The following is a 112,283-nucleotide window of genomic DNA, read 5'->3' as shown; positions in this document are numbered from 1 at the left end:
CGCCAGGCAGTGGTCCGGTGACTGGGCCACCAGGTCGAGCGTTTCGGCCCAGGGTTCTTCATTGACGATGACCGGCAGTACCTGGGCCGGGAAGAACGGGCGGTTGTGGATCGGGATGACGTAGACCTTGTCCGGCAGCTGCTGGCCGGGCAGGGCGAGGGCGTGGCTGGCTTCGGCCTGGAGGGTGTGTTCGACTTCGCTGTGTTCGTCAGGGTGTTCGGGGAAATCCTGCTGGTCGCTCATGGGGCACCTGCGTGAATGACTATGGTGCTTAGATGGGGCGGGGAGGGATGGGTTTCAATGGTTCGGGAGCAGCCTTGTGTCGCGATTGGGCTGCGCAGCAGCCCCTGAAGCCATCCAGCATTCTAGATCGTTGGGGCCGCTGCGCGACCGAAACGCGACACAAGGCCGCCCACAAGGACTGCGCCAGGCTTTAGATGTGTACGGCGACCTTCAGGGCTTCCAGCGCCGGCTAGGCCTTGATGCCCAGCGCTGCACCCAGCTCCATTACCCAGGGTTGATGGGCGGATTTGCGGTGATGATGTTTCTCGATACCGCGCTGGGCTGAGGCTGAACACCGGCCTGTGGGAGCGGCCTTGTGTCGCGAAAGGGCCGCGAAGCGGCCCCGGCATTATTTGCATCGACGCTGAAATCCCGGGGCTGCTGTGCAGCCCTTTCGCGACGCAAGGCCGCTCCCACACGGATGGGAGCGGTGTCGCTTACTCGGCTAATTTGTAAGCGATGATGTAATCGCCCATCTTGGTGCCCAGCGAGCCATGGCCGCCGGCAGTCACCAGCACGTACTGCTTGCCGTCCTTGCCGGTGTAGCTCATCGGCGTAGCCTGGCCACCTGCTGGCAGGCGTGCTTTCCACAACTCCTTGCCGTTGTTCACGTCATAGGCGCGCAGGTACTGGTCGAGCGTGCCGCTGAGGAAGCCGACGCCACCGGCGGTGACGATCGAGCCACCCATGCTCGGCACGCCAACCGGCAGGCCGATCGGTAGCGGGGTGCTGTCGCGGGTGGTGCCGTTCTTGTGTTTCCACACCACCTTGTTGGTGAACAGGTCGATGGCGGCGACGTAGCCCCAGGCGGGTGCCTGGCACGGTACGCCGAGCGGCGACATGAACGGGTGCATGATCACTGCATACGGTGCGCCGGTGTTCGGCTGCACGCCGCTGGTCTCGCTTTCGCGCTTGCTGCCTTCGGCAACCTGCTCACGCGGAACCATCTTCGACACGAACGCCATGTAGTTGGGCGAAGTGAACAGCAGCTGGCGCACCGGGTCGACCGACACGCTGCCCCAGTTGAATACACCGACGTTGCCGGGGTAGACCAACGAACCTTGCTCGGATGGCGGGGTGTACTGGCCTTCGTAGCGCAGCTCGCGGAACTGGATGCGGCACAGCATCTGGTCGAAAGGCGTGGCGCCCCACATGGCCTGTTCGGTCAGCTCTGGGCCGAGCAGGTTGAGGTCGGAGCGGGCCTGGGTGGGCGAGGTGTGGTCGCCTTCCACTGCGCCTTGTGGGGTGGGGATCTCGCGGATCGGCACGATTGGCGTACCGTCGCGGCGGTCGAGCACGTACAGGCTGCCTTGCTTGGTCGGTACGATGATCGCCGGTTTCACGCCATCGTCGGTTTTCAGGTGTACCAGGGTCGGCTGGCTGCCGACGTCCATGTCCCACAGGTCGTGGTGGGTGAACTGGTAGTTCCAGCGTGCCTTGCCGGTGGCCAGGTCAAGGGCGACCACGCCGGCGCTGTACTTCTCGGCGCCCGGGGTGCGGTCGGCGCCCCACTGGTCCGGGGTCTGGTTGCCCAGCGGCAGGTAGATCATGCCAAGGTCTTCGTCGACGCTGGCGATCGACCACATGTTGGCCGAGTTGCGGCTGTACATTTTGCCGGCAGCCAATGGCTTGGTGTCGTCCGGGTTGTTGCTGTCCCAGTTCCACACCAGGTGGCCGTCGTGCACGTCGTAGGCGCGGATCACCCCGGACGGCTCATTGGTCGACTCGTTGTCGGTGACGTGGCCACCGATGATCACCAGGTCACGGGTAATCGCAGCAGGCGAGGTGGAGTAATAGCCGCCGGCGGTGAATGGGCCAATGCCGGTGGTGAGGTCGATCACGCCCTGGTTGGCGAAACCTTCGCAGACCTTGCCGTTGTCGGCGTTGATGGCGATCAGGCGGGCATCCGCGGTAGGCAGGTAGAGGCGACGCGGGCAGGCTTGGGCCACGGCCTGGCCTGCATCGGTAATTTTCGGCGCCGGGCTGCCGTCGCGGCTGACGTAGCGGTTTTCGTCATAGTACGAGACGCCACGGCAGGTCATGTGGGCAAAGCCCTTGAAGGTGCCGGTCGGGCTCTTGACCTGCGGGTCGTAGCGCCAGATTTCCGCGCCAGTGTCCGGGTCCAGCGCCAGCAGGCGACTGTGCGCGGTGCAGGCGTACAGCATGCCGTTGACCTTCAGCGGGGTGTTCTGGTTGGTCAGCTCCACCGGGTCGTTTTCGGTTGGCAGATCACCAGTGCGAATGCGCCAGGCTTCTTCCAGACGGTAGGCGTTCTGCGGGGTGATCTGGCGCAGCGGCGAGTAGCGGTCGCCATGCTCGGTACGGCCGTAGGCCTGCCATTCGCCGTCGGGCATGGCCGGGGCGGCGCTGGCCATTTCGCTGCTGTCGCGGCCCAGTTCGCCGAACACTTCACCGGGATGGGTGAACTGGCTGGCCAGCGCGCAAGCGCCCGAAGCGACCACTGCCACGCCGAGCAGTGCAGTGTTGGCTTTGCTGGCTGGGCCGATCAGCGGGCGACGTGCCCACGGCAGCAGCAACACCACGCCGATGGCGAACCAGATAGCCAGCCGCGGCACCAGTTGCCACCAGTCCAGGCCTACTTCGAACAGGGCCCACACGGTGCTGCCCAGCAGCACCAGGCCATACAGGCCCAGGGCGATCTGGCGTTGGGCCAGCAGCAGGACGCCCGAAAGGGCAAAGCCGATACCGGCGATCAGGTAGTACAGCGATCCGCCCAGCTGGCTCAGCTTGATACCGCCGGCCAGCAGGGCCAGGCCCATCAGCAACAGCAGCGCGCCAATCAGGCGCGGTAGCCAGCGGCTTCCTTGGTTCGCACCTTCAGTGCTCATCGTAGGTTCTCCGTCAGGTCAAAAAAGGGGTTAGAAACTGCTCTGGATCTTCAGGCCGCCGATCAGGGCGCCATCGACCTGCGACACCCCGCCCGGGTGGCGGATGTACTGCAGGTTGGGGCGTACCGTGAGCCAGTCGGCCAGATGAATGCCGTAGTACAGCTCGGCGCTGTACTCGGTGTCCTGCACTGGCAGGAAGCCCGGGTTGTCGTAGTCGTAGAGGCCGGCGGCCTGGTTGACCAGGCGGGCGTTCTTGCGATAGGCAGGGTTGACGTGCACGCGGGCCAGGGCGAAACCGATGTCGTCCTTGGCGCGGGCATCGAAAGGCCCTTTGAATACCAGTCCTGCCTGCACATAGTTGTCGATGGCATTGGTCTTCTTGTCATGCACCGTGGCGTTGGCGAACACGCTCAAGCCGCGCGACTGGTCGGACGCCAGCGAGGTGACCTGCTGCTGGGCGCCAATCCACAAGCCGTGCTTGCTCGAGCTGCTGCGGTAGGCGGCGCCGCTGATGGCGGCCGGCTGACCGTTGCTGTCCTTGAGAACATCTTGTGCCTTGGCATTACTGTAGTAGTAGCCGGCACGATATTCCCCTTTCAAGCCTTGGATACGTGGGGTCCATACCAGTTCGAACGGCATTACCGCACCCTGGGTGCCGCTGCCGCTGAGCTTGAAACCATTGCCGGATTCGAGGTTGGAAGGGTTCTGCTCGAAGACGCCGACCTGGGCGTACAGCTCGGGGGTAAGGTTGTAGCGCACGCGCAGGGCCCACTGGCTGACTGGCCAGTTGTACCAGATGCCGCCCACCCAGTTGCCCACCTGCGAGCCGCAGAAAGCCAGGTTCTGGAAGTCGCAAGGGAAGCTGTTGAAGTCCTCGCCTTCACCGAAGCGGCCGAATTTCACATCCAGCGCACCGTCGAAGTACTTCTGCTTGATCCACATCTGCGTCAGCCGCCAGGTTTCGCCGCGGCCCCAGACTTCCTGGGCGGAGGTGAAGCCGCCGACACGCGGGTCGTTGATGCGGTCGTTGCTGATGTTGTCGCCGTGACGCTCGGTGACGGTCAGCTGGAATTCGGTGTCATGCCAGCCGAGGATCTTCTCCAGGTCCAGGTGGCTGCCGAAGGTGAACTGGTCGCTGTAGCGCGCGGTGCGGTCGTGGTCGTAGCCGCCGTGCAGGTTGCTGCCCATCTCGCCGGTGTAGCCAAGGGTGAAGTCGTAGCCCTTTTCCAGCAGTTCGCTGCGGGTTCCGCCCCAGTCGCCGAGCATCCAAGGGGAGTCGCTGGCGAACATTTCGCTGGCGCCGGCGGGGGTTGCCAAGGCACTGAGGGCCAGGCCGATGTAGCAGGTTTTAGGCAGTTGGAACATGAGATAGCGCTATCTTTTGATTATTGAAAAAAACGGCAAGCGCATCGAAGGGCGGGCCCCTCAATGGATATGGCGACAAGATTAATCGATGAAGCGTTTCAGCTTGCGGCGGGGAGGATATAGGGGAAGTTATAAGAAAAAAAGACAAATTGTCGCAGAGGATTGTTGTTGAACGGGCAACAGTCGTCATTAATCGAGGCAGGTGTAGGAGCGGGTTCACCCGCGAATGCGCCGGTTGCCCTACCATCGTATTCGCGGGTGAACCCGTTCCTACACCGATCTTCGTCGCTTGTGGTTCAGAAGGTGGTACGCAACCCGACTTCCACGCTACGCCCCGGCGCCGGTGCGATATCGCGCAGGATCGAACTGGCATAGCGCACGGTCTGGTCGGTCAGGTTTTCGCCGCGCACAAACGCCAACCACTGGCTTTGACCAATGTCGAAGCGGTAGCCAACGCTCGCGCCCAAGGTGGTGTAGCCATCAGTGCTGGTTTCGTTGGCGGGTTTGCGGTGCTGCGAAGCAGCGTGCTGCACGTCTACCCGCGCCTGCCAGCGGTCCAGCTCCCAGACCAGCCCGCTGTTCAGGCGCAGCGGGGCGATGCGGGGCAGTGGCTCGCCACTGTCGAGGTTCTTGGCCCGGGTATAGTCACCGGACATCTCCAGCGCGAAGCTGCCGTAACGGTTCTCGGCCAACTGCCAGCGGTCCTGGGCCTCGATGCCGTAGAAGCGCGCCCGCACGCCTTGGTACTGGTATTCCGGGAAGCCTTCATGTTCATGATCGTGATCCTCCTCCTCATGGTCATGCTCGCCTTCGCGGGTGTTGCCGGTGCCAATCAGGCCGATGTAGTTGCGGAAGTGGTTGTAGAACACCCCGACACTGCCTTTATGGGTGCCGTTGTCGAAGCGTAGCGCCAGGTCGGCGGAAATGGCCTTTTCCTTGTTCAGGCTGGCGTCACCGACTTCAAACGCGCCGGTGGCTACGTGCGCGCCATTGGCGTACAGCTCGTAAAAGGTAGGGGCGCGCTCGGTGTAGCCGAGGTTTGCGGCCAGCGACCAGACTGGGTCGAGCTGGTACACAGCCCCCGACGACAGGCTGAAGGCGTTGAAGCTGCTGGCGCTGTCGGCGTCGACGAAGTTCTCGTTGCCTTTGGCGTCCGGGTCTACGCGGGTGTGCTCCATGCGCGCGCCCAGGCTCAGGTCCAGGCGCTCGGTGGCTTGCCACTGTTCGAGCATGAACAGCGCCACGCTGTCGGTATCGGTATGCGGGACGAAGGCTTCCTCGCCGAGGGCCGAAAATTCGTTACGGCTGACCTGGGCCCCAATGACCCCTTCAACCGGTCCGAGCGGTTGGTGGCGGGCTTCGATACGCGCTTCGTAGCCCTTGTTCTTGAAGGTGGTATGGACCTCGCCTTCTTCGATTTCTTTGTGCTCGTAGTCGGTGTAACCAGCATCTACCTTGACCGAGCTGAACGGGCCGTCGAGGTCGCGCAGTTCGGAGGCGAAGGCGTAGTGATCCTGTTTCATGTCCAGGCGCACGCCGGACTCGGCCACCGAGCCATAGTTGCTGTCGTAGCCGCTGTACGACAGGCCGGCGTAGCCGTGGTCCCAGTGGTAGGCACCACCGATTGCGCCGCCGTCCTGGCGACCGTCGCTGTTTTCCAGGCGGTGTTTGCTGCCGGGCTCGTCGGCATCGCGCACCTTGGCGCTGCGTGCGTAGCCCGGGATGCGCAGGTCGTTGAACTGGCGGCTGTTGGCATCCAGGTGCAGGGCGAAGGCGCCGTCGCCGGCCTCCAGCTTGCCGGCGCTGCTGCGGGTGGTGTCGGCGCCGCCGTAACGCAGTTCACTGGCACCGTGGATGCCCTCGATCGGCGAGTCCGGGATGCGGTTGTCGAAGGTGTTGACCACCCCGCCAATGGCGTTGCCGCCGTAAAGCAGGGCGGCCGGGCCCCGGACGATTTCGACGCGCTCGACGGTTACCGGGTCCAGCGGCACGGCATGATCGTAGGACAGTGACGAGGCATCCAGGGCACCGACGCCATTGCGCAGGATACGAATGCGGTCGCCATCCAGGCCGCGGATCACCGGGCGGCTGGCGCCAGGGCCAAACCAGGTAGAGGCGACACCGGGCTGCTTGTTCAGGGTTTCACCCAGGCTGCCGTGCTGCTGTTGCAGCAGGTTTTCGCCTTCGAGCACGGTGCTGGGGGCGGCCAGTTGGCGGTTACCCAGCGGGTTGGCGGTGATGACCTGTGGTTCGAGTTCTACGGCCTGGCTGGGGGATGCAGCCAGCCAGAGTGCGACGGCAAGGGGGGAAAGGCGAAGCGGTGTGTACAGCATGGGGATGGGGCGTTCCTTGGCAGATGCTTTTTAGCGTTACAACATAACATAACTATTCCATCACAGAGGTTTTGCCTCTGACCAGCGATTTTTCTGTCGACTCGACGGATCCCGCCCACCACTACACTCGTGTAAGGTGCGCATCTTTCCTACGGAGCACAGCATGAGCACGGCCCAACACAACGCGCTGCACGGCAAGACCCTTGAACAAATCCTCACCGAGCTGGTGGCGCATTACCAATGGCATGGCCTGGCCGAGCGCATCGATGTGCGCTGCTTCAAGAGCAACCCGACCATCAAGTCGAGCCTGACGTTCCTGCGCAAAACACCGTGGGCGCGGGAAAAGGTCGAGCAGCTGTATGTGAAGCTGCAGCGTCAGGCCTGACATGCCGCGTCGCCCTTGGCTGACCGGCATGGCGGTGCTGGGCTGGTTCGGCCTGGCCGTGCAGGTGAACCTGGTACTGCTGGCGCGTTGGCAGGAACAGGCCAGCCTGATTGGTGGCCTGATCAATGTGTTCGGCTACTTCACCGTGCTGACCAATACCCTGGTGGCGACGGTGCTCAGCTATGCCGCATTCGGCCGGGAAGGCCGTGGCAAACGCTTTTTCCTGTCGCCCTCGGTAAGCTCTGCAGTGGCCGCCAGTATCGTGCTGGTGGCGCTGGCCTACAGCGTGCTGCTGCGTCATTTGTGGCAACCACAGGGTTGGCAATGGCTGGCGGACGAGTTGCTGCACGACGTGATGCCGGTGCTGTATGCCTTGTACTGGTGGAGCGAGGTGCCCAAGGGCAGTTTGCGGCTATGGCATTTGCTGGTGTGGGCGGTGTACCCGGCGGTCTACTTTGGTTATGCGTTGTGGCGGGGGAGTGAGATTGGCGTCTATGCCTACCCGTTCATCGATGTGGCCAGCCTGGGGTATGGGCAGGTGATGCTCAACGCCCTTGGGGTGCTGGCGGGTTTCTGGGGGATAGGGCTGGTGTTGCTTGGGCTGGATCGGTGGCGGGGGCTGCACCGGCTGGCTTGACCTGTACCGGCCTCTTCGCAGGCAAGCCCGCCCCCGCAGAGAAATCACAAGCCCAAGGGCTGTGGTATTCGCTGTGGAAGCGGGAGGCACGCGGCCCGGGTGTCAGCAGCAGAGCACAAGATTGCTGATATCCCCAAATGGCCAGGGCCGCGATGGAGCCTTAGTGCTTCTTCCCTTGCATGCTCGAAACCCATTGCTCGCTGCGACTATGCCCACTGGTTCTCAATACGCCCAGGTCCAGCGCATTTTCCCCATCCGCCGCCATTTTGCTTTTGGCTATCTCGGCGATTGCCGTGCCCAGATCCACCGGTGAGTTGGACGCATCCAACGACAGGTCTCGGCGATAGTCATTGCCGCTTAGCGTTTCCTGGGTGACCGATTTGGCGTCGAGCCTCACGTCGCCTTTGGCCGACTGCAAGCGTGCACCCACCAGATGAGCGTTGCCACCGACCTGCAGGTCGATGCCGTCGCTGCTTTTAAGCGTGGTCTGACGCGCCACATTGTCACGCTGTGCATGCGACACGTCGAGGCTGACGGTCGGCGAGAACCCTGGGTCTGCCTTGCTCAGGGCCGAACCGGCCTTTTTCTCGACCTTGCCTCCCAGCGGGCCAGCCACCGATTTGGCCGCATTGACATAGCCCTGAGGGTTTTTCTCCTGGCTCAGCCTGACATCGCCTTTCACGCTCAGGGTGTTGACGTTGTCCTTGAGGCTGGCGATGCGTAGGTCACCGTCGATTGTGCCGCCAATATGCCCTGCATCCAGGGTGGCACTCTCGATGCGGGTATCGCCGCGGCTTTGCAGGTCGATGCGCTCGGCGCGCAGGTCACTGGTATTCCAGGTGAGGTTGTCGCGCTTGTCGAGCTCTACCTTGAGCCGGCCATGCAGGCCGCGGGTGTCCAAGGCGCCCTTGGCCATGTTGAAACCAGCGCCGGCCGAGATGTCGAGGTTGTCGCGTCGCTCCTGGCTGGAAGAGGCTTCAACCAGCATGCCGCCATTCGAGGCGTCGAGGGTGATCTGTTCGGCCGAGGCCTGCAGGCCTTGCAGGTGCAGGGCGATGTCCTCGCGGGCGCTGCTGGTCAGGGTCAGTGTGCCGTTGCTGGCAAACTGGGCATCGACCGCCTGACGTGCATGTTCGTCCTGCTTGCCGTGGCTGAAGTGGCCGCCTATGGCTCCCCCCTGGGTCTGGCCAGCCTTGGCCGCCAGCTCCATGCCGCCACCCAGGTTGGCGCCTGTGGCCTGCTGGGTATCGCTGGCCGCCTTGACCTGCAACTGGCCGCCGCTTTGCACCCGTATGTCGCCAGCCTTGGCCTCGCGGTTGCCAATGCGGGTGCCTTCGAGCAACAGGTCGCCGGCGCTGGTCAGTTGAACTTCGCCCTTGGCGTCGATCTGTGCCACTTGTGCCTTGCTCTGCGTGCTCAGTTTCTGGTCCTGGTCCAGATAGCCCCGGCCATCGACACCGGTGCTGCCCGGGCGGTTACCGACTTTGGCCCAGGCATTGCCATCGAGCTGGCGTGACTGCTGTTCGGCCTGGTCGGTCGCCTGGGGTAGGGCCAGCGACCCTGCACTGTGCATGACCACGCTGCCTTCGCCGCCATCGATGCGGGCCCCTTCGTAGCGGCCATCGCTGCCCAGCTGTACCTGGATACCCTGTTGCCCGTAAAGGCTGCCGGGCACGGCGGTGCTGGCGGTATCCTTTTTATCCAGCGACCCTCCTTTGCCGGCGGCGCGTACATTCAGGTCTTCGCCGGTGCTGGTGTCCAGGCGCGCGTCGCCACCATAGGCCAGGCGTTGAACGGTGGTTTCCTGGGTATTTTCGGCGGCGCTCATCTGGTGCTGCTGCGCCTCGATTTTCAGCGAGCCGGCATTGGCCCGCCAGGCTGTGCCCTGGTCGGCCAGTGTGTCAGCCTTGACCTCGACCTTTGCTGCGGACAACTCGCTGACCTGAGCAATTCCACGGCGCTGGTTCTCCAGGCGCTTGAGGTGTTCGACCGTCATGTCGGCCCCCACGCTGGGAGGCGCCATGGCGTCTTCGGGCGAAGCTTGCTGGAAGCGCGGGGCTTCCTCACCCAGCACCAGGCGTTCGATAGGGCGGGTCAGGTCGCGGTATTCGATACTGGCGCCCAGGCTACCCGACCAGTCGTCACGGCTTTGTTCATGTTCATGGGTATCCTGAGCTGCACGGTTGTCGATGCGTTTGGCGGTCACCTTCAGGGTGTTGCCGGCCTCGACGTGCGCGGCCTCGGTGAGCAGTGCATCACTGCGCAATTTCAGATCGCCGCTGGCCTGCAACTCGCTGCGCTGCACCTTGCTGTCGCGATCGGCTTGCACCTCGCGGTTGTGATGGCCTTCGAACAAGCTGCCCAGACGGTCGATGCCACCGGTTACTGTCAACCCGCCACCACTTTCGGTGGTGCTGGTGGCTACGTCACGGTCATTGCGGGTCGCCCCCAGTGTCACTTCCCGCGCCTGCACATCGAGGTCGCCGGCAGTGGCCTGGACCTTGCTGCCGTTGACCTGCAGGTGCGCGCTGCTGCTCATGCCCACCGAGGCGCCCTTGAGCTCACTGGCAACCTGGTTGGTCGTGCGCTGCTTGCTGGTGGTGGTCACGACCTCATACGCCACGCCAGCCGCGTACTGGCGAGACTCGGGCTTGCCATCCTCGGCTTCCTGGGTCTGTCTGGCGCTGGCCGTGAAGCCCCGTTGTTGGTCGCGGGTTTCGCGTTCATCGACCGATTGCGAACTGCCAATCAACAGGTCGCCTTTGGCCTCGACTTGCAGATGCTTGCCAGCTTCGACCTTGGCGCCCTGGATGCGCATCTCTTCGGCGCTGGCCAGGCGCAGGTTGCTGGTCGAGCTGACGTCGCTGACCAGTACCTGCTGTTTGCGGTCCGTGCTTTCGTGCTTGCTGCCGATCAGGCCGAACAGTTTACTGTCGCTGGTGCGCTGGGTGGAGGTCGTGCTGCCATGGTCTGCCTCGATGGCCAGCGAGCCGTTCTCGCTGTAGAGCACCGCGTCCTGTTTACCGAACACGGTGCTGCCTTTGATGGTGACCTGGTCGGCGCTCACAGTGAGCTCGCCATCGCTGGTTATTGTGCTGCCCGCGACGACCTGGCCCTCGGTGTCGTTACCTTTGCGGTCACCAAAGAATGTGCCGGACACCAGGTCGCCTCGGTAGTCGCGTTTGGTACCGTGTTCCTGCAAGGTGGTTGTGCCGATGTCGGCCTGTTTCGCCTGGATAGCCAGATCGCCGCCGCTGTGCAGGCTGCTGCCCTGCACGTTGAGGTTGTCGCTTGCCTTTATCGACATGCGCCCGGCGCTCAGGGTACTGCCCTTAGCGGTTTCCTTGAGCTGGTCGCTATCGCTGTCACCGCGCCATAAATCCTTGCGATGACGCACCTGCTGTTCGGTGCGTTTGCTGTCGATGCCGGCGATGATGTCCAGGCCGGCACCGCTGTCGACCGTCAGCTCGTTACCGGCGTCCACCTTCGCTGCGGTCATGCGCATGTCGTCGCCGGACTGCAACAGCACACTCTCAGTGCCCAACAATTGACTGCCCTGTTGCTGCTGGTGGGTGGTGGTGGTTTTGCTGTTGTAGGTTTCGCGGGTGACGAACCAGAACTTCTTGTTCCAGCTGTCACTGTCGTGCTTGATGTGCTCGATTGTCTTGGCGTCCAGTGTGAGCTTCTTGCCAGCCCTTGCTTCGATTCGCGGGGCCTGGCCGTCGACCGTTTCAAGCATCAGGTCATCGGCAGCGGTGAGTTTCAGCACGCCGCGCTCGCTGCGCAGCTCGGTCGGGCGGTCGCCACTGCCGCTGACATGCAGGCCCCCGGCCGAGCTGATGTCGACCCCCTCGGTGCCCAGAATTTGCGAGGCCCCCACACGCACACCCGCGCCTTCGGCAGTACTTACCACACGGATACGCCCGGCGCGCATGGCGCCGAACAGGCTGGCGTCAATGCTCGAAGAGGGGCTGGGCAGGTGTTCGACCACCTCGCCGCTGCGGCTGTCGATACGGTTGCGGCCGACAGTGATGTCGAGCGTTTCGCTGGCCATTAGCAAGCCTTTGCTGTCCACGCGCGGTGCGATCAGTTCGAGTGCGCCACCGGCATTGCCCTGGCCATGCTCCAGTACCTGCAGGGTGCCACTGGCCGTGAGCGTATCGAGGTACCTGAGCTGTTGCTCCTCAAATTGCGGGGTGCCCACCACGAAGCCTGCGCGGGTGGTGTTGATGAAACTGCCGCCATTGAGGGTGATGCCATTGGGGTTGGCCAGTATGTAGTCGGCCGGGCGCCCGAAGATTTCCTGCGGCCCCTCGATCAGCGAGGCGTTGCGGCTGACCACTTCGTTAAGAATGGTCGAGGCGGCCTGGCCCTGGAACTGCGGGTTGGCCGCCAGGGCGCCGGCCAGTTGCGACTGCCCGGCTGCGGTGGCGTTGTTCAGCACCAGGCCCGGGGTGGCAACGTTGTAGTCGATGAACTGGTTGTGTGACAGCCCCGTGGCGTTGGGCGGCACGATGTCGATGACCGGCACCCCGTGGCCGTTATGGATGACCGGGGTCCCCCCGGGGCCGCTGGCTGCTTCCAGTCCTGTCTGAGCCAGTGCGGCGCTGGGCCCGAGCACGGCGAGGAAGATTGCCCAGCGCAAGGTATCCGGGCGAACAGGCGGTAACTGCGAGAGTGTTTGCATTTTCTCGTTCTCTTTGTTGTGGGTGAATCAGATGCTCAGGGTCCAGTCCAGCACCCAGAAGCCGGGCTCCAGCCGCGGGCGGGGCAGGTCGCTGGTGTACAAGGCGCGTTGGTAGTCCAGGCGCAGGCGGCTGCCGGGCAGGCTCAGTTCCAACCCTGCGGCGGCCCCGGCCAGGCGCTGCGACGGTTTGCCTTCGGCGGTGCGAACCCAGCCCAGGTCCAGGCCGATGTAGGGGCGTATCTCGAAAGGTGGGGCCCAGGTCCGTGGCAGCGCCTGGCTGAACGTATTGCGCCAGACGGCGCTGCTGGCACCGGAGTAAGTGTGCAGACGAAAGCCGCGGACAGCCGAATCGTCGCTGACCAGCAGCTGTTCGACGGCAGGCAGCGGGTCGCGGCTGTACTGCATGGCCAGCTCGCTCTGCCAGCGCCAAGGGCTGGGTGCCGGGCCTTGACGCAGGTGCAGCAGGTTGGCGCGGTACTTGCGAAAGTCCGGGCGCAGGCGTTGAGCACCCAGGGGCGAGCGGTCGGCACCCAATGCGTCAATGCCTTGGGCAACGCCGAAGTAACCGTTCCACAGGCCACTTTCGAGCCACAGCAGGTTGATGCCGGCCTCTACCGTGGCCAGCGTCGGGCTTTGCTGGACGATAACCGCGCCAGCACTGCGGTTGATCAGCTGCTTGCGGTCCAGACGGGCGCTGGCGCTGAGCATGCCTTGCTGGTTGCGCCACAATACCCGCTCGACACTCAGGCCCTGATAGCTGCTGCTGCCGTCGGCAGCCTTGTCGCTGTAGGGGAGGGGGGCTTGATAGCTTAGCTGGCTGGCGCTGAGGGCAAAGGTCCAGGCGCCGTAGGGGATGCTGTAGTACAACGATATCCCTTGGCTTTGGCCGGGCGTATCGAGCACCGTGCGGGTCAACGACAGGCGCAGCTCATCATTGAGGCCAAGCGGGCTGTCCAGGCCAATGCCGAGGTTGACGCGGTGGCGGCCGGTCAGCTCGCTGCCCCGGTTGTCGAAGCGGCTGTCCAGGTGCCAGCGTGAAGCAACCTTGCCCGGCTGCACGACCACGCGGGTGCCGCCCTGCAGTTCGCCGGGCAGCAAGGTGGCGCCCAGTTCATAGGCGCGAAGGCGGTTGAGCTGGTCCAGGCCTTGCTCAAGGTCGGGCAGGTACAGTGGCTGCCCAAGCAGGCCTGGGAAGGCACTGGAGAGAGACAGGGGCAGGTCGGGGCCAGCCAGTTCGATGGTTTCGACAAAGCCTTCGACAATGACGATGTCCAACGGCATGCCCTCTGCTGGGGGCTGCCGCAGGTAGGGGCGGCTGGTTGGGTAGCCGGCTTGTACATAACGTTGGGTGATGGCTTTGAGCAGCCGGTTGATGTCGGCGATGCCCATGCAGGCAGGCGTGAGGGCACGGATGGTGGGCGCCAGTGCCGAGTTCGAAAGCTGGTGCATGCCCGCCACGCGCACGCCATCGACTGCCCAGCAGCGATCATCGTGCGAGCGGTGGGAAGTGCTGTTGGTCGGTTCAGTCGGGGCGGGTATACGCTGCCAGCGTTCCAGCCGCTGCTGTTGCTCCAGTTGCCGCAGCCCATGCTGTTGATCGCGCAGCTGCTGGCTGGCAGGGTCGTCGGCCAGCACCTGGGGAACGGACAGCAAGCCAGAAAGGCAACCGGCCGACAGCCAATGGGCGATGCGGTGAATCAGGCACGGCATTGAAGCACCCCGCAAATGATGTACGGTTTTCGTACTCGTCTGCGTGGATGCTAGAAATTAAGCCACTCGTATGGATGCAGTACCCTGCCTAAGCACCTGTCAGGCAAGTTCGCGCTAAATGGTGAGAAGGTTCCTACAACTTTTGCCGGAAGGCTCTATATCAAGGGCGGATCTCGATCAGCGTTCCATCCCGAACCAAGTCCCATACTTCCTGCATGTCGCGGTTGCGCATGGCAATGCAACCATCCGTCCAGTCCAGGGTATGGAAGTACCATTCCGGGTATTCATCGTTGATCGGTGTGCCGTGAATCATGATCATGCTGCCGGCATTCACCCCTGCCCGGGTCGCGCGGGCGGCATCGCTGATGTTCGGGTAATTGATGTGCATGGCCAGGTTGAAGCGGTCGCTCTGCTTGCGCCAGTCCAGCCAGTACAAGCCCTCGGGGGTTTTCTTGTCGCCTTCGCGTTCCTTGGCGCCCTTGGGCTGCTTGCCCAGCGAGATGCGGTAGGTTTTCAGCGGCTCGCCGCGGCTGATCAACTGCAGGCGGCGCTCCGACTTGATCACCAGCACCTTGTCGATCAACGGTTGCATGGCTTGCTGCGAAGGCGAGGGGGTTTGCGCTGCCGGCGCGGGCTTGCGGATGATGGTTTCGGTGAAGGCCGCCTGGGACACCGAGGTAACGCAAAGGCAGAAAAGGGCAAGCAACCAGCGCATGTAACAGTATCCCTGAAGGCGTTTAGGTGTGTGGCGAAACGTTCATCGGCGGCAGGTATTCATGGCCTATGGGGTAGTGCTGGCCGATGCGGTCGCGATAGTAGCATTCTAGTGTGCGAGTGACGGTGCGGAAAGCCAGCTCGTCCCACGGTATCTCATGTTCTTCGAACAGGCGCACCTCCAGGCTTTCGACACCGACGGCAAAGTCCAGGTCCGCCAACTCGGCGCGGAAGAACACATGCACCTGGCTGATGTGCGGCAGATCGAACAGCTGGTACAGGGACGTCGGCCCGACCCGGGCGCAGGCTTCCTCGACGGTTTCGCGACGCGCGGCCTGGTCGAGGGTTTCGCCGTTTTCCATGAAACCGGCGGGCAGGGTCCAGAAACCCCGGCGCGGCTCAATGGCGCGGCGACACAGCAGCACCTGGCTGCCCCAGGTCGGCAACACGCCGGCCACGATGTTGGGGTTCTGGTAGTGGATGGTCTGGCAAGAGCCGCAGACGTACCGCAGGCGGCTGTCGCCCTCGGGGATCCGCTGAGTGACCGGTTGGCCGCATGCGCTGCAGAATTTCATGTGTGGTTCCTTATGCTCAAGGCTATCTTGGCGCGGCCACCGTGCCGCCGCAAGCGCTGGGGCTTGGGTGCTTCGCGGCTTTGGTGCATCATGCAACACAGGACCTGGATACGAGCGTGCGCAATGCTGGACGAGCTACTTCGCCGAATGAGCAACCACCAACCCGCGTCATTGGAAACCGACAGGCGGTTCCCCGAAGCGGCGGTCCTCTTGCCCATTACCCGCAGCGAAGCGCCCGAACTGGTCTTGACCCTGCGCGCCAAGGGCCTGTCTACCCACGGTGGCGAAGTAGCCTTTCCCGGTGGCCGCCGCGACCCGGAAGACCCGGACCTGGTCTTTACTGCCCTGCGCGAGGCTGAAGAAGAAATCGGCCTGCCCCCTGGCCTGGTGGAGGTGATTGGTCCGCTCAGCCCGCTGATTTCGCTACATGGCCTGAAAGTGACGCCATTCGTCGGGCTTATCCCCGACTTCGTCGAATATCGCGCCAATGATGCCGAGATCGCGGCAGTATTCACCGTGCCGCTGGAATTCTTCCGGCAGGACCCGCGCGACCATACCCACCGTATCGATTATCAGGGGCGTAGCTGGTATGTGCCCAGTTACCGCTATGGTGAATACAAGATCTGGGGGTTGTCGGCGATCATGATCGTCGAGCTGGTCAACCTGCTGTTCGATGCCGGTATCAGCCTGCATCAGCCCCCTGAGCGTCACATCGAAAATTGAGCGGGCCTACCCCGCCGTCTGCGTCGCAGCCTGAGGAACAAGCATGAAATATCGCCTGGGCGACCTGCGGGTCGAGAGCCACCCCACCAGTTGGGCCGCCCCCAACGCCACGCTCATTGGCAGCGTGCGCCTGCAAGCCCATGCCAGTGTGTGGTTTGGCGCGGTGTTGCGCGGTGATAACGAGCTGATCGACATCGGCGAAGGCAGCAACGTGCAGGATGGCACGGTGATGCACACCGACATGGGCTCGCCACTGACGTTGGGCAAGGGCGTGACCGTTGGCCACAATGCCATGTTGCATGGCTGCACGGTGGGCGACTTCAGCCTGGTCGGTATCAACGCAGTGATCCTCAATGGCGCGCGCATTGGCAAGCACTGCATCATCGGCGCCAATGCACTGATCGCCGAGGGCAAGGAAATTCCGGACGGTTCGCTGGTGATGGGCTCGCCGGGCAAGGTGGTACGCGAACTGACCGAGCAGCAGAAGCGCATGCTTGAAGCGAGTGCCGCACATTACGTGCACAATGCCCAGCGCTATGCGCGGGATCTGGTGGTTGATGATGAGTGAAGTGGTCGAGCGGCCGGTGGCATCACCGTGCGTGAGCATTTGCGCGCTGGACGAGCAGGATATCTGCACCGGCTGCCAGCGTACCGTGGCCGAGATTGGCCGCTGGGGGCGGATGGACAACGACGAGCGTCGGGCGGTGCTCAAGCGTTGCCATGAACGGGCAGTAGAAGCCGGCCTCATCATGCAGGCCTGACGCGAACCCTGTAGGAACGGGTTTACCCGCGTACACCGGCGAAGCCGGTGCCATGCACCGCAGTGGCAGCTTCGCGGGCACGCCCGCTCCCACAGGTACAGCGACAGCCTTGAGGGCTGCACAACATCTATGGGAGCGGGTTTACCCGCGAACGGCCCAGCGGTAATCTGTACGGCTTGCCCACAGACAGCCCGCCATGTTCTATCTGATTGCCTACATCAGCAGCGTAGTGCTGATCAACTATGCCTTCTCCAGTGCCCCGCACCTGGACATCATCTGGTCCGCCTGGGGCGGCCTGGTGTTCATCCTGCGCGACATGGTGCAGACCCGTTTTGGTCATGGCGCCCTGTTCGCCATGCTGGTGGCACTGGTGCTGTCCTATGTCACCTCGGAACCGGCCATCGCCCTGGCCAGCGCCACTGCGTTCTTCATCTCCGAGCTGATCGACTGGCTGGTGTTCAGCATCACCCGTCGGCCGCTGCGCGACCGCCTGTGGCTCAGTTCGGCGCTGAGCATCCCGGTGGATACCTTCATTTTCTTCGGCATGATCGGCGCGCTGACCCCGGCAGTGATCGGCACCGCGATGGCCTCGAAGTTCGCCGGTGTAACCGCGGTGTGGCTGGCCATGGCATTTCGCGCCCGGCGGGCCGCCGTGGCCGGTTGATGGTGTAGAATAGTGGTCCTTTTTCAGCGGGTGGCGCCTAGCCTGGCGCGGCCCCGGATGCCTTCGAGGACCTGAAATGACCCGTATCGGAACCCCATTGTCGCCCACCGCGACCCGTGTACTGCTCTGCGGCTGTGGCGAGCTGGGCAAGGAAGTGGTAATCGAGCTGCAGCGCCTGGGCGTCGAAGTAATCGCCGTCGACCGCTACGCCAATGCTCCGGCAATGCAGGTGGCGCACCGCAGCCATGTGGTCAACATGCTCGATGGCGTTGCCCTGCGCGCGGTGATCGAAGCCGAGAAGCCGCACTACATCGTGCCGGAAATCGAAGCCATCGCCACCGCCACCCTGGTCGAGCTGGAAAACGAAGGTTTTACCGTGGTGCCCACCGCCCGCGCCACCCAGTTGACCATGAACCGCGAAGGCATCCGCCGCCTGGCTGCCGAAGAGCTGGACCTGCCAACCTCGCCGTACCACTTCGCCGACACCTATGAAGACTACGCCAAGGCCGTAGCCGACCTGGGTTACCCGTGCGTGGTCAAGCCGGTGATGAGCTCGTCGGGCAAGGGCCAGAGCTTGCTGCGCAGCGATGCTGACCTGCAGGCGTCGTGGGACTATGCCCAGGAAGGCGGCCGCGCTGGCAAGGGCCGGGTGATCGTCGAAGGTTTCATTGACTTCGAATATGAAATCACCCTGCTGACCGTGCGCCACGTGGGCGGTACCACCTTCCTTGAACCCGTTGGCCACCGTCAGGAGAAGGGCGATTACCAGGAGTCCTGGCAGCCACAGGCCATGAGCCCGAAGGCGCTGGCCGAATCGCAGCGCGTGGCCAAGGCGGTCACCGATGCCCTCGGCGGTCGCGGCCTGTTTGGTGTGGAGCTGTTCGTGAAGGGCGACCAGGTGTGGTTCAGCGAAGTGTCGCCGCGCCCGCATGACACCGGTCTGGTCACCCTGATTTCCCAGGACCTGTCGCAATTCGCCCTGCATGCTCGCGCCATTCTCGGCCTGCCGATTCCGGTGGTGCGTCAGTTCGGCCCGTCGGCTTCGGCAGTGATCTTGCCCGAAGGCCAGTCCCAGCAGACCAGCTTCGCCAACCTGGGCGCAGCGCTGAGCGAGCCGGATACCGCCATTCGCCTGTTCGGCAAGCCGGAAATCAATGGCACCCGCCGCATGGGTGTGTGCCTGGCGCGTGACGAATCGGTCGAACTGGCGCGGGCCAAGGCGACCCGCGCTTCGCAGGCGGTCAAGGTCGAGTTCTGATCCGAGAGTGCTGGGGCTGCTTTGCAGCCCTATCGCTACACAAGGCCGCTCCCACAGGGATAGCGCAGCTTCCAGGCTTACGCGATCCCTGGGGGGCCTTGTGTCGCGATAGGGCCGCAAAGCGGCCCCAGTGGCTTACAGCGTGGTATTGCGCGTCTCTTTCAGGCACAGCACGGCAATCAGGCTGATCACCGCTGCCACCGACACATAACCCCCCACCCAGCTCAAACCCCCCATGCTCACCAGCTTCTGGGCAAAGAACGGTGCTGCCGAGGCGCCGACGATACCGCCCAGGTTATACGCCGCCGAGGCACCGGTATAACGCACGTGGGTCGGGAACAGCTCTGGCAGCAGTGCACCCATCGGCGCGAAGGTCACGCCCATCAGGAACAGCTCGATGGCCAGGAACAGCGCCACGCCTGCAGTCGATCCCGAGGTCAGCAGTGGCTCCATGGTAAAGCCCGAAGCTATCGCCAGCAGGCCGCCGACGATCAGTACCGGCTTGCGGCCGTAACGGTCACTGAGCCAGGCCGACAACGGTGTGGCCAGTGCCATGAACACCACCGCGAAACACAGCAGGCCAAGGAACGTTTCGCGGCTGTAGCCCAGTGTGGTTACGCCGTAGCTCAGCGAGAACACCGTGGAAATGTAGAACAGCGCATAGCACACCACCATGGCCGCAGCGCCCAGCAGGGTTGGCAGCCAGTATTTGGAGAACAGGTCGACCACCGGCATTTTCACCCGCTCGTGGCGGGCAACGGCCTTGGCGAACACCGGGCTCTCTTCGAGCTTCAGGCGCACGTACAGGCCTACCAGTACCAGTGCGGCGCTGAGCAGGAACGGAATGCGCCAGCCCCACTCGCGGAACTGCTCGTCGCTGAGCACCAGGGCCAGGGTCAGGAACAGGCCGTTGGCCGCCAGGAAGCCGATTGACGGGCCCAACTGCGGGAACATGCCGAACCAGGCCCGCTTGCCTTCCGGGGCGTTTTCGGTAGCCAGCAGGGCCGCGCCACCCCATTCGCCGCCCAGGCCCAGGCCTTGGCCAAAACGCAGCAGGCAGAGAATGATCGGCGCCCACACGCCAATGCTGTCATAGCCTGGCAGCACGCCAATGGCGGTGGTGGATACGCCCATCAGCAGCAGCGAGGCGACCAGCGTGGATTTGCGACCGATACGGTCGCCAAAATGGCCGAACAACGCCGAGCCCAGTGGCCGGGCGAGAAAGGCGATACCGAAGGTGAGGAAGGCGGCCAGCATTTGCGCGGTGCCCGACCCGGACGGGAAGAACACCGGCCCGATCACCAGGGCTGCGGCGGTGGCGTAGACGTAGAAATCGTAGAACTCGATGGCGGTGCCGATGAAGCTGGCAGTGGCTACCCGCGCAGGCGAGTTGACTGGCGCGGCAGGCGCTTGGGCATAAGTGCTGCTTGTCATTGAGGAGGTCCCTGACAGTCTGGTCCGGCTCCATGGGCTTGGCCCGCGACGGCATGCCCTGCAAAAGGGCGGGTACGGTTAAGCGGGCGCCGGAGCGTTTTATTGTGTGCGCCCGACTGACGATAGCCCAAGGGGGTAGGGGCGGGGCGGGTACTGTTCGGGGGTGTTGACGCAGGACCGCAGGGCGTATCAGTGGAGCGGACTGGCCGTGGAGCGCCGGGTGCGGGTAGCGGGCGTGACGGCGGGGCTGGGTAAGCGTGACCCGAGTATAGCTATCGGGTCACGGTCCACACCAGTACCTTGCTGGCGCAATTGTCCTCTGTTTCAAGGATTTCCAGGCGATAGCGGCCTATTTTCAGGCAAACAGCGCTTTCCGGGATGCTTTCCAGCGCCTCGGTGACCAGCCCGTTGAGGGTTTTCGGCCCGCCGTCGCAGGGCAGGTGCCAGCTCAGGGTGCGGTTGATTTCGCGTAACGAAGCGGTGCCATCGATGACGAAGGTACCATCGGGTTGCGGGTGCACATGCGGGTTTTCCAGGCTTTGCTCGTCCTCGAACTCGCCTACGATCTCTTCGAGAATGTCTTCCAGGGTGACGATACCCAGTACTTCGCCGTACTCGTCCACCACCACGCCCAAGCGGCGTTGCTGCTTGTGGAAGTTCAACAACTGCATTTGCAGGGGCGTGCTTTCCGGTACGAAATAAGGTTCGTAGCAGGCGCTGTGCAGCGCTTCCAGGGTCAGCTCGGCCTTGGGCAGCAGGTGGCTGATCAGCTTGGTGTTGAGGATCGCTTCGACCTGGTTGATGTCGTTGTGGTAGACCGGCAGGCGGGTGTGGCGGCTGACGATCAGCTGCTCGACGATGCGTTCGATCGGCTCGTCGAGGTTGATGCCATCCACTTCGTTGCGCGGCACCAGGATGTCGTTGACGGTGATCTTGTCCAGCGACTGCAGGCCGTCGAGCAGACCCTGGCGAGGTGCTTCGTGCTGTTCATCCTCATCGAAGTCGTCGGCCTCCTGCGTGTGCAGGGCCACCGCCGTGGGCTGTGCCCGGAACGGGCGCAGAATCAGCTTGGCGGCGCCGTCCAGCAGGCAGGCCAGTGGCTGCAGCAGTGCAAGAGGCACTTTCAGAAGGCTGGCACCAAGGCTCACGAACGCCTGCGGGTTACGCCGGGCCAGGCGCCGCGGCAGGTACTCGGCAAACACCAGCAAGGTGAGGGTCGCGGCCAGGCCTGCCAGCCAGAAGCCGTGCTCGCCACTCTGGCGCTGGCCCACCAGGCAGGCCAGCCCCAGCACCAGCAGCTTGCCCAGGCTGGCGCACAGCACCAAGGCCTGGGCTGGCAGCACGGGATGGCCGTCTTCGCCGGCGCGCAGTGTGCCATTGAGCTGCAGGCGGGCAGCCTCCACGGCAGTGAACAGTGCTGACCACAAAAGGGCCAGTGCCAGAGTGCCGAATAGCGGTGCGTACGGCAGGGTGTCCATGGGCGGCCGTCAGATATGCAAGATGAATTCGCGAACCAGCTTGCTGCCGAAATAGGCCAGCATCAGCAGGCAGAAACCGCTCAGCGTCCAGCGGATGGCCATGTGGCCCCGCCAACCCAGGCGGGTGCGGCCCCACAGCAGCACGCTGAACACCACCCAGGCGACACAGGCCAGCAAGGTCTTGTGCGCTAGGTGCTGGGCGAACAGGTTGTCGAGGAACAGCCAGCCGGAGATCAGCGACAGCGACAGCAGGCACCAGCCGGCCCAGAGGAAGCCGAACAGCAGGCTTTCCATGGTTTGCAGTGGCGGGAAGTTGCGGATCAGCCCGGACGGGTGCTTGTTCTTCAGCTGGCGGTCCTGCAGCAGCAACAGCAGCGACTGGAACACCGCGATGGTGAACAGCCCGTAGGCCAGGATCGACAACAGGATGTGCGCAAGGATGCCGGGTTCTTCGTTGATCAGCGGTACCGTGCCGGGGGGGGCGAACTGGGCCAGCAGCGCGGTCACCGCACCCAGCGGGAACAGCAGCACCAGCAGGTTTTCCACGGGTATGCGCAGGCAGGCCAGCAGGGTCAGGGAGATGACCGCCACGGCGATCAGGCTGGCGGCGCTGAAGAAGTCCAGGCTCAGGCCCAGCGGGGTGATCAGCTGGAAGAACAGTGCACCGGCCTGGGCCAGGACCGCGATGGCACCCAGCAGGCCAAGCAGGCGCTTTTCGGCCTTGCGGCCCTGGGACAGGTATGAGCCCTGGTAGATGGCCGCCGCTATATATAGGCCGGCTGCGATCAGGTTGGGGATGAGGCTGGGTGAGGAGACCATAAGTCCTGGTTGGCGAGCCTTTAAAGAGACGGAGTTTGGCATAGATTCCGCTGATCAAGGAAGACTGAAGGCTTGTGTCGGGGCATTCGTGGGCACGCCCGCTCCCACAGGGATGGCGCAGGCCTGCAAGCAGTGAGGATCCTGTGGGAACGGGCGCGCCCGCGAAGAGGCCAGCACAGCCACCGAATATCTACCAAGGTGTGCGTCGCCGCTGCACTTCGCTATAATCGCCGCCTTGCTGTGCCCGGCGGGTGTGTGTTTCCCCCCTGGCACCTGACAAACCTCGGCTTTACTGGGCCTGAAAGGATCACCATGTTCGAAAACCTGACCGACCGCCTGTCACAGACGCTGCGCCATGTCACCGGCAAGGCCAAGCTGACCGAAGACAACATCAAGGACACGCTGCGCGAAGTGCGCATGGCGCTGCTCGAGGCCGACGTTGCCCTGCCGGTAGTCAAGGATTTCGTCAACAGCGTCAAGGATCGTGCGGTCGGGACCGAGGTGTCGCGCAGCCTGACTCCGGGCCAGGCATTCGTGAAGATCGTCCAGGCCGAGCTGGAAAGCCTGATGGGCGCGGCCAACGAAGACCTCGCACTGAACGCCGCCCCGCCTGCCGTCGTGCTGATGGCGGGCCTGCAGGGCGCGGGTAAGACCACCACCGCCGGCAAGCTGGCGCGCTTTCTTAAAGAGCGCAAGAAAAAGAGCGTGATGGTGGTGTCTGCCGACGTCTATCGTCCGGCGGCGATCAAGCAGTTGGAAACACTGGCCAACGATATCGGCGTCACCTTCTTCCCGTCCGATATCAGCCAGAAGCCGGTGGCCATCGCCGAAGCCGCCATCCGTGAAGCCAAGCTGAAGTTCATCGACGTGGTCATCGTCGACACCGCCGGCCGTCTGCACATCGACGCCGACATGATGGACGAGATCAAGGCGCTGCACGCTGCCGTCAAACCGATCGAGACGCTGTTCGTGGTCGACGCCATGACCGGCCAGGACGCTGCCAACACCGCCAAGGCCTTTGGCGAGGCGCTGCCGCTGACCGGTGTGGTGCTGACCAAGGTTGACGGTGACGCCCGAGGCGGTGCTGCGCTGTCGGTACGTGCGATCACCGGCAAACCGATCAAGTTCATCGGTATGGGTGAGAAGACCGAGGCCCTCGAGCCGTTCCACCCCGACCGTGTCGCTTCGCGCATCCTCGGCATGGGCGACGTGCTCAGCCTGATCGAGCAGGCCGAGCAGACCATCGACAAGGCCAAGGCCGACAAGCTGGCCAAGAAGCTGAAGAAGGGCAAGGGCTTCGACCTCGAAGACTTCCGTGACCAGCTGCAGCAAATGAAGAACATGGGCGGCCTCGGCGGCCTGATGGACAAGCTGCCAAGCATCGGCGGGGTCAACCTGTCGCAAATGGGTAACGCCCAGGGCGCGGCCGAAAAGCAGTTCAAGCAGATGGAAGCGATCATCAACTCCATGACCCCGGCCGAGCGCCGCGACCCTGACCTGATCAGCGGTTCGCGCAAGCGCCGTATTGCGTTGGGTTCCGGTACCCAGGTGCAGGACATCGGCCGGCTGATCAAGCAGCACAAGCAGATGCAGAAGATGATGAAGAAGTTCTCTGCCAAAGGCGGCATGGCCAAGATGATGCGCGGCCTCGGTGGGATGCTGCCAGGTGGCGGCATGCCAAAGCTGTAACCCCTGATCCGGGTGCCTGCCTTTTGTCGGGCAGGCGCCCAGAACCCCCGCTGTAGCGGGGCAACAGCCGCGAATTTCGCGGCGCAACCGGCAAATCTGGACGGCAGGGCGAGGCCTTGCCGAAAAAGTCATTTGCAAATGTCCGTGTATTCCCCGAGAATATGCGGCCTTTTGGGCACCCGTGTGCCTATTTGGCATTCAGATTTGCAGTACCAGCTGCTGTATCAACTGCAGCACCGACTATAGGAACGATGTTCACATGGTAACCATTCGTCTGGCCCGTGGCGGCTCGAAAAAGCGCCCATTCTACCACCTGACCGTGACCAACTCGCGTAACGCCCGTGACGGCCGTTTCGTTGAGCGCGTAGGTTTCTTCAACCCAATCGCTGCTGGCGCCGAAGTTAAGCTGTCGGTCAACCAAGAGCGCGTCACCTACTGGCTGAGCCAGGGTGCACAGCCGTCTGAGCGTGTTGCTCAGCTGCTGAAGGAAGCTGCCAAGGCCGCTGCCTGAATAGTATGAACGCGACGCCAGAAAAGGCTGACGACCTCATCGTCGTTGGCAAGATTTTTTCGGTTCACGGCGTTCGCGGCGAGGTGAAGGTGTATTCCTTTACCGATCCGATTGAAAACCTGTTGGATTATCCACGCTGGACGCTTCGGCACGAAGGCAAGGTAAAGCAGGTCGAGCTGGTCAGCGGTCGTGGCTCCCAAAAGGGCCTGGTCGTGAAGCTGAAAGGTCTCGACGATCGCGATGAAGCCCGTCTTCTGAGCGGTTACGAAATCTGCATCCCGCGGAGCCTTTTGCCCAACCTGGCTGCCGACGAGTACTACTGGTACCAGTTGGTAGGTCTGAAGGTCATCAACCAGGACGAACAACTGTTCGGCAAGGTCGATCACCTGTTGGAGACCGGTGCGAACGATGTAATGGTGGTCAAGCCCTGCGCAGGCAGCCTGGATGATCGCGAGCGTCTGTTGCCCTATACGGAGCAATGTGTGCTGGCAATCGACCTCGAAGCAGGCGTGATGCGGGTCGAATGGGACGCGGACTTCTAAACGATGGGTAACCTTCGCGTAGACGTCATCACGTTGTTCCCCGAGATGTTCTCGGCCATCACGGAGTACGGCATTACCAGCCGCGCGGTGAAACAAGGGTTGCTTCAGGTGACTTGCTGGAACCCGCGGGACTACACCACAGATCGTCACCACACGGTAGATGATCGGCCGTTTGGCGGTGGTCCGGGCATGGTGATGAAAATCAAGCCTCTGGAAGACGCCCTGGTTAGCGCCAGGCAGGCGACCGGAGCAGCGGCGAAGGTGATCTACCTTTCGCCACAAGGCCGCAAGCTGACTCAGCAGGCGGTCAAAGGCCTGGCCGAACAGGAATCGTTGATCCTGATCGCCGGTCGTTATGAAGGCATCGACGAGCGCTTTATCGAGGCTCATGTCGATGAGGAGTGGTCGATTGGCGACTATGTGCTTTCCGGTGGCGAGCTGCCGGCCATGGTACTGATCGATGCGGTTACGCGACTGCTGCCCGGAGCTTTAGGGCATGTGGACTCGGCGGAAGAAGATTCCTTCACCGACGGTCTGCTCGATTGCCCGCACTACACCCGGCCTGAGGTGTATGCGGATCAGCGTGTTCCCGACGTGTTGCTAAGTGGCAACCATGCACATATCCGGCGTTGGAGGATGAAGCAGTCCCTTGGTAGGACCTTCGAACGACGCGCCGATCTTCTGGAAAGTCGCTCGCTTTCTGGAGAAGAGAAGAAGCTGCTCGAGGAATATCTCCGCGAGCGGGACGATAGTTAAACGTATCGATGGTGGATCGCGTATCCATCTTAGGAGCACAGCATGACCAACAAGATCATCCAGCAGCTCGAAGCCGAGCAGATGAGCAAGGAAATCCCAACCTTCGCACCAGGCGACACCGTTGTCGTTCAGGTTAAAGTGAAGGAAGGTGAGCGTTCCCGTCTGCAGGCGTTCGAAGGCGTCGTTATCGCCAAGCGTAACCGCGGTCTGAACAGCGCCTTCACCGTGCGCAAGATCTCCAGCGGCGTTGGCGTAGAGCGTACCTTCCAGACCTACAGCCCGCAAATCGACAGCCTGGCCGTGAAACGTCGTGGTGACGTGCGTAAAGCCAAGCTGTACTACCTGCGCGACCTGTCCGGCAAAGCCGCTCGCATCAAGGAAAAACTGTCCTGAGTGCAGTTTGCCCGGTGGCCGAGGCCGCCTAGCGAGAAAAAAGCAGCCTTCGGGCTGCTTTTTTGCGTTTTGAAACCCCGAAAATGTGATTGCCATGACGACCCGAGACCAGGAAATCCAGCGCCGCACCGAACTGTCGGTGACCCGCGTGACCAAGGCGGTGTTCCCCAATACCACCAACCACCACAACACCCTGTTCGGCGGCACCGCCCTGGCCTGGATGGACGAAGTGTCGTTCATCGCTGCCACGCGTTTCTGCCGCCTGCCGTTGGTGACCGTGTCTACCGACCGCATCGATTTCAAGCACCCGATTCCGGCGGGCTCGATCGTCGAGCTGGTGGGGACGGTGATCAAGGTTGGCAATACCAGCCTGCAGGTGCAGGTGGATGTGTTTGTCGAGAACATGTACCTGGATGGCCGTGACCGGGCGATCCATGGGGTGTTCAGCTTCGTCGCCATCGACGAGGACAAGCGCCCGGTGCCCGTGCTGCCAGGCGCCTGAGTATCACGGCTCTGGTGCTGGCTCGATCAATGCCACCAGGGTCCAGCCCGGTTGTGGCTGCAACGGGTTATCAGGGCTGGCTACATGGACCCAGCCCTGGCCATCGCGGGCGAACAGCAAGTGTGCCCGCTCGCCATGCAGCGCCTGGTAGGCATCCCAGCCAAAGCCTTCGGTCAGGTTGGTGCTATACAGCTCGGCGCCCTGATGCATGCGGTTGGCCAGTTGCAGGTAGGTCATCGGCTTGGCCCCCAATAGATGCCCACGGTGTTCTTCGGCCGCCCGATGCTTGTCGCTACGTTGTTTCTCCAGACCACTGGCTAGCACGAACAGCCGGCTGTGGCCGAAATCATGACGGAACCTGGCGCAGGCCAGGGCATTGATTTCGCCGGCGGGAGAGAGGCCCAGCAAGTGCCCGAGGCCGACCAGGTCAAGATGGGCGTCGGCATGCTGCGAGGCCGGGTTGCCAAAGTAGGTCGTGAGCCCGTCCATGCGTGCGGCGCGGATGTTTTCCCAGCTGGAGTCCGTCAGCAAAACCCGGCAGCCCAGGTGTTGAAGGGCTTTGGCAATGGCCCGGGCCGGTTCGTTGGCACCGACGATGAGAAACCCGCTGGGTGCCGGTTCGGCGACCTTGAGCAGGCGTGCCAGCGGCCTGGCCGTGGCGCTTTGCAGTACCACCGTGCCGATGATGACCGCGAAGGTCAACGGTACCAGCAGCAAGGCATCCTGGTGGCCGGCCTGGTGCAGGCGGATGGCAAAAATGGCTGAAACGGCCGCCGCGACGATGCCGCGTGGCGCAATCCAGGCCAGCAGCGCGCGCTCCCGCCAGTTGAGTGTCGAGCCCAGTGTGGCCAGCCAGACGTTGAGCGGGCGTGCCAGCAGCTGGATCACCAGCAACAATGTCAGCACAGCAGGGCCAAGGCCTAGCAGGGCATGCAGGTCAAGGCGTGCAGCCAGCAGGATGAACAGGCCGGAAATCAGCAGGACACTGAGGTTTTCCTTGAAGTGCAGGATCTGCCGCACATCAACCCCGCGCATGTTGGCCAGCCACATGCCCATCACGGTCACGGCAAGCAGCCCGGACTCGTGCATGATCTGGTTGGCGGCGATGAATATCCCCAGTACCGCCGCCAGTGACGCGAGGTTGTGCAGATACTCTGGTAGCCACTGTTCGCGCATGATTTGCCCCAGCAGCCAGCCCCCCGCCGCGCCCAGGGTGGTGCCGCAGAAGAGCACACCGGCGAAGGTGATGAGGCTCTGGCTCAGGCCGTTACCCTCGGCGCTGGCGATGATGAAGCTGTAGACCACCACGGCGAGCAGCGCGCCGATGGGGTCGATCATGATCCCTTCCCAACGCAGGATGTTCGCGATCGCTGCCTTTGGCCGCACCACGCGCAGCATGGGCACGATCACCGTGGGGCCGGTCACCAGGGTCAAGGTGCCGAAAAGAATCGCCAGCGGCCAGTCGAACCCGAGCAGCCAGTGGGTTGCCAGTGCAATCACCAGCCAGGTGACCAGTGCACCCACCGTGACCAGGCGATGCACCACGCTGCCAATCTCGCGCCACTGCGACAGGTGCAGGGTCAGGCTGCCTTCGAACAGAATCAGCGCCACCGACAGCGACACCAGCGGCATCAGCAATGGGCCGAACAGCGCCTCGGGGTCGAGCCATCCCAGCGCTGGGCCGGCAAGGATCCCGGCCAACAACAGAAACAGAATTGCCGGCAACTTCAGGCGCCAGGCCAGCCACTGGCAGGCGAGCGCCGCTGCGCCGATGCCGCCCACACTCAGAAGGATCTGCTGTTCGCTCATGCGGGCTCCCTATGCCGGCGTTGTTATGAAAGACTAAGCGCCATTTCGTCGTTTGCCACCGAGATTTCATGCCCGCCCTCGACCACCCCCTGATCGACCAGTTCCTTGACGCCCTATGGCTGGAAAAAGGCCTGTCCGACAACACCCGCGTGTCCTACCGCAGCGACCTGGCCCTGTTCAATGGCTGGTTGCAGGAGCATTCGGTATCGCTGCCGGACGCCGGCCGCGACCTGATCCTCGATCACTTGGCCTGGCGCCTGGATCAGGGCTACAAGCCACGTTCCACGGCGCGTTTCCTCTCCGGCCTGCGCGGCTTCTTCCGTTACCTGCTGCGGGAAAAGCTGGTGGCCATCGACCCGACCCTGCAGGTCGACATGCCGCAATTGGGCAAGCCGCTACCCAAGTCGCTGTCCGAAGCCGACGTCGAAGCCCTGTTGCAGGCTCCGGACCTGGGCGAAGCCATTGGCCAGCGCGACCGTGCCATGCTCGAAGTGCTCTACGCGTGCGGCCTTCGGGTTACCGAACTGGTCAGCCTGACCCTCGACCAGGTCAACTTGCGCCAGGGTGTGCTGCGGGTGATGGGCAAGGGCAGCAAGGAGCGTCTGGTGCCCATGGGTGAAGAGGCGGTGGTGTGGTTGGAGCGCTACCAGCGCGATGGCCGCGCCGAACTGCTCAATGGCCGGCCCAGCGACGTGCTGTTCCCCAGTCAGCGCGGCGAGCAGATGACGCGCCAGACCTTCTGGCACCGTATCAAACACCACGCACGGGTTGCCGGCATCGACAAGCCGCTGTCGCCGCACACCCTGCGGCATGCCTTCGCCACCCACCTGCTCAACCACGGTGCCGACTTGCGGGTGGTGCAGATGCTGCTGGGCCACAGTGACCTGTCGACCACACAGATCTATACCCATGTCGCCAAGGCCCGCCTGCAGCAGTTGCACGCCCAGCACCACCCGCGTGGATGAATGTTTTTCATGTTCCGCCGACCGGTCCTTGCGACCCCCTTCACTTGCAGCGTGATGTGGTAGGCTTGGGCGGTTTGCACCAAGGGCCGCACGGTCACCGCGTATTTTCCGCAGGTGGCGCCCTCCGGCCCCTGTCCGCCTTCAGGAGTTCCCATGCGCGTGACCCAGTTTTTCGCCGCCGCCGCGTTGGCGCTGGCCAGTACCTTTGCCGTTGCCGCGGCAACCGATAGCAACGCCGGTGCCGAGCAGGCCATCCGTAAATCGTTGCAGAACCTCGAACTGGAAGTGCCTGTGGAAAGCGTGGCCAGCAGCCCGCTCAACGGCCTCTATGAAGTCAAGCTGCAGGGCGGCCGCGTGCTGTACGCCAGCGCTGACGGCCAGTTCGTGATGCAGGGCTATCTGTTCCAGATCCAGGACGGCAAGCCGGTCAACCTCACCGAAAAAACCGAACGCCAAGGTATCGCCAAGCTCATCAACGGCATTCCAGCCGGCGAGATGGTGGTTTATCCTGCCAAAGGCGAGACCAAGTCGCACATCACCGTATTCACCGACACTACCTGCCCGTACTGCCACAAGCTGCACGCCGAAGTGCCCGAGTTGAACCGTCGCGGTATCGAAGTGCGCTATGTCGCCTTCCCGCGCCAGGGCCTCGGTTCGTCGGGTGACCAGCAGTTGCAGGCGGTGTGGTGCTCCAGCGACCGCCGTGGGGCGATGGACAAAATGGTCGAAGGTGAAGAAATCAAGGCCGCCAAGTGCAGCAACCCGGTCAGCAAGCAGTTCCAGCTGGGTCAGTCGATCGGGGTCAACGGCACGCCGGCCATTGTTCTTGAAAGCGGCCAGGTCATTCCGGGCTACCAGCCGGCACCGCAGGTCGCCAAGCTGGCACTTGCCAAGTAATCCAGTTCAGTACGCCGTCGTCATGGGGTGACGGCAAGTTTCACGGTCGGCAAACGTGTCGGCCGTTCAATGGGGAGTTCACAGTGAAACCGGTCAAAGTAGGCATCTGTGGGTTGGGGACCGTCGGTGGCGGAACCTTCAATGTACTTCAGCGCAACGCCGAGGAGATTGCCCGCCGTGCCGGGCGCGGTATTGAAGTGGCACAGATCGCCATGCGCTCGCAGAACCCGAACTGCCAGATTACCGGTACCCCCATTACCGCTGACGTGTTCGAAGTTGCAAGCAACCCGGAGATCGACATTGTCATCGAGCTGATCGGTGGCTATACCATCGCCCGCGACCTGGTGCTGAAGGCCATCGAAAACGGCAAGCACGTGGTCACCGCCAACAAGGCGCTGATTGCCGTGCACGGCAACGAAATCTTCGCCAAAGCCCGCGAGAAGGGCGTGATTGTCGCGTTCGAGGCGGCCGTAGCCGGTGGCATCCCGGTGATCAAGGCCATCCGCGAAGGCCTGTCGGCCAACCGCATCAACTGGCTGGCTGGCATCATCAACGGCACCGGCAACTTCATCCTCACCGAAATGCGTGAGAAGGGCCGTGCCTTCCCGGACGTGCTGGCTGAAGCCCAGGCGCTGGGCTACGCCGAAGCCGACCCGACCTTCGACGTAGAAGGCATCGACGCTGCGCACAAGCTGACGATCCTGGCGTCCATCGCGTTCGGTATCCCGCTGCAGTTCGACAAGGCCTACACCGAAGGTATCACCCAGCTGACAACGGCAGACGTGAACTACGCCGAGGCCTTGGGCTACCGCATCAAGCACCTGGGTGTGGCGCGTCGCACCGCCGAAGGTATCGAGCTGCGCGTGCACCCGACGCTGATCCCGGCCGACCGCCTGATCGCCAACGTCAACGGTGTGATGAACGCTGTCATGGTCAACGGTGATGCTGCCGGCTCCACCCTGTACTACGGTGCTGGCGCGGGTATGGAGCCTACCGCTTCGTCAGTGGTCGGCGACCTGGTCGACGTGGTCCGTGCCATGACCTCCGACCCGGAAAACCGTGTGCCGCACCTGGCCTTCCAGCCAGACTCGCTGTCGGCCCACCCGATCCTGCCGATCGAAGCCTGCGAAAGCGCCTACTACCTGCGCATCCAGGCCAAGGATCACCCGGGCGTACTGGCCCAGGTCGCCAGCATCCTCTCGGAGCGCGGTATCAACATCGAGTCGATCATGCAGAAGGAAGCCGAGGAACAGGACGGCCTGGTGCCAATGATCCTGGTGACCCATGGCGTGGTCGAGCAGCGAATCAATGACGCCATCGTCGCCCTGGAAGCCCTGCAAGACGTGGTCGGCAAGGTTGTGCGCATTCGCGTCGAGCAGCTCAACTAACAAATATTGCCGACGGGCCGCCCGCGCGGCCCCGGCCCCAGCATCGAAGGTTTGCACCCATGCGCTATATCAGTACCCGCGGCCAGGCACCGGCCCTGAATTTCGAAGACGTGCTGCTGGCTGGCCTGGCCAGCGACGGCGGCCTCTACGTGCCGGAAAACCTGCCCCGCTTCACCCAGGAAGAAATCGCCTCGTGGGCCGGCTTGCCCTACCACGAGCTGGCCTTCCGCGTGATGCGCCCGTTCGTCGAAGGCAGCATCGCCGACGCCGACTTCAAGAAGATCCTCGAAGAAACCTACGGCGAGTTCGCCCACGCTGCGGTCGCCCCGTTGCGTCAGCTGAACAGCAACGAGTGGGTGCTGGAGCTGTTCCACGGCCCGACCCTGGCGTTCAAGGACTTTGCCCTGCAGTTGCTCGGCCGCCTGCTTGACCATGTGCTGGCCAAGCGCAACGAGCGCGTGGTCATCATCGGTGCCACCAGCGGTGATACCGGTTCTGCCGCGATCGAAGGCTGCCGCCGTTGCGACAACGTCGACATCTTCATCCTGCACCCGCACCAGCGTGTGTCGGAAGTGCAGCGCCGCCAGATGACTACCATCTTTGGCGACAACATCCACAACATCGCCATCGAAGGCAACTTCGATGACTGCCAGGAAATGGTCAAGGCCAGTTTCGCCGACCAGTCGTTCCTCAAGGGCACCCGCCTGGTCGCCGTCAACTCGATCAACTGGGCGCGGATCATGGCCCAGATCGTCTACTACTTCCATGCAGCCCTGCAGCTGGGTGGCCCGGCGCGCTCGGTGGCGTTCTCGGTACCGACCGGCAACTTCGGCGACATCTTCGCCGGCTACCTGGCGCGCAACATGGGCCTGCCGGTCAGCCAATTGATCGTCGCCACCAACCGCAACGACATCCTGCACCGCTTCATGAGCGGCAACCAGTACGTCAAGGAAACCCTGCACGCGACCCTGTCGCCGTCGATGGACATCATGGTCTCGTCCAACTTCGAGCGCCTGCTGTTCGACCTGCATGGCCGCAACGGTGGTGCGATTGCCGAGCTGATGGCCAACTTCAAGCAAGGTGGCGGCTTCAGCGTCGAGCAAGACCGCTGGACCGAAGCCCGCAAACTGTTCGACTCGCTGGCTGTCAGCGACGAGCAAACCTGCGAGACCATCGCAGAAGTGTTCGCCGCCACCGGTGAAGTGCTCGACCCGCATACCGCAATCGGCGTCAAGGCTGCCCGCGAGTGCCGCCGTAGCCTGGACACGCCAATGGTGGTGCTGGGTACCGCGCACCCGGTCAAGTTCCCGGAAGCGGTGGAGAAGGCCGGTGTGGGCAAGGCGCTGGAGCTACCCGCGCACCTCAGCGACCTGTTCAGCCGTGAAGAGCGTTGCACTGTACTGGCCAACGACCTGAAGGCTGTACAGGGCTTTGTCAGCCAGCACGGCAACCGCGGCAAGCCGCTGTAATTGCATGGCGTTTGGGGCTGCAGAGCAGCCCCAACGTCTCAGCCTTTTCTCTCAGGTCTATCAGAAACATCCTATTCGGTCCGCCGAGCACCCCGCATAAATTAGCCGGTCCTCCCAACAGGAGCGGCTCATGCACCAGCCCTATGTGTTGATCCACCAGGCTCGCCCGTCCCACCAGATCCTCTTGCACCAGGCGCTTAACGGCCAAGGCGTCTTCAACGTGCGCATCAGCGAGAGCATCGCTGACCTCGACGCCTGCCTCTGTGCTGAGCGTCGCCCCGACCTGCTGATCCTCGACCACGCCATGCCAGCCCGGGCCGGCCTTGCTCTGTTCGCCCAGCCGCAGCGAGCGCGCGCATTGCTGTTCGTCGGCCAGCCTGCCCCAACGCGTCAAAACCTTGCCCAAGAGGCCAGGAAGCGCGGCATGTGGGTGCTCGACGAGTTGCCCTGGCCGCTGTCGATGCCACGCCTGCAGCAGGCCTTGCAAACACTGCAGGTGCGCCCAGGGAGGCGTATTCAAACTGTCATGCCAGCCCCGCATGCTCACTGAAGCGGGCGCGGTTTGACGAACTTTCTGCGGCGCCTGCTGGTCAGTTACTTTAGGTCCCACCACGCAGCGAGTGATCCGGATGGAAAGAATCTGCAGCCTGCTCAACGAAGCCCTGACGCCCTATCAGACCCACCTCGGCATCGCCGATCCCAGTGGTAATCGCCAACTGACCGTTCACGACCCTCTCTCAGGTATTACCTTGCGGCGCACGGTTAGCGAGCGCCAATTGCAGGAGCAACGCCTGCTGATCGACCTCGTGGACGGCCTGCACCGAGACCTGCAGATAGCTGAGGGGCGGTTGCAGCCGTGTGTCATCGCAGCATTGCAGCATCGCCAGCAACCGCAGGGAACCTTTGCCTGAGTGGTTTATCAGACAGTGTAAGGGCAGCCAGCCAGTGCTTTGCTCCGGCGCTGGCAAGGCCGTCACGGGAAGTCCTCAAGGGCTTTCGCTTGACCCCGGGCGTCTTCCCCAGCGCCTGGGGTTTCTTTTTCTGGGCAGGCACGTATCCCTCGGCTGCTCCTGCAACGACCGTGCAGACCGGTTAGGCTTATTTGTCCTCAAAGAAACGCCGGCTTTCCTCCAGATAGTCCTCCCGCAATGCCAGGTCCAGCCAGCGGGCATACAACCCTGGCAACACATCCCGGCGCAGGGTGGGCAGCAACTGGTCGATGTGGGCAACTGCCGCACGCCCCAATTCGCTGTCTGAACAGCCCACATGCAGAAACTGGTAGCGATTCACGCCCTGTACAGTATGAAACTGGTAGTCAGCCAGTGACCCGCCCTGTTGTTGGATCAGGTAGCGCACTTCAGGCCAGTAGCCGAGCACCAGGCGCAGGCGCCCCAACTGCTGCATCTGCAGCAGGTTGGCGGTGGCCTCGTTGCCGTAGTGGCGGCTGAGCGCGCTGTCGGGTAACTGGCGCAAGATGCTGTCAATCTGCGTGCCGTAGCTGCGTTCCGCGACAATCCCAAGCTTTAGCGGGGCCTTGCTCAGCAGGCCATGCAAGTCCACCTGCTGGCCGTCGAGGTAGGGTGCCACCAGCGCCTGGTTTTCCTTGCGCAACACCAGGCCGCCGCTGAGCACGCCCAGCGATGGAACAGAAAAATGCACATATTTGGCCCGTTCCGGTGTCCACAGCAGGGTTGGGTCGCAGGTGAAGGTGTCACGGTCTTGCAGCATCTGCAGGCTGCGGGCGCGGTTGACCCGCACGATGCTGTGTTCGTACTCGGGCATTTGCCTTATCAGCAGCGGTAACAACTGGTCGATGACCCCCCGGCCTTCTTCCGGGCCATCAAAAATGGTGAACGGTGGCAGGTCGCGTACCAGCCAGAAGAGGTGCTCCTTGGCATGTGCGGGCTGCAACAGCAACGCAGGTAGCAGCCCGCAGAGCAGGACCAGGTGGCGTAGGCAGCGGGGCGCGCACATGGAACCGGTCAGCGCCAGGATCAGACCGTGCCCGCTGCGCGCAGGCTGGCGATGGCCGCTGCGTCGTAGCCCAGGCTGCCGAGCAGCGCCTCGGTATGCTCGCCCAAGGCCGGGCCGACCCATTCGCTAGAGCCGGGAGTCTCCGACAGCTTGGGCACGATGCCGGGCATGTGGAATGGCTTGCCATCCGGCAACTTGGCCTGCAGGAACATCTCGCGTGCCAGGTACTGGGGGTCGTTGAACATGTCTTCGGCCGAATAGATACGGCTGGCCGGCACTTCGGCAGTGGTCAGCACCTGCATCAGTTGCTCCAGTGGGAGGCTGTTGGCCCAGCGGTCGATTACCCCATACAACTCGTCACGACGCAGGTCGCGGCCGTCGTTGCTGGCCAGGGTCGGGTCGTTGGCGAGGTCATCGCGACCGATGGCCTGCATGAAGCGCTTGAAGATCGCATCACCGTTGGCGCCGATCTGTACATGCTTGCCGTCGGCGCTTGTGTGGATGGAGGAGGGCGTGATGCCTGGCATGATGTTGCCGGTGCGTTCGCGGATGAAACCGAACACATCGAATTCCGGGACCATGCTCTCCATCATGGCAAAGATCGCCTCGTACAGGGCCACGTCCACCACCTGGCCCTGGCCGCCATTGACTTCCCGGTGGCGCAGCGCCATCAGCGCGCCGATCACCCCCCACAGGGCGGCAATCGAGTCACCGATGGAAATCCCCGTGCGCACTGGCGGGCGGTCATCGAAACCGGTGATGTAGCGCAGGCCGCCCATCGACTCGCCTACGGCACCGAAGCCTGGCTGGTCTTTCATCGGCCCGGTCTGGCCAAAGCCCGACAGGCGCACCATCACCAGACGCGGGTTCAGCGCATGCAGCACATCCCACCCCAAACCGAGTTTTTCCAGCACGCCCGGGCGAAAGTTTTCGATCAGGATGTCGGCCTCGGCCAGCAGGCGCTTGAGGATATCGCGGCCCTCGGGGTGCTTGAGGTTAAGGGTGAGCGACTGCTTGTTGCGGGCCTGCACGAACCACCACAGCGAGGTGCCCTCGTACAGCTTGCGCCACTTGCGCAGCGGGTCGCCGCCATCGGGGGATTCGACCTTGACCACTTCGGCGCCGAATTCGGCACAGATACGCGAGGCGAACGGCCCTGCGATCAGGGTACCGAGTTCGACAACTTTAAGGCCGGCGAGGGGTTTGCTGGGCGTCGACATGGGGTGTCCGTGGCAGTTGGGCAGAGCCGTGGTTTTATCACACGTCGGTTTCGCCGGGTACTGCTGCGGGGCATGGAGGGTGCGGATGGGTTAGACTGTGCCACTTTCTTTTGCACGAAGCCCGTCGACCATGGCCCAGCCGTCCACCACCTACAAGTTCGAATTGAATCTCACCGACCTTGATCGCAACGTCTACGAAAGCGTCAAACAGACTATCGCTCGGCACCCTTCGGAAACCGAAGAGCGCATGGCCGTTCGTTTGTTGGCGTACGCGCTCTGGTACAACGAGAACTTGTCGTTTGGCCGCGGCCTGTCGGATGTCGATGAGCCAGCGTTGTGGGAAAAGAGCCTGGACGATCGCGTGCTGCACTGGATTGAAGTTGGCCAGCCCGATGCCGATCGCCTGACCTGGTGCTCGCGTCGTACCGAACGCACCAGCTTGCTGGCTTACGGCAGCCTGCGAGTGTGGGAGGGTAAAGTGGTGAGCGCGGTCAAGAACCTGAAAAACCTGAGCATTGCCGCTGTGCCGCAAGAGGTGCTGGAAACCCTGGCGACCGACATGCCGCGTAGCATCAAGTGGGACGTGATGATCAGTGAAGGTACGGTATTCGTGACTGACGACCGTGGCCAGCATGAAGTCCAACTGCAGTGGCTGCTCGGTGAGCGTGGTTGAAGCAACCCATGCGTATCGAACCTCGCCCGCTGCCGCCGACCCTGCCATTTCTGGGTAACCTGCCACCCTTGCTGACCCGCCTTTACGCCGCGCGCGGCGTGCAGAGCGAGGCCGAGCTGGACAAAAGCCTGGCACGCCTGCTGCCCTACCAGCAGCTCAAGGGCATCGAGGCCGGTGTGGACCTGCTGGTCGAAGCCATCGACCAGCGCCAGCGCATCCTCATCGTCGGCGACTTCGATGCCGACGGTGCCACCGCCAGCACCGTCGGGGTGCTGGGCCTGCGCCTGCTGGGTGCGGCCCATGTCGATTACCTGGTGCCCAACCGCTTCGAGTACGGCTACGGCCTGACCCCGGAAATCGTCGAGGTGGCGCTGCAGCGCCAGCCGCAGTTGCTGATTACCGTGGACAACGGCATTTCCAGTGTTGATGGGGTGGCAGCCGCCAAGGCCGCCGGGCTCAAGGTGCTGGTCACCGACCACCACCTGCCGGGCGAGCAATTGCCCGATGCCGATGCCATCATCAACCCCAACCAGCCGGGCTGCAGCTTTCCGAGCAAGTCACTGGCCGGGGTAGGGGTGATCTTCTATGTGTTGATGGCCCTGCGCGCTCGCTTGCGCAGCCTTGGGCGCTACGAGGCGCAGCCACAGCCGAACATTGGCGAACTGCTCGATCTGGTGGCGCTGGGCAGTGTTGCTGACGTGGTGCCGCTGGATGCCAACAACCGCATCCTGGTGCACCAAGGCCTCGAGCGCATCCGCGCCGGCCGAGCCCGACCGGGGCTGAAGGCCATTCTCGAAGTGGCCCGCCGTGATCACCGGCGCATCACCTCGACCGACCTCGGTTTCATCCTCGGCCCGCGGTTGAACGCCGCAGGGCGGCTGGACGACATGAGCCTGGGTATCGAATGCCTGCTGTGCGAAGACGCGGCGCTGGCCCAGGACATGGCCCAGCAACTGGACGACCTGAACCAGGACCGCAAGTCCATCGAGCAGGGCATGCAGCGCGAGGCCCTGGCCCAGCTCAAGGACCTGCCGGTCGAGTCGATGCCGTATGGGTTGTGCCTGTTCGATGCCGACTGGCACCAGGGCGTGATCGGTATTCTGGCTTCGCGCTTGAAGGAGCGTTACCACCGGCCGACCATCGCCTTCGCCGATGCTGGTGATGGCATGCTCAAAGGCTCGGCGCGTTCGGTGCCGGGCTTCCATATTCGCGATGCGCTGGATGCCGTGGCGGCGCGCCATCCGCAGTTGATCAGCAAGTTCGGCGGCCACGCCATGGCGGCAGGGTTATCGTTGCCCGAGGCCAATTTCCCGGCATTTGCCGAGGCGTTCGATGAAGAGGTGCGGCGTCAACTGCGCGAAGAAGACCTGACCGGCCGGCTGTTATCCGACGGTAGCCTGGCGGTCGAGGAATTCCACCTCGACCTGGCCAAGGCCCTGCGCCACGCCGGGCCTTGGGGCCAGCACTTCCCGGAGCCGCTGTTCCATGGCGTGTTCCAGTTGGTGGAGCAGCGTGTGGTTGGCGAACGGCACCTGAAAGTGGTGCTCAAGAGCGAATGTGGCTCGGTGCGGCTGGATGGCATTGCCTTCGGCATTGACCGCGAAGTGTGGCCAAACCCGACGGTGCGCTGGGTGGAGTTGGCGTACAAGCTGGATGTGAACGAGTTTCGCGGTAATGAGAGTGTGCAGTTGATGATTGCGCATATGGAGCCGCGCTGAGTTTAGCGTCAGGTGCCTGCCTTGGATCTTGCGCTGGGGCACAAATCGAGCGCCGCCCGCGCGGCGCTCGATCTCCCAGGTGCTGCTCAGGTTCAGTTGCACTCCTTTCTGGGGCGGTAGTAGATCGCCGCTGCCGCAATCAAGATGCTGATGCCGATAAATGAGAAAATGATAACTGCTAATGTGGTCTCCCGGTTTCTTACATGGGTGACATGTGCCGCCATTGCAGAATCATAAAGAAACATTCCATTAGGAGCGATTAAGCGCTGAGCCGTTGCAGCGCTTTTAGAGGTTGCTATGTCAACAAAGAGTGGCGTATTTAGGTCCAGGCTCGCTGCATCATAGTATATTTTGTCTGCATAAAGATGAGCGTTGTGGTGCTTTCCATTTGAAGTTTTAAACTTGATGCTGAACGTATAAAGAGATTTGTCGCTATCCCAGGTTTCAGGCTTGGAGGTGAGAAAGGCTGGAACTCGCGACCATAACTCTTCATTGGTGTTTTTGTGTTCGCGCCACATGAATGTGAAGCTGGTGCCTAGGGTGAGATTTATAAGTCCGCCTATTAATAGCGCTTTGGCTTGTTTGTGAGGCGGGAGTTCACGTATGAGTTTTAGCGATTGCTGCCAGATATTCATATCGGCCCGTTACGGCGTGGAGGGTTTTACAGGTTGGCTAGAAGTACTGATCCTGCTGCGCGCTGCTACAGCATATGTAGTTATCTTGATTGTCCTGGTTGTCGTCAATAGGTACGGTAATTGATGGTGCTTGGTCGGGTGACTTTATACCATCTATACTTTCTATGCTTATAGTCAGTGTTGCGTCAGGGGCAGATATGTCAGGGGTAGATGTCACCGCTACTGAGTTGCTGCTGGAGTTTCCGCTAAGGGGAGGCGGTTGCGTTGAATTGAAAGTCTCGCTCCCTGTTGGGGCGGTGTGAGCCTGGCTGCTATCTGGAAAACTTAGTGGTTCGGTGCCTAGGGATATTTCTGAAGAGTCAGAGTTCCAGTTAACGGTTGTGATCATTCCCTGGTGGGTGGAAAGTATCTGGTCAGGTGAAGCGAGTGTGAAGTCAGGCGCAATCCGTGGCGCGGTAAAACCAGTAAGGTCACCTTGACTCAGCAGGCTGGTAAAGAGTGGAGCCATCTTGTCGTAAGCTGCTTTAGCCAGGTCAGAATTGAAGATGCTATAGAGTGTGGCGGTTACGCCCACGACTGTGGCCCCTCCAGCAATTAAAGGTGCTCCGGCCAGAATGGCGAACGAGGCCACGATGCCTGCGACGTTGCTTGCCAAACTTATGACATCTCCGCTCTTAATTTCCGCGCCCTCTTTGAGGTCTGCCGCGACTTTCAGGAAGGTCACGTGCCAGAAAGGGTATTGGTAACAATGTTAATGAAGGGTACAGCACCTATCGGGAGGTGAGTGACGGAGACTACTGAGGCTATCGCCGTAGTTGTCTGTGCTGTTTGGATGACTAGTGAAAATCCGGTTTTATCTGTGTTGAATTGGTCGTGGATTGCTGCTGCTCCCCCAGTTTGATTGATGGGTTTTGCCGTTTTATCTATTACTGCTACTATCAGTTCGGCGCGTGTGCTCATTGTTTAATATCCTTATTCATGGTCTTGAAAGCGATAGTGATTCGCAATTTGTCGCAGTCAACGGTGGGCGCTCTGGCTCTGTGCGGTATGTGTCCGTCGAAAATCGCTATGCGTCCCGGCTTTGGTTGTATGGCAGCGATGGTGTCATTCTTCTGCTGATCGAATAGAATCAGTTCGCCGCCCCATGTGGTTTCCCACTGGGCATTGCAGAAGAGGACTGCGGTTTTTCCTGGTTCAATTGATTTGTTATCTCTATGAATAGGACTGTCTTGGCCGAAAGTCTGGCCGTTTGCGTAAACACCCAGCAGCAAACAGTCACGCATGTGAGCAAGCTGCGTGCGCCTCCAAATATCAAGTAGAAAGCCCCAATGGCTGTCGCTGGCCAGTTCATGCTCGCAGCACTCCAGTGAAGTACGTTTGCTACCGGCTATGAAGATGTGCCAGCAAGGACGTGCGAGGGGAATTGTATTAATGGGCCAGCCATATCTCCATATTGCACCCGAAAATGAATTTGTGAGTAAATTTTGCTCGTGTTCAGTAATGAACTTATCTAATACTTTCGGTTTTTCTGTAAAGGGGATATCCGTCATTGACTCAACTCGCGAGCGTGGAGGTCGGGTTTGTGCTAACTGCGTGATTGGCTTCATTGGTCGCCGTGACGTGGTGGACAATAGTATTTGAGAGGCAGAACAGCGATAGGAGGAGGGAGATGTTGCTTGAGAAGAATTTCCCAAGAGAACGTAGAACTTTAAGTAATAGGCTGTAGGATTTTTCTAAGATGCCCGGTAGGCCGGGTGGAAAGGGTTGTCGTGGGTGGTACTACCCTAGCGCTTAAAGGGCGGTCGACTTTTGCTGATTACAGTCAGACCGCGGAATGAAGGAGGTTTCAGTCACCCAACGGTTTATGCGTCATGCCCAGCTCGGCATCATCCATTAGTGCCTTGGCCATGGCACTCAGGTAATGGGATGCCCAGATCATCATCGGTTTTTCATCCATCAGACCGATGATGGTCAGCTCTCTTACATAGCCCATCAACTCCGATGCCTGCTCGCGGGCATCCCGGCAGGGAATGCCTGGCTCGATGCGGAACAGGGGATGGGTCTGGTGTTCGCCTTGGAAGAAGGTGGTTTTGCCGACAGTGAATTGGGTGTCGTCTGTGGTCATCGATTCCTCTCCTGAAATTTCCTGATTGCCTGTTCTGGCCTCTTCGCGGCGGTTCGACGCCTCGATGAACCCGCTCCCACAGGTCAGGCGCAAGCCTTGGAGCCTGTGATGACCCTGTGGGAGCGGGTTCACCCGCGAAGAGGCCAGCAAATCTAACCTCAATGAAGGCTGGTACTCCGCTCCAAGGCGAGTGACAGCGCATCCGCCTGACCCCAGGCAATCTGCATGGCACGCAGCCCATTCACCAGCGATTCCCGGGTGCGGTCATCTTCGATGGCATCGAGGGTTCGGTGGCAATGGTTATAGGCGAGCATCAGGTAATGGGTGATCTTCACCACATGATCGATGGGCACGATGCCATCGCTGACGGCGTTGGTGAGGGTCTTGTCGGAGGGAAGGTCGAAATGATGGGGTGGGTCGGGGGACGATCTTTTTCATAGCAATTCCTTGAAGATTTAAGGAGTTGCCACCGCCGTTTCCACACGAAGGGCGGCAACTGTACACGGGGTGGAAAACCGGTCTTCAAGGAACCCCGGTAGGCCATACGGCCTCCCGTGTACAGCTGCCATTACGACAGGCACTTGAAGATTGACCGGGTTTCCACACCCGCATCGCTGATGCTTTCAGCGACACGAAAAGCCTAAAGGGCGGTGTTTCCAGGAACAATCAGACGCGAGTCGACAGGGTCTGTAGGATATTTTCCTCAGCTAGGCATCGCCAGCTCATATGTGTAGGAAACGTCTGATACATGCGTCGGACCATTCAGAAATTCCGGGGCCGTACTAAGGCCATTAAGTGCCTGCCTTGATTCTTGCAGGAGCGCCGCCCGCGCGGCGCATCGCGGATAAATCCGCTCCTACAGTTTGTTTCGGGCCAGTCACTCCTGTGAGGCCACCGCTGTTCGCCTTGTTTGTTCCCTTCGATATCGAGGTGGGCACCACTGCTTTTCATCGGTCTTCAGCCATGCATCAAGGCGGTCCCTGTTGGCGGCACAGGAGTGATTGGCCCGAAACAGATGTAGGAGCGGATTTATCCGCGATGCGCCGCGCGGGCGGCGCTCGATCTCACAGGCGCTGCAAACCTTTCGGCGAACCCCTCGCCATCCCACAGAACCTTCCCCCCCACCAATCTGGTCTAGTCTCATTAATGACCGGCACCGGGCCAGGGATGTGCACTTGAGTGTCCGGGCCGGATCACCATTGGAGTCCTTGGGAGGTGCCCTCATGAGCCTGCTGCTCGAGCCTTACACCCTGCGTCAGCTGACCTTGCCCAACCGCATCGCCGTGTCACCAATGTGCCAGTATTCCGCCGTCGATGGCTTGGCCAACGACTGGCATCTCGTCCATTTAGGCAGCCGCGCCGTCGGTGGCGCCGGCCTGGTAATCACTGAAGCCGTAGCGGTGACCGCCGATGGCCGTATCACAGCCGAAGACCTGGGCCTTTGGGACGACGCCCAGATCGCGCCGTTGCAGCGCATCACCCGCTTCATCAGTGCCCAGGGGGCCGTGCCTGGCATCCAGCTGGCTCACGCCGGGCGCAAAGCCAGTACCTACCGCCCGTGGCTTGGCAAACAAGGCAGCGTCAAACTGGAGGAGGGCGGCTGGCAGCCGGTGGGGCCGTCGAAGATCGCCTTCGATCCGCAGCACACACCTCCACGCGAGTTGAGCCAGGACGAGATCCAGGAGGTGATCGCCGCCTTCGTCGCCTCGACCGAGCGCGCCTTGAAGGCTGGATTCAAGGTGGTGGAAATCCATGCTGCCCATGGCTACCTGCTGCACCAGTTCCTGTCACCGCTGAGCAACCAGCGCCGTGATCAATATGGCAGTTGCTTCGAAAACCGTATCCGCCTGACCCTGGAGGTGGTCGAGGCCGTGCGCAAAACCTGGCCTGCCGAATTGCCGCTGTTCGTGCGGGTATCGGCTACCGATTGGGTAGAGGATGGCTGGAACCCGGATGAAACCGTCGAACTGGCACGCCGCCTGCGGAGTTTGGGCGTGGATCTGATCGATGTTTCTTCTGGTGGCACCTCGGTCAACGCCGAGATCCCCACCGGCCCCGGCTACCAGACCCGCTTTGCCGAGCGCGTGCGCAAGGAATCGGAAATCGCCACCGGCACCGTGGGCATGATCACCGAACCGGCCCAGGCCGAGCACATCCTGCGCACCGGCCAGGCCGATATCATCTTCCTCGCCCGCGAACTGTTGCGCGACCCGTACTGGCCACTGCATGCCGATGACGACCTGGGCGGCAACAAGGCCACCTGGCCTGCGCAATACCAGCGTGCGACCAGCCGCGCCAACCCGATTCACGAGTCGGATTTGCGCGACTGACCCATGCCTTGCGCGGCCCTTGCAGGAGTGGCCGTGTTTCGCGAAAGGGCCGCAAAGCGGCCCAGGGTTCAGCTATAGGCAGCCTTGCTGAGAATATCGCTTACCCATTGGTTGATGCTTTTTTCGGCCAGCTCCGCCTTGGCCGCCACACTGGCGTGAAGGGTAGGCTCAAGGCGTAGGCTGAGCTTGCCGGAATACGTTTTCTGCGGTTCCCGCCCAAGGCGTTCGCAAGTCTCAAGATAATCGTCAACGGCTTCTTCAAATGCCTGGCGCAACTCACTGATCGATTCGCCATGAAAACCTATCACGTCGCGAATACCGGCGACATGGCCGATCAACAACTGGTCTTCGTCGCTGTATTCGATACGAGCGGCGTATCCGCGGTAAGTCATTACATTCATGGTAATACTCCTGCCTGCTCAATGAACTGGCGGGCGTCTCTTGGTTGATTGGGCTTGGCGTGCCTGTCCGGATGAGGGCGGTGGAAGGTTGCCACTGCTCCATTGAGTTCAAAGCGAACCCGTGATCCTCTTCCTTCTATGACCCTGGCACCCAGCGATACCAGCAGAGACTCCACCCGCGCCCACTCCAGTGTTCTGGGAACCGGCCTTTTAAGTAATGCTTCAAGTGTGGCTTGCTGATGATTATTCATGGTATCAGATTATGATACCAGTCAAGAGAGCTCAATGAACGTGCAGTAGGAGGGAGTAGATCACGGTTGAAGGAAAATTCTGAGACGTTGGCCGAGGGGCATTCAAGCCCCTCGGTCAACGCGAGCACTTAGTGCTTGATCATCACATGCCGCACACAGGTGTAGTCCTCCAGCCCATACATCGACATGTCCTTGCCATACCCCGAATGCTTCTGCCCGCCATGGGGCATTTCGCTGACCAGCATGAAGTGGGTATTCACCCAGGTGCAGCCATACTGCAAGCGCGCCGCCAGGCGGTGGGCGCGGCCGGTGTCGCGGGTCCATACCGATGAGGCCAGGCCGTAGTTGGAGTCGTTGGCCCATTCCAGTGCCTGCGCTTCATCGGTGAAGCGGGTGACCGAAACCACCGGGCCAAAAACTTCGTTGCGCACGATCTCGTCGTCCTGCAGGGCGTCGGCCAGCACGGTAGGCTCGAAGAAAAAGCCATCGCCCGCTATTGGCTTGCCACCGGTTACCAGACGAATGTGCGGCTGGGCGATGGCCCGCTGAACCAACCCGGCGACCTTGTCGCGGTGCTGGGCGCTGATCAGTGGCCCCAGCTCGGTTTCTTCGGATTCCTGCAGGCCCGGCTTGAGGCTGGCTACGGCTTTACCCAGGCGTTCGACGAAGCGCTCGTAGATCCCGTCCTGCACATACAGGCGGCAGGCTGCGGTGCAGTCCTGGCCAGCGTTGTAGAAGCCGAAGGTGCGGATGCCGTCGATGGCGGCATCGATGTCAGCGTCATCGAACACCAGCACCGGCGCCTTGCCGCCCAGCTCCATGTGCATGCGTTTCACGCTGTCGGCGGTGGCGCTGATGATGTGCGCGCCGGTGGGGATCGAGCCGGTCAGCGACACCATGCGCACCTTGGGGTGGGTTATCAACGGGTTGCCGACCGTCTGGCCGCGGCCGAAGAGAATGTTCAGCACCCCGGGTGGTAGCAGGTCCTGGGCCAGTTCGCCCAGGCGCAGGGCCGTCAGCGGCGTCAGCTCGGACGGCTTTATCACCACGGTGTTGCCGGCAGCCAGGGCCGGTGCGATCTTCCAGGCCAGCATCATCAGCGGGTAGTTCCACGGCGCGATGGAAGCCACCACGCCCAACGGGTCGCGGCGGATCATCGAGGTGTGGCCCGGCAGGTACTCGCCAGCCGCCGAGCCGCCCAGGCAGCGCGCAGCACCGGCAAAGTAACGGAACACATCGGCAATCGCCGGGATCTCGTCGTTGAGTGCAGCGCTCAGGGGCTTGCCGCAGTTCTGTGATTCCAGCCGGGCCAGTTCATCGCCATGGGCTTCGATGGCATCGGCCAGCGCCAGCAAAGCCTGCGAACGTTCTTTAGGGCTGGTTTGCGACCAGCTGTCGAAGGCCTGGTCGGCAGCGCGCACGGCACTGTCCACCTGCGCCTCGGTGGCTTCGTTGATCTGCGCCAGGGCAATGCCCAGCGCCGGGTTGAGCACGGTCCAGGCCGGGCCTTGGCCAGCGACCAGCTGGCCATTGATCAGCATCTGCGTTTGCATCGGGGGCTCCTCCAGGGTCATTTGCCACCGCCCGCGACGCTGTCGCCGCCACGGGTCAGGTAATAGGCGCCAAGAATCGGCAGCATGGTCACCAGCATCACCAGCATGGCGACAACGTTGGTCACGGGCACGTCGCGCGGGCGGCTGAGCTGGTTGAGCAGCCAGATCGGCAGGGTGCGCTCGTGGCCGGCGGTGAACGTGGTGACGATGATTTCATCGAACGACAAGGCAAAGGCCAGCATGCCGCCCGCCAGCAGCGCCGAGCCGAGGTTGGGCAGGACGATGTAGCGGAAGGTCTGCCAACCGTCGGCGCCAAGGTCCATCGAGGCTTCGATCAGGCTTTGCGAGGTACGCCGCAGGCGGGCGATCACATTGTTGTAGACGATCACCACGCAGAACGTGGCGTGGCCGACTACGATGGTGAACACCCCGGGCTCTATCCCCAGCGTCTTGAACGCCGAGAGCAGGGCGATGCCGGTGATGATGCCTGGCAGGGCGATGGGCAGGATCAGCACCAGCGAAATGCTCTCCTTGCCGAAGAAGCTGCGCCGATAGAGCGCCGCCGAGGCCAGCGTACCGAGCACCAGTGCGATCAAGGTGGCCAGGCAAGCCACCTGCAGCGACAGCTTGATTGCCTCGAGCACATCGGGCCGGGCGAAGGCCACGTCGATCCACTTCAGGGTAAAGCCCTTGGGCGGAAAGCTGAACGCCGCGTCTTCGGTGTTGAAGGCGTACAGGAAGATGATCAGGATCGGGAAGTGCAGGAACAGCAACCCGCCCCAGGCCGCCAGGCGCAGCCCTGCAGACGCTTTTTCAGAGTGCATCGAAAGCCCCCAGGCGTTTGACGATGGCCAGGTATACCGCGATCAGCACGATGGGCACCAAGGTGAACGCGGCGGCCATCGGCATGTTGCCGATCGCCCCTTGCTGGGCATAGACCATGCTGCCGATGAAGTAGCCGGGCGGGCCGACCAGCTGCGGCACGATGAAGTCGCCCAGGGTGAGCGAGAAGGTGAAGATCGAGCCGGCGGCGATGCCGGGGATCGACAGCGGCAGGATCACCTGCACGAAGGTTTGCCCTGGCCGGGCGCCCAGGTCCGCCGACGCCTGCAGCAGCGACGGTGGCAAGCGCTCCAGCGAGGCCTGGATCGGCAGGATCATGAACGGCAGCCAGATATACACGAACACCAGGAAGCGCCCCAGGTGCGAAGTCGACAGCGTGCTGCCGCCCACGCCCGGCACGGCCAGCACCGCCTGCAGCAGGCCATCCAGGTGCAACTGCTGGACGAACCACTGGGCCACGCCGCCCTTGGCCAGCAGCAGGGTCCAGGCATAGGTCTTGACGATGTAGCTGGCCCACATCGGCATCATCACCGCGATGTAGAAAAACGCCTTGGTCTTGCCGCTGGTGTAGCGCGCCATGTAATAGGCGATGGGGAAGGCCAGTACCGCGCTGGCCAGCGACACTGCCACCGCCATGCCCAGGGTGCGCAGGATGATGTCGAAGTTCGACGGGTTGAACAGCGCGGCGAAGTTGCCCAGGGTCAGGTCCGGGGTCACCGCCATGGTGAAGTCGTCGAAGGTATAGAAGCCCTGCCACAGCAGGTTCAGCAGCGAGCCCAGGTAAATCGCGCCGAACCAGGTCAGTGGCGGGATCAACAGCAGTGCCAGGTACAGGTTGGGGCGCCGGTACAGCAGGTTGGACAGGGCGCGCAGTGTGCTCATGTCAGCGGCCCTCGGTTTCCTGCAGCACCGTCATGGCCTCGCGGGGCCAGTGCGCCTGCAGGCGTTGCCCGGGCTGCCAGGCCTGCACCTGCTTCTGCCAGCGGTCATTGGCCTGGCTTACTGCCAGCAGTTGACCGTTGTCCAGCTGCAGTTCGTAGCGGGTGGCGCTGCCTTGGTACTGGACATCGTGCAGCACGCCGCTGACCTGTACCTCATGGCTGGTCACTACCGGGTCGCCCAGGCGAATGTGCTCGGGACGGATGGAGAAGGGCGCCGGGCTGCCGTTGAGCTGCATGGCCAGCTCGCCCCGCACCACGTTGGACGTGCCGACGAATTCAGCGACGAAGGTTGTGCTGGGCTTCATGTACAGGTTGCGCGGGGTGTCGACCTGTTCGATACGGCCGCGGTTGAACACCGCGACCCGGTCAGACATCGACAGTGCTTCGGTCTGGTCGTGGGTGACGAAGATGAAGGTGATGCCCAGTTGGCGTTGCAGCTTTTTCAGCTCGCCTTGCATCTGTTCGCGCAATTTCAGGTCCAGCGCGCCCAGTGGCTCATCCAGCAGCAGCACCCGCGGCCGGTTGACCAACGCCCGGGCCAGGGCCACGCGCTGACGCTGGCCGCCAGACAGCTGTGCCGGCTTGCGCGCGCCATAGCCGGCCAGGGCTACCATGGCCAGGGCTTCTTCGGCGCGGCTGTGGCGTTCGGCCTTGCCCACGCCTTTTACTTTCAGGCCATAGGCGATGTTGTCCAGCACGTTCATGTGCGGGAACAGCGCATAGTCCTGGAACACGGTGTTGACGTCACGTTGGTAGGGCGGCAGGCCAGCGGCCTCGACCCCTTGGATGCGGATCGAACCGCTGGAGGGTTGCTCGAAGCCTGCGATCAGGCGCAGGCAGGTGGTCTTGCCCGAGCCGGAAGGGCCGAGCATGGAAAAGAACTCGCCATCGATGATGTCGATGCTGACCTGGTCGACGGCCTTGACCTCGCCGAAGGTGCGGGAAACCTGGGTGAACTGGACGGCTAGGGGCATGCGTGGACTCCGGACAACAAGGGTTCTCCTGTGCCGGCCTCTTCGCGGGTGAACCCGCTCCTACAGGGCGCGCCACCCTTGCAGGCGGTGAAGAACCTGGGGGAGCGGGCTTGCCCGGGAAAAGGCCGGTACAGGCATTCAGGCAACCTCAGCGACCACCCATGATCGCAATGTAGTCCTGGGTCCAGCGGCTGTAAGGCACGAACTTGCCCCCTTGGGCCTGCGGTGTTTTCCAGAAGGCAATCTTGTCGAAGTTGTCGAAGCCGTTGGTCTTGCAGCCCTCGGCCCCCAGCAGCTCGCTGCCGGTGCACGCCGCCGGCACAGCCGGCAACGAGCCGAACCAGGCCGCCACATCGCCTTGCACCTTAGGTTGCAACGACCAGTCCATCCACTTGTAGGCGCAATTGGGGTGCTTGGCCTCGGCGTGCAGCATGGTGGTGTCGGCCCAGCCGGTCGCGCCCTCCTTGGGGATGGTCGAGGCCACTGGCTGGTTCTCGGCCTTGAGGCCATTGACCATGTAGCCCCAGGAGCTGGAGGCAACCACGCCTTCGTTTTTCACGTCGCTCATCTGGACCGTGGCGTCATGCCAATAGCGGTGGATCAGCGGTTGCTGCTGGCGCAGCAGTTCCAGCACAGCCTTGTATTGTGCCTCGTTCAGTTCGTACGGGTCCTTGATGCCCAGTTCGGGCCTGGCCGACTTCAGGTACAGCGCTGCATCGGCGATGTAGATCGGCCCGTCATAGGCTTGCACGCGGCCCTTGTTCGGCTTGCCGTCGGGCAGGTTCTGCGGCTCGAACACCACGCTCCAGCTGGTGGGCGCCTGCTTGAAGGTGTCGGTGTTGTACAGCAGCACGTTTGGCCCCCACTGGTACGGCGTGCCGTACACCTGCTTGTCGACCACATACCAGCTACCGTTCTGCAGGCGCGGGTCGATGCTCTTCCAGTTGGGGATCAAGGCGGTGTTGATCGGCTGTACGCGCTTGCCTGCAATCAGCCGCAGCGATGCATCGCCCGAGGCGGTGACCAGGTCATAGCCGCCCTTGGTCATCAGACTGACCATCTCGTCCGAGGTGGCGGCCGTTTTCACGCTGACCTTGCAGCCGGTTTCCTTTTCGAAACCGGTCACCCAGTCGTAGGCCTTGTCGCTTTCACCGCGTTCGATGTAGCCGGGCCAGGCGACGATGTCCAGGCGCCCCTCGCCGGCCCCCAGGGCCTTGGGCGCTTCGGCGGCCTGCAGGCTGGCGCCGGCCAGCATGGCGCAGGTGGTGGCGCCGAGCAATGCGGTCTTGTGCACTGACATGGTGTTCCCTCTTCTTGGCGATCTTGTTCGGGCAGTCATGAGGCAAGCAGTGAAACAATCGTTATAAGCGTAGTGCGTGAGTGCGAGGTATTGGCGATATCGAGTCTAGTTGGCTTTTTGCCCGCTAACGCAACATCCTGAAGCAAATCCCTGCATGGCGTGTGCTCCGTCAAGCCTTACTCTGGCGTTTGAATCTTCTTACGTGGAGACACGCGAATGAACACCCGTGGCTTGCTCGATCAACTCCTCAAATCCGGCCAGCAACTGCTCGAAAAGCAGGGGGGCGCCACCAAGCCTGGCAGCCCTTCGGGCGGGTTGGGCGGGTTGTTGTCCGGGGCAGGGGGCGGCCTGCTGGGTGGGGGCGCTCTGGGCCTGTTGCTGGGTAGCAAGAAGGCCCGCAAATACGGTGGCAAGGCCCTGACATACGGCGGCCTCGCCGCGCTGGGGGTACTGGCCTATAAAGCTTACGGCAACTGGCAGGCAAACCAGCGGGGGGCCGCAGCCGAGCCTCAAACCATCGACCGCCTGCCGCCGGCCCAGGCCGAGCAGCACAGCCAGGCGGTACTGCGCGCCCTGGTGGCGGCGGCCAAGTCCGATGGGCATATTGACGAGCGCGAGCGGGCGTTGATCGAGGGCGAATTCACGCGCCTGGACAGCGATCGCGAATTGCAGCACTGGCTGCATGCCGAGCTGAACAAGCCGCTGGACCCGGCCGAAGTGGCCCGCGCTGCGCAAACGCCGGAGATGGCTGCCGAGATGTACCTGGCCAGCGTGATGATGGTCGATCAGGAAAACTTCATGGAGCGTGCCTACCTGGACGAGCTGGCCCGCCAGCTGCGGCTGGACCCGGGCTTGCGCCAGGAACTGGAAAGCCAGGTGCGGTTGGCTGCAGCGTAGTGGCGGTGCTTGCCACGGCCTATTGAGCGCCTGTGAGATCGAGCGCCGCCCGCGCAGCGCTCGGTCCCCCAGGCGCAAAATTCCTGACGACAATCACATCAATACCGTAAGACCTCTGGGCTATACTTCGGCGATTTTTCCCGCTCGTTGTGAATTCCTGAGGGCTGAATGTGAAGAACTGGACCTTGCGCCAACGGATCCTGGCAAGTTTCGCCGTGATCATCGCCATCATGCTGCTGATGATCGTGGCCGCCTACTCGCGGTTGGTGACTATCGAAACCGCCGAAGAGGCGGTGGGGACCGACAGCATTCCCGGCGTCTACTACAGCTCGATGATCCGCAGCGCCTGGGTCGACAGCTACGTCACCAGCCAGCAACTGGTGGGCCTGTCCAACCATCGTGAAATCACATCGGCCGACCTGGAACTGTTCAGAAGCTTCGATAACCGGCTGAAGCAATACATGGCCAGCTACCAGGCCACCATCCAGGACAAAGACGACCAAACCCGATTTGACAGCTTCGTGCAACTGGAAGAAAGCTACCTCAAGATCGTCAACCAAGTGCTGGATGCCTACGGTCAGCGCAACTACGACGAGGCCCAACGGCTGATCAACGAAGTCCTCACCCCGGCCTGGAAGGATGGGCGCGAGCACCTGAATGAAGTGATCGAGAATAATCGTGCCTCTGCCAATGCCGCCACCGACGATATCGTCAACGCGGTCAACACGGCCAAGGGCAGCATGGTGGTCTCACTGTTGCTGGCAATCGTTGCTGCCGGCATCTGCGGCCTGCTGCTGCTGCGTGCTATCACAGCGCCCGTGCAGCGTATCGTGCATGCCCTCGACAAGCTGCGTTCCGGTGACCTGAGCATGCGCCTGAGCCTGGATCGCAAGGACGAATTCGGTGCCATCGAAAGCGGCTTCAACGAAATGGCCGAGGCACTGGCCAACCTGGTGGCCCAGGCCCAACGCTCGTCGGTGCAGGTGACCACTTCGGTCACCGAAATTGCCGCCACCTCCAAGCAGCAGCAGGCCACCGCCACCGAGACGGCCGCCACTACCACTGAAATCGGCGCCACCTCGCGGGAAATCGCCGCGACTTCGCGGGACCTGGTGCGCACCATGACCGAAGTGACGACGGCTGCTGATCAGGCATCCAGTCTGGCAGGCTCCGGGCAGCAGGGCCTGGCACGCATGGAAGAGACCATGCACCAGGTGATGGGCGCTGCCGACCTGGTCAATGCCAAGCTCGGTATCCTCAACGAGAAAGCCAGCAACATCACCCAGATGGTGGTAACCATCGTCAAGGTTGCCGACCAGACCAATCTGCTGTCGCTCAACGCCGCCATCGAAGCGGAAAAGGCCGGTGAATATGGCCGCGGCTTTGCCGTGGTCGCTACCGAAGTGCGCCGCCTGGCCGACCAGACCGCCGTGGCCACCTACGACATCGAGCAAATGGTGCGCGAGATCCAGTCGGCAGTGTCGGCCGGTGTCATGGGGATGGACAAGTTCTCCGAAGAAGTGCGCCGCGGCATGTTCGAGGTGCAGCAGGTGGGCGAGCAACTGAGCCAGATCATTCACCAGGTGCAGGCCTTGGCGCCGCGCGTATTGATGGTCAACGAAGGTATGCAGGCCCAGGCCACCGGTGCCGAGCAGATCAACCAGGCGCTGGCCCAGCTCAGCGATGCCAGCACCCAGACTGTCGAGTCGCTGCGCCAGGCCAGCTATGCCATCGACGAGCTGAGCCAGGTGGCCGCGGGCCTGCGTGGCGGCGTGTCGCGCTTCAAAGTCTGACCGCGATGAACGACTTGCAACTGCGCACCGCGCGGGCGGCGAACACCGAGGGGGCGTTGTACCTGCAGTTTCGCATCAGAGCGCAGCGTTTTGCCCTGAGCGTGCACGAGGTGATCGAAGTGCTGCCGCGTCAGCCGCTCAAGCCGATCGCCCAGGCACCTGCCTGGGTCGCGGGCATCCTCGCCCATCGTGGCCAGCTGGTTCCGGTCATCGACCTTGCCGCCTTGAGCTTTGGCCAGCCGGCGGTGCAACGCACCAGCACCCGCCTGGTGCTGGTGCACTACCGAGGCGGCCTGCAGCTTGGCCTGATCCTGGAGCAGGCCACCGAAACCCTGCGTTGCCAACCGGACGAGTTCCAGCCCTATGGGGTGGACACAGGCGATGCGCCGTATCTGGGCCCGGTGCGCCAGGATGCCCAAGGCCTGCTGCAGCGCATCGAAGTCAATGACCTGCTGCCCGACACCGTGCACGCATTGCTGTACACGCAAGACCCGACAGGGATGCCTACATGAACGAACAGCGTTTCTTCCGCTTCTTGCGCGAGCGTATTGGCCTGGACGTGGAGTCGGTGGGCGCGCCCATGGTCGAACGCGCGCTGCGCCAACGTTGCGTGGCTGCGGGCGCGATGGACCTGGACGATTACTGGCTGCGCCTGCAGCAGTCGGCAGATGAGCAACAGGCGCTGATCGAAGCGGTGATCGTCCCGGAAACCTGGTTTTTCCGTTACCCCGAATCCTTCACTGCGCTGGCCAGCCTGGCCCATAAACGGCTGGCTCAACTGGCTGGCGCGCGCCCGCTGCGATTGCTCAGCCTGCCGTGCTCTACCGGCGAGGAGCCCTATTCGCTGGCCATGGCCTTGTTTGACGCCGGCATGGCGCCTGGGGCATTCCTTGTCGATGGAATGGACATCAGCCCAAGTTCAGTAGCCAAGGCCGGGCAGGCGGTATATGGGCGCAATGCGTTCCGGGGTAGCGAACTGGGCTTTCGCGAGCGCTACTTCGATGCTCTGGACGAAGGCCACCGCCTGCATGAGCGGGTACGCCAGCAAGTCAGCCTGCGGGTGGGCAATGTGCTTGACCCGGCGCTGGCCAGCCGCGACGGCCTGTATGACTTCGTGTTCTGTCGCAACCTGTTGATCTATTTCGACGTACCGACCCAACAGCGTGTATTCGAAGTGCTCAAGCGCTTGCTGCATCCGCAGGGTGTGCTGTTTATCGGCCCGGCCGAAGGCAGCTTGCTGGCACGCATGGGCATGCGTCCATTGGGGATCGCCCAGTCGTTTGCCTATGTGCGTCATGAAGGCGACAGCGCCTCCTTGGCGGCGGCACCCGCCCAACCTGCCAAGCGGGCGTTCACGACGTTGCCCGCACCGGTTTATCCGCAGCCCAGTGTGCCGTTGCCTCGTTCGCTGCGTGTGCTGCCGGTGGCGGCCAGGCCAGCGCCAGCCCGCGAGCACAGCCACGAGGGGGCCAGCGAGTTGCTGGCCGGCATTGCCCGGCTGGCCAATGCCGGCGCCAGCGAGCAGGCCCGTAGCGAATGCCAGCGCTACCTGAGCCAGTACCCGCCGTCGGCACAGGTGTACTACTGGCTGGGTTTGCTCAGTGATACCGAAGGCGATGCGCAGCAGGCGCTGAGCCACTATCGCAAGGCCCTGTATCTGGAACCACAGCACCCCGAGGCGCTGGTGCACCTGGCCGCCTTGCTGGCGGCCCAGGGTGACCTGGCCGGCGCTCGGCGCCTTCAGGAGCGCGCGGCGCGGGCTGGCCGGGAGTCTGAACGATGAACAGTGAATCCGCGATGCAATTGCTCGCCGAGGATGACGCGCACATCGACGACTGCTGGAACCGCATTGGCGTGCGCGGCGACAAGCAGTGCCCACTGCTGGAGCGGCATGTTCATTGCCGTAATTGCGAGGTGTATGCCGCTGCGGCCACGCGTTTGCTCGACCGCTATGCGCTGGTGCAGGAGCACCAGGCTGCAGCGGTGCAGCCGGACGCGGAAAACACCGGTCGCTCGATGCTGCTGTTCCGTCTGGGCGAAGAGTGGCTGGCGCTGGCTACCGCCTGCCTGGCCGAAATCGCCCCGTTGCAGGCGGTGCATTCATTGCCGCACCAGCGCTCGCGGCTGCTGCACGGGGTTGCCAATGTACGCGGTGCGTTGGTGCCGTGCCTGTCACTGGCTGATTTGCTGGGCGTGCAGGCAAGCTCCACCGAGCAACGCAGCGCACGGGCGATGCCACGTATGCTGATTCTGGCCGCCGAAGGCGGGCCGGTGGTGATGGCTGTCGAGGAAATCGACGGTATTCACCGGCTCGACCCGCAGTTGCTGGGCAGTGGCCGGGACGCCACACGCTTCACCGCCGCAGTCCTGCAGTGGCGCGGCCGCAGCGTGCGGGTTCTGGACGATCAACACTTACTGTCTGCCGTGCAGCGGAGCCTGTCATGACCCCAGAGCAAATGCGCGACGCATCGTTGCTCGAACTGTTCAGCCTGGAGGCCGAGGCGCAGACCCAAGTGCTCAATGCCGGCCTGATGGCACTGGAGCGCAACCCTACCCAGGCCGACCAGCTCGAGGCCTGCATGCGCGCTGCCCACTCGCTCAAGGGGGCTGCGCGCATTGTCGGGGTGGATGCTGGCGTCAGTGTCGCCCACGTGATGGAAGACTGCCTGGTGGCGGCCCAGGAAGGCCGACTGCGGCTGACCGCCGAGCATATTGACGCGCTGTTGCAAGGTACCGACCTGCTGATGCGTATTGCCACACCCGGCGATGCCGGGGCGCAGGCGACCTTGCCGGTGTTTCTTGCGCAAATGGCCAGCCTGCTCGACCCGGGCGCCTCTGCCATGCCTGTCGTGCCACCGGCGGCATCCGTGCCGCCGCTGGCAACCCTGCCGCCTGCCCCCATGGTAATGCCAGCCGAACCACCGGAACCAGAGCCCGAACCCGCCCTGCGGCGCAAGGCTGGCAAGCGCGCTGGCGAAGGTACCGAGCGGGTACTGCGTGTCACCGCCGACCGCCTCAATAGCCTGCTTGACCTGTCCAGCAAGTCGCTGGTGGAAACCCAGCGGCTCAAGCCATATCTGGCTACCCTGCAGCGCCTCAAGCGCATGCACGGCCAGGGTATGCAGGCGCTTGACGGCTTGCGCATGCAGCTGGAAGACACGGGGCAGGGCAACGAGGTGCTCGAAGCCTTGGCACAGACCCAGCGCCTGCTGGCAGAGACCCAGCAGATTCTGCAGCAGCAGGCGGCCGACCTGGATGAGTTCGGCTGGCAGGCCAGCCAGCGTGCGCAGTTGTTGTATGACACTGCCCTGGCCTGCCGGATGCGGCCGTTTGCCGACGTGCTGACCGGGCAAAGCCGCATGGTCCGCGACCTGGGCCGTTCGCTGGGCAAACCGGTGCGGCTGGTGGTGGAAGGGGAGAAGACCCAGGTCGACCGCGATGTGCTGGAAAAGCTCGAAGCACCGCTGACCCACCTGTTGCGCAATGCCGTCGACCACGGCATCGAATTGCCCGAGCGGCGCCTGCTGGCGGGCAAGCCGGACGAGGGTGTGATCCGCCTGCGGGCTTCGCACCAGGCGGGCATGCTCAGCCTGGAGCTGATCGACGATGGCGCCGGTATCGACCTGGAGCGCCTGCGCAGCAGCATCGTCGAGCGCGCCCTGTCGCCCGCTGACACGGTGGCGCGGATGAGTGAGGCGGAGCTGCTGACGTTCCTGTTCCTGCCCGGTTTCAGCCTGCGTGACAAGGTTACCGAAGTGTCCGGGCGCGGCGTGGGGCTGGATGCGGTGCAGCACTTGATCCGCGAGCTGCGCGGCTCGATCGAGTTGACCCAGGTGGCAGGGCAGGGCTGTCGCTTCCATCTTCAGGTGCCGCTGACCCTGTCGGTCGTTCGCAGCCTGGTGGTCGAGGTGGGCGGTGAGGCTTACGCCTTCCCGCTGGCCCATATCGAACGCACGCTGGAAGTGACCGCCGAACAGATCGTGCAGATCGAGGGGCGCCAGCATTTCTGGCACGAAGGCCGGCATATTGGCCTGGTGGCGGCCAGCCAATTGCTCAATCGCCCGGCTGGGCAAAGCGATGAAGCCAGCCTGCGGGTAGTGGTGATTCGTGAGCGCGAGCAGCTGTATGGCGTGGCCGTGGAGCGGCTGGTGGGGGAGCGGGTGCTGGTCGTGATGCCACTCGACCCACGCCTGGGGAAGGTGCAGGACATTTCCTCCGGCGCCTTGCTCGATGATGGCTCGGTGGTCCTGATCGTCGATGTCGAAGACTTGCTACGCTCGTTGGAAAAACTGCTCAGCACGGGCAGCCTGGAGCGCATCGAGCGCGGCAGCAGCGGAGCCCGTGGCGTAGTCCGCAAACGCATCCTGGTGGTCGACGACTCGCTGACCGTACGCGAGCTGCAGCGCAAGCTGCTGGGCAACCGTGGCTACGACGTGGCGGTGGCGGTGGACGGCATGGACGGCTGGAACGCCCTGCGCAGTGAGGACTTCGACCTGTTGATCACCGACATCGACATGCCGCGCATGGACGGTATCGAGCTGGTTACCCTGGTGCGTCGCGACCAGCGCCTGCAGTCATTGCCGGTGATGGTGGTGTCCTATAAAGACCGTGAGGAAGACCGACGGCGTGGCCTGGACGCTGGCGCCGACTACTATTTGGCAAAGGCCAGTTTCCACGACGATGCGTTGCTGGATGCTGTTGTGGAACTGATCGGAGGTGCTCAGGGATGAAGATCGCCATCGTCAATGACATGCCCCTGGCCGTCGAAGCGTTGCGCCGGGCGGTCGCCCTGGAGCCCGCACACCAGGTCGTGTGGGTGGCCAGTAACGGTGCCGAGGCGGTGCAGCGCTGCACCGAGCAGTTACCGGACCTGATCCTCATGGACCTGATCATGCCGGTGATGGACGGTGTCGAGGCAACCCGGCGGATCATGGCCGAAACCCCGTGCGCCATTGTCATCGTCACGGTCGACCGTAAACAGAACGTCCACCGGGTATTCGAGGCCATGGGCCATGGCGCCCTCGATGTGGTCGACACCCCTGCGTTGGGCGCTGGCGATGCCCGCGAAGCGGCGGCGCCCTTGCTGCGCAAGATCCTCAATATCGGCTGGCTGGTCGGCCAGCAGCGTGCACCTGCCGCAAGGTCGGTGGCGGCACCGCTGCGCGAGGCTTCCCAGCGCCGCGGGTTGGTGGCAATCGGGTCTTCGGCAGGTGGCCCTGCAGCACTCGAAGTATTGCTCAAGGGCTTGCCGGCAGCGTTTCCGGCGGCCATCGTGCTGGTCCAGCATGTGGACCAGGTGTTTGCCGCAGGCATGGCCGAATGGCTCAGCAGCGCAGCAGGCCTGCCGGTGCGCCTGGCCCGTGAAGGCGAACCGCCGCAGCCAGGGCAGGTACTCCTGGCCGGTACCAACCACCACATTCGCCTGCTACAGAATGGCCAACTGGCCTACACTGCGGAACCTGTGAATGAAATCTACCGGCCCTCGATCGATGTGTTCTTCGAGAGCGTGGCACGTTACTGGAATGGTGATGCAGTGGGCGTGCTGCTCACCGGCATGGGCCGCGACGGTGCCCAGGGCCTGAAGCTGATGCGTCAGCAGGGCTTTCTGACCATTGCCCAGGACCAGGCCAGCAGCGCGGTGTACGGCATGCCCAAGGCTGCTGCGGCTATTGATGCCGCCGTGGAAATCCGCCCGCTGGAACGCATTGCCGGGCGCTTGACTGAATTTTTCGCAAAATGACGAAATGTATTGAATCACGCCGCCAGGCCGGTAGTGATCGGGTGAACAATGATGAATGATTTACCGATCGAAGGTTTCGCGACCACCAACGAAAACTCGGCGATGGTGCTGCTGGTCGACGATCAGGCCATGATCGGCGAAGCGGTGCGGCGTGGCTTGGCCAATGAAGACAACATCGACTTCCACTTCTGTGCCGACCCGCACCAGGCGGTGGCCCAGGCCATGCGCATCAAGCCCACGGTCATTCTTCAAGACCTGATCATGCCTGGCCTGGACGGCTTGACCCTGGTGCGCGAGTACCGCAACAACCCGGTGACCCAGGACATCCCGATCATTGTCCTGTCGACCAAGGAAGACCCGCTGGTAAAGAGTGCGGCATTTGCCGCCGGGGCCAACGATTACCTGGTCAAGCTGCCTGACACCATCGAACTGGTGGCCCGCATCCGCTACCACTCGCGTTCCTACCTGACCCTGCTGCAGCGCGACGAGGCCTACCGTGCCCTGCGCGTCAGCCAGCAGCAGCTGCTTGATTCCAATCTGATGTTGCAGCGGCTGATGAACTCCGATGGCCTGACCGGGCTGTCCAACCGCCGGCACTTCGACGAATACCTGGAGCTGGAATGGCGCCGGGCGATGCGTGAACAGCAGCAGTTGTCGTTGCTGATGATCGACGTGGATTACTTCAAAGTCTACAACGACAGCTTTGGCCATCTGGCCGGTGACGAGGCCTTGCGCCAGGTCGCCGAAGCCATCCGTAGCTCGTGCTCGCGGCCGACCGACCTGCCGGCGCGCTATGGCGGCGAAGAGTTTGCCCTGGTGCTGCCCAACACCTCGCCAGGCGGGGCGCGGCTGGTGGCCGAAAAACTGCGCCAGACCGTGCTGGGCCTTGGCATCCCCCATACTGCGCCGACGGCTGATACGTTCTTGACCGTGAGCATCGGCCTGGCCACCCAGACTCCGGCTATCGGCAGCCATTGCCGGCAGCTGATTTCGGCGGCCGATAAAGGTCTTTACCTGGCCAAGAACGGTGGGCGTAACCAAGTCGGCATCGCCTGAGCTCCTGGAGACGCGCGGCCTGTGTGGGAGCGCAGGTTGCCCTATCGACATACGACCGCCCGGCGGGTCTGCCGCCATGCTGCGGACTCGGTTATACTCGCGGGCTTTTCACCGAATTCGCACGAGTAGCCCGCCCATGGAAATCCAACCGATCCTGAACACCATCAAGGACCTCACCGAGCGTTCCCAGTCAATTCGGGGGTATCTTTGACTACGATCACAAGCATGACCGCCTGATCGAAGTCAACCGCGAGCTGGAAGACCCCAACGTCTGGAACAAGCCTGAGTACGCCCAGGCTCTGGGCCGCGAGCGTGCCATGCTGGCCCAGGTCGTCGAGACCCTGGACAAGCTGTCCAACGGCCTGGGTGACTGCCAGGACCTGCTCGACATGGCCGTCGAAGAAAATGACGAAGGCGCCGTCGGCGACGTCGTGACCGAGCTGGAAAGCCTGGAAGAAAACCTGGCCCAGCTTGAGTTCCGTCGCATGTTCAGCGGCGAGATGGACATGAACAACGCCTACCTGGACATCCAGGCCGGTTCCGGTGGTACCGAAGCGCAGGACTGGGCCAACATCCTGCTGCGCATGTACCTGCGCTGGGCCGACAAGCGTGGTTTCGATGCCACCATCATCGAGCTTTCCGAAGGTGAAGTGGCCGGTATCAAAGGTGCAACCGTGCACATCAAGGGCGAATACGCCTTCGGCTGGCTGCGCACCGAAATCGGCGTGCACCGCCTGGTGCGCAAGAGCCCGTTCGACTCCGGTGCCCGTCGCCACACGTCGTTCTCGGCGGTGTTCGTATCGCCCGAGATCGACGACAAGGTCGAAATCGAGATCAACCCGTCCGACCTGCGCATCGACACCTACCGCTCCTCCGGTGCCGGTGGTCAGCACGTGAACACCACCGACTCGGCGGTCCGTATCACCCACGTACCGACCAATACCGTGGTGGCTTGCCAGAACGAACGCTCCCAGCACGCCAACAAGGACACCGCCATGAAAATGCTGCGGGCCAAGTTGTACGAACTGGAAATGCAGAAGCGCAATGCCGCCTCGCAGGCGCTGGAAGACAGCAAGTCGGACATCGGCTGGGGCCACCAGATCCGCTCTTACGTACTGGATGACTCGCGTATCAAGGACTTGCGTACCGGCGTCGAGCGTAGCGACTGCCAGAAGGTCCTCGATGGCGACCTTGACCAGTACCTGGAAGCGAGCCTCAAGCAGGGCCTGTAATTCGCACCCCCATGCCGCGCTACCTGGCCAGCCGCCGGTAGCGCGTGCCCTGCCCGGAACGGGCAACGAATACCTGATGGAAAGAATGACGACATGAGCGACCTCAAGACCGAATCGCAAGACCTGCAACAGGAAGAAAACGCCCTGATCGCCCTGCGCAAGGAAAAACTTGCCGCCGAGCGTGCCAAGGGCAATGCCTTCCCCAACGACTTCCGTCGCGACAGCTACTGCAACGACCTGCAGAAGCAATACGCGGACAAGACCAAGGAAGAGCTGGAAGCAGCCGCGATCCCAGTCAAGGTCGCCGGCCGCATCATGCTCAACCGTGGTTCGTTCATGGTTATCCAGGACATGACTGGCCGTATTCAGGTCTACGTCAACCGCAAGACCCTGCCGGAAGAAACCCTGGCCGCGGTCAAGACCTGGGACCTGGGCGACATCATCAGCGCCGAAGGCACCCTGGCCCGTTCCGGCAAGGGCGACCTGTACGTCGAAATGACCAACGTGCGCCTGCTGACCAAGTCGCTGCGCCCGCTGCCTGACAAGCACCACGGCCTGACCGACACCGAGCAGCGCTACCGCCAGCGGTACGTCGACCTGATGGTCAACGAAGAAACCCGCCACACCTTCCGTGTGCGTTCGCAGGTGATCTCGCACATCCGCAAGTTCCTCATCGAGCGTGACTTCCTCGAAGTCGAGACGCCGATGCTGCAGACCATCCCGGGCGGCGCCGCTGCCAAGCCGTTCGAAACCCACCACAATGCCCTGGACATGGCCATGTTCCTGCGTATCGCGCCGGAGCTGTACCTCAAGCGTCTGGTGGTTGGTGGTTTTGAGAAAGTGTTCGAGATCAACCGCAACTTCCGTAACGAAGGCGTTTCGACTCGTCACAACCCTGAATTCACCATGCTCGAGTTCTACCAGGCCTACGCCGACTACCGCGACAACATGGACCTCACCGAGGAACTGTTCCGCGAGCTGGCGCAACTGGTATTGGGCTCCACTGACGTACCGTACGGCGACAAGGTCTTCCACTTCGGCGAGCCGTTCGTACGCCTGTCGGTGTTCGACTCGATCCTCAAGTACAACCCGGAGCTGACCGCCGCCGACCTGCAGGACGTCGACCGCGCCCGCGAGATTGCCAGGAAGGCCGGCGCCAAGGTGCTGGGCCATGAAGGCCTGGGCAAGCTGCAGGTGATGATTTTCGAAGAGCTGGTCGAGCACAAGCTGGAGCAGCCGCACTTCATTACCGAGTACCCGTTCGAAGTGTCGCCGCTGGCCCGTCGCAACGACGACAACCCGGCCGTTACCGACCGTTTCGAGCTGTTCATCGGTGGCCGCGAAATCGCCAACGCCTACTCCGAGCTCAACGATGCCGAAGATCAGGCCGAGCGCTTCCTGGCCCAGGTGGCCGAGAAGGACGCGGGTGACGATGAAGCCATGCACTATGACGCCGACTTCGTTCGTGCGCTGGAGTACGGCATGCCGCCGACCGCCGGTGAAGGCATCGGCATCGACCGCCTGGTGATGCTGTTGACCAACTCGCCGTCGATCCGCGACGTCATCCTGTTCCCGCACATGCGTCCGCAGGCCTGAGTGAGCTGAACGAGCCGCCTTTCGAGGCGGCTTTTTCTTGCCTGAAGCTTTATGTTGTCAGTACCGGCCTCTTCGCGGGTAAACCCGCTCCTACAAAGGCCTTGTAGGAGCGGGTTTACCCGCGAATGGGCCAGCACTGACGAAACACTGCCCATGAGGTATCCCCCGTGACACCCGCCATGCCTGACCAAGGCGCCGCCGGCATCGCCACCGCCGTCGCCGAAAGCGTGCAATACCAAGGCCGCAAGACTGCCCGCCAAGGCAGCGAACAGCGTCGCCAGTTGATTCTCGATGCCGCCATGCGCATTGTCGTACGCGACGGCGTGCGCGGTGTGCGCCACCGGGCAGTGGCCGCCGAGGCCGGCGTGCCATTGTCGGCCACCACCTACTACTTCAAGGACATCGAGGACCTGCTCACCGATACCTTTGCCCAGTACGTCGAGCGCAGTGCGGCCTACATGGCCAAGCTGTGGGCCAATACCGAGGTGGTGTTGCGCCAGTTGCTGGCACAGGGCGATGGCAGCCCGCAGGCACGGGCGCGGCTGGCTGACGACGTGGCGCGCATGACCGCCGATTACGTTCAGCGGCAACTGCTGAACCGCCGTGACTTCCTGATGGCCGAGCAGGCTTTCCGCCAGGAAGCATTGCTGTGCCCGCGACTGGCTGAGCTGGTGTGCGCTCATGAGCAGATCCTGCTGCACGGCACCCGGCAATTGCTGCAGGTCGTGGGTTCGCGGCAGCCGGAGCAGGATGCACAGATGTTGACGGCGATTATCGAGCAGTTGGAATATCAAGGCCTGCTCAAGCAAGCGAATGCGCAAGCCGATGGGCAGATGCTCGCTATGCTTACCCGATACCTGCAGCTGGTGCTGGCATCGGCCTGAGCCGAGAACGACCTTTTCAAGGAGAACCTGATGAAAGCCTGGCGTGTGGTGTTGTTGACTTTGTCATTCCTGCTGCTGGGCGGTTGTCTGGTGACCTTCCATGAGCCCTTGCCCAGCAACCAGGCAGCGCCCAAGGCCCTGCTCGGCAAGTGGAGCAGCAAGGACGCCTGGGGGGAGCCGTTGAAACTGGTGATCAGCCGTAGCGGTGGCGACGCCTACAAGGCGGTGGCCACGGCCAAGGGCAAGGCCCCTGAAGAATACGTGTTCACCGTGTCACGCCACGGCAACCGCTGGTACTTGTCGGCTGGCGTGCCCAAGCGCCTGGGCGGCAATTTCCTGATTGGCGGCTTCGATATCGTCGATGGCAAGGAACTGGTGGTCTACAACCTGGATGTTGAGCAGGTACAGCAGGCGGTGGGCAAGAAGGAACTGAGCGGTCGTAGTACCGAAGTGCCGGAGGACAACGGCGACGGCGTGCTGATCGACAGCCCGGCGGCGCGGGTGCTGGCCTACCTGGACGACCCGGCCAACTCCGACCTGTTCGTCGAAGTGGCGCGGTTCCAGCGCTCGGGCAAATGACCGTGTTGGCGTCTTCGCGGGCTTGCCCGCTCCCACAGGTATTTCACAGGTATCTGATCCTGTGGTGTCCCTGTGGGAGCGGACAAGCCCGCGAAGAGGCCGGTACAGGTTTCGTGTACTAGAAAGGAGTCCCTGGTGGACGAATACCAGCAAACCATCCGCGCCCTGTCCGACCGCATCGTCGCGGCACAGACGCCTATCCGGGTCCTGGACGCGGTGAAGTGGGACGACAACATCCGCCAGGGCTTTCTCAAGGCCAAGGGCAAGGAGCCACCGGCGGTTGATCGCGCCTACTACCAATCGCGCCCGCTGTCGTTCGACTCCAGCGCGGTCAAGGCCGAGTTCCAGGGCATCGAGCGCGACATCATTCGCCAGTTGGGCCAGTTCAACCCGGTCGGGCAGATCATGAAGCGCATGTGCCGCGAATACCGCATGGTGGTGCGCATGCTCGAAGCGCGCGGTACCGAGGACTTCGGCCTGATCTCCCAGGAGCTGTACGGCGCCGCCTCGGATGCCTTCCACGCCGGTGACCCGACCCTGGCCGACCTTGGCCTGATGCTGTCGGACTACCTGAACAACATCGATGGCCGTGGTGACCTCAAGGATGAGCCAAAGAATCTCACCGCCAAGGAGGCGGTGGAGATCCTCCAGCACCGGCTGAACAACGTGTTCGGCGAGGCCGAAGGGACCATTCGCGTGTTCGAGTCCGACGGTATCGTCGCCGACGCCGCAGCCGGTGCCGACTACATCAAGGTGCGTGCCGATGCCATGTTCAACGCCCGCGATGTGCGCGCCCTGGAGGTGCACGAAGGGTTGGTGCACGTCGGTACCACGCTCAATGGCCTGAACCAGCCGATCTGCACCTTCCTGGCCAAAGGCCCGCCCTCGTCGACGGTAACCCAGGAGGGCCTGGCGATTCTCATGGAGGTGATCGCCTTTGCCTCCTACCCCAGCCGCCTGCGCAAGCTCACCAACCGCACCCGTGCCATCCACATGGTCGAGGAGGGTGCAGACTTCATGCAGGTCTACGGTTTCTTCCGCGAGCAGGGCTTCGAGATGGCGCAGAGCTACAGCAACGCCAGCCGGGTGTTCCGCGGCTCGGTGCCCAACGGCCTGCCATTCACCAAGGACTTGTCCTACCTCAAGGGCTTCATCATGGTTTACAACTACATTCAGTTGGCCGTGAAGAAGGGCAAACTGGAACAGATCCCGTTGCTGTTCTGCGGCAAGACCACCCTGGAAGACATGCGCACCCTGCGCCAACTGGTCGAGGAAGGGTTGGTCGAGCCGCCCAAGTACCTGCCTGAACAGTTCCGCGACCTGAGTGCGCTGTCGGCCTGGATGTGCTTCTCCAACTTCCTCAACCACCTGAGCCTGGATCGCATTGAAGCCGACTACGCGAACATTCTCTGAGCACTGCCGCCTGCTCGTCCTCGGCCTGGTCCTGCTGAGCCTTGGCGGCTGCAGCAGCCTGTTGTTCTACCCCGAGCGTGGTCAGGCCTTCACCCCTGAGCGTGCCAAGCTGGAATACCGCGATGTCACGCTGACCACTGCTGATGGCATCCGCCTTCACGGTTGGTGGCTGCCAGCCAAGGCCGGGGTCGAGGTCAAGGGCACGGTGCTGCACCTGCACGGCAACGGCGGTAACCTGCCAGGGCACCTGGGGGGGAGCTACTGGCTGCCGGAGCAGGGCTACCAGGTGTTGATGATCGATTACCGCGGCTATGGCTTGTCTCAGGGCCAGCCGAGCCTGCCGGAGGTGTACCAGGACATTGCTGCAGCCATGGCCTGGCTGCAGCAGGCGCCCGAGGTCAAGGGCAAGCCGCTGGTACTGCTGGGGCAGAGCCTGGGCGGTGCCATGGCCATTCATTACCTGGCGGCCCACCCCGAGCAGCGTCAGCGCTTCAGCGCCCTGGTGTTCGATGGTGTGCCGGCCAGTTACCGCGCGGTGGGGCGCTTTGCGCTCAGCACCTCCTGGATGACCTGGCCATTGCAGGTTCCGCTGTCGTGGCTGGTGCCGGACGGCGACAGCGCGATCCGCTCGATCGAGCGATTGAGCAGCCCGCCCAAGTTGTTTTTCCACAGCATTGACGACAACCTGGTGCCGATGGACAACGGCATCCGCCTGTATCAGCACGCGCCACCACCGCGGGTGCTGCAACTGACCCGAGGGGGGCACGTGCAGACCTTCGCCGACCCTACCTGGCGCCAGGTGATGCTGCGGTTCCTCGATGACCCCAGCCACTTCAACGGCCTGCGGCGGCTTGCCGAAGTGCCCAATTTCCCTGACGAGAAGAACAAGCAATGAGTGAAGAACGCAACGCCATCCCGCTGATCCTGACCGGCGTCGGCAGCATCATCGTGACGGTAGGGGCTTTGTGGTATTACGGTTACCTGCATTTCGCCAAGCCCGAAGATGCCCTGCTGCTGCAGGACTTCACCATGCTCAAGACCATCCCCGGCGAGGACTACAAGGTATCGCTGGACCCGGCACCGCAAGTGGCCCAGTGCGTCGACGGCGTGCTGGTGCTGTTCGACACCCAGCAGAAAGGCCTGACCGGCGTGCTGGTGGACAACCGCAAGCGCGCGGTGCGCTGCATGGGCGAAGAAACACCGCAGCAGGTGCAGTGAGCCATTATCCTTGCTGCCTGAACTCGCCTCTTCGCGGGCACGCCCGCTCCCACAGGGTCGCGCAAAACTCGAAACTGGCGCCGTACCTGTGGGAGCGGGCGTGCCCGCGAAGAGGCCCGAACAGGCAAAAGAAAGCCCCGCGTCGATCGCGGGGCTTGTCCTTTCAGCTAGCCAGCCTTAGCGCTGAACCTGGCTCACCGAGCGTGGTGCCACCGGCTGGTTGTCGTTGGAGATGGTCACCTCCACCCGACGGTTCTGCGCACGTCCCGAGTTGCTCGAGTTGTCCGCTACCGGGTACTCCTTGCCATAGCCCTGGGAAACGATACGCGCCGGATCTACCCCGGCACGTACCAGTGCCATGCGCACGCTGTTGGCGCGGCGTTCGGACAGTGTCTGGTTGTAGTTGGCCGAGCCGACGCTGTCGGTGTAGCCCTCGACGATCACCTTGCGTTCCGGGTTTTCCTGAAGGAACTGGGCCAGCTTGGTGATGTTCGGGTAAGCACTGCTCTTGAGTTCGGCCTTGTTGAAGTCGAACAGCACGTCGCCGAAGGTCACCAGCGTTCCGCGGTCGGTCTGCTTGGCGTTGAGGCTGTCCTGCAGCTTGGCGATCTGCGCGTCGCGGGCATCCAGCTTGGCTTGGGCGCGCTGGGCCGAGGCGTTCTTCAGTTCAGCTTCGGCGGTACGCAGGGCAATGGTCTGCTTGGCCACTTCGACGCGCTGGTTGGTCAGGTAGGCCAGTTGGTCGACTTTCTTCTCGTCTTCACGGTCCATGTACGCCTTGTCGGCCTTGTTCAGCCAGTCCTGGGCGTCCTTGGTCTCCAGTGCCGCGACCTTGCTCGCTTGCGGGTCGCTCTGCAGCGAGGAGAAGTTGGTGCGGGCCGCTTCCAGATTGGCATTCGGATCGTGCGAGCAGGCAGCAAGACCGACGCTCAGGGCCAGCAGGGCGGGAATCATGACGTGTTTGCGCATAGTGTTCATCCTTTGATCGTGTGCGAAGGCTAAGGTTGGCGGGGCAGGGCTCACTGAACGCTGCGCAGGCCTTCCTCACGTACGTCCTGAACGCCCTGGCGGGCATCCTGCACGGCCTTCTGGGCTTTGGCTGCCTGGGCCTTGCGTTCGGCGAGGCGTGCATCCCACTCGGCCTGTTGGGCCAGGCGCTTGGCCTCGTCGTACTTCTTGTCGTGCATGGCGATTTCGGCTTGCTTGAACTTGTCCTGAGCCGCTTTCATTTCAACGGCAGCGAACTCGGTACCGCCAGCGCTGACGGCGGAGTTCACGGCGGACTGGGTGACGGCATACTGCTCGGTGGGCGGATTGCCCGCACAGCCGGCCAGGACCAGGCTACTGCCCAGCGCCAGCGCGGCCAGCTTGAACCCGCGCACATGAGTGGATGACAGTTTGCTAGTGCGGGTCTTCATGGTGGTCAGCTCCATTGGATCACTCCTGATAACGACGATGTCCGTAGCAGTCCATCGCTCAATCCCTGACATAACCGCGCGCTTCAGTTCAACGGTGCACGAGGGCAGTGTGCAGGGTTTTAGCGTGATGGCTATTGGCTCCGACTCGAAGGTTTTTCGAATAGTTCAGAAAAAAGCGCCGTGATCGGATAACTATTTCTGACTGATCGGTCAGTGCGATTTGCCTGGAACTTTCCCAGGCTGGAGCGGTATTCCGGGCCTTGAGCAGGCCCGGAATGCTGGCGCGCAGGATTATTTGTCGCTGTCGACTGTCGCGTTGCTCAAGTTGTGCAGGTGCTGGCGCGACAGGGAGAGAAAGCGCGGCGTAGGACCAACGTCTTCGTACAACGGGTCGCCTTCTTCGTCGGTGGCGATGACCTGGCGACCCTGTACATAGGGGAAGCTGGCTTCCAGTTCTTCAAGGGCGGCGGCGACCAGTTCGCCGAGCAGTTCTTCGGCGGTGCGCTTGGGGTACATGTCGATCAGCGCGGCCAGGCGCGCTTCGGACTCCAGGTCCAGGTGCAGGACATGACCGGTACGGCTGAGGGTGCCGGCGGCATTCTGTTCCCAATGCTGGGCGAGTTCACGGATTTTCATGATGACCTCTGTTGACGCCTGGAAAGGCTGCACTGCATGGGAGTGCTGTGCTTTCACTTTAGTTTGGTTTGGCCGATCACGGCTTGCCATCGTCGCCCGGCTGTGGGCACTCTTGGGGGATACCGCTCGCTCCTGCACAGGGCGCGCTGAGGCTGATAGGGATGCAACGGAGAGGGCGCCAATGACCGATATCGATGTGCGTTTGCGTGAAGATGTCCATGTGTTGGGTGAGCTGCTTGGCGAAACCATTCGCCAGCAGCATGGCGATGCGTTCCTGCAGAAAATCGAGGACATCCGCCACAGTGCCAAGGCCGACCGTCGCGGCCCGGGTGAGCAGCTGAGCTCGACCCTGGCGGACCTGGCCGAAGAAGACCTGCTGCCCGTAGCGAGGGCCTTCAACCAGTTCCTCAACCTGGCCAACATGGCCGAGCAGTACCAGTTGATCCGCCGCCGCGACGCCGACCAGCCCGAGCCATTCGAAGCGCAGGTACTGCCCGAGCTGCTGGGGCGCTTGAAGCAGGCAGGCCACAGCAACGATGCCCTGGCCCGGCAACTGGCCAAGCTCGATATCCAGTTGGTGCTCACCGCACACCCCACCGAAGTGGCCCGTCGCACGCTGATCCAGAAGTACGACGCGATCGCCGGCCAACTGGCCGCACAGGACCATCGTGACCTGACTCCGGCAGAACGCCAGCAAGTGCGCGAACGCCTGCGCCGGCTGATCGCCGAGGCTTGGCACACCGAGGAAATCCGCCGTACCCGGCCTACGCCGGTAGACGAAGCCAAGTGGGGTTTCGCAGTGATCGAGCATTCACTGTGGCATGCCATCCCCAGCCACCTGCGCAAGGTCGACAAGGCCCTGCTGGAGGCCACTGGCCTGCGCCTGCCGCTGGAGGCCGCGCCGATCCGCTTTGCCTCGTGGATGGGTGGGGACCGTGATGGCAACCCCAATGTGACGGCTGCCGTCACCCGCGAAGTACTCCTGCTGGCGCGCTGGATGGCCGCCGACCTGTTCCTGCGCGACATTGATGCACTGGCCGCCGAGTTGTCCATGCAGCAGGCCAACGACACCCTGCGCAAGCAGGTTGGCGACAGCGCCGAACCCTACCGCGCAGTGCTCAAGCAACTGCGCGACCGCCTGCGTGCGACACGCGCATGGGCGCATTCGGCCTTGACCAGCAACCAACCGGCCGGTGCCGACGTGCTGGTGGACAACCGCGAGCTGATCGCGCCGCTGGAGCTGTGCTACCAGTCACTGCACGAATGCGGCATGGGCGTGATCGCCGAGGGGCCGCTGCTTGACTGCCTGCGTCGTGCGGTGACCTTCGGCCTGTTCCTGGGCCGCCTGGACGTACGCCAGGACGCTGCCCGCCACCGTGATGCGCTGACCGAGATTACCGATTACCTGGGCCTGGGGCGTTACGCCGACTGGGATGAGGAGCAGCGCATCGCGTTCCTCCAGGCCGAGCTGAAAAACCGCCGGCCCCTGCTGCCTGCGCATTTCAAGCCGCAAGCGGACACCGCCGAAGTGCTGGCGACCTGCAGGGAAGTGGCCGCTGCGCCGGCCGCCTCGCTGGGGTCTTACGTCATCTCCATGGCCGGTGCCGCCTCGGATGTACTGGCGGTGCAACTGTTGCTCAAGGAAGCCGGCCTGACCCGCCCCATGCGCGTGGTACCACTGTTCGAGACCCTGGCCGACCTCGACAATGCCGGCCCGGTCATGCAGCGCCTGCTTGGCCTGCCGGGCTACCGCGCGGGCCTGCGCGGCCCGCAGGAAGTGATGATCGGCTACTCCGATTCGGCCAAGGACGCCGGCACCACGGCTGCTGCGTGGGCGCAGTACCGGGCTCAGGAAAACCTGGTGCGCATCTGTGCCGAGCATCAGGTCGAGCTGCTGCTGTTCCACGGCCGTGGCGGTACGGTCGGGCGAGGCGGCGGTCCGGCCCATGCCGCGATCCTGTCGCAGCCACCGGGTTCGGTGGCGGGGCGTTTCCGCACCACCGAGCAGGGTGAAATGATCCGCTTCAAGTTCGGCTTGCCGGGCATTGCCGAGCAAAACCTCAACCTGTACCTGGCTGCCGTGCTTGAAGCCACGCTGTTGCCACCACCGCCCCCGCAGCCGGCCTGGCGTGAAGTGATGGACCAGTTGGCCGCCGATGGTGTCCAGGCCTACCGCAGCGTGGTACGGGAGAATCCCGATTTCGTCGAGTACTTCCGTCAGTCGACGCCAGAACAGGAACTGGGGCGCCTGCCGTTGGGCAGCCGCCCGGCAAAACGTCGCGCCGGTGGCATCGAAAGCCTGCGCGCCATCCCGTGGATCTTCGGCTGGACCCAGACCCGGCTGATGCTGCCGGCCTGGCTGGGCTGGGAAACGGCGCTGACCAATGCCTTGGCCCGAGGTCAGGGTGAGTTGCTGGCACAGATGCGCGAGCAATGGCCGTTCTTCCGCACCCGCATCGACATGCTGGAAATGGTGCTGGCCAAGGCCGATGCGCAAATTGCCGAGGCCTACGACGAACGTCTGGTGCAACCGCACCTGCGTCCTTTAGGTGCGCACCTGCGCGACCTATTGTCGCAGTCATGCCGGGTGGTGCTGGGCCTGACCGGGCAGCCGGTGCTACTGGCGCACAGCCCCGAGACACTGGAATTCATTAGCCTGCGCAATACCTATCTGGACCCGTTGCACCGCCTGCAGGCAGAGTTGCTGGCCCGCTCGCGCAGCCGCGAAGCCGCTCTGGACAGCCCGTTGGAGCAGGCCTTGCTGGTGACCGTGGCGGGTATTGCCGCCGGGCTGCGCAACACCGGCTAAGGGCAAGCCCGGGTCATGTCTGGCGCGTGCCATGCAGGGCCGGCACTATGACGGGGAGGGTGGTTGCGCCTGGCGCAACCGCCTGCCCGGTCAGCCGCAAGTGGCGCATTCCTGCAACTTTGGGACGCTTGTCTGGCTGCCGGGCGCTGTGTATCTTGAGCAGCCTTCTGACCGATTTATGGTCATACCCGATTTTCCGGACTTGGCCCTGGTCGCCGAATCCATTGAATTTCATAAAAAAATTTGAGGAGCACGAGATGCGCGTAATTCTGCTGGGAGCTCCCGGGGCCGGTAAAGGTACTCAGGCAAAGTTCATCACCGAAAAGTTCGGTATTCCACAGATCTCCACCGGTGACATGCTGCGTGCCGCCGTCAAGGCTGGCACCCCGCTGGGCCTGGAGCTGAAGAAAGTCATGGATGCCGGCCAGCTGGTCTCCGACGAGTTGATCATCAGCCTGGTGAAGGAGCGCATCGCTCAGCCTGATTGCGCCAACGGCTGCCTGTTCGACGGCTTCCCACGCACCATCCCACAGGCCGAAGCCATGGTCGCTGCCGGCGTCGACATCGATGCCGTGGTCGAAATTGCCGTGGACGACGAAGAAATCGTCGGCCGCATGGCTGGCCGCCGCGTGCACCTGGCCTCGGGCCGTACCTACCACATTCAGTACAACCCGCCGAAAGTGGAAGGCAAGGACGACGAGACCGGTGAAGACCTGATCCAGCGTGACGACGACAAGGAAGAAACCGTTCGCCATCGTCTGTCGGTCTACCACAGCCAGACCAAGCCGCTGGTGGATTTCTACCAGAAGCTGTCGGCTGCCAATGGCGGCAAGCCGAAGTACAGCCACATAGAAGGTGTCGGCTCGGTTGAAGCCATCACCGCCAAGGTCCTGGCAGCCCTGAGCTGATCCGGCGCCTGACGCACCTCGACAACGGCCCGCTTGCGGGCCGTTGTCGTTTGTAGGCCGCACAGCGCCCCCTCAGGACACAACGCCGCTGCTGCTCTATACTGCCGCTCTTTTTCATTCGCACCTGGATACCCGTTCGATGACCACCCTGCTGGCCCTGGATACCGCCACCGAAGCCTGTTCCGTCGCGCTGCTGCATGACGGCAAGGTGACCAGCCACTACGAGGTGATCCCGCGCATGCATGCCCAGAAGCTGCTGCCGATGATCAAGCAACTGCTGGCCGACTCTGGCGTGGCACTGAATGCGCTGGATGCCATTGCCTTTGGCCGTGGCCCGGGCGCGTTCACCGGCGTGCGTATTGCCATCGGTGTTGTGCAAGGCCTGGCCTTCGCCCTCGAACGCCCGGTGCTGCCGGTGTCCAACCTGGCCGCTTTGGCCCAGGGTGCATTGCGCGAGCAGGGCGTGCAGCAGGTGGCCGCTGCCATCGATGCGCGCATGGATGAAGTGTACTGGGGCTGCTACCAGGCCACGGCGGGTGAAATGTGCCTGGTCGGCCGTGAAGCCGTATTGCCGCCCGAGCAGGTGGCGCTACCGGCAGGCAGCAATGGCGAGTGGTTCGGTGCCGGTACCGGGTGGGGCTACGCCGAGCGCCTGGCGGTACAGGTGGCGGCGAGCAACCCGGCTGCCTTGCCCAATGCTCTGGACATTCTCAGCCTGGCCACCTTTGCCTGGGCCCGTGGCGAGGCAATCGTCGCCGAGCAGGCGCAACCGGTTTATCTGCGCGATAATGTAGCCACGCCCAAGAAGCACTGAGTGCTGTTCGTCGGTTATCGCCGAACACGCTAAAACCTTTTGCGCGATCTGTGGTCCAGTTATCACTCAAGCATTAGCGACGGAACCCTGATGCTGCTAAATTGCCATCATTGGTCCTGAGTGCTCATGCCATGCGTATCGACGGTTTCTCATCGCAGTCCTACCCGCTCAAGCGCACCTCGCGCAAAGCAGCGGTGCGTGACGAGGCCATCGACGATGCCGAGGTGATCGAGGAGGCAGAAGCCGCCCCGCAGGAAGCCACCGCCCGCCGCCCTGGTGGTGGCATGCCAGCCCGCCAGCAGGATATGGTTTTCCCTCGCGCCCGTGACCGCCGCACCGCCACCGCACTGGCCAGCTACCTGAGCACTGCCGGCTTTACTGACTGGGACATGGAAGTACTGGGGCTCGACCTGTACATTTGATGGATGAATCCCTCACCACTGCCTTACTTTCTCGGTTGCCCGTCGTGGAGCGAAAACGCCTGGCGCGACTACCTGTACCCCGCTGACGCCAACAGTAATCAAATGCTTGGCTTCTACAGCCAGGTGTTCAACGCCGTCGAAGGCAACACCACTTTCTACGCACGTCCCGCTCCCGGCACCATTGCCCGCTGGGCGCAGGTCATGCCCGAGCACTTTCGCTTCACTGCCAAGTTTCCGCGGGATGTCAGCCATGAGGGCGACCTGCGTGACCAGCTTGAACCTGCCTTCGACTTCACTCGGCTGATGGCCCCGCTGGGCCAGCGCGTATCACCCTACTGGTTGCAGTTGCCGGCCCAGTTCGGCCCGGCGCGCCTGGGTGAGCTTTGTCACTTCCTCGATCAGATCGCCGTGCCCGTGGCTGTGGAAGTGCGCAACCAGGCCTTTTTTGCCAAGGGTGAGGAAGAACGCCTGCTCAATCGCCTGCTGCACGAGCGCGGTGTGGAGCGTATCTGCCTCGACCCGCGTGCGCTGTTCAGTTGTACCTCGCGCGACCCTGCCGTGCTGCATGCGCAGTCGAAGAAGCCCAAGGTGCCTCCGCGGCCGGCAGCCTTCAGCCAGCACCCGCAGGTTCGCTTCATTGGCCATCCTGAACTGGAGGCCAATCACACCTTCCTTAGCCCTTGGGTAGAAAAAGTCGCCGCCTGGATCGAAGAAGGCCGCAATCCCTATATCTTCCTGCACACCTCGGACAATCGCCAGGCTGCGGCGCTGGCCCAGCGTTTCCATCAACGCCTGATGGCACGCTTGCCGGGCCTGGCACCTTTGCCGGAATTGCCGCGCGCCCCTGAGGTCGAACAATTGGGGCTACTCTGACCTTTCCCTGACTGCCGGAGGTTGAACCATGGATGTGCAAACCCTGCGAGCTGAGGCCTTCAAGGCGTTACACGAGCGCGACGGCGCGTTCGTCATCCCCAACCCGTGGGATGCCGGCTCCGCCAAGTTGCTCGCCAGCCTGGGTTTCGAGGCGCTTGCTACCACCAGTGCAGGCCTGGCCTTCAGCCTGGGCCGGCCAGACGCCGAAGGCGCCTTGAGCCTGGACGATACACTGGACAATGCCGGCGAGATCGTCGATGCCACCGCGCTGCCGGTGGCCGCCGATCTGGAAAACGGTTTTGGCGACTTGCCCGAAGACTGTGCCCAGACCATTCTGCGTGCCGCCGAAATTGGCCTGGTGGGCGGCTCCATCGAAGATGCCAGTGGCCGCAGTGATGCGCCCATCTATGACTTCGGGTTGGCTGTGGAGCGCGTGCGCGCCGCTGTGCAGGCTGCGCGAAGCCTGCCATTCCCGTTCACCTTGTGCGCCCGGGCAGAAAACCTGCTGCACGGACGCATGGACCTCGACGACACCATCCTGCGCCTGCAAGCCTATGCCGAAGCCGGTGCCGACGTGCTCTACGCCCCCGGGCTGCGCACCGTGGAGGAAGTCCGTGCCGTGGTGCAGGCAGTCGCACCGCGCCCTGTGAATGTGCTGATGGGCATGGCGGGCGTGCCGCTGAGCGTCAATCAGTTGCAGGACCTGGGCGTGCGCCGCGTCAGCGTTGGCTCGTCGCTGGCCCGTGCTGCACTCGGGGCCTTCTACCGGGCGGCGCAGGAAATTCGCGATGAGGGCACGTTCGGCTACGGTGAGCAGGCAATGCCGTTTGCCCAGCTGAACGACCTGTTCCGCCGCTGATGAGGGCATTGCTGGCGCTACTGGCCGGCCTGCTGACGGTGGCCGGCCTGGCCTGGCACTTCGGCTGGCGCCTGCCTGTCACATGGAACCCCTGGGCGCCGCTGGACGTACGCCAGCCGCCCAACCTGCTGACCCCCTACAAACTGTCGCGCCTACGCGATGACCCAACGCTGTGCCGGCAGGCGCTGGAAACCAGCCACCTGCGTTACCGGGCACAAGCCGACAGCCCGGCGTCGGCCAACTGCCCGCTGCAGAACGTATGGCGCATCGAGGGCGGCCAGGCGCGGCTGAGCAGCAGCTTTCTGGCCAGTTGCCCGTTGGCGGTGGCCTATGCACTGTTCGAAAACCATGGCTTGCAGCCGGCGGCGCAGGAAGTGTTTGGGCAACCGGTGACGCAGGTCGATCACCTGGGCAGCTTTGCCTGCCGCAACGTCTACCACCGCAAGCAGGCCCGTTTGAGCCAGCACGCCACGGCCAATGCGCTGGACATCAGCGGTTTTCGCCTGAAGGACGGCCAGCGCATTATCCTGGCGCGTGACTGGCAGGCGGGCGGGCAGAAGGCGGAATTCTTGCGTCAGGTGCAGCAGGCCGCTTGCGAGAGCTTCAGCACGGTACTGGGGCCGGATTACAACGCTGCGCACCGCAACCACTTTCACCTGGACATGGGGCGCTGGCAGATCTGTCGTTAGCCTCAGGCGTACGCGCGCACGTTGTTCAGCACCACTGGGCGCGCCCAGTGGATGTCGAACGCCAGGTCATTCTGCTGCTTGGCCAGGGTGGTGGCGTCGAACGGTTCCGGGGCCGGGTCCAGCAGGTCGCTTTCCAGCTCGGCGATGGGGAGGAACAGTGACCGTGGCGTGGGGCCAGGGCCGGGTTCGGCGATCGGCTGACCCTGGCTCATCACCACCGGGCGCAGCCAGCTGTTGTTGATGTCGAGCTGGCGCTGTTGCTCGATCAGTTCCATGGCGCTGAACGGCTCGGGGGCGGGCGGCAGCAGCTTGGCTTCAAGTTCGGCCTTGGGCAGAAACAACGGTTCGGGCGGCGCCACGATGGTGTCGTGCACCGGGCAGGCGCGCTGGGCGTCGATCAAGGCCAGTGCACGGGCGCCGCCGATGGGTTCGCCGCTGTCCTGGTCGTACTGCACGAACGACTGGCTGACGCCGTCTACGGGCTCTTCCTGCTGCTCGGCCATGGCCCGGGCAAAGAAATCCTGCCACAGGTGGCTGACGCCCCCGAGTGCCTGGGTGTTGTGCTGACTGTAGTTGCCGACGGGCGACAAATAGGTCAAGCCGATGGGAAGAGTTTCTGACATGGCAGTCGTGCGCGCTGTGCTCTGGCAGAATAGCGGGATATTGCCTGTATCGGCCGTGGCTGCCGATTCATTAAGGGCTTGGTTTGATTTTTCGGGTGTGAACGATGGAAGAGCAAGGCACGGGTATCAGGGTCGAGGCGATGACAGCTGAGTATGCGCAACAGGCCAGGGCGTGGGCTGAACGCCTGGGCCTGCCGCTGCAGGACGATACCGCCGCCTTCGCGGTGCAGGTGGGCGCCGACGGCTTGCAGATTCAGCAGCTTGGCCCGCAAGCGCCCGGGCCGGTGCGTGTGGACTTCGTCGAAGGCCAGGCTGCGCATCGCCGCCAGTTTGGCGGTGGCAACGGGCAGATGATCGCCAAGGCTGTGGGCATTGCCCAAGGTATCCGGCCGCAGGTACTGGATGCCACGGCGGGGCTGGGCAAGGACGCGTTCGTGCTGGCCAGCCTTGGCTGCCAGATGACCCTGATCGAGCGCCAGCCGCTGATTGCCGCGCTGCTGGAGGACGGCCTGGCGCGGGCGCGAACGGATGAAGAAGTGGGCCCGATTGTCGGGCGCATGCGCCTGCTGACCGGCAACGCCATCGAGCGCATGCGCGCCTGGGAAGGAGAGGCGCCGCAGGTGATCTACCTCGACCCGATGTTCCCGCACCGCGACAAGAGCGCCCTGGTGAAAAAGGAAATGCGTGTGTTCCGGCCTTTGGTGGGCGATGACCCGGATGCCCCGGCGCTGCTTGAAGCCGCCCTGGCGCTGGCCAGCCACCGGGTGGTGGTGAAGCGCCCGCGCAAGGCACCGATCATCGACGGGCCGAAGCCCAGCCACAGCCTGGAAGGCAAGTCGAGCCGGTATGACATTTATCCGAAGAAGGCGTTGAAAGCCTGACGTTTGTGTGGCCTGCCCAGGCTTCTTCGCGGGTAAGTTCGCGAAGAGGCCTGCAAAGATATCCAGGTATCAGGGTTTGAATGCCCTCAAGAACACCCCCACCACCTCGCGCACATGCGCCTCGGCTTCATCGCCTTCCAGCGGCCCCGCACATCCCAGCAGCAACCGGTAATCCGGTGCCCCTTTGACCAGGCAGAAGAAGTGCTCCGCCGCCCTCAAGGGGTTGTCGATGCGCAGCAGCCCGCGCTCATGTGCCCCACGCAGTAGCGCTTCCATGCCTGCGAGCACGCGCTTGGGCCCGGCCTCGTAGAAGTACTCGCCAAAACTCGGGTCCAGGCTGCCCTGGGCCATGATCAGGCGGCTGAGCTTGATCGCTTCGTCACTGCTGATAAGCGCCTGGAAGTTGCGGGCAATCGTCAGCAGCACTTCTTCCACCGGTACCCCCTCGGGATACTCGAACAGCAGGTCAGGCAACTGGATCTGGCAGGTGGCCATGACCGCCGAACAGAACAATGTCTGTTTGTCGGTGAAGTGGCTGTACACGGTGAGCTTTGAAACACCTGCCGCCGCAGCGACCGCATCCATGCTGGTGTTGGCGTAGCCAAGGCTGAGGAACAGGGCCTTGGCCGCTTCGAGGATCGCCTCGCGCTTGGCCAGGTCCTTGGGCCGGCCTGGGCCGATGGGTGCGTCGTTGAGCATTGTGGTCTGCATCTGGTTTAAGAATCCCCATCTTAACGGGTCAGCCGCGATACGGCTAAAACTAGCTCACATTTACCTGCGGCCTGCCAGCGTTCAGTTGATCGACAGGGTGGGCGTTCAGCCGCCGCTTGATTTCACAGGCGCCAGAGGGCTCCAGCCAGGTCGTCGAAAAACCAGCGCATACCCTTCCCGGCATCGTTGCACTGATTTAATATACCAGCCAGTACAAATATTAAATGTGCACTCCGCGAAAGGATTCATCATGTTGCGCCATGCCTTGTCCATCGCTCTGCCCGCCGCCGCTGCCCTGCTTCTGGCGGCGTGTGGTCAGGAAGCCGCCCCACCCGCCGCGCCGCGCCCGGCGCTGGTGGTGCAGCCACAGCCTGCCGAAGCCGCTGCCGACAGTTACCCCGGCGAAGTACGCGCGCGCTTCGAGCCGGAGCTGGCCTTCCGCATTGGCGGCAAGGTCAGCAAGCGTCTGGTGGAGGAGGGGCAGCGGGTCAAGGCCGACCAGCCGCTGGCCGAACTGGACCCGCAGGACGTGCGCCTGCAACTTGAAGCCAACCGCGCCCAGCTGGCGGCTGCCGAGGCCAACCTGGCATTGGTGCGCGCCGAACGCGACCGCTACCAGAAGCTGCTGGAGCGGCAGATGGTCAGCCACTCCCAGTACGACAATGCCGAAAACCTCTACCGTGCAGGCCTTGCCCGTCTGAAGCAGGCCAAGGCCGAGTTCGATGTGGCGGGCAACCAGGCCGAATATGCCGTATTGCGTGCGCCGCAGGCCGGGGTGATCGCCAAGCGCCAGGTTGAAGTGGGCCAGGTGGTCGCCGCCGGGCAGACCGTGTTCACCCTTGCCGCCGATGGCGAGCGAGAAGTGGCCATCGGCCTGCCGGAGCAGCAGTTTGCCCGCTTCGCTGTGGGCCAACCGGTGAGCGTGGAGCTGTGGTCGCACCCGCAGGCGCGTTTCCAGGGGCGCATTCGCGAGCTGTCACCGGCCGCCGACCCGCGCTCGCGCACGTTCGCGGCGCGCATCGCCTTCACCACGGCCGCCGTACCGGCCGAGCTGGGCCAGAGCGCCCGGGTGTTCATCGCCAAGGACGGGCTGATCCCGCTGGCGGTACCGCTGTCGGCAGTGACTGCGGAAAACGGTCAGGCCTATGTCTGGCGGGTGAACAAGGAAAGCCGCCTGGAGCGGGCGACCGTGCGCCTGGGGGCTTATGGCAGCGACAGTGTGCCGGTGCTCGAAGGCCTGGACCCGGGTGACTGGGTGGTTGCCGCTGGTGGCCATGTACTGCGCGAGGGCCAGGAGGTACGCCCCGTGGACCGCAGCAACCGTGTAGTGAACCTGACGGCCAAGGAGTAAGTCCCGATGGGTTTCAACCTTTCTGCCTGGGCGCTGCGCAACCGCCAGATCGTCCTGTTCCTGATGATCCTGCTGGCCGCCATTGGCGCCATGTCGTACACCAAGCTTGGCCAGAGCGAGGACCCGCCATTCACCTTCAAGGCCATGGTCATCCGCACCTTGTGGCCAGGCGCCAGCGCTGAAGAAGTGGCGCGGCAGGTGACCGAGCGCATCGAGAAGAAGCTGATGGAAACCGGTGAGTACGAGAGAATCGTCTCGTTCTCTCGCCCCGGCGAATCGCAGGTTACTTTCATGGCCCGCGACTCGCTGCACTCCAAGGACATCCCCGAGTTGTGGTACCAGATCCGCAAGAAGGTTGCGGACATTCGCCACACCTTGCCGCCGGAGATCCAGGGCCCGTTCTTCAACGACGAGTTCGGCACCACCTTCGGCAATATCTATGCGCTGACTGGCGAAGGCTTTGACTATGCGGTGCTCAAGGACTACGCCGACCGTATCCAGATCCAGCTGCAGCGGGTCAAGGATGTGGGCAAGGTCGAGCTGATCGGCCTGCAGGACGAGAAAGTCTGGATCGAGCTGTCCAACCTCAAGCTGGCCACCCTCGGCGTGCCGCTGGAAGCCGTGCAGAAGGCGTTGCAAGAGCAGAACGCGGTGAGCACCGCCGGTTTCTTCGAGACGCCCAGCGAGCGCTTGCAACTGCGCGTGAGCGGGCGTTTCGACAGTGTCGAGCAGATCCGCCAGTTCCCCATTCGCGTGGGTGATCGCACCTTCCGGATTGGTGATGTCGCCGAGGTGCACCGTGGCTTCAACGACCCACCTGCACCGCGCATGCGCTTCATGGGCGAGGATGCCATTGGCCTGGCGGTGTCGATGAAAGACGGTGGCGACATCCTGGTACTGGGCAAGGCCCTGGAAGGCGAGTTCGAGCGCCTGGCGCATAACCTGCCTGCCGGCATGGCGCTGCGCAAGGTTTCGGATCAACCGGCGGCGGTCAAGGCCGGCGTGGGCGAGTTCGTGCAGGTGCTGGTCGAGGCGTTGGTCATTGTGCTGCTGGTGAGCTTCTTCTCGCTGGGTCTGCGCACTGGCCTGGTGGTGGCGCTGGCCATTCCGCTGGTGTTGGCCATGACCTTTGCCGCCATGCACTACTTCGGCATCGGCCTGCACAAGATTTCCCTTGGCGCGCTGGTGCTGGCCTTGGGCTTGCTGGTGGACGACGCGATCATTGCCGTGGAGATGATGGCGATCAAGATGGAGCAGGGCTATGACCGCCTCAAGGCAGCCAGCTATGCCTGGACGAGTACGGCCTTCCCGATGCTCACCGGTACGCTGATCACGGCAGCAGGCTTTCTGCCGATTGCCACCGCGGCCTCCAGCACGGGCGAATACACCCGGTCGATCTTCCAGGTGGTCACCATCGCTTTGCTGACCTCTTGGGTGGCGGCCGTGGTGTTCGTGCCTTACCTGGGCGAGCGCCTGCTACCCGACCTGGCCAAGCTGCATGCGGCGCGTCATGGCAAGGACGGCCATGCACCAGACCCATACGCCACCCCGTTCTACCAGCGCGTGCGACGGCTGGTGGAGTGGTGCGTACGGCGGCGCAAGACGGTAATCCTGCTGACCATCGCTGCCTTTGTCGGCAGCATCCTGCTGTTCCGCTTCGTACCCCAGCAGTTCTTCCCGGCTTCCGGTCGCCCGGAGCTGATGGTTGACCTGAAGCTGGCCGAAGGCGCCTCGCTGGCCAATACCGCCGAGCGGGTCACGCAGCTGGAGGCGCTGCTCAAGCAGCAGGACGGTATCGACAACTACGTGGCCTATGTGGGCACCGGTTCGCCGCGCTTCTACCTGCCGCTGGACCAGCAACTGCCGGCAGCCAGCTTTGCCCAGTTCGTGGTGCTGGCCAAGTCGATGGAAGACCGCGAGCGCCTGCGCAGTTGGCTGATCAGCACTGTGGACCAGCAGTTCCCCGACCTGCGCGCCCGGGTCACGCGCCTGGAAAACGGCCCGCCTGTGGGCTACCCGGTGCAGTTCCGGGTCACTGGCGAGCATATCGAGAAGGCCCGTGCACTGGCCCGTGAAGTGGCGGACAAGGTGCGCGAGAACCCGCATGTGGTGAACGTGCACCTGGACTGGGAGGAACCCAGCAAGGCGGTGTTCCTCGAAATCGACCAGGACCGCGCCCGTGCGCTGGGCGTGAGCACTTCGCACCTGGCGAGCTTCCTGCAAAGCTCGCTGATCGGCACCGCGGTCAGCCAGTACCGCGAGGACAACGAACTGATCGAGATCCTGCTGCGCGGCACCCTCCAGGAGCGCAGCGAGCTGGGCAACCTGGGTAGCCTGGCATTGCCCACCGACAATGGCCAGAGCGTGGCGCTGTCGCAGGTGGCGACCCTGGAGTACGGCTTTGAAGAAGGCATTATCTGGCACCGCAACCGCTTGCCGACGGTGACCGTGCGTGCCGATATCTACGACCAGGAGCAGCCGGCGACGCTGGTGAAGCAGATTCTGCCGACCCTGCAGGAAATCCGCGCCAAGCTGCCCGATGGCTACCTGCTGGAGGTGGGCGGCACGGTGGAGGACTCCGAACGGGGGCAGAAATCGGTGAATGCCGGCATGCCACTGTTCATCGTGGTAGTCCTGAGCTTGCTGATGATCCAGCTGCGCAGTTTCTCGCGCACGGTGATGGTGTTCCTCACCGCGCCGCTGGGGTTGATTGGTGTGACCCTGTTCCTGCTGGTGTTCCGCCAGCCGTTCGGCTTTGTCGCCATGCTTGGCACCATTGCCTTGGCGGGGATGATCATGCGCAACTCGGTGATCCTGGTGGACCAGATCGAGCAGGACATCGCAGCGGGGATGGAGCGCTGGCAGGCGATCATCGAGGCAACGGTGCGGCGCTTCCGGCCGATCGTGCTGACCGCGCTGGCGGCAGTGCTGGCCATGATCCCGTTGTCGCGTAGTGTGTTCTATGGACCGATGGCGGTGGCGATCATGGGTGGGTTGATCGTGGCCACGGTGCTTACACTGCTGTTCCTGCCGGCGTTGTATGCGGCGTGGTTCAGGGTGAAGAAGGGCTGAAGGCCGCAGGGGGAGGGCTTGGCCCTCCCTTCGCGGGTGAACCCGCTCCTACGACGGCCTGTGTCCAACCCCGCCGCCGTGTAGGCGCGGGTTTACCCGCGAATACGGTGGCGGCAGCAACGGTGAGCGGCTGGTGAAAATTGGCCAGCAGGCCCGGCCCTTTCGCGGGTGAACCCGCTCCTACAGCGCGCCGAAGACCTTCTTGGCCAGGCTGGTAGCCGCCGCTGCCGGGTTCTGGCGAATGCTCTGCTCCTGCTTGCCGATCATCTCGAACAGGCCATCCAGCGCCTTCTCGGTCACGTAGTTCTCGATATTGGCGTCATCCTTGACCAGCCCCAGGCCTTTGGCTTGGGCAGCGAAGGCATTGTACTGCTGGGCCACGCCAACCTTGTCGGTGGCCTGCTTGACGATTGGCAGGAACTTGGCGCGGATCTGCTCGCGGCTGCTCTTGTTCAGGTACTGGGTGGCCGAGTCGTCACCGCCGCTGAGAATACCCTTGGCATCGGTCACGCTCATGTTCTTCACGGCATCCACCAGAATCGCCTGGGCCTGCGGCACGGCAGCCTCGGCGGCTTTGTTCATGCTGGTTTCCAGGGCTTCGACCTGTTCACCCTTGCCGAACATCTTCATCGCCTTGGCGGCTTTGCCCAGGTTGCCTGGCAGCTCGATGCGCACGTCCGGGTTGTTGCTGAAGCCGCCTGGGGTGCTCAGTTGCTTGACGGCCAGTTGCGCACCTTGGGTCAGGGCATCTTTCAGGCCGCCGGTGGCGTCCTTCTGGCTGAGGTCGCCCAGCGACAGGGCCAGGGCACTGGCCGACAGCAGCAGGCCGGCGCACAGGGTGGTGAAGCGCAGGGAAGTGCGGATCATGAAGCTTTCCTTGTAAACGGATGAGAACGGGTATCAGCGAACCTGGTCTACCTTGATGCGTACCAATTGCGGGTCACTGCCATCGAGCGCGACACCGTGGTGTTCGGTATTGATGAACAGCAACTTGCCATTCAGCTCAATGCGCGCACTCACCGCATAGCGGTGGCCAGGCTTGACCTGCGCGGGGTCATAGGTGAGATGGAACGGCAGCGGCACGTTGCCTTTGACCGGGCCGGCCTGGCGCGCCAGGGTCACGGCAGGGGCGTCCATCAGCGACACATCCTGCAGTTCCACACTCAGGGTGGCGGCAGGCGGCAGGGCAATGCGCTGCAGGTAGAAGACTTCACCGTCCAGGCTGGCCTGGTTGGGTGGGGTTTGGCTGGAGCAGGCTGCAAGCAGGGATGCGCAACACAGCATAAAGAGCTTTTTCATGGAATCTCCGGTGTCCTTGGAGCTGGCTTGTGGCCAACCCCACGGACTTTAGCGGATTTTGCCGACCGATGAACCGTTAGAGGGTCGAAGTTTCCAGCCCGTCGTCACGGTGCAGGGCCACCTGGCGGATCGACAGGCGCAGCTCGGCCGACAGTACTCGCTTGGCCACGCCCTCGGCCAGCTCGCCGAGCTTGTCGTGATAACCCAGCTTGCCTTGCGCGTCGGCGTGCAGCACGCCTTGCTGAAGCAAGGTCTGGATGAAGTGGCGGAACAGCGTCTTGTCGAAGAACTCCGGTGCGTTCAGGCCATGCAGGATCGACAGGCGCTGGGCCATCATCACGCACAGGTCTTCCAGCGCTTCGGCGCTCAGGCTGTTCTGCCCGCTGTTGATCAGCAGCGAGGTGGCCATGTAGAAGCGCTGCAGGGTCTGGGTGATGGTGCGGGCGAGCAGGGTCAGCAACACGAACTGCCGCGAGCTGGGCGCCGGGCGCACGTACAGGTCGTTGTCCTGGCGCAGCAGGCCCTGTTCCACCAGCGCGACCAGCCATTGGTCGATGACCTCGTCCAGCTGTTCTGGCGTCCAGCGCAGGAACAGTTCGGCCTGCAGATAGGGATAAAGCGCATGCACATACTGGCCCAGCAGTTGGCGGCTCATGCGGGAACTGCTGAGGAAGAAGCTGGCCAGCAGCGCCGGCAGGGCGAAGATGTGCAGCACGTTGTTGCGGTAGTAGGTCATCAGCACCGCGTTGCCTTCATCCAGGTAGAGGATGCGGCCCAAGGCGTCCTTCTGCTCGGCCACCAGGTTCATGCTGCGCACATGTTCGATCAGTGCCTGGCCGTCGCCCTCGGGCAGGGTGGTGTGCGGCGAGTAGGGCACTTGGCGCAGCAGCGCCAGGTACAGGTCGAGTACGCGGGTCAGGGCGCGCTCGTCCAGGGCAAGGCGGCTGGTGGACAGCAGTGCCAGGGCCACCAGGTTGACCGGGTTGATGGCGGCCGCCTCGTTGAGGTGGCGGGCCACGGTTTCTCCCAGGCGGGCGGTGGTGGCGTTGAGCCATTCCGGTCGGTACTGCGGACCGTGATCCTGTTCACGCCAGCCGGGCTGCTGCTGGTCGAGGAAACCAGCCAGGCGGATGGGTTCGCCGAAGTTGACGTAGACCTGGCCAAAGCGCTGCTTGAGTGCACCGAACACCTTGAAGATGTCCAACACCGACTCCTTCTTCTTGCTGGCGCCGCGCAGTTCGCCCAGGTAGGTACGGCCTTCGAGCACGCGTTCGTAGCCGATGTACACCGGCACGAACACGATTGGCGTACGCGACGAGCGCAGGAAGCTGCGCAGGGTAATGGCCAGCATCCCGGTGCGCGGCTGCAACATGCGCCCGGTACGCGAGCGGCCGCCTTCGACGAAGTACTCGACCGGGAAGCCCTTGGTGTACAGGGTGTGCAGGTACTCGTTGAACACTGCCGTGTAAAGCGGGTTGCCCTTGAACGTGCGGCGCATGAAGAAGGCGCCACCACGGCGTAGCAGGTTACCGACCACCGGCATGTTGAGGTTGATGCCCGCAGCCACGTGCGGCGGGGTGAGGCCGTTGCGGAACAGCAGGTACGACAGCAGCAGGTAGTCGATGTGGCTGCGGTGGCATGGCACGTAGATCACTTCATGGCCAGGGGCGATACCCTGCACCTGTTCGATGTGGTTGACCTTGATGCCGTCGTAGATCTTGTTCCAGAACCAGCTGAGCACCACTTCGAGGAAGCGGATGGCGGTATAGGTGTAGTCCGAGGCTATCTCGTTGCCATAGCGCAGTGCCTGGGCCTCGGCTTTGGCCGGCGGCAGGTTCTCGCGCTGCGCTTCGTCGGCAATCGCCTGGCGCACTTGCGGGGCATGGACCAGGCCTTTGACCAGGGTGCGTCGGTGCGAGATGTCCGGGCCGATGACGGCAGTCTTGAGGTTGCGAAAGTGCACGCGCATCAGGCGCTGGGCCATGCGCACGGTGCGCTCGTGGCCTTTGTTGTGCTGCACCAGTTCGCGCAGGTGGATTGGCGCGGAGAACTGTACCCGGGTCTTGCGCCCCAGGATCAGTACGGTCAGCAACCGGCGCAGGCGCCCGGTTACCGCCCAGCTGTCGGCGAACAGCAGCTTCCAGGGGCTGGACTCGCTGGCCGGGGTCTGGCCCCAGAACACGCTGACAGGAATGATCTGCGCATCTTCTTCGGCATGCTGGCTGACGGCAGCCACCAGGCGCTCGAGCGTGGGCGGGGCGCCGCTTTTGTCCTGGCGGCCGAGCCAGTCCGGGTCGGGGGTCAGGTAGAAGAACGCGGCGGGTTCCTGCAGTGGGCCGACGGCTACCGGCAGCACCGGGCGCGGCAGCCCCGCCTTGGTGCACTCGTGGTCGAGCACGGCCAGGTCGGTGAGCGCGGGCGAGGGCAACGCATAGAACACCGGCCGGCTGCGGTCGAGGTTGAGGGTCATGGAAGACTGGTTGATGGTCTCGGAGCGCACCCACAGGTACAACAGGCGACGCAGGCCGCCGAATATCAGGCGGTGCAGGGGGGAACGGGTCATGGGGTGTGTGCCCTGGGTGTGATTTTCAGGTGAGTATTCTGCTATTTAGTCTGCCGTATCGGCGTAAGTTCAGCAAAATTCGGCCAACGACGGGACCGTCATCAATTTTTTTTGTTCTGTGTCATATACTCGGCCTGCCACTTGCAGGATATTTCGGCAAGCGGCGTTGGCACGGGGCAGGTGACCTCGTGCCTGCAAGGCGATCTTCACAATAAAAATCCGGAGTAGTTCAGATGTCGTCTCGTGAGACTGGGAATGTAAAGTGGTTCAACGATGCCAAGGGTTATGGCTTCATTCAGCGCGAAGGTGGTGCGGATGTGTTCGTCCACTATCGGGCGATTCGCGGTGAGGGGCATCGTACCCTGGTCGAAGGGCAGCGGGTGGAGTACGCCTGCGTGCAGGGCCAGAAAGGCCTGCAAGCCGAAGACGTAGTGGGCCTCTGAGCCTCTGGTTTCAAGCCGTAGGAGCGGGCTTGCCCGCGAAGCAGCCACCACGGTGGCTGCCACGGGCATAGCCCGTGTTCGCGGGTAAGCCCGCTCCTACAGAAACGAGCAAGCCTGCCGTTTCATGATGTACGCCAGGTGATTTCCTCTTCACCGTCGGCGCTGATGCGGACCCAGCGGTCAGCATCTTCTTCCCCGTCTTCCTCGACCCAGCCCCCCGGCGCGCAGCGCACTTCCACACCCAGCGCGGCAAATGCGGCGCGGGCGCAGGCAACGTCATCGGCCCACGGCGTCTGGTCGCTTTCCAGGTACAGGCTGTTCCATTTCCCTACAGCCTTGGGTAACCAAGTGACCGGAATGTTACCGGCCTGGCATTTGAAGGTATGGCCTTTCTGCTTCCACTCGGTGCACGGGCCGATTGCCTGGGCGAGCCACTCGGCAATCTGCTTGTGGTCGACGTCGGCGTCCTTTAGGTAGATCTCGATATCAGGTTGACGCATAAGGGCTCCGGGTGTGCTCAGTCTTGGCGCACGAAATAGTCATAACGCATGGAAACCGTGACCTCGAACGGCTCGGGCTGGTCGATCACCCGGGCACGTTTTTCGGCGCTGGCGCGCCAGCCGTGTGGGGTCATGGCCAGCAGGTCGGCGCGGGCCTTGGGCGCGGCCAGGCTCAGGCGGAACTCGAGGGTTTCGCTGTGGGCGTGGGCCATGCCTTCAGGGACCAGGGCCAGGTGCTTGTCGTCGGCGTAAGGGCGTACTTCATCGTAGAGCACTTCACGCAGTTCCATCAGGTGGCCGCTGGTCGGGCCGACCCGCATCAGGCCGCCGCCGGGGCTGAGCAAGCGCTTGGCCTCGGCCCAGTCCAGCGGGCTGAAAACGCTGGCGATGAACTGGCAGCTGGCGTCGGTCAGCGGCACGCGGGCCATGCTGGCGACCATCCAGGTGACCGCCGGTGCTCGGCGGCAGGCACGCTTGACCGCTTCACGGGAGATGTCCAGCGCATAGCCGTCGGCGGCCGGCAAGGCCTGGGCGATCTGTGCGGTGTAGTAACCCTCGCCGCAGCCGATGTCCAGCCAGGCGCCAGGCTGGCGTTCGGCGGCCAGCTCGGCCAGGCGGCGGGCGACTGGCGCGTAATGGCCGGCGTCGAGAAAGTCGCGGCGTGCCTCGACCATCGCCTGGTTGTCACCGGGGTCGCGGCTGTTCTTGTGCTGCACCGGCAGCAGGTTCAGGTAACCCTGGCGGGCGCGGTCGAAGCGGTGGCCGGCCGGGCACACCACTCCATTGTCGAGCCGGCTCAGCGGCGCCTGGCAAAGCGGGCAGGCAAGCATCAGGCGAGCAACCGGACCAGGGTCTGGTAGTAGATTTCGGTCAGCAGATCGAGGTCGCTGGCCAGGATCCGCTCGTCAACCTGGTGGATGGTGGCGTTGACCGGGCCGAGTTCGACCACCTGGGTGCCCATGGTTGCGATGAAGCGGCCATCGGAGGTACCGCCGCTGGTGGAGGGCTGGGTATCGCGACCGGTGACGCCCTTGATGCTGGCCGCCACGGCGTCGAGCAGCTCGCCTGGTTCGGTCAGGAACGGCAGGCCCGACAGTGCCCAGTCGACCGACCAGTCCAGTTCATGCTTGTCGAGAATCGCCGACACTCGGGCCTGCAGGCCTTCGACGGTGGACTCGGTAGAGAAGCGGAAGTTGAACAGCGCGGTCAGCTCGCCCGGGACCACGTTGGTGGCGCCGGTGCCGGAATTGAGGTTGGAGATCTGGAAGCTGGTTGGCGGGAAGAACGCATTGCCTTCGTCCCAGTGCTCGGCAGCCAGTTCCGCCAGGGCCGGGGCGGCCAGATGGATCGGGTTGCGCGCCAGGTGCGGGTAGGCCACATGGCCCTGTTTGCCGCGTATGGTCAGCTTGGCGCCCAGCGAACCGCGGCGACCGTTCTTGACCACGTCACCCAGCAAGGTGGTGCTGGACGGTTCGCCGACGATGCACCAGTCCAGGCGCTCGTTGCGCGCTTTCAGGCGCTCGACCACCGCTTTGGTGCCGTGGTGGGCGGGGCCTTCCTCGTCGCTGGTGATCAGAAACGCGACCTTGCCGCGGTGGTTCGGGTAGTCCTGCACGAAGCGCTCGCTGGCGATCACCATGGACGCCAGGCTGCCCTTCATGTCGGCGGCGCCACGGCCGCAGAGCATGCCGTCGGCGTCGATCAGCGCCTCGAACGGTTCATGCTGCCATTGCTGGACCGGGCCGGTAGGCACCACGTCGGTGTGGCCGGCAAAACACAGTACCGGGCCGTCCTGGCTGCCGTGGGTGGCCCAGAAGTTGTCGACGTCTTCAATGCGCATCGGCTCCAGCTGGAAACCGACGGCGCCCAGACGGTTCATCATCTGCGCCTGGCAATCGGCGTCGACGGGGGTGACCGAGGGGCGACGGATCAGGTCGCAGGCCAGTTGAAGGGTAGGCGAGAGCTCGGCAGGGGCCGTCATGGGGGACTCCGGGGCAAGGCAAGGCGGGGAAATCTGAGGGGCGTTATCTTATATCAAATGGTTTCGGGCAGCACGGCCCATTCGCGGGCACGCCCGCTCCCACAGGTACTGCACAGCTCTGAACGCCTGTGCCAAGCACGTGGGAGCGGGCGTGCCCGCGAATGGGCTGCACAGGTCAGCCCAGGCAACTTCAAGCCTGCTGCGCTTCGGCAGCCTTTTCTGCGGGCTTGGGCAGCGACGACAGGAACGCCATCACCAGCGCTGCCACATAAGGCAACGACTGCACCAGCAACATCGCCACCCAGAAGCGCATGTCCGAACTCGGCAGCCCCTGCACCAGGTAGATACCCAACGCCGCGCCCCACAGCAGCACCATGATGAACAGCTCTTCACGGGCTTCGGAAATCGCCACCAGCAACCCATGGCTGTCAGCGTTCTTCGGCGTGCGGAAGAACGGCATGCTGCTGGTGAAGAAACCATACAGTACCGCCTTGGCGATGGTGTGCGACAGTGCCAGCCCGGCCAGCGCAGCTGCGAAGGCATCCTTGAGGTTCACCCCCACCGCTCGGCGGTACAGGAAGATGATCTTGCCGACCTTGAAGAAGAACAGCGCCAGCGGCGGGATGGCGAAGATCATCAGGGGCGGATCGACCCGATGCGGCACGATGATCATCGCCGCTGACCACAACAGCGCGCCGATGGTGAAGAAGATGTTCATGCCATCGGCGATCCACGGTAGCCAGCCGGCCAGGAAGTGGTAGCGCTGGCCACGGGTCAGCTCGCTGCCTTTGCCGCGCAGCAGCGCGCCGGCGTGGTGCTTGATGATCTGGATGGCGCCGTAGGCCCAGCGGAAGCGTTGTTTCTTGAAGTCAATGAAGGTGTCGGGCATCAGGCCCTTGCCGTAGCTGTTGTGGGCGTAGGCGGCGGACAGGCCTTTCTCGAACACGCGCAGGCCCAGTTCGGCGTCCTCGCAGATGCACCACTCGGCCCAGCCCAGTTCTTCCAGCACACTGCGCCGGGTCATGGTCATGGTGCCGTGCTGGATGATCGCGTCACGGTCGTTGCGGGTGACCATACCGATGTGGAAGAAGCCCTTGTATTCGCTGTAGCACAGCTTCTTGAAGGCGCTTTCGTGCTGGTCGCGGTAATCCTGCGGTGACTGCACCACGGCAATTTTCGGGTCGGCGAAGTGCGGCACCATGTGCTTGAGCCAGTTGCGGTCGACGCAGTAGTCCGAGTCGATTACCGCGATCACTTCGGCGTCCTTTGCCGTGTGCGGGATCAGGTAATTCAGCGCGCCACCCTTGAAGCCGGCCAGTGGCGCGACGTGGAAGAACTTGAAGCGCTCGCCAAGCTTCTCGCAGTGGGCCTTGAGCGGCTCCCAAACGGCCGGGTCCTTGGTGTTGTTGTCGATCACCAGCACTTCGTAGTCGGGGTAGTCCAGGGCGGCCAAGGCGTCCAGGGTCTGTTTCACCATCTCAGGTGGCTCGTTGTAGCACGGCACATGCACCGACACCTTGGGCCGGTAGGCAGTGTCGGCCTGCACGGGCAGGAACTCGCGGCGGCGCTTGTGTATCCAGACCGCCTCGGCCAGTTCGTGGGCCTCGGTGAGCAGCACGATGAACACGCCCAGCGCGCCGAGGGCCAGCAGCACGCCCACGGTCAGGCTGAACCAGGTGCTGTATTGCTGGCTGTAGTCGTAGGCGATCCACACCAGTACCGACCCGCACAGGAAGGTGATGAACGTCAGGAAGGTACGGCCACGCTGGCGCAGGGCCGAGCCATCGATGAACAGCACCATCAAGGCGATCATTGCCAGCACCACCGACGCCACTGCCAGGGCCCGCCACTGCGGGATCGCCACCACGGGGCCGTCGAAGTTGAACTTCTGCTGGCGCTCGGCGTTGTAGACGCCCCAGTAGGCGCCTACCGAACCTTCGTCGCTGGCCTTCCAGGGTTGGTCATAGGCTTCAATGACAAAGTAGTTGTAGCCACGGCGGTTGAGGGTGTTGACCAGGGTGCGCAAGTAGATGGCCTGGTCGGCCTGTGTGGCATCGGCACCACCGCGCATGCGGCCGTTGCTCGGCCAGCCGACTTCCGACAGCAGCAGGGGTTTGCGCGGGAACTGGTGCTTCAGTTCACGGGCGCGGTCGAGGACGAACTCGACCGAATCCTTCATCGGCACGAACTCCCAGTAGGGCAGGATGTGCGCGGCAATCAGGTCGACGTGCCTGGCCAGCTCAGGATGTTCCTTCCAGATGTGCCATTGTTCACTGGTGGTCACGGGCACCTTCACGGCTGCGCGTACCCGGTCCAGGTATTTGATCAGGTTTTCCGGTGTGACCTCTTCACGGAACAGCGCTTCGTTGCCGACCACTACCCGCACCACACTGCGCGACGTGTTGGCCAGCTGGATGGCCGTGGCGATTTCGCGCTCGTTGCGCTCCAGGTCCGGGCTGATCCATATCCCCAGCGTCACCCGCAGGCCGAACTCCTCGGCCAGGCGCGGGATGTCGGCCTGGGTGCCTTCCACGGTATAGATACGGATGCTGTCGGTCAGTTTGCTCAGTTGCTCCAGGTCCTGGCGCATTTCGTCGTCAGTGGGGTACTGACCCTTCTGTGGGCTTTCGCCCAGGCGGAACGGCGAATACGAAAAGCCAGAGATCTGTTCTGGCCAGGCGGGGGCGGAGACCGGGCGGTTGATCAGTGCCCAGAACCCGGTGAACAGTGCGGCGATGGCCAGCACCACTACCAGGTTCAGGCCGAATTTACGTGAAGACATCGTCGTCCATTCATGTGGAAGTGATAGGACATTAAAGCAGGGTTGGCAGTCTCTTTCCTAACGATGCAGGCCAAGGGCTCACTGGCATATAATGCGCGCCGGTTTTTTGGGGTATGAACATGAGCACAGAAGATCCACGCTTTGCCGGCGTTGCCCGGTTGTATGGCGACCAGGGGCTGCAACGTCTGGGCCAGGCCCATGTGGCTGTGGTCGGTATTGGCGGGGTGGGCTCGTGGGTGGCCGAAGCACTGGCACGCAGCGGCGTGGGCGAGATCACCCTGTTCGACCTGGACGATGTCTGCGTCAGCAACACCAACCGCCAGGCCCATGCGCTGGAAGGGCAGGTGGGGCGGCCCAAGGTCGAGGTCATGGCCGAGCGCCTGCGGGCGATCAACCCGGCGTGCACGGTGCATGCGGTGGCCGACTTCGTCACCCGCGAGACCATGGCCGAGTACATCACCGAGCACCTCGACTGCGTGATCGACTGCATCGACAGCGTCATGGCCAAGGCGGCGCTGATCGCCTGGTGTCGGCGACGCAAGATTGCCATTGTTACTACCGGTGGCGCGGGTGGGCAGATCGATCCGACGCAGATCCAGATCGCCGACCTGAACAAGACCTTCAATGACCCATTGGCTTCGCGGGTGCGTTCCACCTTGCGCCGCGACTACAACTTCTCGCGTAATGTCAGCCGCAACTATGGCGTGCCGTGCGTGTTCTCCAGTGAACAGCTGCGTTACCCCAAGGGCGACGGCAGCGTTTGCCTGCAGAAAAGCTTCGTGGGTGAGGGCGTGCGGCTGGACTGCTCGGGTGGCTTTGGTGCGGTGATGATGGTGACCGCGACCTTTGGCATGGTAGCGGCGAGCAAGGCGATAGAAAAACTGGTGGCTGGAGCGCGCCGGCCGTCGGAACGGGTCAAGCCTGAATAAGACCGCGTGGGTTTCTTCGCGGGCCTGCCCGCTCACACAGATACTGCATCTCTATCAAGCATGATGCCGTATCTGTGGGAGCGGGCAGGCCCGCGAAGAAACCGGCGCCGATTCAGTGGTTGGACGCCAACTCCGCCATCCGCTGCAACACCGCATGCAGCCCATTGCTGCGCGACGGCGACAGTTGGCGTTCCAGCCCGAGCTGGGTAAACCACTCGCGCAGATCAATCCCGGCCAGCTCCTCACTGGCCAGTCCCTGCACCCGCACCAGCAACAGCGCCAGCAGCCCACGCAACAAGCGGGCATCGCTGCTGGCCTTGAACCGCCACACGCCCTCGATCTGCTCGGCCACCAGCCACACCAGGCTCTCGCAGCCATGCACCCGGTTGGCCTCGGTCTTTTCGGCATCAGCCAGCGGCTCCAGGCGGTCACCCCACTGCATCAGCAGCCGCGCACGCTGTTCCCAGCCTTTGCCCTGTTGAAACGCTTCCAGCGCTTGGTGCGCCTGTTCCGGCAGGCTCATCGCAACAGCTCCAGGCCTTGGTCCAGCGCGTCGAAGAAACGCTGCACGTCATCGCTGTCGTTGTACAAACCCAGCGATACCCGTATCGCGCCTTCCAGCCCCAGCCCCTTCAGCAGTGGCATGGCGCAGTGGTGACCGGCACGCACGGCAATGCCCTGTTCAGTCAGCAGGTGAGCGATATCGGCGTTGTGCACGCCCTCAATGACGAAACTGGCCAGGGCCGTCTGCGGTGCGCCCAACACCCGCACGCCCTCGCGGTCGCCCAGGCCACGCAGCAGGTGCTGGTGCAGGCTGGCTTCATGTGCTGCGACCGCATGGGCATCGAGGCTGGCCAGATAGTCCAGTGTCGCACCCAGGCCGATCACCCCGGCAATCGGCGGCGTACCCGCTTCGAAGCCCAGGGGCGCGGGACGGAAGCTGGCGCTGTGGTACTCGGCCAGCTGCACCATCTCGCCACCGAACTGCCAGTGGCGCAACAGCTCCAGGGCCTGGGCGCGGCCATAGAGCACGCCGACGCCGTCCGGACCGTACAGCTTGTGGCTGGAAAACACATAGAAGTCGCAGCCCAGTTGCTGCATGTCCTGGCGACCATGCACCACGCCCTGGGCACCATCGACCACCGTCAGCGCGCCTTGGGCGCGGGCATGGGCCAGCAGCGCTGGCAGCGGTTGCCAGGTACCCAGCACGTTGGACAGCTGGCTGATGGCGAGCACTCGGGTGCGCGGGCCGATCAGTTGCAGTGCCTGGTCCTGGTCGATACGACCATGGGCGTCCAGTGGCAGCACCACCAGGCGCAGGTTGCGCCGGTGCGCCAGCTGTTGCCAGGGCAGCAGGTTGGCATGATGCTCCAGGGCACTGACGGCAATTTCGTCACCGGCTTCGAGGCGGTGCTCCAGGCCATAGGCCAGCAGGTTCAGTGCCGAAGTGGCGCCGTGGGTGAACACGATCTGCCGCGAGTCTGCCGCATTGAGCCAGGCGGCGACCTTGTCGCGGCTGGTTTCGAAGGCCTGGGTCGCCAGCGCACCTGGCAAATGCTGGGCACGGTGCACGTTGGCCGCGCCATGGCCGTAGTAATGGCTCAGGGCATCGAGCAAGGCTTGCGGCTTCTGGGTGGTGGCGGCGCTGTCCAGATAGGTCTGGTGCTGCCGTTGCAGGGCGGCGATGGCGGGAAAGTCGGCACGCCAGGGAGAGGGCTGGAACATGTTTGCGAGGCCTGGAATGAAAATCGGGTCTGGTGCATTGGCGCCAGACCCGATCTTAACACCTCAAACCCCGCAGGGTTCTCAGTTGTGAGCGTGCAGCGCTTCGTTCAGCTCGATGGCCGACTTGTGGGTCTTGCACTCTACCGCGCCGTTCAGCGAGTTGCGGCGGAACAGCAGGTCGGTCTGGCCGGCCAGGTCGCGGGCCTTGACCACTTTGACCAGTTCGTTGTTCTCGTCCAGCAGGTTCACCTTGGTGCCTGCGGTGATGTACAGGCCGGCTTCGACGGTGTTGCGGTCGCCCAGCGGAATACCGATACCTGCGTTGGCGCCGATCAGGCAGCCCTCGCCGACTTTGATGACGATGTTGCCGCCACCGGACAGGGTGCCCATGGTCGAGCAGCCGCCGCCCAGGTCCGAGCCCTTGCCGACGAATACGCCAGCGGAAACGCGGCCTTCGATCATGCCCGGGCCTTCGGTACCCGCGTTAAAGTTGACGAAGCCTTCGTGCATGATGGTGGTGCCTTCGCCAATGTAGGCGCCCAGGCGCACACGGGCGGTGTCGGCGATGCGCACGCCGGCCGGGACCACGTAATCGGTCATTTTCGGGAACTTGTCCACCGAGAACACTTCCAGCAGCTCGCCCTTCAGGCGTGCTTCCAGTTGCAGCTCGGCCAGTTCGCCCAGGTCGACCGCGCCCTGGTTGGTCCAGGCCACGTTCGGCAGCAGCGGGAAGATGCCGGCCAGGCTTACGCCATGCGGCTTGACCAGGCGGTGCGACAGCAGGTGCAGCTTGAGGTAGGCCTCTGGGGTCGAGCTCAGTGCGGCGTCTTCGGCCAGCAGGGTGGCGACCAGCGGCTTGTGGCTCTCTGCCAGACGGGTCAGCAGGGCGGCCTGCGCGGCGTCCACGCCCTTCACGGCTTCGGCCAGTTGTGCGGCCTGGGCGTTGCTGAAGGCGATGGCCTGGTTGCCACCTTCGTAACCGAGAACAGGGGCGACTGCAGCAACCAGTTCGGCGCTCGGATTGAGCAGTGGTTGTGCGTAGAACACTTCCAGCCAGGCGCCCTGGCGGTTCTGGGAGCCGACACCAAAGGCCAGGCTGAACAGGGTATTGGACATGTGATTACCTCGTGCGAAATAGGGTAGGGGCTCAGGCCAGGGCAGCGGCGTACAGGTCGGGCTTGAAGCCAACCAGGGTACGCGCGCCAAGGTCGAGCACCGGGCGTTTGATCATCGACGGCTGGGCCAGCATCAGCTCGACGGCCTTGGCCTGGTCGAGGTCTGCCTTGCTGGCGTCGTCCAGCTTGCGGAAGGTGGTGCCGGCACGGTTGAGGATGACTTCCCAGCCGTGCTCGTCGCACCAGCGGTTCAGGCTGTCGCGGTCGATGCCTTGGGTTTTGTAATCGTGGAATTCGTAGGCGATGGCTTTGTCTTCGAGCCAGGTACGCGCCTTTTTCATGGTGTCACAGGCTTTGATGCCGTAGAGCGTGTAGGTCATTGTGTACATTGGGGTTACAAGTCGCCCCAATCTCTCCGTTTTTCGATGTCAGTCGCGCGATTATGCGGGAACGATCCTCGCGGCGCCACGCCCGTGGCGCCCCTGTTTATTGATCAGGATGTGTTCAAGCGACCAGACGCTGGACCGACCCGATGATCTCATCGCCGTGTTGCTGTTCGGCTGTGCGCAGATCGAAGGCCGTCTGCAGGTTGAGCCAGAACTCAGGAGTGGTGTCCAGGCAGATGGACAGGCGCAGTGCCATGTCGGCGGAAACACCGCCCCGTTCGCGCAGGATGTTGTTGACGGTTGGCGTTGCTACACCCAACGCCCTGGCCAGAGCCGCGGCGCTGAAGCCCATTTCCTTCTGGAACTCCTCCCGCAGGATTTCACCCGGATGGATTGGACGCATACCGTTCTTGAGCATGATGCACCTCAGTGGTAATCGACAATTTCAACGTTAACTGGCCCGTGTTCTGTCCAGGTGAAGCAAACCCGCCATTGGTCATTTACACGGATACTGTGTTGGCCGGCGCGGTTGCCGCTCAGTGACTCGAGGCGATTGCCAGGTGGCGACCTAAGGTCTCGCAACTCTGTTGCGGCATCGAGCATGGCCAGCTTGCGCTCCGCGACTGACTTGATATCTGACCAACGCCGTGTCTTTCCCGTTGTGAAGAGCGCTTCCGTGTCGGCACAGCTAAAGCTTCGAATCATGAGCCTGAATGCTTAACGTTATTCGTTAATGGCGATTATACGACGGGATCGCTGTAGTTCAAGTCTTCAATAACGGGGCACGCGACTCGCAAGCTCCGGTCGCATCTGCTGGGTATCATCATGTTACATATTCCCCCGTCACCTGCGACTATCGTGCAGCGGCCCCGAACCGTCGGTCGCCGCTAACATATTGTTCCAATGGCGATGTTTCGCCTTGCTATCGTTTCTGGTTCACAAAGGAAGCTTTCCCGGATGCAGTCCGCCTACACCGTTCTCATCCTGCTGACGCTGGTCAGCCTGTCGAAGCTGGTCGGCCGTGTGATCCCGCTGCCATTGCCGCTGGTACAGATTGCCGCCGGTGCCTTGCTGGCGTGGCCGACGCTGGGCCTGCATGTAGCCCTTGACCCCGAATTGTTCCTGTTCCTGTTCCTGCCTCCGCTGCTGTTCGCCGACGGCTGGCGCATCCCCAAGCGTGAGTTATGGCGCATTCGTGGCCCGGTAGTGGCGCTGGCCGTGGGGCTGGTGTTGTTCACCGTGGTCGGCGCCGGTTACTTCATCCACTGGTTGCTGCCGAGCATCCCGTTGCCGGTGGCCTTCGCCCTGGCCGCAGTGCTTTCGCCGACCGACGCCGTGGCCGTTTCGGCCATTGCCCAGGACCGCCTGCCCACTCCCCTGATGCACATGCTGCAGGGCGAGGCGCTGATGAACGATGCGTCGGGCCTGGTAACCTTCAAGTTCGCCTTGGCGGCGGCGATCACCGGAGTGTTTTCGTTGGCTGACGCCAGCTTCAGCTTTGTGTTGGTCGCACTGGGCGGCCTTGCGGTGGGTGTGGTACTGAGCTGGTTGATCGGTCGCCTGCGCATGTGGATGATCACCCGGGGCTGGGACGATCCAGCTACCCATGTGGTGTTCATGTTGCTGCTGCCGTTCGCAGCCTACGTGCTGGCCGAGCGCCTGGGCGTTTCGGGTATTCTCTCGGCGGTCGCGGCCGGCATGATGCAGAGCTGGCTCGACCTGCTGCCGCGTCAGACCAGTACCCGCCTGCTCAATCGTAGTGTCTGGTCGTTGCTGGAGTTTGCCTTCAATGGCCTGATCTTCCTGTTGTTGGGCTTGCAGTTGCCAGACATCATCAAGGCTGTGGTCAGCCACGAAGCGACCCTCTGGCCGACATTGGCCTACCGCTGCCTGGACGTGGTGGCGATCTTTGCCGCACTGATTCTGTTGCGGTTCATCTGGGTCCAGAGTATCTGGCGCTCGATCGGTGTGGTACGTCGCTGGCGCGGCAAGCCGGCACTGGTGCTGATGCCTACGGCGCGTTCCTGCTGGTTGCTGACCTTGGGTGGTGTGCGCGGCGCTGTCACCCTGGCGGGTGTCATGTCGATCCCGTTGCTGATAGGGGCTGATACAGCTTTCCCGGAGCGTGACCTGCTTATCTTCATTGCTGCAGGGGTAATTCTGCTGTCGTTGATCAGTGCCTGCCTTGCCCTGCCGCTGTTACTGCGAGGGGTGACCAAGAGCCCTGACGAGCGCTTGCACCAAGAGGTACAGGAAGCCTGGCGGCGCACAGCCGAGGCGGCGATTCATGCCTTGGAGGCAGAAGAGGTGATCGACAGCAACGCACCGCAGGATGCTGCGCAGGCAACCTTGGCGACCGAGCTGAAGGCGCGCTTGATGGCTGAATACCGGGATGAGCTGGAAAGCTACGACGACAGTGCCGAAGCCAAGGCCCTGGCCGCACAGATGGACTTGCTGGAGCGGCGTTTACGCTTGCGTGCCCTGAGGGCCCAGCGGCTGGAGCTGTACAACCTGCATCGTCAGCACCTGGTGGGCGATGAGGTGGTGCGGCAAGTACTGGGTGAGCTGGATATGAGTGAGGCGAACCTAGGTTCAGTCAAGTAGACCCTATCAAGGCCCTTCGCGGGCGTGCCCGCGAAGGGGTTGATTAGCGGTTTTGCAGGAAGGCGCGAATGCGCTCCGCCGCTTCGATGCATTCGGCCAGCGGTGCAACCAGTGCCATGCGCACGCGCCCGGCACCCGGGTTCACCCCATCCACTTCACGCGACAGGTACGACCCCGGTACCACGGTCACATGCTGGGCTTCGAACAGGCCGCGGGTGAACTCGGCATCGTCGCCCGGTACCTTGGCCCACAGGTAGAAACTGCCGTCCGGGCGCTGCACATCCAGTACCGGCTGCAGAATATCCAGCACGGCATCGTACTTGGCCCGGTATTGATCGCGGTTCTCGCGCACATGCGCCTCGTCCTGCCAGGCGGCGATGCTGGCCAGCTGGGTTTGCACCGGCATCGCGCAGCCGTGGTAGGTGCGGTACAGAAGAAACGGCTTGATGATCCGGGCATCGCCCGCGACGAAGCCCGAGCGCAGCCCAGGCAGGTTGGAGCGCTTGGACAGGCTGTGGAACACCACGCAGCGCGCAAAATCGCTACGGCCAAGCTCGGCGCATGCCGACAGCAGGCCTGGCGGAGGCGCATCCTCGTCGAAGTACAGCTCGCTGTAGCACTCGTCGGCGGCGATCACGAAGTCGTGTTCGTCAGCCAGGGCAATCAGCTTCTTCAGGGTGTTCATCGGCACCAGCGCGCCGGTAGGGTTGCCCGGCGAGCACAGGAACAGGATCTGGCAACGCTTCCACACCTCGGCCGGTATGGCGTCGAAGTCCGGGTTGAAACCGTTGTTTTCCAGGCAGGGCAGGTAGTGCGGGGTGGCGCCGGCCAGAAACGCTGCGCCTTCGTAGATCTGGTAGAACGGGTTGGGGCTGATCACCAGGCCGTCATCGGCGCGGTTGACCACGGCCTGGGTGAAGGCGAACAGCGCTTCACGGGTGCCGTTGACCGGGAGGATGTGGCGGTCGGCGTCCAGCCAGCCGGCGGGCACGCCAAAGCGTCGTTCGCACCACTGGCCGATGGCCTGGCGCAGGGCTGGCAAACCGAGGGTGCTGGGGTAAACCGCCAGCTTGTCGAGGTTGTCGGCCATGGCCTGGGCGACGAACGCCGGCGATTCGTGCTTCGGCTCACCAATCGACAGAGCGATGGCGCGTTTGTCCGCCGCAGGCTTCACGCTGCCCAGCAGGGCGCGAAGCTTTTCGAACGGATAGGGCTGAAGCTGGGTCAAGGCATGGTTCATCGGCGCAAGGTCTCGTCAATCGTCTAATCGTTAAAAGGTCACGCGGGTCTGGCTGGTGTCGCTACCTTGGCCGGCCTGCAGTTGCTGCACGATGGCTTCCTGCAGGCGGCTGCACAGCTGCGGGTCTGACAGCGGCTGGTTGTCGGCATCGGTAATGAAGAACACGTCTTCTACCCGCTCGCCGAGGGTGGCGATCTTGGCGTTTTGCAGTGACAGGTCGAACTCCAGGAAGATCCGCCCCAGCCGGGCCAGCAGGCCCGGGCGGTCTGGTGCGGTGATTTCGAGGATGGTCACCGGCCGCTGGGCATCGTTGAGGATGGTCACTTGCGGCGGGAAGTCGAAGTGCTTGAGCTGCCGCGGTACCCGGCGCTGGATGATGGTCGGGTAGTCCTCGGGGTTGCGCAGCGCTTCGGTCAGGCCATCGCGAATCTGCTTGACCCGCTGCGGGTTGTCGCCGATCGAGCCACCGTCGTTGTCCAGCACAATGTAGGTGTCGAGGGTGAACTGGCTGCTCGACGTGATGATCCGTGCGTCGTGGATGTTCAGGTTCAACTGCGACATGGCCGCCACCGTCACGGCGAAGAAATCGTGCTGGTCGGGGGCATAGATGAAGATCTGCGTGCCGCCTTCGAACTCGCGCTGGGTGGTTTCCTTGATCAGCACCAGCGGCCCGCCATCGGCCGGTTGCTGCAGGATCGCATCCGTGTGCCAGGCGACGTCGGCGGCGGTGTGCTTGAGGAAATAGTCATCGCCCAGTTGCGCCCATAGCTGCTCGACGTCGTCCGGGTCGGTGCCCTCGCGCACCAGGATGTCCAGCGCTGACGACTGGGTCTGGCGAATCTGCTCTTCGCGGTCCAGCGGGTTTTCCAGGCCGCGGCGCAGGGCACGCTTGGTCTCGGTGTACAGCTGGCGCAGAAGGCTGGCCCGCCACGAGTTCCAAAGGCTCGGGTTGGTGGCGTTGATGTCGGCCACGGTCAGTACGTACAGGTAGTCAAGGCGCGTCTCGTCGCCCACGTGCAGGGCAAAGTCGTTGATCACCTGCGGGTCGGACAAGTCCTTGCGCTGAGCGGTGGTCGACATCACCAGGTGGTTCTGCACCAGCCAGACGATCAGGCGGCTGTCCCAGGCCGGCAACTGGTGCCGTTCGCAGAACTTCTGCGCGTCCACTGCACCGATTTCCGAGTGGTCGCCCTGGCGACCCTTGCCGATGTCGTGGTACAGCCCGGCCAGGTAGATCAGCTCGGGTTTGGGCAGGCGCCCCATGAGCTTGCTGGCCAGCGGGAATTTCTCGGACACCGGCGTGTATTGCAGCTTGCGCAGGTGCTTGATGAGGTTGAGGGTATGCGCGTCGACCGTATAGATGTGGAACAGGTCATGCTGCATCTGCCCGACGATCAGGCCGAACTCTGGCAGGTAACGGCCAAGAATGCCGTAGCGGTTCATCCGGCGCAGGTTGCGGTGGATGCCGATTTCGCACTTGAACAGCTCGATGAACAGGCTGGTATTGCGGATGTCGGTGCGGAACGTGTCGTCGATCAGGTGGCGGTGTTCGCGCAGCAGGCGCACGGTATCGGCACGCACGCCCTTGATCTCGGGGTGTTGGGCCATCAGCACGAAGATTTCCAGCATGGCGAATGGCGTGCGTTTGAACACGTTCGGGTGGGTGGCCTCGATATAGCCGTCATGCAGGCGGAACCGCGCATTCAGCGGCTGGGTGCTGCCACTTTCCTCATCGGCGAGGATAACCTCTTCGAAGTGCTGGATGATCAGGTCGCACAGCTGGCTGATGCTCATCACCACCCGGTAGTACTGCTGCATGAACTGTTCGATCGCCCGCTTGGGGTTTTCATCGCTGTAGCCCAGCAGCGTGGCGATGCTGCGCTGGTGGTCGAACAGCAGGCGGTCTTCGGCGCGTCCGGCCAGCATGTGCAGGGCGTAACGGACTTTCCAGAGGAAGTCCTGGGACGAAGCCAGCAGTTCATTCTCGCTTTCCAGCAAGAAGCCTTCGCCGGCCAGTGCGTGCAGGTTGAGCGTCCCGTACTGGCGGCGGGCCACCCACAGGACCGTCTGGATGTCACGCAGGCCACCTGGCGAACCCTTGACGTTGGGTTCGAGGTTGTACTCGGTGTCGTTGTACTTGTGGTGGCGGGCCTTGAGTTCGGCGCGCTTGGCCAGGAAGAACTCCTTGCTCGGCCACATGTGCGCGGTGCTGGTGACTTCCAGCATGCGCTGGCGCAAGGCCTCGGGACCGGCGATGGTGCGGCTTTCCATCAGGTTGGTGATCACCGTCAGGTCGGCGCGGGCCTGTTCGGCGCACTCGTCGACGGTGCGCACGCTCTGGCCGACTTCCAGGCCAATGTCCCACAGCAAGGTCAGAAAGCGCTCGATGGCGTCGCGGTACTGCTCGTGCTCGGCAGCGCCCAGCAGAATCAGCAGGTCGATGTCCGAGTGCGGGTGCAGTTCACCGCGCCCGTAGCCGCCCACCGCAACCAGGGCAATGCCGCTCTGGTCGCCCCAGTCGAACTGGTTCCACGCCTGTTGCAGGATATTGTCGACGAGCCAGGCGCGGGCCTCGATCAGCGGACGGATGTCGCTGCCGGCGCGAAAACGTTTGTCGAGCACCTCGCCGGCCAGGCGGATGGCTTTCTTGAAGGCGGCGATGGGGCTCGCCTTGAGGGCCAGTTCCGCCTGGAACTGGCCACGGTCGAACAGCTCGGGGTCCACCTGGGGCATCGCGTCACGTTCCTGTCGTGGGGTGGCCTGTCGGGGTGCGGTCAGGCCGAAGTGCGCGGGATGGTGTCGTCCTTGCGCAGGGTGAAGATCTCGTAGCCAGTGGCGGTCACCACCAAAGTGTGTTCCCACTGGGCCGAGAGCTTGCGGTCCTTGGTGATGGCGGTCCAGCCGTCGCCCAGCACCTTGGTGTCGGCCTTGCCCTGGTTGATCATCGGCTCGATGGTGAAGGTCATGCCTTCCTTCAGCTCCATGCCCGTGCCAGCGCGGCCATAGTGGAGGATCTGCGGCTCTTCGTGGAACACCTTGCCGATGCCATGACCGCAGAACTCGCGTACCACCGAGAAACCGTTCTTTTCCGCGTGCTTCTGGATCACTTCACCGATGTCGCCCAGGCGGCAGCCCGGCTTGACCAGCTCGATGGCCTTGTACATGCATTCCTGGGTGACCTTGGACAGGCGCTCGGCCCAGACCGGCACGTTACCGACGTGGAACATGCGGCTGGTGTCGCCGTGGTAGCCGTCCTTGATCACGGTGACGTCGATATTGAGCGTGTCACCGTCCTTGAGCGGCTTGTCGTTGGGGATGCCGTGGCAGACCACATGGTTGATCGAGGTGCAGATCGACTTCGGGTAGCCCTTGTAGTTGAGCGGTGCCGGGATGGCCTGCTGAACGTTGACGATATAATCGTGGCACAGGCGGTCGAGCTCTTCGGTGGTGACACCGGGCTTGACGTGTTCTTCGATCATTTCCAGCACTTCGGCGGCCAGGCGGCCAGCGATGCGCATCTTCTCGATGTCTTCTGCGGTCTTGATGGTGACGGTCATTACAGGCTCTCTACGGCGCCGTGCACGGCGCGAACAAACGGGAAAGGCCGGATTCTAGCAGAGCAGGGCGCCGATCGGTCGGGATAAAGGCGGTCATGCTGTTGTCTACAGCTCGCATTCTGGCGCGAAAGCCAGGGTGCTGCAAAAAGTGCTGACAGACGCAACAGTATCCGGGTTCCGTTCGCTCGCGGTCTGTGGTATAAAATGCGCCGCTTTCGGGGACGACCCCGTCAGCACTTAACCCACACACGTGTCGACACGATGACCTGGGTGCCCCGAGTTGCAGAATTCGCGGGTTGGTCATTGGGATACGTGGAGGCCCAACCCGACTTATCAAGGAACTATCATGTCCCAAGTCAACATGCGCGATATGCTGAAGGCCGGTGTGCACTTCGGCCACCAGACCCGTTACTGGAACCCGAAAATGGGCAAGTACATTTTCGGCGCGCGTAACAAGATCCACATCGTCAACCTGGAAAAAACCCTGCCAATGTTCAACGACGCTCTGTCGTTCGTAGAGCGCCTGGCCCAGGGCAAGAACAAGATCCTGTTCGTCGGCACCAAGCGTTCCGCCGGCAAGATCGTCGCCGAGCAAGCCGCTCGTTGCGGTTCGCCGTACGTTGACCACCGTTGGTTGGGCGGCATGCTGACCAACTACAAGACCATCCGCGCTTCGATCAAGCGTCTGCGCGACCTGGAAACCCAGGCCGAAGACGGCACTTTCGCCAAGCTGACCAAGAAAGAAGCCCTGATGCGCTCCCGCGACCTGGAAAAACTGGATCGCAGCCTGGGTGGCATCAAGGACATGGGCGGTCTGCCAGACGCTCTGTTCGTTATCGACGTTGATCACGAGCGCATCGCGATCACCGAAGCCAACAAACTGGGTATCCCGGTCATCGGCGTTGTCGATACCAACAGCAGCCCGGAAGGTGTTGACTACATCATCCCAGGTAACGATGACGCCATTCGCGCTATCGAGCTGTACATGACTTCGATGGCTGACGCAGTCATCCGCGGCCGCAACAACGTTGCCGGCGGCACCGAAGTTTACGCTGAAGAAGCGGCTGCACCTGCTGCTGAGTAATAGGCGCTAGCGTCTACTTGGCACGCAAAAAGGGGGCTTTGCCCCCTTTTTGCCACCTTGAAATCCTGCTGTCAGCATCGGCCCCGCATCATGGGCCTGCTGAAATGAAAACAGCGGATTAGCAGAATTGAACGCCCGTGATTGACGGGTGGAATGGTTGAAAAACTTTCCAAGAGGATTTTGAAATGGCAGCAATTACTGCAGCGCTGGTAAAAGAACTGCGCGAGCGTACCGGCGAAGGCATGATGGATTGCAAAAAGGCCCTGGAAAAGGCCGGCGGCGACATCGAGAAAGCCATTGACGACATGCGTGCCTCGGGCGCCATCAAGGCCGCCAAGAAGGCTGGCAACGTCGCTGCTGAAGGCGCTATCGCCGTCAAGACCGACGGTACTTCCGCCGTCCTGCTGGAAGTGAACTCGCAGACCGACTTCCTGGCCCTGCAAGACGACTTCAAGAACTTCGTGGCCGAAAGCCTCGAAGAAGCCTTCGCCCAGAAGCTGACCGACGCCGCTCCGCTGATCGCCTCGCGTGAAGCTGCTCGTGAAGCCCTGGTTGCCAAGTGCGGCGAGAACGTCAACATCCGTCGCCTGGTGCGCGTTGAGGGTGACGTTGTCGGTGCCTACCTGCACGGCAACAAGATCGGCGCTGTCGTCGTTCTGAAAGGCGGTGACGTGGAGCTGGCGAAGAACATCGCCATGCACGTTGCAGCTTCGAACCCTGAGTTCCTGGATTCGTCGGAAATCTCCGCCGAGGCCATCGAGCGCGAGAAGAATGTCTTCCTGCAGCTGAACGCCGACAAGATCGCCGGCAAGCCGGAAAACATCGTTGAGAACATGATCAACGGTCGTATCACCAAGTTCAAGGCCGAAGCCTCGCTGAAAGAGCAAGCCTTCGTCATGAACCCGGAAATCAAGGTTGGCGAGCTGGCCAAGAAAGCCGGTGCTGAAATCGTTTCCTTCACCTACTTCAAAGTAGGCGAAGGCATCGAGAAGCCAGTCGACGACTTCGCTGCTGAAGTTGCCGCTCAGGTCGCTGCTGCCAAGCAGTAAGACAGCCCCGTCTGTCGCCCCAAAGAGGCTGCCCGCTCACGCGCGCAGCCTCTTTGTCAAAACGGGGAGGGGTTTATACGACTCCCTCTTCGCTGGCACCGAAGCGGTGCCACGCTACAGTTAGCAGGCTGCAAACAGCCCGCACGAATTTTCTAAAAGTACGCCGCAGGAGAGACTCGCAATGGCTCAGCAGGTGAGTGGTCGCCAACCTCGCTATAAACGCATTTTGCTCAAACTTAGCGGCGAGGCCCTGATGGGCTCGGAAGACTTCGGGATCGACCCGAAAGTGCTGGATCGCATGGCGCTTGAAGTTGGCCAGCTGGTAGGGATCGGTGTCCAGGTCGGCCTGGTTATCGGTGGTGGCAACCTGTTCCGCGGCGCCGCGCTCAGCGCAGCCGGCATGGACCGCGTCACAGGTGACCACATGGGGATGCTGGCTACCGTGATGAACGGCCTGGCCATGCGCGATGCGCTGGAGCGCTCGAACATCCCGGCCCTGGTCATGTCGGCCATTTCCATGGTGGGTGTCACCGATCATTACGATCGCCGCAAAGCTATTCGTCACCTCAACTCCGGGGATGTGGTAATTTTCTCCGCCGGTACCGGCAACCCGTTCTTCACCACCGACTCCGCGGCCTGCCTGCGCGCCATCGAAATCGATGCTGACGTGGTGCTGAAGGCGACCAAGGTCGATGGCGTGTACACTGCCGATCCATTCAAGGACCCGCATGCCGAGAAATTCGATCACCTGACCTACGATGAGGTTCTGGATCGCAAGCTGGGTGTGATGGACCTGACCGCAATCTGCCTGTGCCGTGACCACAAGATGCCATTGCGGGTATTCAACATGAACAAGCCTGGCGCCCTGCTGAACATCGTGGTGGGTGGCGCTGAAGGCACACTGATCGAGGAAGGCCAAGCATGATCAACGACATCAAGAAAGACGCGCAGGAGCGCATGGGCAAGTCCATCGAAGCCCTGTCCCGCAACCTGGCTGCAATCCGCACCGGTCGCGCTCACCCAAGCATCCTGGACAGCGTCAAGGTTACCGCCTGGGGTAGCGAAATGCCGCTGAACCAGGTCGCCGCGATCACCGTCGAAGATGCCCGCACCCTGAAGATCGTCGCTCACGACAAGAACCTCAGCGCTGCCATCGAAAAGGCCATCCTCACCTCCGATCTGGGCCTTAACCCGTCCAGCGCCGGTACCACCATCCGTGTGCCGATGCCGGCCCTGACCGAGGAAACCCGCAAGGGCTACACCAAGCAGGCCAGCGGTGTTGCCGAGGATGCCAAGGTAGCCGTGCGCAACGTGCGCCGCGACGCCCTGGCTGACCTGAAAAAGCTGACCAAGGACAAGGAAATCAGCGAAGACGAAGAGCGTCGCGCCGCGGACGAGATCCAGAAGCTGACCGACAAGTTCGTCGCCGAAGTGGATGCTGCCTTCAAAGCCAAGGAAAAGGACCTGATGGCCGTCTAAGGCCGGGGTTTTTTAATGGAAAAGACCAAGCCAGCGGCGCCGTCCTCGGTGCCGCGTCATGTCGCGATCATCATGGATGGCAACAACCGCTGGGCGAAAAAACGCCTGCTGCCCGGCGTAGCCGGGCACAAGGCGGGTGTGGATGCCGTTCGCGCGGTCATCGAAGTCTGTGCCAAGTCCGGGGTCGAGGTACTGACCCTGTTCGCCTTCTCCAGCGAGAACTGGCAGCGCCCTGCCGAAGAGGTCGGTGCGCTGATGGAGCTGTTCTTCTCGGCGCTGCGCCGTGAGGCCAAGCGCCTTGACGAGAACAACATCAGCCTGCGCATCATCGGCGACCGTTCGCGTTTCCATCCTGAGCTGCAGGCCGCCATGCGCGAGGCCGAGGCAGTGACCGCTGGCAACAACCGTTTCATTCTGCAGATAGCAGCCAACTACGGTGGTCAGTGGGACATCGCCCAGGCTGCCCAGCGGCTGGCGCGGGAAGTGCAAGCCGGGCACCTGCGCCCGGAAGACATCACCCCGGGTCTGCTGCAGACCTGCCTGGCAACCGGCGACCTGCCGTTACCGGACCTGTGCATTCGCACCGGTGGCGAGCACCGCATCAGCAATTTCCTGTTGTGGCAGCTGGCCTATGCCGAGTTGTACTTCTCCGACCTCTACTGGCCGGACTTCAAACACGAGGCCATGCGCAATGCCCTGGCCGATTTCGCTTCGCGCCAGCGCCGCTTCGGTAAGACCAGCGAGCAGGTCGAGGCTGGAGCTCGTGCTTAATGCTTAAACAACGCATCATTACTGCGCTGATCCTGCTGCCGGTCGCGCTGGGTGGTTTCTTCCTGCTCAATGGCGGGGATTTCGCCCTGTTCATCGGCTTCGTAGTGACCCTCGGTGCCTGGGAGTGGGCGCGCCTTGCAGGGCTGATGGCCCAGCCGCTGCGCATTGCCTATGCAGCGGTGGTCGCGGGGGCGCTGATGCTGCTGTACATCCTTCCGGAACTGGCGCCCTGGGTGCTGGGCGCTGCCGTGATCTGGTGGGGGCTGGCCACCTGGCTGGTGCTTACCTACCCGCGCAGCAGCGACCTGTGGGCCAGTGCTGCCTGTCGGTTGTTGATCGGCCTGCTGGTGTTGCTACCGGCCTGGCAAGGGCTGGTGCTGCTCAAGCACTGGCCCTTGGGAAACTGGCTGATCCTGTCGGTCATGGTGCTGGTGTGGGCCGCCGACATCGGTGCGTACTTCTCTGGCCGGGCATTCGGCAAGCGCAAGCTGGCTCCGCAGGTCAGCCCGGGCAAGAGTTGGGAAGGCGTGTACGGTGGCCTGGCGATCAGCCTGTTGATTACCCTGGGTGTCGGCATCAGTCGCGACTGGGGCTTTGGTCAGATCCTGCTGGGCCTGTTGGGCGCTGCGTTGCTGGTGATGTCCTCGGTGGTCGGTGACCTGACCGAGAGCATGTTCAAGCGTCGCTCCGGTATCAAGGACAGCAGCAATCTGCTGCCTGGGCATGGGGGGGTGCTCGATCGCATTGACAGCCTGACTGCCGCAATCCCGGTCTTCGCCGTGCTGTTGTGGGCTGCCGAGTGGGGTGTGATGTGAGTCGCCCGCAACGTATTACCGTGCTCGGGGCCACCGGCTCCATTGGCCTGAGCACGCTGGATGTGATTGCGCGTCATCCTGACCGTTATCAAGCGTTCGCCCTCACTGGCTATTCGCGCATCGACGAGCTGTTGGCGCTATGCGTGCGTCATCGTCCGGCCTTCGCTGTGGTGCCGAGCACTGAGGCGGCGGTGAGGTTGCGTGCGAGTCTGGCTGCGGCCGGTTGCACCACCGAGGTGCTGGAAGGTGAGGCCGGGCTTTGCCAGGTGGCGTCGGCCGCTGAAGTGGATGCAGTGATGGCAGCCATTGTCGGTGCTGCCGGCCTGCGCCCCACGCTGGCGGCGGTCGAGGCAGGCAAGAAGGTGTTGCTGGCCAACAAGGAAGCACTTGTGATGTCCGGCGCACTGTTCATGGAGGCGGTGCGGCAAAAGGGTGCCGTGCTGCTGCCGATCGACAGCGAACACAACGCTATCTTCCAGTGCATGCCAGGCGACTACGCCCGTGGCCTGAGTGCCGTCGGTGTGCGCCGGATCCTGCTTACCGCGTCCGGCGGGCCGTTCCGCGAAACGCCGGTCGAGGCGCTGCTGGACGTGACTCCGGAGCAAGCCTGTGCGCACCCCAACTGGTCCATGGGGCGCAAGATCTCCGTGGATTCGGCCAGCATGATGAACAAAGGCCTCGAGTTGATCGAAGCCTGCTGGTTGTTCGATGCCGTGCCGTCCAAGGTTGAGGTGGTGGTGCACCCGCAGAGCGTGATCCACTCGCTGGTCGACTACGTGGACGGTTCGGTACTCGCGCAGTTGGGCAACCCGGACATGCGTACGCCAATCGCCAACGCGTTGGCTTGGCCGGAACGGATCGATTCCGGGGTTGCCCCTCTGGACCTGTTCGCCATCGCCCGTCTGGATTTCCAGGCGCCCGACGAACAACGCTTCCCTTGCCTGCGCCTTGCGCGGCAGGCTGCCGAGGCCGGCAACAGCGCGCCTGCCGTGCTCAATGCGGCCAACGAAGTCGCGGTCCAGGCATTTCTTGAACGGCGCATCCGCTTCCCGGAGATCGCGGGTATGATCGAACAGGTACTCGACCAGGAACCCGTCGTACCGCTGCCGTCGCTGGATGCGGTATTTGCCGCCGATCAGCGTGCCCGGGAGCTTTCCCGTGAGTGGCTGAGGCGTCACGGCCGCTGATGCAGGCCCGCCAAGGTTCGTGAGGGGGCTGGGCAGGATGCCGGCCCGCTGAACATCATTCGGAGATGGACATGACAGCGCTCTACATGATTATCGGCACCCTCGTGGCTCTGGGTGTGCTGGTCACTTTCCACGAATTCGGTCACTTCTGGGTGGCGCGCCGCTGCGGCGTCAAGGTGCTGCGTTTCTCGGTGGGGTTCGGTACACCGCTGCTGCGGTGGCATGACCGCCACGGCACCGAGTTCGTTGTTGCGGCCATTCCTCTGGGTGGCTACGTCAAGATGCTCGACGAGCGCGAAGGCGATGTGCCGCCGGCGCTGGCCGGGCAGTCGTTCAACCGCAAGTCGGTGCGCCAGCGGATTGCGATTGTCGCGGCAGGCCCGATCGCCAATTTTCTGCTGGCTATCCTGTTTTTCTGGGTGCTGGCGATGCTGGGTACCCAGCAAGTCCGCCCGGTTATCGGCGTGGTCGACAGTGGCAGCCTGGCAGCATCTGCAGGGCTGACCGCAGGTCAGGAAATTGTTTCTGTAGATGGCAAGCCGACCAACGGTTGGTCGGCGGTCAATTTGCAGCTGGTTCGTCGTCTGGGCGAGAGCGGTACCTTGCAGATTGGCGTGCGCGATGAGGGCGCCAGCGCCGAGCGCCAGCTGCAGGTCAAGCTGGACAATTGGCTCAAGGGCGCCGACGAGCCGGACCCGATTCAATCCCTGGGGCTGCGCCCTTGGCGCCCGGCGATCACCCCGGTGCTGGCCGAGATCGATCCGAAGGGGCCGGCTGCCGCTGCGGGCTTGAAAACCGGTGACAAGCTGCTGGCTCTGGATGATGTGGCAGTGACCGAATGGCAGCAGGTAGTCGACCGCGTGCGCGCCCGTCCGGATGCCAAGGTCATGGTGCGAGTGGAGCGCGACGGCGCTGCCCTGGAGCTGCCGGTGACCTTGGCCCGCAAGGGGGAGGGCAAGGCAGTCGGTGGCTATCTTGGCGCTGGTGTCAAAGGTGGCGAATGGCCTGCCAACATGCTCCGCGAAATCAGCTACGGCCCGCTGGATGCGGTGGGTGAGAGCTTGTCGCGTACCTGGAACATGAGCGTCCTGACCCTTGAATCGCTGAAGAAAATGCTGTTCGGGGAGCTCTCGGTAAAAAACTTGAGTGGACCGATAACCATTGCTAAAGTGGCGGGCGCTTCAGCCCAGTCCGGCGTGGGGGATTTCCTGAATTTCCTGGCCTACCTGAGCATAAGCCTGGGGGTTCTTAACCTGCTGCCCATTCCAGTACTGGATGGGGGGCATTTGCTGTTTTACCTGGTCGAGTGGGCGCGCGGTCGTCCGCTGTCGGATCGGGTGCAAGGTTGGGGGGTTCAGATCGGTATCAGTTTGGTCATAGGGGTGATGTTGCTCGCCCTGATCAACGATCTGGGTCGACTATAAAGCTTCGCTCAATTGCGAACCTGCCGTTCTGTGACGGCAGGTTGTTTATTGCCAGTTGGAATAAAAGGACTTCATGAAACGTCTGCTGCTAACTGCGGTCATGTCCGCACTGATGATCGCTGAAGTTCACGCCGAGTCCTTCACCATCTCCGATATTCGCGTCAACGGCCTGCAGCGGGTTTCCGCCGGCAGTGTGTTCGGTGCCTTGCCACTGAACGTTGGCGACCAGGCTGACGACCGCCGCCTGGTGGACTCGACTCGTTCCCTGTTCAAGACCGGGTTCTTCCAGGACATCCAGTTGAGCCGCGATGGCAATGTGCTGATCATCAACGTGGTCGAGCGC

The 112,283-nt window shown here is 62.9% G+C and carries 109 protein-coding genes (1 of these 109 running past the window's edge); 61 read left to right on the top strand and 48 right to left on the bottom strand.

What is annotated here, in order from left to right:
• Nucleotides 1–243: the 5' end (the start) of an endopeptidase La gene (lon, locus tag V7787_RS03585; protein WP_336085723.1), read on the bottom strand. The gene continues 2,175 nt to the left of window position 1, outside the view; the window shows 243 of its 2,418 coding nt (coding positions 1–243); it begins with the start codon at nt 241–243; the stop codon falls past the left edge of the window.
• A 196-nt stretch (nt 244–439) separates the two neighbouring features.
• Here lon and V7787_RS03580 point away from each other — a divergent pair, with 196 nt between their 5' ends.
• Nucleotides 440–568 (top strand): hypothetical protein, encoded by a 129-nt coding sequence (locus tag V7787_RS03580; protein WP_274144985.1) that lies wholly within the window; start codon nt 440–442, stop codon nt 566–568.
• Between the two features lie 151 nt (nt 569–719).
• On the opposite strand, the gene V7787_RS03575 is transcribed toward V7787_RS03580, so the two are convergent.
• The 3 genes from V7787_RS03575 to V7787_RS03565 form a co-directional block, all read right to left on the bottom strand.
• Nucleotides 720–3,131 carry a glucose/quinate/shikimate family membrane-bound PQQ-dependent dehydrogenase gene (locus tag V7787_RS03575; protein WP_010952544.1) on the bottom strand — a complete coding sequence of 804 codons (2,412 nt, stop codon included), beginning with the start codon at nt 3,129–3,131 and terminating at the stop codon, nt 720–722.
• A 30-nt stretch (nt 3,132–3,161) separates the two neighbouring features.
• Nucleotides 3,162–4,496, bottom strand: coding sequence for a carbohydrate porin (locus tag V7787_RS03570; protein ID WP_064490977.1), 1,335 nt, complete (start codon nt 4,494–4,496; stop codon nt 3,162–3,164).
• Nucleotides 4,497–4,792: 296 nt separating this feature from the next.
• On the bottom strand, nt 4,793–6,829 hold the full coding sequence (locus V7787_RS03565; RefSeq protein ID WP_104887115.1) for a TonB-dependent receptor: 2,037 nt from the start codon (nt 6,827–6,829) through the stop codon (nt 4,793–4,795).
• 163 nt (nt 6,830–6,992) lie between these two features.
• Here V7787_RS03565 and V7787_RS03560 point away from each other — a divergent pair, with 163 nt between their 5' ends.
• Nucleotides 6,993–7,214, top strand: coding sequence for a VF530 family DNA-binding protein (locus tag V7787_RS03560; RefSeq protein WP_012053596.1), 222 nt, complete (start codon nt 6,993–6,995; stop codon nt 7,212–7,214).
• 1 nt (nt 7,215) lies between these two features.
• Nucleotides 7,216–7,851, top strand: a complete 636-nt coding sequence (locus V7787_RS03555) for a Pr6Pr family membrane protein (protein WP_064490975.1) — start codon at nt 7,216–7,218, stop codon at nt 7,849–7,851.
• Nucleotides 7,852–8,011: 160 nt separating this feature from the next.
• On the opposite strand, the gene V7787_RS03550 is transcribed toward V7787_RS03555, so the two are convergent.
• The 4 genes from V7787_RS03550 to V7787_RS03535 form a co-directional block, all read right to left on the bottom strand.
• Nucleotides 8,012–12,538 (bottom strand): hemagglutinin repeat-containing protein, encoded by a 4,527-nt coding sequence (locus tag V7787_RS03550; protein ID WP_104887116.1) that lies wholly within the window; start codon nt 12,536–12,538, stop codon nt 8,012–8,014.
• Between the two features lie 27 nt (nt 12,539–12,565).
• Nucleotides 12,566–14,248 (bottom strand): ShlB/FhaC/HecB family hemolysin secretion/activation protein, encoded by a 1,683-nt coding sequence (locus V7787_RS03545; protein WP_198747628.1) that lies wholly within the window; start codon nt 14,246–14,248, stop codon nt 12,566–12,568.
• Nucleotides 14,249–14,408: 160 nt separating this feature from the next.
• Nucleotides 14,409–14,963: a L,D-transpeptidase family protein gene (locus tag V7787_RS03540; RefSeq protein WP_010952551.1), complete on the bottom strand. Its 555-nt coding sequence runs from the start codon at nt 14,961–14,963 to the stop codon at nt 14,409–14,411.
• A 22-nt stretch (nt 14,964–14,985) separates the two neighbouring features.
• On the bottom strand, nt 14,986–15,537 hold the full coding sequence (locus V7787_RS03535) for an NUDIX hydrolase (RefSeq protein WP_020191181.1): 552 nt from the start codon (nt 15,535–15,537) through the stop codon (nt 14,986–14,988).
• 123 nt (nt 15,538–15,660) lie between these two features.
• Here V7787_RS03535 and V7787_RS03530 point away from each other — a divergent pair, with 123 nt between their 5' ends.
• The 5 genes from V7787_RS03530 (at nt 15,661) to purT (ending at nt 18,943) form a co-directional block, all read left to right on the top strand.
• On the top strand, nt 15,661–16,260 hold the full coding sequence (locus tag V7787_RS03530) for a CoA pyrophosphatase (RefSeq protein ID WP_020191180.1): 600 nt from the start codon (nt 15,661–15,663) through the stop codon (nt 16,258–16,260).
• Between the two features lie 43 nt (nt 16,261–16,303).
• The gene (locus tag V7787_RS03525) at nt 16,304–16,828 is read left to right on the top strand and encodes a gamma carbonic anhydrase family protein (protein ID WP_020191179.1); all 525 of its coding nucleotides are present in this window, start codon (nt 16,304–16,306) and stop codon (nt 16,826–16,828) included.
• 1 nt (nt 16,829) lies between these two features.
• Nucleotides 16,830–17,021: a DUF1289 domain-containing protein gene (locus V7787_RS03520; protein ID WP_162497239.1), complete on the top strand. Its 192-nt coding sequence runs from the start codon at nt 16,830–16,832 to the stop codon at nt 17,019–17,021.
• A 196-nt stretch (nt 17,022–17,217) separates the two neighbouring features.
• Nucleotides 17,218–17,685, top strand: a complete 468-nt coding sequence (locus tag V7787_RS03515; protein WP_014592198.1) for a VUT family protein — start codon at nt 17,218–17,220, stop codon at nt 17,683–17,685.
• A 76-nt stretch (nt 17,686–17,761) separates the two neighbouring features.
• Nucleotides 17,762–18,943: a formate-dependent phosphoribosylglycinamide formyltransferase gene (gene purT / locus V7787_RS03510; protein ID WP_012053590.1), complete on the top strand. Its 1,182-nt coding sequence runs from the start codon at nt 17,762–17,764 to the stop codon at nt 18,941–18,943.
• 135 nt (nt 18,944–19,078) lie between these two features.
• On the opposite strand, the gene V7787_RS03505 is transcribed toward purT, so the two are convergent.
• From V7787_RS03505 to V7787_RS03495, 3 genes are all read right to left on the bottom strand, one after another.
• Nucleotides 19,079–20,377 (bottom strand): MFS transporter, encoded by a 1,299-nt coding sequence (locus V7787_RS03505; protein WP_010952558.1) that lies wholly within the window; start codon nt 20,375–20,377, stop codon nt 19,079–19,081.
• Nucleotides 20,378–20,649: 272 nt separating this feature from the next.
• Entirely contained in the window at nt 20,650–21,855 is a 1,206-nt protein-coding gene (locus tag V7787_RS03500) for a transporter associated domain-containing protein (protein WP_010952559.1), read from the bottom strand.
• Nucleotides 21,856–21,864: 9 nt separating this feature from the next.
• Nucleotides 21,865–22,674, bottom strand: a complete 810-nt coding sequence (locus V7787_RS03495; protein ID WP_064490840.1) for a cytochrome C assembly family protein — start codon at nt 22,672–22,674, stop codon at nt 21,865–21,867.
• A gap of 312 nt (nt 22,675–22,986) precedes the next feature.
• Between V7787_RS03495 and ffh the strand changes: the two genes are divergently transcribed.
• From ffh to V7787_RS03465, 6 genes are all read left to right on the top strand, one after another.
• Entirely contained in the window at nt 22,987–24,363 is a 1,377-nt protein-coding gene (ffh, locus tag V7787_RS03490; protein ID WP_003252139.1) for a signal recognition particle protein, read from the top strand.
• Between the two features lie 259 nt (nt 24,364–24,622).
• Nucleotides 24,623–24,874, top strand: a complete 252-nt coding sequence (rpsP, locus tag V7787_RS03485) for a 30S ribosomal protein S16 (protein ID WP_003252142.1) — start codon at nt 24,623–24,625, stop codon at nt 24,872–24,874.
• A 5-nt stretch (nt 24,875–24,879) separates the two neighbouring features.
• On the top strand, nt 24,880–25,416 hold the full coding sequence (gene rimM / locus V7787_RS03480) for a ribosome maturation factor RimM (RefSeq protein ID WP_003252144.1): 537 nt from the start codon (nt 24,880–24,882) through the stop codon (nt 25,414–25,416).
• Nucleotides 25,417–25,419: 3 nt separating this feature from the next.
• On the top strand, nt 25,420–26,172 hold the full coding sequence (trmD, locus tag V7787_RS03475; protein WP_003252146.1) for a tRNA (guanosine(37)-N1)-methyltransferase TrmD: 753 nt from the start codon (nt 25,420–25,422) through the stop codon (nt 26,170–26,172).
• A gap of 42 nt (nt 26,173–26,214) precedes the next feature.
• Complete coding sequence (rplS, locus tag V7787_RS03470) at nt 26,215–26,565, top strand: 50S ribosomal protein L19 (RefSeq protein WP_003252148.1); 351 nt, start codon at nt 26,215–26,217, stop codon at nt 26,563–26,565.
• Nucleotides 26,566–26,659: 94 nt separating this feature from the next.
• The gene (locus V7787_RS03465; RefSeq protein ID WP_014592194.1) at nt 26,660–27,067 is read left to right on the top strand and encodes an acyl-CoA thioesterase; all 408 of its coding nucleotides are present in this window, start codon (nt 26,660–26,662) and stop codon (nt 27,065–27,067) included.
• Nucleotides 27,068–27,070: 3 nt separating this feature from the next.
• On the opposite strand, the gene V7787_RS03460 is transcribed toward V7787_RS03465, so the two are convergent.
• A complete protein-coding gene (locus V7787_RS03460; protein ID WP_336085684.1) occupies nt 27,071–28,876 on the bottom strand; it encodes a cation:proton antiporter in 1,806 nt (601 codons plus the stop codon).
• A gap of 68 nt (nt 28,877–28,944) precedes the next feature.
• On the opposite strand from V7787_RS03460, the gene xerD reads away from it, so the two are divergent.
• From xerD to V7787_RS03430, 6 genes are all read left to right on the top strand, one after another.
• The gene (gene xerD / locus V7787_RS03455) at nt 28,945–29,841 is read left to right on the top strand and encodes a site-specific tyrosine recombinase XerD (RefSeq protein WP_003252154.1); all 897 of its coding nucleotides are present in this window, start codon (nt 28,945–28,947) and stop codon (nt 29,839–29,841) included.
• A gap of 153 nt (nt 29,842–29,994) precedes the next feature.
• Nucleotides 29,995–30,738, top strand: coding sequence for a thioredoxin fold domain-containing protein (locus V7787_RS03450; RefSeq protein ID WP_049587384.1), 744 nt, complete (start codon nt 29,995–29,997; stop codon nt 30,736–30,738).
• Between the two features lie 83 nt (nt 30,739–30,821).
• Nucleotides 30,822–32,126, top strand: coding sequence for a homoserine dehydrogenase (locus V7787_RS03445; RefSeq protein ID WP_003252157.1), 1,305 nt, complete (start codon nt 30,822–30,824; stop codon nt 32,124–32,126).
• 59 nt (nt 32,127–32,185) lie between these two features.
• On the top strand, nt 32,186–33,595 hold the full coding sequence (thrC, locus tag V7787_RS03440; RefSeq protein ID WP_010952565.1) for a threonine synthase: 1,410 nt from the start codon (nt 32,186–32,188) through the stop codon (nt 33,593–33,595).
• 130 nt (nt 33,596–33,725) lie between these two features.
• Entirely contained in the window at nt 33,726–34,145 is a 420-nt protein-coding gene (locus tag V7787_RS03435) for a response regulator (protein WP_104887118.1), read from the top strand.
• Nucleotides 34,146–34,224: 79 nt separating this feature from the next.
• Entirely contained in the window at nt 34,225–34,506 is a 282-nt protein-coding gene (locus tag V7787_RS03430; protein ID WP_003252163.1) for a DUF3509 domain-containing protein, read from the top strand.
• A gap of 187 nt (nt 34,507–34,693) precedes the next feature.
• On the opposite strand, the gene V7787_RS03425 is transcribed toward V7787_RS03430, so the two are convergent.
• Both V7787_RS03425 and V7787_RS03420 read right to left on the bottom strand, forming a co-directional pair.
• Entirely contained in the window at nt 34,694–35,569 is an 876-nt protein-coding gene (locus tag V7787_RS03425; protein WP_012053583.1) for a TIGR02285 family protein, read from the bottom strand.
• A 20-nt stretch (nt 35,570–35,589) separates the two neighbouring features.
• On the bottom strand, nt 35,590–36,789 hold the full coding sequence (locus V7787_RS03420) for a CaiB/BaiF CoA transferase family protein (protein WP_010952569.1): 1,200 nt from the start codon (nt 36,787–36,789) through the stop codon (nt 35,590–35,592).
• A 130-nt stretch (nt 36,790–36,919) separates the two neighbouring features.
• Between V7787_RS03420 and V7787_RS03415 the strand changes: the two genes are divergently transcribed.
• Nucleotides 36,920–37,462, top strand: a complete 543-nt coding sequence (locus tag V7787_RS03415) for a YaeQ family protein (RefSeq protein WP_003252169.1) — start codon at nt 36,920–36,922, stop codon at nt 37,460–37,462.
• Nucleotides 37,463–37,470: 8 nt separating this feature from the next.
• A complete protein-coding gene (recJ, locus tag V7787_RS03410) occupies nt 37,471–39,180 on the top strand; it encodes a single-stranded-DNA-specific exonuclease RecJ (RefSeq protein WP_020192999.1) in 1,710 nt (569 codons plus the stop codon).
• A 92-nt stretch (nt 39,181–39,272) separates the two neighbouring features.
• Here the strand turns inward: recJ and V7787_RS03405 are convergent, their stop codons facing one another.
• From V7787_RS03405 to V7787_RS03380, 6 genes are all read right to left on the bottom strand, one after another.
• Entirely contained in the window at nt 39,273–39,815 is a 543-nt protein-coding gene (locus V7787_RS03405) for a hypothetical protein (protein WP_336085669.1), read from the bottom strand.
• A gap of 37 nt (nt 39,816–39,852) precedes the next feature.
• Complete coding sequence (locus V7787_RS03400; RefSeq protein WP_336085667.1) at nt 39,853–40,539, bottom strand: hypothetical protein; 687 nt, start codon at nt 40,537–40,539, stop codon at nt 39,853–39,855.
• Nucleotides 40,536–40,775, bottom strand: a complete 240-nt coding sequence (locus tag V7787_RS03395) for a hypothetical protein (RefSeq protein ID WP_336085665.1) — start codon at nt 40,773–40,775, stop codon at nt 40,536–40,538. The genes V7787_RS03400 and V7787_RS03395 overlap by 4 nt, the downstream gene beginning before the upstream one ends.
• Nucleotides 40,772–41,365 carry a 2OG-Fe(II) oxygenase gene (locus V7787_RS03390; protein WP_172402836.1) on the bottom strand — a complete coding sequence of 198 codons (594 nt, stop codon included), beginning with the start codon at nt 41,363–41,365 and terminating at the stop codon, nt 40,772–40,774. The genes V7787_RS03395 and V7787_RS03390 overlap by 4 nt, the downstream gene beginning before the upstream one ends.
• A gap of 296 nt (nt 41,366–41,661) precedes the next feature.
• A complete protein-coding gene (locus tag V7787_RS03385) occupies nt 41,662–41,940 on the bottom strand; it encodes a DUF3077 domain-containing protein (protein ID WP_047604476.1) in 279 nt (92 codons plus the stop codon).
• Between the two features lie 158 nt (nt 41,941–42,098).
• Nucleotides 42,099–42,293, bottom strand: a complete 195-nt coding sequence (locus V7787_RS03380) for a hypothetical protein (protein WP_256599628.1) — start codon at nt 42,291–42,293, stop codon at nt 42,099–42,101.
• Nucleotides 42,294–43,163: 870 nt separating this feature from the next.
• On the opposite strand from V7787_RS03380, the gene V7787_RS03375 reads away from it, so the two are divergent.
• Nucleotides 43,164–44,270: an NADH:flavin oxidoreductase/NADH oxidase gene (locus V7787_RS03375; RefSeq protein WP_064490846.1), complete on the top strand. Its 1,107-nt coding sequence runs from the start codon at nt 43,164–43,166 to the stop codon at nt 44,268–44,270.
• A gap of 68 nt (nt 44,271–44,338) precedes the next feature.
• Here the strand turns inward: V7787_RS03375 and V7787_RS03370 are convergent, their stop codons facing one another.
• From V7787_RS03370 to ydcS, 7 genes are all read right to left on the bottom strand, one after another.
• Complete coding sequence (locus V7787_RS03370) at nt 44,339–44,671, bottom strand: type II toxin-antitoxin system HicB family antitoxin (protein WP_003252175.1); 333 nt, start codon at nt 44,669–44,671, stop codon at nt 44,339–44,341.
• A complete protein-coding gene (locus tag V7787_RS03365; RefSeq protein ID WP_104887122.1) occupies nt 44,668–44,922 on the bottom strand; it encodes a type II toxin-antitoxin system HicA family toxin in 255 nt (84 codons plus the stop codon). The genes V7787_RS03370 and V7787_RS03365 overlap by 4 nt, the downstream gene beginning before the upstream one ends.
• Before the next feature lie 128 nt (nt 44,923–45,050).
• Nucleotides 45,051–46,475: a gamma-aminobutyraldehyde dehydrogenase gene (locus V7787_RS03360; RefSeq protein ID WP_064490847.1), complete on the bottom strand. Its 1,425-nt coding sequence runs from the start codon at nt 46,473–46,475 to the stop codon at nt 45,051–45,053.
• A gap of 17 nt (nt 46,476–46,492) precedes the next feature.
• The gene (locus V7787_RS03355; RefSeq protein WP_003252179.1) at nt 46,493–47,299 is read right to left on the bottom strand and encodes an ABC transporter permease; all 807 of its coding nucleotides are present in this window, start codon (nt 47,297–47,299) and stop codon (nt 46,493–46,495) included.
• The gene (locus V7787_RS03350; protein WP_003252181.1) at nt 47,289–48,200 is read right to left on the bottom strand and encodes an ABC transporter permease; all 912 of its coding nucleotides are present in this window, start codon (nt 48,198–48,200) and stop codon (nt 47,289–47,291) included. The genes V7787_RS03355 and V7787_RS03350 overlap by 11 nt, the downstream gene beginning before the upstream one ends.
• 1 nt (nt 48,201) lies before the next feature.
• Entirely contained in the window at nt 48,202–49,233 is a 1,032-nt protein-coding gene (locus tag V7787_RS03345) for an ABC transporter ATP-binding protein (RefSeq protein WP_064490848.1), read from the bottom strand.
• A 148-nt stretch (nt 49,234–49,381) separates the two neighbouring features.
• Nucleotides 49,382–50,533: a putative ABC transporter substrate-binding protein YdcS gene (gene ydcS, locus V7787_RS03340; protein WP_274144948.1), complete on the bottom strand. Its 1,152-nt coding sequence runs from the start codon at nt 50,531–50,533 to the stop codon at nt 49,382–49,384.
• A gap of 216 nt (nt 50,534–50,749) precedes the next feature.
• Here ydcS and V7787_RS03335 point away from each other — a divergent pair, with 216 nt between their 5' ends.
• The 15 genes from V7787_RS03335 (at nt 50,750) to V7787_RS03265 (ending at nt 66,941) form a co-directional block, all read left to right on the top strand.
• Nucleotides 50,750–51,430: a tellurite resistance TerB family protein gene (locus V7787_RS03335; RefSeq protein WP_010952580.1), complete on the top strand. Its 681-nt coding sequence runs from the start codon at nt 50,750–50,752 to the stop codon at nt 51,428–51,430.
• A 170-nt stretch (nt 51,431–51,600) separates the two neighbouring features.
• On the top strand, nt 51,601–53,223 hold the full coding sequence (locus tag V7787_RS03330; protein WP_336085648.1) for a methyl-accepting chemotaxis protein: 1,623 nt from the start codon (nt 51,601–51,603) through the stop codon (nt 53,221–53,223).
• 5 nt (nt 53,224–53,228) lie between these two features.
• A complete protein-coding gene (locus V7787_RS03325; protein ID WP_010952582.1) occupies nt 53,229–53,735 on the top strand; it encodes a chemotaxis protein CheW in 507 nt (168 codons plus the stop codon).
• Nucleotides 53,732–55,006 (top strand): CheR family methyltransferase, encoded by a 1,275-nt coding sequence (locus V7787_RS03320; protein ID WP_104887124.1) that lies wholly within the window; start codon nt 53,732–53,734, stop codon nt 55,004–55,006. The genes V7787_RS03325 and V7787_RS03320 overlap by 4 nt, the downstream gene beginning before the upstream one ends.
• A complete protein-coding gene (locus V7787_RS03315; protein WP_064491443.1) occupies nt 55,003–55,668 on the top strand; it encodes a chemotaxis protein CheW in 666 nt (221 codons plus the stop codon). Before V7787_RS03320 ends, V7787_RS03315 begins: the two co-directional genes overlap by 4 nt.
• Nucleotides 55,665–57,953 carry a hybrid sensor histidine kinase/response regulator gene (locus tag V7787_RS03310; RefSeq protein ID WP_198747634.1) on the top strand — a complete coding sequence of 763 codons (2,289 nt, stop codon included), beginning with the start codon at nt 55,665–55,667 and terminating at the stop codon, nt 57,951–57,953. The genes V7787_RS03315 and V7787_RS03310 overlap by 4 nt, the downstream gene beginning before the upstream one ends.
• Nucleotides 57,950–58,963, top strand: a complete 1,014-nt coding sequence (gene wspF / locus V7787_RS03305) for a Wsp signal transduction system protein-glutamate methylesterase WspF (RefSeq protein ID WP_010952586.1) — start codon at nt 57,950–57,952, stop codon at nt 58,961–58,963. The genes V7787_RS03310 and wspF overlap by 4 nt, the downstream gene beginning before the upstream one ends.
• Before the next feature lie 51 nt (nt 58,964–59,014).
• Nucleotides 59,015–60,019 carry a Wsp signal transduction system regulator diguanylate cyclase WspR gene (gene wspR / locus V7787_RS03300; protein ID WP_029615556.1) on the top strand — a complete coding sequence of 335 codons (1,005 nt, stop codon included), beginning with the start codon at nt 59,015–59,017 and terminating at the stop codon, nt 60,017–60,019.
• 136 nt (nt 60,020–60,155) lie between these two features.
• Nucleotides 60,156–61,251 (top strand): peptide chain release factor 2 gene (gene prfB, locus V7787_RS03295; protein ID WP_061405587.1). Its coding sequence is split into 2 segments (ribosomal slippage): nt 60,156–60,227 and nt 60,229–61,251, totalling 1,095 coding nucleotides; the frame shifts between segments, so codons are not numbered across the junction.
• 93 nt (nt 61,252–61,344) lie between these two features.
• Nucleotides 61,345–62,847, top strand: a complete 1,503-nt coding sequence (gene lysS, locus V7787_RS03290; protein ID WP_010952588.1) for a lysine--tRNA ligase — start codon at nt 61,345–61,347, stop codon at nt 62,845–62,847.
• Between the two features lie 179 nt (nt 62,848–63,026).
• On the top strand, nt 63,027–63,731 hold the full coding sequence (locus V7787_RS03285; RefSeq protein WP_019437363.1) for a TetR/AcrR family transcriptional regulator: 705 nt from the start codon (nt 63,027–63,029) through the stop codon (nt 63,729–63,731).
• A 30-nt stretch (nt 63,732–63,761) separates the two neighbouring features.
• On the top strand, nt 63,762–64,310 hold the full coding sequence (locus V7787_RS03280) for a hypothetical protein (RefSeq protein ID WP_064491441.1): 549 nt from the start codon (nt 63,762–63,764) through the stop codon (nt 64,308–64,310).
• Nucleotides 64,311–64,445: 135 nt separating this feature from the next.
• Nucleotides 64,446–65,723 carry a flavohemoglobin expression-modulating QEGLA motif protein gene (locus V7787_RS03275; RefSeq protein ID WP_003252215.1) on the top strand — a complete coding sequence of 426 codons (1,278 nt, stop codon included), beginning with the start codon at nt 64,446–64,448 and terminating at the stop codon, nt 65,721–65,723.
• Nucleotides 65,695–66,618, top strand: coding sequence for an alpha/beta hydrolase (locus V7787_RS03270; protein ID WP_020190166.1), 924 nt, complete (start codon nt 65,695–65,697; stop codon nt 66,616–66,618). The genes V7787_RS03275 and V7787_RS03270 overlap by 29 nt, the downstream gene beginning before the upstream one ends.
• Entirely contained in the window at nt 66,615–66,941 is a 327-nt protein-coding gene (locus tag V7787_RS03265) for a hypothetical protein (protein WP_003252219.1), read from the top strand. Before V7787_RS03270 ends, V7787_RS03265 begins: the two co-directional genes overlap by 4 nt.
• 177 nt (nt 66,942–67,118) lie before the next feature.
• Here V7787_RS03265 and V7787_RS03260 read toward each other — a convergent pair whose 3' ends face one another.
• The 3 genes from V7787_RS03260 to V7787_RS03250 form a co-directional block, all read right to left on the bottom strand.
• A complete protein-coding gene (locus V7787_RS03260; protein ID WP_020190165.1) occupies nt 67,119–67,910 on the bottom strand; it encodes an OmpA family protein in 792 nt (263 codons plus the stop codon).
• Nucleotides 67,911–67,960: 50 nt separating this feature from the next.
• Nucleotides 67,961–68,374 (bottom strand): DUF4398 domain-containing protein, encoded by a 414-nt coding sequence (locus V7787_RS03255; protein ID WP_020190164.1) that lies wholly within the window; start codon nt 68,372–68,374, stop codon nt 67,961–67,963.
• 276 nt (nt 68,375–68,650) lie between these two features.
• Nucleotides 68,651–68,995 carry a hypothetical protein gene (locus tag V7787_RS03250; RefSeq protein ID WP_021785939.1) on the bottom strand — a complete coding sequence of 115 codons (345 nt, stop codon included), beginning with the start codon at nt 68,993–68,995 and terminating at the stop codon, nt 68,651–68,653.
• A gap of 181 nt (nt 68,996–69,176) precedes the next feature.
• Here V7787_RS03250 and ppc point away from each other — a divergent pair, with 181 nt between their 5' ends.
• From ppc to V7787_RS03210, 8 genes are all read left to right on the top strand, one after another.
• Nucleotides 69,177–71,804, top strand: coding sequence for a phosphoenolpyruvate carboxylase (ppc, locus tag V7787_RS03245; protein WP_064491440.1), 2,628 nt, complete (start codon nt 69,177–69,179; stop codon nt 71,802–71,804).
• A gap of 31 nt (nt 71,805–71,835) precedes the next feature.
• Nucleotides 71,836–72,051, top strand: coding sequence for a hypothetical protein (locus V7787_RS03240; RefSeq protein ID WP_104887128.1), 216 nt, complete (start codon nt 71,836–71,838; stop codon nt 72,049–72,051).
• A gap of 10 nt (nt 72,052–72,061) precedes the next feature.
• Complete coding sequence (gene adk, locus V7787_RS03235) at nt 72,062–72,712, top strand: adenylate kinase (RefSeq protein ID WP_004575467.1); 651 nt, start codon at nt 72,062–72,064, stop codon at nt 72,710–72,712.
• Between the two features lie 139 nt (nt 72,713–72,851).
• Nucleotides 72,852–73,526 (top strand): tRNA (adenosine(37)-N6)-threonylcarbamoyltransferase complex dimerization subunit type 1 TsaB, encoded by a 675-nt coding sequence (tsaB, locus tag V7787_RS03230; protein ID WP_014592162.1) that lies wholly within the window; start codon nt 72,852–72,854, stop codon nt 73,524–73,526.
• 131 nt (nt 73,527–73,657) lie between these two features.
• On the top strand, nt 73,658–73,948 hold the full coding sequence (locus V7787_RS03225; RefSeq protein ID WP_064491439.1) for a hypothetical protein: 291 nt from the start codon (nt 73,658–73,660) through the stop codon (nt 73,946–73,948).
• Nucleotides 73,949–73,951: 3 nt separating this feature from the next.
• The gene (locus V7787_RS03220; protein ID WP_064491438.1) at nt 73,952–74,821 is read left to right on the top strand and encodes a DUF72 domain-containing protein; all 870 of its coding nucleotides are present in this window, start codon (nt 73,952–73,954) and stop codon (nt 74,819–74,821) included.
• 28 nt (nt 74,822–74,849) lie between these two features.
• Nucleotides 74,850–75,680 (top strand): isocitrate lyase/PEP mutase family protein, encoded by an 831-nt coding sequence (locus V7787_RS03215; RefSeq protein ID WP_014592159.1) that lies wholly within the window; start codon nt 74,850–74,852, stop codon nt 75,678–75,680.
• Nucleotides 75,680–76,369 carry an extensin-like domain-containing protein gene (locus V7787_RS03210; protein WP_064491437.1) on the top strand — a complete coding sequence of 230 codons (690 nt, stop codon included), beginning with the start codon at nt 75,680–75,682 and terminating at the stop codon, nt 76,367–76,369. The genes V7787_RS03215 and V7787_RS03210 overlap by 1 nt, the downstream gene beginning before the upstream one ends.
• Before the next feature lie 2 nt (nt 76,370–76,371).
• On the opposite strand, the gene V7787_RS03205 is transcribed toward V7787_RS03210, so the two are convergent.
• Entirely contained in the window at nt 76,372–76,992 is a 621-nt protein-coding gene (locus V7787_RS03205; protein WP_336085616.1) for an energy transducer TonB, read from the bottom strand.
• 104 nt (nt 76,993–77,096) lie between these two features.
• Here V7787_RS03205 and V7787_RS03200 point away from each other — a divergent pair, with 104 nt between their 5' ends.
• The gene (locus tag V7787_RS03200; RefSeq protein ID WP_064491435.1) at nt 77,097–77,873 is read left to right on the top strand and encodes a class I SAM-dependent methyltransferase; all 777 of its coding nucleotides are present in this window, start codon (nt 77,097–77,099) and stop codon (nt 77,871–77,873) included.
• A 69-nt stretch (nt 77,874–77,942) separates the two neighbouring features.
• Here the strand turns inward: V7787_RS03200 and V7787_RS03195 are convergent, their stop codons facing one another.
• Nucleotides 77,943–78,584 carry a TetR/AcrR family transcriptional regulator gene (locus V7787_RS03195; RefSeq protein ID WP_064491434.1) on the bottom strand — a complete coding sequence of 214 codons (642 nt, stop codon included), beginning with the start codon at nt 78,582–78,584 and terminating at the stop codon, nt 77,943–77,945.
• A 250-nt stretch (nt 78,585–78,834) separates the two neighbouring features.
• Between V7787_RS03195 and V7787_RS03190 the strand changes: the two genes are divergently transcribed.
• Nucleotides 78,835–79,935, top strand: coding sequence for an efflux RND transporter periplasmic adaptor subunit (locus V7787_RS03190; protein ID WP_010952607.1), 1,101 nt, complete (start codon nt 78,835–78,837; stop codon nt 79,933–79,935).
• Nucleotides 79,936–79,941: 6 nt separating this feature from the next.
• Nucleotides 79,942–83,007: an efflux RND transporter permease subunit gene (locus tag V7787_RS03185; RefSeq protein ID WP_336085611.1), complete on the top strand. Its 3,066-nt coding sequence runs from the start codon at nt 79,942–79,944 to the stop codon at nt 83,005–83,007.
• Nucleotides 83,008–83,187: 180 nt separating this feature from the next.
• Here V7787_RS03185 and V7787_RS03180 read toward each other — a convergent pair whose 3' ends face one another.
• The 3 genes from V7787_RS03180 to plsB all read right to left on the bottom strand — a co-directional run bounded on the left by V7787_RS03180 (nt 83,188) and on the right by plsB (nt 86,869).
• Entirely contained in the window at nt 83,188–83,874 is a 687-nt protein-coding gene (locus tag V7787_RS03180; protein WP_003252248.1) for a DUF4197 domain-containing protein, read from the bottom strand.
• A 33-nt stretch (nt 83,875–83,907) separates the two neighbouring features.
• Entirely contained in the window at nt 83,908–84,306 is a 399-nt protein-coding gene (locus V7787_RS03175; RefSeq protein WP_088513360.1) for a YbaY family lipoprotein, read from the bottom strand.
• A 76-nt stretch (nt 84,307–84,382) separates the two neighbouring features.
• Entirely contained in the window at nt 84,383–86,869 is a 2,487-nt protein-coding gene (gene plsB / locus V7787_RS03170) for a glycerol-3-phosphate 1-O-acyltransferase PlsB (RefSeq protein ID WP_064491432.1), read from the bottom strand.
• Between the two features lie 233 nt (nt 86,870–87,102).
• On the opposite strand from plsB, the gene V7787_RS03165 reads away from it, so the two are divergent.
• Nucleotides 87,103–87,312 (top strand): cold-shock protein, encoded by a 210-nt coding sequence (locus V7787_RS03165; protein ID WP_003252255.1) that lies wholly within the window; start codon nt 87,103–87,105, stop codon nt 87,310–87,312.
• Between the two features lie 122 nt (nt 87,313–87,434).
• Here V7787_RS03165 and V7787_RS03160 read toward each other — a convergent pair whose 3' ends face one another.
• The 4 genes from V7787_RS03160 to V7787_RS03145 all read right to left on the bottom strand — a co-directional run bounded on the left by V7787_RS03160 (nt 87,435) and on the right by V7787_RS03145 (nt 92,575).
• Nucleotides 87,435–87,812 (bottom strand): hypothetical protein, encoded by a 378-nt coding sequence (locus tag V7787_RS03160; protein ID WP_010952612.1) that lies wholly within the window; start codon nt 87,810–87,812, stop codon nt 87,435–87,437.
• 17 nt (nt 87,813–87,829) lie between these two features.
• Nucleotides 87,830–88,642, bottom strand: a complete 813-nt coding sequence (locus V7787_RS03155; protein WP_003252259.1) for a putative RNA methyltransferase — start codon at nt 88,640–88,642, stop codon at nt 87,830–87,832.
• On the bottom strand, nt 88,642–89,793 hold the full coding sequence (gene dapE, locus V7787_RS03150; protein ID WP_004574734.1) for a succinyl-diaminopimelate desuccinylase: 1,152 nt from the start codon (nt 89,791–89,793) through the stop codon (nt 88,642–88,644). Before dapE ends, V7787_RS03155 begins: the two co-directional genes overlap by 1 nt.
• A gap of 190 nt (nt 89,794–89,983) precedes the next feature.
• A complete protein-coding gene (locus V7787_RS03145) occupies nt 89,984–92,575 on the bottom strand; it encodes a glycosyltransferase (protein ID WP_104887129.1) in 2,592 nt (863 codons plus the stop codon).
• Nucleotides 92,576–92,694: 119 nt separating this feature from the next.
• Here V7787_RS03145 and tcdA point away from each other — a divergent pair, with 119 nt between their 5' ends.
• Nucleotides 92,695–93,504, top strand: a complete 810-nt coding sequence (gene tcdA / locus V7787_RS03140; RefSeq protein WP_162490563.1) for a tRNA cyclic N6-threonylcarbamoyladenosine(37) synthase TcdA — start codon at nt 92,695–92,697, stop codon at nt 93,502–93,504.
• Nucleotides 93,505–93,616: 112 nt separating this feature from the next.
• Here tcdA and V7787_RS03135 read toward each other — a convergent pair whose 3' ends face one another.
• From V7787_RS03135 to graT, 6 genes are all read right to left on the bottom strand, one after another.
• The gene (locus V7787_RS03135) at nt 93,617–94,027 is read right to left on the bottom strand and encodes a SufE family protein (protein ID WP_336085590.1); all 411 of its coding nucleotides are present in this window, start codon (nt 94,025–94,027) and stop codon (nt 93,617–93,619) included.
• On the bottom strand, nt 94,024–95,229 hold the full coding sequence (locus V7787_RS03130; protein WP_064493149.1) for a cysteine desulfurase: 1,206 nt from the start codon (nt 95,227–95,229) through the stop codon (nt 94,024–94,026). Before V7787_RS03130 ends, V7787_RS03135 begins: the two co-directional genes overlap by 4 nt.
• An 81-nt stretch (nt 95,230–95,310) precedes the next feature.
• Nucleotides 95,311–96,345 carry a 2,3,4,5-tetrahydropyridine-2,6-dicarboxylate N-succinyltransferase gene (gene dapD, locus V7787_RS03125; RefSeq protein WP_019437665.1) on the bottom strand — a complete coding sequence of 345 codons (1,035 nt, stop codon included), beginning with the start codon at nt 96,343–96,345 and terminating at the stop codon, nt 95,311–95,313.
• 31 nt (nt 96,346–96,376) lie between these two features.
• Nucleotides 96,377–96,724 (bottom strand): ArsC family reductase, encoded by a 348-nt coding sequence (locus tag V7787_RS03120; protein ID WP_003252272.1) that lies wholly within the window; start codon nt 96,722–96,724, stop codon nt 96,377–96,379.
• Between the two features lie 124 nt (nt 96,725–96,848).
• The gene (gene graA / locus V7787_RS03115; RefSeq protein ID WP_010952669.1) at nt 96,849–97,148 is read right to left on the bottom strand and encodes a type II toxin-antitoxin system antitoxin GraA; all 300 of its coding nucleotides are present in this window, start codon (nt 97,146–97,148) and stop codon (nt 96,849–96,851) included.
• An 8-nt stretch (nt 97,149–97,156) separates the two neighbouring features.
• On the bottom strand, nt 97,157–97,435 hold the full coding sequence (gene graT, locus V7787_RS03110) for a type II toxin-antitoxin system toxin GraT (protein ID WP_080574895.1): 279 nt from the start codon (nt 97,433–97,435) through the stop codon (nt 97,157–97,159).
• Nucleotides 97,436–97,687: 252 nt separating this feature from the next.
• Here graT and V7787_RS03105 point away from each other — a divergent pair, with 252 nt between their 5' ends.
• Nucleotides 97,688–99,334, top strand: a complete 1,647-nt coding sequence (locus V7787_RS03105; RefSeq protein ID WP_064493150.1) for a Na+/H+ antiporter — start codon at nt 97,688–97,690, stop codon at nt 99,332–99,334.
• A 43-nt stretch (nt 99,335–99,377) separates the two neighbouring features.
• On the opposite strand, the gene dapC is transcribed toward V7787_RS03105, so the two are convergent.
• Genes dapC through map form a run of 3 tightly spaced genes read right to left on the bottom strand, consistent with a single transcriptional unit; the run spans nt 99,378 to nt 104,131 of the window.
• On the bottom strand, nt 99,378–100,574 hold the full coding sequence (gene dapC / locus V7787_RS03100) for a succinyldiaminopimelate transaminase (protein ID WP_336085573.1): 1,197 nt from the start codon (nt 100,572–100,574) through the stop codon (nt 99,378–99,380).
• Nucleotides 100,575–100,604: 30 nt separating this feature from the next.
• On the bottom strand, nt 100,605–103,307 hold the full coding sequence (locus V7787_RS03095; protein ID WP_010952673.1) for a [protein-PII] uridylyltransferase: 2,703 nt from the start codon (nt 103,305–103,307) through the stop codon (nt 100,605–100,607).
• A 41-nt stretch (nt 103,308–103,348) separates the two neighbouring features.
• Entirely contained in the window at nt 103,349–104,131 is a 783-nt protein-coding gene (gene map / locus V7787_RS03090) for a type I methionyl aminopeptidase (RefSeq protein WP_003252286.1), read from the bottom strand.
• Nucleotides 104,132–104,477: 346 nt separating this feature from the next.
• On the opposite strand from map, the gene rpsB reads away from it, so the two are divergent.
• From rpsB to V7787_RS03045, 9 genes are all read left to right on the top strand, one after another.
• Nucleotides 104,478–105,215: a 30S ribosomal protein S2 gene (gene rpsB, locus V7787_RS03085; protein WP_003252287.1), complete on the top strand. Its 738-nt coding sequence runs from the start codon at nt 104,478–104,480 to the stop codon at nt 105,213–105,215.
• A gap of 185 nt (nt 105,216–105,400) precedes the next feature.
• Nucleotides 105,401–106,264: a translation elongation factor Ts gene (gene tsf / locus V7787_RS03080; RefSeq protein WP_010952674.1), complete on the top strand. Its 864-nt coding sequence runs from the start codon at nt 105,401–105,403 to the stop codon at nt 106,262–106,264.
• 181 nt (nt 106,265–106,445) lie between these two features.
• Nucleotides 106,446–107,189 carry a UMP kinase gene (gene pyrH / locus V7787_RS03075; RefSeq protein WP_003252294.1) on the top strand — a complete coding sequence of 248 codons (744 nt, stop codon included), beginning with the start codon at nt 106,446–106,448 and terminating at the stop codon, nt 107,187–107,189.
• The gene (frr, locus tag V7787_RS03070; protein WP_003252296.1) at nt 107,186–107,743 is read left to right on the top strand and encodes a ribosome recycling factor; all 558 of its coding nucleotides are present in this window, start codon (nt 107,186–107,188) and stop codon (nt 107,741–107,743) included. The genes pyrH and frr overlap by 4 nt, the downstream gene beginning before the upstream one ends.
• Nucleotides 107,744–107,758: 15 nt before the next feature.
• A complete protein-coding gene (gene uppS, locus V7787_RS03065) occupies nt 107,759–108,514 on the top strand; it encodes a polyprenyl diphosphate synthase (protein ID WP_010952675.1) in 756 nt (251 codons plus the stop codon).
• Nucleotides 108,514–109,329, top strand: coding sequence for a phosphatidate cytidylyltransferase (locus V7787_RS03060; RefSeq protein WP_064493152.1), 816 nt, complete (start codon nt 108,514–108,516; stop codon nt 109,327–109,329). Before uppS ends, V7787_RS03060 begins: the two co-directional genes overlap by 1 nt.
• A complete protein-coding gene (ispC, locus tag V7787_RS03055) occupies nt 109,326–110,516 on the top strand; it encodes a 1-deoxy-D-xylulose-5-phosphate reductoisomerase (RefSeq protein ID WP_049587431.1) in 1,191 nt (396 codons plus the stop codon). Before V7787_RS03060 ends, ispC begins: the two co-directional genes overlap by 4 nt.
• A gap of 71 nt (nt 110,517–110,587) precedes the next feature.
• Entirely contained in the window at nt 110,588–111,940 is a 1,353-nt protein-coding gene (gene rseP / locus V7787_RS03050; RefSeq protein ID WP_064493154.1) for an RIP metalloprotease RseP, read from the top strand.
• Nucleotides 111,941–112,013: 73 nt separating this feature from the next.
• A partial coding sequence (locus V7787_RS03045) for a POTRA domain-containing protein (RefSeq protein WP_336085507.1) occupies nt 112,014–112,283 on the top strand: 270 nt, incomplete at its 3' end.

The sequence above is a fragment of the Pseudomonas sp. CGJS7 genome, assembly GCF_036961695.1.
This window is presented reverse-complemented; position numbering and strand designations above follow the sequence as displayed.

Bases quoted from the DNA above. Each gene is read 5' to 3' on its own strand.
- V7787_RS03135 (WP_336085590.1), bottom strand. From the start codon at position 94,027: ATGAGCCTGCCGGAACAGGCGCACCAAGCGCTGGAAGCGTTTCAACAG.
- tsf (WP_010952674.1), top strand. From the start codon at position 105,401: ATGGCAGCAATTACTGCAGCGCTGGTAAAAGAACTGCGCGAGCGTACC.
- V7787_RS03420 (WP_010952569.1), bottom strand. From the start codon at position 36,789: ATGTCGACGCCCAGCAAACCCCTCGCCGGCCTTAAAGTTGTCGAACTC.
- V7787_RS03210 (WP_064491437.1), top strand. From the start codon at position 75,680: ATGAGGGCATTGCTGGCGCTACTGGCCGGCCTGCTGACGGTGGCCGGC.
- V7787_RS03160 (WP_010952612.1), bottom strand. From the start codon at position 87,812: ATGCGTCAACCTGATATCGAGATCTACCTAAAGGACGCCGACGTCGAC.
- V7787_RS03385 (WP_047604476.1), bottom strand. From the start codon at position 41,940: ATGACCACAGACGACACCCAATTCACTGTCGGCAAAACCACCTTCTTC.
- graA (WP_010952669.1), bottom strand. From the start codon at position 97,148: ATGCTCAAGAACGGTATGCGTCCAATCCATCCGGGTGAAATCCTGCGG.
- rplS (WP_003252148.1), top strand. From the start codon at position 26,215: ATGACCAACAAGATCATCCAGCAGCTCGAAGCCGAGCAGATGAGCAAG.
- V7787_RS03450 (WP_049587384.1), top strand. From the start codon at position 29,995: ATGCGCGTGACCCAGTTTTTCGCCGCCGCCGCGTTGGCGCTGGCCAGT.
- V7787_RS03095 (WP_010952673.1), bottom strand. From the start codon at position 103,307: ATGCCCCAGGTGGACCCCGAGCTGTTCGACCGTGGCCAGTTCCAGGCG.
- V7787_RS03350 (WP_003252181.1), bottom strand. From the start codon at position 48,200: ATGAGCACACTGCGCGCCCTGTCCAACCTGCTGTACCGGCGCCCCAAC.
- V7787_RS03240 (WP_104887128.1), top strand. From the start codon at position 71,836: ATGCAGGGCCGGCACTATGACGGGGAGGGTGGTTGCGCCTGGCGCAAC.
- uppS (WP_010952675.1), top strand. From the start codon at position 107,759: ATGGAAAAGACCAAGCCAGCGGCGCCGTCCTCGGTGCCGCGTCATGTC.
- V7787_RS03215 (WP_014592159.1), top strand. From the start codon at position 74,850: ATGGATGTGCAAACCCTGCGAGCTGAGGCCTTCAAGGCGTTACACGAG.
- wspR (WP_029615556.1), top strand. From the start codon at position 59,015: ATGAATGATTTACCGATCGAAGGTTTCGCGACCACCAACGAAAACTCG.
- V7787_RS03105 (WP_064493150.1), top strand. From the start codon at position 97,688: ATGCAGTCCGCCTACACCGTTCTCATCCTGCTGACGCTGGTCAGCCTG.
- V7787_RS03535 (WP_020191181.1), bottom strand. From the start codon at position 15,537: ATGAAATTCTGCAGCGCATGCGGCCAACCGGTCACTCAGCGGATCCCC.
- V7787_RS03225 (WP_064491439.1), top strand. From the start codon at position 73,658: ATGCGTATCGACGGTTTCTCATCGCAGTCCTACCCGCTCAAGCGCACC.
- V7787_RS03320 (WP_104887124.1), top strand. From the start codon at position 53,732: ATGAACGAACAGCGTTTCTTCCGCTTCTTGCGCGAGCGTATTGGCCTG.
- V7787_RS03540 (WP_010952551.1), bottom strand. From the start codon at position 14,963: ATGCGCTGGTTGCTTGCCCTTTTCTGCCTTTGCGTTACCTCGGTGTCC.
- V7787_RS03555 (WP_064490975.1), top strand. From the start codon at position 7,216: ATGCCGCGTCGCCCTTGGCTGACCGGCATGGCGGTGCTGGGCTGGTTC.
- V7787_RS03060 (WP_064493152.1), top strand. From the start codon at position 108,514: ATGCTTAAACAACGCATCATTACTGCGCTGATCCTGCTGCCGGTCGCG.
- tsaB (WP_014592162.1), top strand. From the start codon at position 72,852: ATGACCACCCTGCTGGCCCTGGATACCGCCACCGAAGCCTGTTCCGTC.
- V7787_RS03550 (WP_104887116.1), bottom strand. From the start codon at position 12,538: ATGCAAACACTCTCGCAGTTACCGCCTGTTCGCCCGGATACCTTGCGC.
- V7787_RS03530 (WP_020191180.1), top strand. From the start codon at position 15,661: ATGCTGGACGAGCTACTTCGCCGAATGAGCAACCACCAACCCGCGTCA.
- frr (WP_003252296.1), top strand. From the start codon at position 107,186: ATGATCAACGACATCAAGAAAGACGCGCAGGAGCGCATGGGCAAGTCC.
- recJ (WP_020192999.1), top strand. From the start codon at position 37,471: ATGCGTATCGAACCTCGCCCGCTGCCGCCGACCCTGCCATTTCTGGGT.
- dapE (WP_004574734.1), bottom strand. From the start codon at position 89,793: ATGACGGCCCCTGCCGAGCTCTCGCCTACCCTTCAACTGGCCTGCGAC.
- ffh (WP_003252139.1), top strand. From the start codon at position 22,987: ATGTTCGAAAACCTGACCGACCGCCTGTCACAGACGCTGCGCCATGTC.
- V7787_RS03145 (WP_104887129.1), bottom strand. From the start codon at position 92,575: ATGTCTTCACGTAAATTCGGCCTGAACCTGGTAGTGGTGCTGGCCATC.
- V7787_RS03260 (WP_020190165.1), bottom strand. From the start codon at position 67,910: ATGCGCAAACACGTCATGATTCCCGCCCTGCTGGCCCTGAGCGTCGGT.
- rseP (WP_064493154.1), top strand. From the start codon at position 110,588: ATGACAGCGCTCTACATGATTATCGGCACCCTCGTGGCTCTGGGTGTG.
- V7787_RS03335 (WP_010952580.1), top strand. From the start codon at position 50,750: ATGAACACCCGTGGCTTGCTCGATCAACTCCTCAAATCCGGCCAGCAA.
- trmD (WP_003252146.1), top strand. From the start codon at position 25,420: ATGGGTAACCTTCGCGTAGACGTCATCACGTTGTTCCCCGAGATGTTC.
- wspF (WP_010952586.1), top strand. From the start codon at position 57,950: ATGAAGATCGCCATCGTCAATGACATGCCCCTGGCCGTCGAAGCGTTG.
- lysS (WP_010952588.1), top strand. From the start codon at position 61,345: ATGAGCGACCTCAAGACCGAATCGCAAGACCTGCAACAGGAAGAAAAC.
- V7787_RS03500 (WP_010952559.1), bottom strand. From the start codon at position 21,855: ATGGACACCCTGCCGTACGCACCGCTATTCGGCACTCTGGCACTGGCC.
- rpsP (WP_003252142.1), top strand. From the start codon at position 24,623: ATGGTAACCATTCGTCTGGCCCGTGGCGGCTCGAAAAAGCGCCCATTC.
- V7787_RS03560 (WP_012053596.1), top strand. From the start codon at position 6,993: ATGAGCACGGCCCAACACAACGCGCTGCACGGCAAGACCCTTGAACAA.
- V7787_RS03175 (WP_088513360.1), bottom strand. From the start codon at position 84,306: ATGAAAAAGCTCTTTATGCTGTGTTGCGCATCCCTGCTTGCAGCCTGC.
- V7787_RS03575 (WP_010952544.1), bottom strand. From the start codon at position 3,131: ATGAGCACTGAAGGTGCGAACCAAGGAAGCCGCTGGCTACCGCGCCTG.
- V7787_RS03425 (WP_012053583.1), bottom strand. From the start codon at position 35,569: ATGTGCGCGCCCCGCTGCCTACGCCACCTGGTCCTGCTCTGCGGGCTG.
- V7787_RS03165 (WP_003252255.1), top strand. From the start codon at position 87,103: ATGTCGTCTCGTGAGACTGGGAATGTAAAGTGGTTCAACGATGCCAAG.
- V7787_RS03545 (WP_198747628.1), bottom strand. From the start codon at position 14,248: ATGCCGTGCCTGATTCACCGCATCGCCCATTGGCTGTCGGCCGGTTGC.
- adk (WP_004575467.1), top strand. From the start codon at position 72,062: ATGCGCGTAATTCTGCTGGGAGCTCCCGGGGCCGGTAAAGGTACTCAG.
- V7787_RS03280 (WP_064491441.1), top strand. From the start codon at position 63,762: ATGAAAGCCTGGCGTGTGGTGTTGTTGACTTTGTCATTCCTGCTGCTG.
- dapC (WP_336085573.1), bottom strand. From the start codon at position 100,574: ATGAACCATGCCTTGACCCAGCTTCAGCCCTATCCGTTCGAAAAGCTT.
- V7787_RS03390 (WP_172402836.1), bottom strand. From the start codon at position 41,365: ATGACGGATATCCCCTTTACAGAAAAACCGAAAGTATTAGATAAGTTC.
- V7787_RS03570 (WP_064490977.1), bottom strand. From the start codon at position 4,496: ATGTTCCAACTGCCTAAAACCTGCTACATCGGCCTGGCCCTCAGTGCC.
- V7787_RS03200 (WP_064491435.1), top strand. From the start codon at position 77,097: ATGGAAGAGCAAGGCACGGGTATCAGGGTCGAGGCGATGACAGCTGAG.
- V7787_RS03310 (WP_198747634.1), top strand. From the start codon at position 55,665: ATGACCCCAGAGCAAATGCGCGACGCATCGTTGCTCGAACTGTTCAGC.
- V7787_RS03120 (WP_003252272.1), bottom strand. From the start codon at position 96,724: ATGACCTACACGCTCTACGGCATCAAAGCCTGTGACACCATGAAAAAG.
- V7787_RS03415 (WP_003252169.1), top strand. From the start codon at position 36,920: ATGGCCCAGCCGTCCACCACCTACAAGTTCGAATTGAATCTCACCGAC.
- pyrH (WP_003252294.1), top strand. From the start codon at position 106,446: ATGGCTCAGCAGGTGAGTGGTCGCCAACCTCGCTATAAACGCATTTTG.
- ydcS (WP_274144948.1), bottom strand. From the start codon at position 50,533: ATGTCAGTGCACAAGACCGCATTGCTCGGCGCCACCACCTGCGCCATG.
- V7787_RS03395 (WP_336085665.1), bottom strand. From the start codon at position 40,775: ATGAGCACACGCGCCGAACTGATAGTAGCAGTAATAGATAAAACGGCA.
- V7787_RS03130 (WP_064493149.1), bottom strand. From the start codon at position 95,229: ATGTTCCAGCCCTCTCCCTGGCGTGCCGACTTTCCCGCCATCGCCGCC.
- V7787_RS03435 (WP_104887118.1), top strand. From the start codon at position 33,726: ATGCACCAGCCCTATGTGTTGATCCACCAGGCTCGCCCGTCCCACCAG.
- V7787_RS03460 (WP_336085684.1), bottom strand. From the start codon at position 28,876: ATGAGCGAACAGCAGATCCTTCTGAGTGTGGGCGGCATCGGCGCAGCG.
- rpsB (WP_003252287.1), top strand. From the start codon at position 104,478: ATGTCCCAAGTCAACATGCGCGATATGCTGAAGGCCGGTGTGCACTTC.
- V7787_RS03370 (WP_003252175.1), bottom strand. From the start codon at position 44,671: ATGAATGTAATGACTTACCGCGGATACGCCGCTCGTATCGAATACAGC.
- V7787_RS03155 (WP_003252259.1), bottom strand. From the start codon at position 88,642: ATGCTTGCCTGCCCGCTTTGCCAGGCGCCGCTGAGCCGGCTCGACAAT.
- V7787_RS03265 (WP_003252219.1), top strand. From the start codon at position 66,615: ATGAGTGAAGAACGCAACGCCATCCCGCTGATCCTGACCGGCGTCGGC.
- V7787_RS03495 (WP_064490840.1), bottom strand. From the start codon at position 22,674: ATGGTCTCCTCACCCAGCCTCATCCCCAACCTGATCGCAGCCGGCCTA.
- V7787_RS03505 (WP_010952558.1), bottom strand. From the start codon at position 20,377: ATGACAAGCAGCACTTATGCCCAAGCGCCTGCCGCGCCAGTCAACTCG.
- V7787_RS03220 (WP_064491438.1), top strand. From the start codon at position 73,952: ATGAATCCCTCACCACTGCCTTACTTTCTCGGTTGCCCGTCGTGGAGC.
- V7787_RS03525 (WP_020191179.1), top strand. From the start codon at position 16,304: ATGAAATATCGCCTGGGCGACCTGCGGGTCGAGAGCCACCCCACCAGT.
- xerD (WP_003252154.1), top strand. From the start codon at position 28,945: ATGCCCGCCCTCGACCACCCCCTGATCGACCAGTTCCTTGACGCCCTA.
- ppc (WP_064491440.1), top strand. From the start codon at position 69,177: ATGACCGATATCGATGTGCGTTTGCGTGAAGATGTCCATGTGTTGGGT.
- V7787_RS03325 (WP_010952582.1), top strand. From the start codon at position 53,229: ATGAACGACTTGCAACTGCGCACCGCGCGGGCGGCGAACACCGAGGGG.
- V7787_RS03190 (WP_010952607.1), top strand. From the start codon at position 78,835: ATGTTGCGCCATGCCTTGTCCATCGCTCTGCCCGCCGCCGCTGCCCTG.
- V7787_RS03565 (WP_104887115.1), bottom strand. From the start codon at position 6,829: ATGCTGTACACACCGCTTCGCCTTTCCCCCCTTGCCGTCGCACTCTGG.
- V7787_RS03205 (WP_336085616.1), bottom strand. From the start codon at position 76,992: ATGTCAGAAACTCTTCCCATCGGCTTGACCTATTTGTCGCCCGTCGGC.
- dapD (WP_019437665.1), bottom strand. From the start codon at position 96,345: ATGTCCAATACCCTGTTCAGCCTGGCCTTTGGTGTCGGCTCCCAGAAC.
- V7787_RS03285 (WP_019437363.1), top strand. From the start codon at position 63,027: ATGCCTGACCAAGGCGCCGCCGGCATCGCCACCGCCGTCGCCGAAAGC.
- V7787_RS03365 (WP_104887122.1), bottom strand. From the start codon at position 44,922: ATGAATAATCATCAGCAAGCCACACTTGAAGCATTACTTAAAAGGCCG.
- V7787_RS03375 (WP_064490846.1), top strand. From the start codon at position 43,164: ATGAGCCTGCTGCTCGAGCCTTACACCCTGCGTCAGCTGACCTTGCCC.
- V7787_RS03405 (WP_336085669.1), bottom strand. From the start codon at position 39,815: ATGAATATCTGGCAGCAATCGCTAAAACTCATACGTGAACTCCCGCCT.
- thrC (WP_010952565.1), top strand. From the start codon at position 32,186: ATGCGCTATATCAGTACCCGCGGCCAGGCACCGGCCCTGAATTTCGAA.
- V7787_RS03250 (WP_021785939.1), bottom strand. From the start codon at position 68,995: ATGAAAATCCGTGAACTCGCCCAGCATTGGGAACAGAATGCCGCCGGC.
- V7787_RS03430 (WP_003252163.1), top strand. From the start codon at position 34,225: ATGGAAAGAATCTGCAGCCTGCTCAACGAAGCCCTGACGCCCTATCAG.
- V7787_RS03465 (WP_014592194.1), top strand. From the start codon at position 26,660: ATGACGACCCGAGACCAGGAAATCCAGCGCCGCACCGAACTGTCGGTG.
- V7787_RS03515 (WP_014592198.1), top strand. From the start codon at position 17,218: ATGTTCTATCTGATTGCCTACATCAGCAGCGTAGTGCTGATCAACTAT.
- map (WP_003252286.1), bottom strand. From the start codon at position 104,131: ATGACCGTCACCATCAAGACCGCAGAAGACATCGAGAAGATGCGCATC.
- V7787_RS03355 (WP_003252179.1), bottom strand. From the start codon at position 47,299: ATGCACTCTGAAAAAGCGTCTGCAGGGCTGCGCCTGGCGGCCTGGGGC.
- V7787_RS03185 (WP_336085611.1), top strand. From the start codon at position 79,942: ATGGGTTTCAACCTTTCTGCCTGGGCGCTGCGCAACCGCCAGATCGTC.
- V7787_RS03345 (WP_064490848.1), bottom strand. From the start codon at position 49,233: ATGCCCCTAGCCGTCCAGTTCACCCAGGTTTCCCGCACCTTCGGCGAG.
- tcdA (WP_162490563.1), top strand. From the start codon at position 92,695: ATGAGCACAGAAGATCCACGCTTTGCCGGCGTTGCCCGGTTGTATGGC.
- V7787_RS03315 (WP_064491443.1), top strand. From the start codon at position 55,003: ATGAACAGTGAATCCGCGATGCAATTGCTCGCCGAGGATGACGCGCAC.
- V7787_RS03195 (WP_064491434.1), bottom strand. From the start codon at position 78,584: ATGCAGACCACAATGCTCAACGACGCACCCATCGGCCCAGGCCGGCCC.
- V7787_RS03180 (WP_003252248.1), bottom strand. From the start codon at position 83,874: ATGATCCGCACTTCCCTGCGCTTCACCACCCTGTGCGCCGGCCTGCTG.
- purT (WP_012053590.1), top strand. From the start codon at position 17,762: ATGACCCGTATCGGAACCCCATTGTCGCCCACCGCGACCCGTGTACTG.
- plsB (WP_064491432.1), bottom strand. From the start codon at position 86,869: ATGACCCGTTCCCCCCTGCACCGCCTGATATTCGGCGGCCTGCGTCGC.
- graT (WP_080574895.1), bottom strand. From the start codon at position 97,435: ATGATTCGAAGCTTTAGCTGTGCCGACACGGAAGCGCTCTTCACAACG.
- V7787_RS03255 (WP_020190164.1), bottom strand. From the start codon at position 68,374: ATGGAGCTGACCACCATGAAGACCCGCACTAGCAAACTGTCATCCACT.
- rimM (WP_003252144.1), top strand. From the start codon at position 24,880: ATGAACGCGACGCCAGAAAAGGCTGACGACCTCATCGTCGTTGGCAAG.
- V7787_RS03360 (WP_064490847.1), bottom strand. From the start codon at position 46,475: ATGCAAACGCAGATGCTGATCAATGGCCAGCTGGTCGCTGGCCAAGGC.